104 protein-coding genes, 2 pseudogenes and 1 riboswitch (2 of these 107 only partly in view) are annotated in these 113440 nt (G+C 69.4%); of the genes and pseudogenes, 66 read left to right on the top strand and 40 right to left on the bottom strand.

The features are described 5' to 3' along the window. From sucB to aceE, 3 genes are all read left to right on the top strand, one after another. Positions 1–1093 carry the 3' portion of a 2-oxoglutarate dehydrogenase, E2 component, dihydrolipoamide succinyltransferase gene (gene sucB / locus OG302_RS29840; protein ID WP_371529601.1) on the top strand. It extends 707 nt beyond the left edge of the window, so only the last 1093 of its 1800 coding nucleotides appear in the window; the start codon falls outside the window, past its left edge; its stop codon occupies positions 1091–1093. Positions 1094–1228: 135 nt separating this feature from the next. Then, entirely contained in the window at positions 1229–1852 is a 624-nt protein-coding gene (locus OG302_RS29835; RefSeq protein ID WP_371529600.1) for a GntR family transcriptional regulator, read from the top strand. Between the two features lie 301 nt (positions 1853–2153). After that, entirely contained in the window at positions 2154–4850 is a 2697-nt protein-coding gene (gene aceE / locus OG302_RS29830) for a pyruvate dehydrogenase (acetyl-transferring), homodimeric type (RefSeq protein ID WP_371529599.1), read from the top strand. A gap of 87 nt (positions 4851–4937) precedes the next feature. Here the strand turns inward: aceE and OG302_RS29825 are convergent, their stop codons facing one another. Together OG302_RS29825 and OG302_RS29820 are read right to left on the bottom strand one after the other, a co-directional pair. Next, positions 4938–5909: a helix-turn-helix transcriptional regulator gene (locus tag OG302_RS29825; protein WP_371529598.1), complete on the bottom strand. Its 972-nt coding sequence runs from the start codon at positions 5907–5909 to the stop codon at positions 4938–4940. Positions 5910–5953: 44 nt separating this feature from the next. Next, the gene (locus OG302_RS29820) at positions 5954–6919 is read right to left on the bottom strand and encodes an SDR family oxidoreductase (RefSeq protein ID WP_371529597.1); all 966 of its coding nucleotides are present in this window, start codon (positions 6917–6919) and stop codon (positions 5954–5956) included. A 133-nt stretch (positions 6920–7052) separates the two neighbouring features. Between OG302_RS29820 and OG302_RS29815 the strand changes: the two genes are divergently transcribed. After that, positions 7053–7577 (top strand): DUF4240 domain-containing protein, encoded by a 525-nt coding sequence (locus OG302_RS29815; RefSeq protein WP_371750276.1) that lies wholly within the window; start codon positions 7053–7055, stop codon positions 7575–7577. Positions 7578–7631: 54 nt separating this feature from the next. On the opposite strand, the gene OG302_RS29810 is transcribed toward OG302_RS29815, so the two are convergent. The 3 genes from OG302_RS29810 to OG302_RS29800 form a co-directional block, all read right to left on the bottom strand. Next, positions 7632–8498: a peptidoglycan recognition protein gene (locus tag OG302_RS29810; RefSeq protein ID WP_371529596.1), complete on the bottom strand. Its 867-nt coding sequence runs from the start codon at positions 8496–8498 to the stop codon at positions 7632–7634. Positions 8499–8649: 151 nt separating this feature from the next. Continuing rightward, a complete protein-coding gene (locus tag OG302_RS29805) occupies positions 8650–9507 on the bottom strand; it encodes an SDR family NAD(P)-dependent oxidoreductase (protein WP_371529595.1) in 858 nt (285 codons plus the stop codon). A 58-nt stretch (positions 9508–9565) separates the two neighbouring features. Continuing rightward, entirely contained in the window at positions 9566–10351 is a 786-nt protein-coding gene (locus tag OG302_RS29800; RefSeq protein ID WP_371529594.1) for an SDR family NAD(P)-dependent oxidoreductase, read from the bottom strand. A 144-nt stretch (positions 10352–10495) separates the two neighbouring features. On the opposite strand from OG302_RS29800, the gene OG302_RS29795 reads away from it, so the two are divergent. Beyond that, positions 10496–11185 carry a TetR family transcriptional regulator gene (locus OG302_RS29795; protein ID WP_371529593.1) on the top strand — a complete coding sequence of 230 codons (690 nt, stop codon included), beginning with the start codon at positions 10496–10498 and terminating at the stop codon, positions 11183–11185. Positions 11186–11259: 74 nt separating this feature from the next. Here OG302_RS29795 and OG302_RS29790 read toward each other — a convergent pair whose 3' ends face one another. After that, positions 11260–12375: a PP2C family protein-serine/threonine phosphatase gene (locus tag OG302_RS29790; RefSeq protein ID WP_371529592.1), complete on the bottom strand. Its 1116-nt coding sequence runs from the start codon at positions 12373–12375 to the stop codon at positions 11260–11262. Between the two features lie 129 nt (positions 12376–12504). Continuing rightward, complete coding sequence (locus OG302_RS29785) at positions 12505–12993, bottom strand: N-acetyltransferase family protein (RefSeq protein ID WP_371529591.1); 489 nt, start codon at positions 12991–12993, stop codon at positions 12505–12507. A gap of 62 nt (positions 12994–13055) precedes the next feature. Here OG302_RS29785 and OG302_RS29780 point away from each other — a divergent pair, with 62 nt between their 5' ends. The 3 genes from OG302_RS29780 (at position 13056) to OG302_RS29770 (ending at position 18082) form a co-directional block, all read left to right on the top strand. Then, positions 13056–13991, top strand: coding sequence for a TIGR01777 family oxidoreductase (locus tag OG302_RS29780; RefSeq protein WP_371529590.1), 936 nt, complete (start codon positions 13056–13058; stop codon positions 13989–13991). Between the two features lie 249 nt (positions 13992–14240). Next, on the top strand, positions 14241–15593 hold the full coding sequence (locus tag OG302_RS29775) for an NAD(P)/FAD-dependent oxidoreductase (RefSeq protein ID WP_371529589.1): 1353 nt from the start codon (positions 14241–14243) through the stop codon (positions 15591–15593). A gap of 374 nt (positions 15594–15967) precedes the next feature. Further along, complete coding sequence (locus tag OG302_RS29770) at positions 15968–18082, top strand: family 20 glycosylhydrolase (protein WP_371529588.1); 2115 nt, start codon at positions 15968–15970, stop codon at positions 18080–18082. Positions 18083–18186: 104 nt separating this feature from the next. On the opposite strand, the gene OG302_RS29765 is transcribed toward OG302_RS29770, so the two are convergent. Next, positions 18187–19629, bottom strand: a complete 1443-nt coding sequence (locus OG302_RS29765; protein ID WP_371529587.1) for a regulator — start codon at positions 19627–19629, stop codon at positions 18187–18189. A gap of 219 nt (positions 19630–19848) precedes the next feature. Between OG302_RS29765 and lipB the strand changes: the two genes are divergently transcribed. From lipB to OG302_RS29745, 4 genes are all read left to right on the top strand, one after another. Then, entirely contained in the window at positions 19849–20745 is an 897-nt protein-coding gene (lipB, locus tag OG302_RS29760; RefSeq protein WP_371529586.1) for a lipoyl(octanoyl) transferase LipB, read from the top strand. A 117-nt stretch (positions 20746–20862) separates the two neighbouring features. Next, positions 20863–21828 (top strand): lipoyl synthase, encoded by a 966-nt coding sequence (locus OG302_RS29755; protein ID WP_160504647.1) that lies wholly within the window; start codon positions 20863–20865, stop codon positions 21826–21828. Between the two features lie 248 nt (positions 21829–22076). Beyond that, complete coding sequence (locus OG302_RS29750) at positions 22077–22280, top strand: hypothetical protein (RefSeq protein WP_371529585.1); 204 nt, start codon at positions 22077–22079, stop codon at positions 22278–22280. A gap of 30 nt (positions 22281–22310) precedes the next feature. Continuing rightward, complete coding sequence (locus OG302_RS29745) at positions 22311–23012, top strand: DUF4191 domain-containing protein (RefSeq protein WP_371529584.1); 702 nt, start codon at positions 22311–22313, stop codon at positions 23010–23012. A 131-nt stretch (positions 23013–23143) separates the two neighbouring features. Here OG302_RS29745 and OG302_RS29740 read toward each other — a convergent pair whose 3' ends face one another. Next, complete coding sequence (locus OG302_RS29740) at positions 23144–23611, bottom strand: RDD family protein (RefSeq protein WP_371529583.1); 468 nt, start codon at positions 23609–23611, stop codon at positions 23144–23146. 218 nt (positions 23612–23829) lie between these two features. Between OG302_RS29740 and glnA the strand changes: the two genes are divergently transcribed. Next, entirely contained in the window at positions 23830–25239 is a 1410-nt protein-coding gene (gene glnA, locus OG302_RS29735) for a type I glutamate--ammonia ligase (RefSeq protein WP_361045716.1), read from the top strand. Between the two features lie 105 nt (positions 25240–25344). Here glnA and OG302_RS29730 read toward each other — a convergent pair whose 3' ends face one another. Beyond that, entirely contained in the window at positions 25345–26112 is a 768-nt protein-coding gene (locus tag OG302_RS29730) for a GNAT family N-acetyltransferase (RefSeq protein ID WP_371750275.1), read from the bottom strand. Positions 26113–26463: 351 nt separating this feature from the next. Between OG302_RS29730 and OG302_RS29725 the strand changes: the two genes are divergently transcribed. After that, positions 26464–27654, top strand: a complete 1191-nt coding sequence (locus tag OG302_RS29725; RefSeq protein WP_371529582.1) for a HEAT repeat domain-containing protein — start codon at positions 26464–26466, stop codon at positions 27652–27654. Between the two features lie 305 nt (positions 27655–27959). Here OG302_RS29725 and OG302_RS29720 read toward each other — a convergent pair whose 3' ends face one another. The 5 genes from OG302_RS29720 to OG302_RS29700 form a co-directional block, all read right to left on the bottom strand. Beyond that, entirely contained in the window at positions 27960–28745 is a 786-nt protein-coding gene (locus OG302_RS29720) for an ABC transporter ATP-binding protein (protein ID WP_371529581.1), read from the bottom strand. Further along, positions 28742–29782: a FecCD family ABC transporter permease gene (locus tag OG302_RS29715; protein WP_371529580.1), complete on the bottom strand. Its 1041-nt coding sequence runs from the start codon at positions 29780–29782 to the stop codon at positions 28742–28744. Before OG302_RS29715 ends, OG302_RS29720 begins: the two co-directional genes overlap by 4 nt. Further along, positions 29779–30825 carry an ABC transporter substrate-binding protein gene (locus OG302_RS29710; RefSeq protein ID WP_371529579.1) on the bottom strand — a complete coding sequence of 349 codons (1047 nt, stop codon included), beginning with the start codon at positions 30823–30825 and terminating at the stop codon, positions 29779–29781. Before OG302_RS29710 ends, OG302_RS29715 begins: the two co-directional genes overlap by 4 nt. 92 nt (positions 30826–30917) lie before the next feature. Then, positions 30918–31104: riboswitch (cobalamin riboswitch) on the bottom strand. Positions 31105–31111: 7 nt separating this feature from the next. Continuing rightward, positions 31112–31570, bottom strand: a complete 459-nt coding sequence (locus OG302_RS29705) for a VOC family protein (RefSeq protein WP_371529578.1) — start codon at positions 31568–31570, stop codon at positions 31112–31114. A gap of 5 nt (positions 31571–31575) precedes the next feature. Then, positions 31576–32439 carry a helix-turn-helix domain-containing protein gene (locus OG302_RS29700; protein WP_371529577.1) on the bottom strand — a complete coding sequence of 288 codons (864 nt, stop codon included), beginning with the start codon at positions 32437–32439 and terminating at the stop codon, positions 31576–31578. A gap of 275 nt (positions 32440–32714) precedes the next feature. Between OG302_RS29700 and OG302_RS29695 the strand changes: the two genes are divergently transcribed. After that, the gene (locus OG302_RS29695) at positions 32715–33857 is read left to right on the top strand and encodes a haloacid dehalogenase-like hydrolase (RefSeq protein WP_371529576.1); all 1143 of its coding nucleotides are present in this window, start codon (positions 32715–32717) and stop codon (positions 33855–33857) included. 32 nt (positions 33858–33889) lie between these two features. On the opposite strand, the gene OG302_RS29690 is transcribed toward OG302_RS29695, so the two are convergent. The 3 genes from OG302_RS29690 to OG302_RS29680 all read right to left on the bottom strand — a co-directional run bounded on the left by OG302_RS29690 (position 33890) and on the right by OG302_RS29680 (position 36684). Further along, on the bottom strand, positions 33890–35248 hold the full coding sequence (locus OG302_RS29690; RefSeq protein WP_371529575.1) for a DUF2252 domain-containing protein: 1359 nt from the start codon (positions 35246–35248) through the stop codon (positions 33890–33892). Between the two features lie 139 nt (positions 35249–35387). Further along, positions 35388–36308: an alpha/beta fold hydrolase gene (locus OG302_RS29685; protein WP_371529574.1), complete on the bottom strand. Its 921-nt coding sequence runs from the start codon at positions 36306–36308 to the stop codon at positions 35388–35390. 70 nt (positions 36309–36378) lie between these two features. After that, the gene (locus tag OG302_RS29680) at positions 36379–36684 is read right to left on the bottom strand and encodes a hypothetical protein (RefSeq protein WP_361827163.1); all 306 of its coding nucleotides are present in this window, start codon (positions 36682–36684) and stop codon (positions 36379–36381) included. Between the two features lie 155 nt (positions 36685–36839). Here OG302_RS29680 and OG302_RS29675 point away from each other — a divergent pair, with 155 nt between their 5' ends. The 5 genes from OG302_RS29675 (at position 36840) to OG302_RS29655 (ending at position 41115) form a co-directional block, all read left to right on the top strand. Next, the gene (locus tag OG302_RS29675) at positions 36840–37208 is read left to right on the top strand and encodes an arsenate reductase family protein (RefSeq protein ID WP_371529573.1); all 369 of its coding nucleotides are present in this window, start codon (positions 36840–36842) and stop codon (positions 37206–37208) included. A 182-nt stretch (positions 37209–37390) separates the two neighbouring features. Further along, positions 37391–37861 (top strand): hypothetical protein, encoded by a 471-nt coding sequence (locus OG302_RS29670; protein ID WP_371529572.1) that lies wholly within the window; start codon positions 37391–37393, stop codon positions 37859–37861. Positions 37862–38033: 172 nt separating this feature from the next. Then, on the top strand, positions 38034–39053 hold the full coding sequence (gene glnII, locus OG302_RS29665; protein WP_371529571.1) for a glutamine synthetase: 1020 nt from the start codon (positions 38034–38036) through the stop codon (positions 39051–39053). 379 nt (positions 39054–39432) lie between these two features. Continuing rightward, positions 39433–40035 (top strand): winged helix-turn-helix domain-containing protein, encoded by a 603-nt coding sequence (locus OG302_RS29660; protein ID WP_371529570.1) that lies wholly within the window; start codon positions 39433–39435, stop codon positions 40033–40035. Positions 40036–40119: 84 nt separating this feature from the next. Beyond that, positions 40120–41115, top strand: a complete 996-nt coding sequence (locus tag OG302_RS29655) for an NAD-dependent epimerase/dehydratase family protein (RefSeq protein WP_371529569.1) — start codon at positions 40120–40122, stop codon at positions 41113–41115. A gap of 63 nt (positions 41116–41178) precedes the next feature. Here OG302_RS29655 and OG302_RS29650 read toward each other — a convergent pair whose 3' ends face one another. After that, positions 41179–43359: an MMPL family transporter gene (locus OG302_RS29650; protein WP_371529568.1), complete on the bottom strand. Its 2181-nt coding sequence runs from the start codon at positions 43357–43359 to the stop codon at positions 41179–41181. 231 nt (positions 43360–43590) lie between these two features. Between OG302_RS29650 and OG302_RS29645 the strand changes: the two genes are divergently transcribed. The 3 genes from OG302_RS29645 to OG302_RS29635 all read left to right on the top strand — a co-directional run bounded on the left by OG302_RS29645 (position 43591) and on the right by OG302_RS29635 (position 47124). Then, positions 43591–44862, top strand: coding sequence for a sensor histidine kinase (locus OG302_RS29645; protein ID WP_371529567.1), 1272 nt, complete (start codon positions 43591–43593; stop codon positions 44860–44862). Beyond that, the gene (locus tag OG302_RS29640; RefSeq protein ID WP_361827184.1) at positions 44847–45497 is read left to right on the top strand and encodes a response regulator transcription factor; all 651 of its coding nucleotides are present in this window, start codon (positions 44847–44849) and stop codon (positions 45495–45497) included. The genes OG302_RS29645 and OG302_RS29640 overlap by 16 nt, the downstream gene beginning before the upstream one ends. Before the next feature lie 106 nt (positions 45498–45603). Then, positions 45604–47124, top strand: coding sequence for a DUF1996 domain-containing protein (locus OG302_RS29635; protein ID WP_371529566.1), 1521 nt, complete (start codon positions 45604–45606; stop codon positions 47122–47124). 77 nt (positions 47125–47201) lie between these two features. Here OG302_RS29635 and OG302_RS29630 read toward each other — a convergent pair whose 3' ends face one another. Next, positions 47202–47612, bottom strand: a complete 411-nt coding sequence (locus tag OG302_RS29630; RefSeq protein WP_371529565.1) for a hypothetical protein — start codon at positions 47610–47612, stop codon at positions 47202–47204. A gap of 213 nt (positions 47613–47825) precedes the next feature. On the opposite strand from OG302_RS29630, the gene OG302_RS29625 reads away from it, so the two are divergent. The 3 genes from OG302_RS29625 to OG302_RS29615 are packed head-to-tail and all read left to right on the top strand — an operon-like array spanning position 47826 to position 53429. After that, the gene (locus OG302_RS29625) at positions 47826–50951 is read left to right on the top strand and encodes an alpha-N-acetylglucosaminidase (RefSeq protein ID WP_371529564.1); all 3126 of its coding nucleotides are present in this window, start codon (positions 47826–47828) and stop codon (positions 50949–50951) included. 48 nt (positions 50952–50999) lie between these two features. Next, the gene (locus tag OG302_RS29620) at positions 51000–51491 is read left to right on the top strand and encodes a tetratricopeptide repeat protein (RefSeq protein ID WP_371529563.1); all 492 of its coding nucleotides are present in this window, start codon (positions 51000–51002) and stop codon (positions 51489–51491) included. 21 nt (positions 51492–51512) lie between these two features. Beyond that, entirely contained in the window at positions 51513–53429 is a 1917-nt protein-coding gene (locus OG302_RS29615) for a hypothetical protein (protein WP_371529562.1), read from the top strand. A 4-nt stretch (positions 53430–53433) separates the two neighbouring features. On the opposite strand, the gene OG302_RS29610 is transcribed toward OG302_RS29615, so the two are convergent. The 5 genes from OG302_RS29610 to OG302_RS29590 all read right to left on the bottom strand — a co-directional run bounded on the left by OG302_RS29610 (position 53434) and on the right by OG302_RS29590 (position 58455). After that, the gene (locus tag OG302_RS29610) at positions 53434–53952 is read right to left on the bottom strand and encodes an N-acetyltransferase family protein (RefSeq protein ID WP_371529561.1); all 519 of its coding nucleotides are present in this window, start codon (positions 53950–53952) and stop codon (positions 53434–53436) included. After that, on the bottom strand, positions 53949–54653 hold the full coding sequence (locus tag OG302_RS29605; protein ID WP_371529560.1) for a TetR/AcrR family transcriptional regulator: 705 nt from the start codon (positions 54651–54653) through the stop codon (positions 53949–53951). Before OG302_RS29605 ends, OG302_RS29610 begins: the two co-directional genes overlap by 4 nt. 66 nt (positions 54654–54719) lie before the next feature. Next, positions 54720–55790, bottom strand: coding sequence for a 2Fe-2S iron-sulfur cluster-binding protein (locus OG302_RS29600; protein WP_371529559.1), 1071 nt, complete (start codon positions 55788–55790; stop codon positions 54720–54722). A gap of 1 nt (position 55791) precedes the next feature. Further along, the gene (locus OG302_RS29595) at positions 55792–56718 is read right to left on the bottom strand and encodes a metal-dependent hydrolase (protein ID WP_371529558.1); all 927 of its coding nucleotides are present in this window, start codon (positions 56716–56718) and stop codon (positions 55792–55794) included. Positions 56719–56808: 90 nt separating this feature from the next. Further along, positions 56809–58455 carry a SpoIIE family protein phosphatase gene (locus tag OG302_RS29590; protein WP_371529557.1) on the bottom strand — a complete coding sequence of 549 codons (1647 nt, stop codon included), beginning with the start codon at positions 58453–58455 and terminating at the stop codon, positions 56809–56811. A 269-nt stretch (positions 58456–58724) separates the two neighbouring features. Here OG302_RS29590 and OG302_RS29585 point away from each other — a divergent pair, with 269 nt between their 5' ends. The 3 genes from OG302_RS29585 to OG302_RS29575 all read left to right on the top strand — a co-directional run bounded on the left by OG302_RS29585 (position 58725) and on the right by OG302_RS29575 (position 62406). Continuing rightward, positions 58725–60374, top strand: a complete 1650-nt coding sequence (locus tag OG302_RS29585) for a glycoside hydrolase family 13 protein (protein ID WP_371750274.1) — start codon at positions 58725–58727, stop codon at positions 60372–60374. A gap of 25 nt (positions 60375–60399) precedes the next feature. Continuing rightward, on the top strand, positions 60400–61434 hold the full coding sequence (locus OG302_RS29580) for a LacI family DNA-binding transcriptional regulator (RefSeq protein ID WP_361827212.1): 1035 nt from the start codon (positions 60400–60402) through the stop codon (positions 61432–61434). Positions 61435–61509: 75 nt separating this feature from the next. Continuing rightward, positions 61510–62406: a phosphatase PAP2 family protein gene (locus OG302_RS29575; RefSeq protein ID WP_371529556.1), complete on the top strand. Its 897-nt coding sequence runs from the start codon at positions 61510–61512 to the stop codon at positions 62404–62406. A gap of 174 nt (positions 62407–62580) precedes the next feature. Here the strand turns inward: OG302_RS29575 and OG302_RS29570 are convergent. Beyond that, positions 62581–62702: pseudogene (locus OG302_RS29570) on the bottom strand (amidohydrolase); the annotation flags it as partial. A 223-nt stretch (positions 62703–62925) separates the two neighbouring features. Beyond that, positions 62926–65928, bottom strand: a complete 3003-nt coding sequence (locus tag OG302_RS29565) for a bifunctional [glutamine synthetase] adenylyltransferase/[glutamine synthetase]-adenylyl-L-tyrosine phosphorylase (RefSeq protein WP_371529555.1) — start codon at positions 65926–65928, stop codon at positions 62926–62928. 118 nt (positions 65929–66046) lie between these two features. On the opposite strand from OG302_RS29565, the gene OG302_RS29560 reads away from it, so the two are divergent. After that, entirely contained in the window at positions 66047–66559 is a 513-nt protein-coding gene (locus OG302_RS29560; protein ID WP_371529554.1) for a pyridoxamine 5'-phosphate oxidase family protein, read from the top strand. Positions 66560–66623: 64 nt separating this feature from the next. Beyond that, positions 66624–67058, top strand: a complete 435-nt coding sequence (locus OG302_RS29555) for a VOC family protein (RefSeq protein ID WP_371529553.1) — start codon at positions 66624–66626, stop codon at positions 67056–67058. 65 nt (positions 67059–67123) lie between these two features. Here OG302_RS29555 and OG302_RS29550 read toward each other — a convergent pair. Next, positions 67124–67210, bottom strand: a pseudogene (locus tag OG302_RS29550) (glutamine synthetase); the annotation flags it as partial. 737 nt (positions 67211–67947) lie between these two features. Between OG302_RS29550 and OG302_RS29545 the strand changes: the two are divergent. Beyond that, complete coding sequence (locus OG302_RS29545; RefSeq protein WP_371529552.1) at positions 67948–68964, top strand: pentapeptide repeat-containing protein; 1017 nt, start codon at positions 67948–67950, stop codon at positions 68962–68964. A gap of 67 nt (positions 68965–69031) precedes the next feature. On the opposite strand, the gene OG302_RS29540 is transcribed toward OG302_RS29545, so the two are convergent. Beyond that, on the bottom strand, positions 69032–69814 hold the full coding sequence (locus OG302_RS29540; RefSeq protein ID WP_371529551.1) for a hypothetical protein: 783 nt from the start codon (positions 69812–69814) through the stop codon (positions 69032–69034). 207 nt (positions 69815–70021) lie between these two features. On the opposite strand from OG302_RS29540, the gene OG302_RS29535 reads away from it, so the two are divergent. After that, on the top strand, positions 70022–70330 hold the full coding sequence (locus OG302_RS29535) for a helix-turn-helix domain-containing protein (RefSeq protein WP_371529550.1): 309 nt from the start codon (positions 70022–70024) through the stop codon (positions 70328–70330). 13 nt (positions 70331–70343) lie between these two features. Here OG302_RS29535 and OG302_RS29530 read toward each other — a convergent pair whose 3' ends face one another. The 3 genes from OG302_RS29530 to OG302_RS29520 all read right to left on the bottom strand — a co-directional run bounded on the left by OG302_RS29530 (position 70344) and on the right by OG302_RS29520 (position 71286). After that, positions 70344–70556: a hypothetical protein gene (locus OG302_RS29530; protein WP_371529549.1), complete on the bottom strand. Its 213-nt coding sequence runs from the start codon at positions 70554–70556 to the stop codon at positions 70344–70346. Between the two features lie 55 nt (positions 70557–70611). Then, entirely contained in the window at positions 70612–70863 is a 252-nt protein-coding gene (locus OG302_RS29525; RefSeq protein WP_371529548.1) for a hypothetical protein, read from the bottom strand. 69 nt (positions 70864–70932) lie between these two features. Further along, the gene (locus tag OG302_RS29520; protein ID WP_371529547.1) at positions 70933–71286 is read right to left on the bottom strand and encodes a DUF6233 domain-containing protein; all 354 of its coding nucleotides are present in this window, start codon (positions 71284–71286) and stop codon (positions 70933–70935) included. Between the two features lie 502 nt (positions 71287–71788). Here OG302_RS29520 and OG302_RS29515 point away from each other — a divergent pair. Next, positions 71789–71992, top strand: coding sequence for a toxin-antitoxin system HicB family antitoxin (locus OG302_RS29515; protein WP_249590271.1), 204 nt, complete (start codon positions 71789–71791; stop codon positions 71990–71992). Continuing rightward, the gene (locus OG302_RS29510) at positions 71989–72294 is read left to right on the top strand and encodes a hypothetical protein (RefSeq protein ID WP_371529546.1); all 306 of its coding nucleotides are present in this window, start codon (positions 71989–71991) and stop codon (positions 72292–72294) included. The genes OG302_RS29515 and OG302_RS29510 overlap by 4 nt, the downstream gene beginning before the upstream one ends. A 42-nt stretch (positions 72295–72336) precedes the next feature. Here OG302_RS29510 and OG302_RS29505 read toward each other — a convergent pair whose 3' ends face one another. The 3 genes from OG302_RS29505 to OG302_RS29495 all read right to left on the bottom strand — a co-directional run bounded on the left by OG302_RS29505 (position 72337) and on the right by OG302_RS29495 (position 74669). After that, positions 72337–72786 (bottom strand): NUDIX domain-containing protein, encoded by a 450-nt coding sequence (locus OG302_RS29505; protein WP_371750273.1) that lies wholly within the window; start codon positions 72784–72786, stop codon positions 72337–72339. Between the two features lie 52 nt (positions 72787–72838). Beyond that, positions 72839–74053, bottom strand: coding sequence for a helix-turn-helix domain-containing protein (locus OG302_RS29500; RefSeq protein ID WP_371529545.1), 1215 nt, complete (start codon positions 74051–74053; stop codon positions 72839–72841). 241 nt (positions 74054–74294) lie between these two features. Beyond that, entirely contained in the window at positions 74295–74669 is a 375-nt protein-coding gene (locus tag OG302_RS29495; RefSeq protein WP_371529544.1) for a GntR family transcriptional regulator, read from the bottom strand. A gap of 972 nt (positions 74670–75641) precedes the next feature. Here OG302_RS29495 and OG302_RS29490 point away from each other — a divergent pair. From OG302_RS29490 to OG302_RS29385, 22 genes are all read left to right on the top strand, one after another. Continuing rightward, complete coding sequence (locus tag OG302_RS29490) at positions 75642–75974, top strand: hypothetical protein (protein WP_371529543.1); 333 nt, start codon at positions 75642–75644, stop codon at positions 75972–75974. Next, entirely contained in the window at positions 75971–76309 is a 339-nt protein-coding gene (locus OG302_RS29485) for a hypothetical protein (protein WP_361827254.1), read from the top strand. The genes OG302_RS29490 and OG302_RS29485 overlap by 4 nt, the downstream gene beginning before the upstream one ends. Positions 76310–76618: 309 nt before the next feature. Then, positions 76619–77635 carry a hypothetical protein gene (locus tag OG302_RS29480; protein ID WP_371529542.1) on the top strand — a complete coding sequence of 339 codons (1017 nt, stop codon included), beginning with the start codon at positions 76619–76621 and terminating at the stop codon, positions 77633–77635. Positions 77636–77677: 42 nt separating this feature from the next. Continuing rightward, entirely contained in the window at positions 77678–77920 is a 243-nt protein-coding gene (locus OG302_RS29475; RefSeq protein WP_371529541.1) for a hypothetical protein, read from the top strand. 235 nt (positions 77921–78155) lie between these two features. Beyond that, positions 78156–79991 (top strand): type IV secretory system conjugative DNA transfer family protein, encoded by a 1836-nt coding sequence (locus OG302_RS29470; protein ID WP_371529540.1) that lies wholly within the window; start codon positions 78156–78158, stop codon positions 79989–79991. A gap of 134 nt (positions 79992–80125) precedes the next feature. Beyond that, a complete protein-coding gene (locus tag OG302_RS29465; protein WP_371750272.1) occupies positions 80126–81121 on the top strand; it encodes an NlpC/P60 family protein in 996 nt (331 codons plus the stop codon). After that, on the top strand, positions 81121–81342 hold the full coding sequence (locus OG302_RS29460; RefSeq protein ID WP_371529539.1) for a hypothetical protein: 222 nt from the start codon (positions 81121–81123) through the stop codon (positions 81340–81342). Before OG302_RS29465 ends, OG302_RS29460 begins: the two co-directional genes overlap by 1 nt. A 2-nt stretch (positions 81343–81344) precedes the next feature. Beyond that, on the top strand, positions 81345–81719 hold the full coding sequence (locus OG302_RS29455) for a hypothetical protein (protein ID WP_363212562.1): 375 nt from the start codon (positions 81345–81347) through the stop codon (positions 81717–81719). 3 nt (positions 81720–81722) lie between these two features. After that, positions 81723–82985 (top strand): hypothetical protein, encoded by a 1263-nt coding sequence (locus tag OG302_RS29450; protein WP_371529538.1) that lies wholly within the window; start codon positions 81723–81725, stop codon positions 82983–82985. Beyond that, positions 82909–84252, top strand: a complete 1344-nt coding sequence (locus OG302_RS29445) for a hypothetical protein (RefSeq protein ID WP_371529537.1) — start codon at positions 82909–82911, stop codon at positions 84250–84252. The genes OG302_RS29450 and OG302_RS29445 overlap by 77 nt, the downstream gene beginning before the upstream one ends. Beyond that, positions 84246–85508, top strand: a complete 1263-nt coding sequence (locus OG302_RS29440) for a hypothetical protein (RefSeq protein ID WP_371529536.1) — start codon at positions 84246–84248, stop codon at positions 85506–85508. The genes OG302_RS29445 and OG302_RS29440 overlap by 7 nt, the downstream gene beginning before the upstream one ends. A gap of 124 nt (positions 85509–85632) precedes the next feature. Next, positions 85633–85842: a hypothetical protein gene (locus OG302_RS29435; RefSeq protein ID WP_371529535.1), complete on the top strand. Its 210-nt coding sequence runs from the start codon at positions 85633–85635 to the stop codon at positions 85840–85842. A gap of 4 nt (positions 85843–85846) precedes the next feature. Next, positions 85847–86044 carry a hypothetical protein gene (locus tag OG302_RS29430; protein WP_371529534.1) on the top strand — a complete coding sequence of 66 codons (198 nt, stop codon included), beginning with the start codon at positions 85847–85849 and terminating at the stop codon, positions 86042–86044. A gap of 10 nt (positions 86045–86054) precedes the next feature. Continuing rightward, a complete protein-coding gene (ssb, locus tag OG302_RS29425) occupies positions 86055–86507 on the top strand; it encodes a single-stranded DNA-binding protein (RefSeq protein ID WP_371529533.1) in 453 nt (150 codons plus the stop codon). A gap of 90 nt (positions 86508–86597) precedes the next feature. After that, positions 86598–87479, top strand: a complete 882-nt coding sequence (locus OG302_RS29420) for a DNA primase (RefSeq protein WP_371529532.1) — start codon at positions 86598–86600, stop codon at positions 87477–87479. A gap of 2 nt (positions 87480–87481) precedes the next feature. Beyond that, entirely contained in the window at positions 87482–88957 is a 1476-nt protein-coding gene (locus tag OG302_RS29415; protein ID WP_371529531.1) for an ATP-binding protein, read from the top strand. A 469-nt stretch (positions 88958–89426) separates the two neighbouring features. Beyond that, a complete protein-coding gene (locus OG302_RS29410) occupies positions 89427–89672 on the top strand; it encodes a helix-turn-helix domain-containing protein (RefSeq protein WP_371529530.1) in 246 nt (81 codons plus the stop codon). Between the two features lie 86 nt (positions 89673–89758). Beyond that, on the top strand, positions 89759–91018 hold the full coding sequence (locus OG302_RS29405; RefSeq protein WP_371529529.1) for a tyrosine-type recombinase/integrase: 1260 nt from the start codon (positions 89759–89761) through the stop codon (positions 91016–91018). Between the two features lie 853 nt (positions 91019–91871). Then, positions 91872–93920 (top strand): hypothetical protein, encoded by a 2049-nt coding sequence (locus OG302_RS29400; protein ID WP_371529528.1) that lies wholly within the window; start codon positions 91872–91874, stop codon positions 93918–93920. An 883-nt stretch (positions 93921–94803) separates the two neighbouring features. Next, entirely contained in the window at positions 94804–95568 is a 765-nt protein-coding gene (locus tag OG302_RS29395) for a hypothetical protein (protein ID WP_371529527.1), read from the top strand. A gap of 269 nt (positions 95569–95837) precedes the next feature. Continuing rightward, positions 95838–96782: a hypothetical protein gene (locus OG302_RS29390; RefSeq protein ID WP_371529526.1), complete on the top strand. Its 945-nt coding sequence runs from the start codon at positions 95838–95840 to the stop codon at positions 96780–96782. Positions 96783–97008: 226 nt separating this feature from the next. Further along, complete coding sequence (locus OG302_RS29385; RefSeq protein ID WP_371529525.1) at positions 97009–97365, top strand: hypothetical protein; 357 nt, start codon at positions 97009–97011, stop codon at positions 97363–97365. 320 nt (positions 97366–97685) lie between these two features. Here OG302_RS29385 and OG302_RS29380 read toward each other — a convergent pair whose 3' ends face one another. Next, complete coding sequence (locus OG302_RS29380; protein WP_160504710.1) at positions 97686–99047, bottom strand: glutamine synthetase family protein; 1362 nt, start codon at positions 99045–99047, stop codon at positions 97686–97688. A gap of 317 nt (positions 99048–99364) precedes the next feature. Here OG302_RS29380 and OG302_RS29375 point away from each other — a divergent pair, with 317 nt between their 5' ends. Together OG302_RS29375 and OG302_RS29370 are read left to right on the top strand one after the other, a co-directional pair. Beyond that, complete coding sequence (locus OG302_RS29375; protein ID WP_371529524.1) at positions 99365–100027, top strand: DUF3105 domain-containing protein; 663 nt, start codon at positions 99365–99367, stop codon at positions 100025–100027. Further along, complete coding sequence (locus tag OG302_RS29370) at positions 100024–100647, top strand: DUF305 domain-containing protein (RefSeq protein WP_371529523.1); 624 nt, start codon at positions 100024–100026, stop codon at positions 100645–100647. Before OG302_RS29375 ends, OG302_RS29370 begins: the two co-directional genes overlap by 4 nt. 189 nt (positions 100648–100836) lie before the next feature. Here OG302_RS29370 and OG302_RS29365 read toward each other — a convergent pair whose 3' ends face one another. Beyond that, positions 100837–101808, bottom strand: coding sequence for a hydroxyacid dehydrogenase (locus tag OG302_RS29365; RefSeq protein WP_371750271.1), 972 nt, complete (start codon positions 101806–101808; stop codon positions 100837–100839). A gap of 347 nt (positions 101809–102155) precedes the next feature. Here OG302_RS29365 and OG302_RS29360 point away from each other — a divergent pair, with 347 nt between their 5' ends. The 4 genes from OG302_RS29360 (at position 102156) to OG302_RS29345 (ending at position 106937) form a co-directional block, all read left to right on the top strand. Beyond that, positions 102156–103010 (top strand): sugar ABC transporter permease, encoded by an 855-nt coding sequence (locus OG302_RS29360; RefSeq protein WP_190081452.1) that lies wholly within the window; start codon positions 102156–102158, stop codon positions 103008–103010. 107 nt (positions 103011–103117) lie between these two features. After that, complete coding sequence (locus tag OG302_RS29355) at positions 103118–103981, top strand: carbohydrate ABC transporter permease (protein ID WP_371750270.1); 864 nt, start codon at positions 103118–103120, stop codon at positions 103979–103981. A 101-nt stretch (positions 103982–104082) separates the two neighbouring features. Continuing rightward, the gene (locus OG302_RS29350) at positions 104083–105720 is read left to right on the top strand and encodes a sugar ABC transporter substrate-binding protein (RefSeq protein ID WP_371529522.1); all 1638 of its coding nucleotides are present in this window, start codon (positions 104083–104085) and stop codon (positions 105718–105720) included. 161 nt (positions 105721–105881) lie between these two features. Beyond that, positions 105882–106937, top strand: a complete 1056-nt coding sequence (locus OG302_RS29345) for a LacI family DNA-binding transcriptional regulator (protein ID WP_371529521.1) — start codon at positions 105882–105884, stop codon at positions 106935–106937. 533 nt (positions 106938–107470) lie between these two features. On the opposite strand, the gene OG302_RS29340 is transcribed toward OG302_RS29345, so the two are convergent. Both OG302_RS29340 and OG302_RS29335 read right to left on the bottom strand, forming a co-directional pair. Further along, entirely contained in the window at positions 107471–108298 is an 828-nt protein-coding gene (locus OG302_RS29340; protein WP_371529520.1) for an alpha/beta fold hydrolase, read from the bottom strand. Then, positions 108295–108924, bottom strand: a complete 630-nt coding sequence (locus OG302_RS29335; RefSeq protein WP_371750269.1) for a DUF998 domain-containing protein — start codon at positions 108922–108924, stop codon at positions 108295–108297. The genes OG302_RS29340 and OG302_RS29335 overlap by 4 nt, the downstream gene beginning before the upstream one ends. Positions 108925–109111: 187 nt before the next feature. Here OG302_RS29335 and OG302_RS29330 point away from each other — a divergent pair, with 187 nt between their 5' ends. The 3 genes from OG302_RS29330 to OG302_RS29320 all read left to right on the top strand — a co-directional run bounded on the left by OG302_RS29330 (position 109112) and on the right by OG302_RS29320 (position 113374). Further along, on the top strand, positions 109112–109669 hold the full coding sequence (locus OG302_RS29330; protein ID WP_371529519.1) for a hypothetical protein: 558 nt from the start codon (positions 109112–109114) through the stop codon (positions 109667–109669). Between the two features lie 134 nt (positions 109670–109803). Beyond that, positions 109804–111504, top strand: a complete 1701-nt coding sequence (locus OG302_RS29325; protein WP_371529518.1) for a multicopper oxidase family protein — start codon at positions 109804–109806, stop codon at positions 111502–111504. A 115-nt stretch (positions 111505–111619) separates the two neighbouring features. Further along, a complete protein-coding gene (locus tag OG302_RS29320) occupies positions 111620–113374 on the top strand; it encodes an NAD+ synthase (RefSeq protein WP_371529517.1) in 1755 nt (584 codons plus the stop codon). A gap of 44 nt (positions 113375–113418) precedes the next feature. Here the strand turns inward: OG302_RS29320 and OG302_RS29315 are convergent, their stop codons facing one another. Further along, positions 113419–113440: the 3' end of an MFS transporter gene (locus OG302_RS29315; protein ID WP_371750268.1), read on the bottom strand. Its footprint extends 1193 nt past the window's final position; 22 of the gene's 1215 nt are visible here — the last part of the coding sequence; its start codon lies off the right edge, out of view; its stop codon occupies positions 113419–113421.

Here is a 113440-nt window from a genome sequence, read left to right as displayed (position 1 = left end):
ACCGGCCGCCCCGGCCGCGCCCGCCGCTGCCGCTCCGGCTCCGGCCCAGCCCGCGGCTCCGGCCGCTCCGGCTCCCGCCGCGCCCGCCCCGGCGCAGCCCGCCGCCCCGGCCCCGTCGGCGCCTGCCGCGCCTGCCGCTCCGGCCTCCCCGGCCGACGACGGCGCGTACGTCACGCCGCTGGTGCGCAAGCTCGCCAACGAGCACGGCGTGAGCCTGTCGGACGTCAAGGGCACCGGCGTCGGTGGCCGCATCCGCAAGCAGGACGTCATCGCGGCCGCCGAGGCCAAGAAGTCCGCCCCGGCTCCGGCTGCCGCCGGTTCTGCCGCCGCTCCGGCCGCTTCGAAGGCCCCGGCCCTGGAGGCCTCTCCCCTCCGCGGCCAGACGGTCAAGATGACCCGCATGCGCAAGGTCATCGGCGACAACATGATGAAGGCGCTGCACTCGCAGGCCCAGCTCACCTCGGTCGTCGAGGTCGACATCACGAAGCTGATGAAGCTGCGCGCCAAGGCGAAGGACGCGTTCGCGGCCCGTGAGGGCGTCAAGCTCTCCCCGATGCCGTTCTTCGTCAAGGCCGCCGCCCAGGCGCTGAAGGCCCACCCGGTCGTCAACGCCCGGATCAACGACGACGAAGGCACCATCACGTACTTCGACTCGGAGAACATCGGCATCGCCGTTGACGCCGAGAAGGGTCTGATGACGCCGGTCATCAAGGGTGCGGGCGACCTGAACATCGCCGGTATCTCCAAGAAGACCGCCGAGCTGGCCGGCAAGGCCCGTGGCGGTGGCCTCACCCCGGACGACATGTCCGGTGCCACCTTCACGGTCTCCAACACCGGTTCGCGCGGTGCCCTGTTCGACACGGTCATCGTGCCGCCGAACCAGGCCGCGATCCTGGGCATCGGTGCCACGGTGAAGCGTCCGGTCGTCATCAACCACCCCGACCTCGGCGAGACCATCGCCGTGCGGGACATGACGTACCTCTCGCTCTCCTACGACCACCGTCTGGTGGACGGCGCGGACGCCGCCCGCTACCTGACCACGGTCAAGGCCATCCTTGAGGCCGGCGAGTTCGAGGTCGAGCTCGGCCTGTAGTTCTACGGCCCCAGGGCTGTAAGACTCGTCTCATCAGGGCGTACGCCCCCGTTCGGAGGTTTCCGAACGGGGGCGTCGCCGTATTGTCTAGGGGTCACAACGCCCTGGGGGCGTGCCCCCGCCGGAGGAGCCCACATGACCGCGCCCGTCGTTCACTCGCTGCGCGAACAGATCCGCGAGCACATCGTGGAGGGGATCGTCAGCGGGCGCTGGCAGCCGGGCGAGCGGATCGTGGAGCGGCGCATCGCCGTCGAGCTCGAGGTCTCGCAGACCCCCGTGCGCGAGGCACTGCGTGAGCTGGAGACGCTGCGGCTCATCGAGTCGGCGCCCAACAAGGGCGTGCGCGTACGGAACTTGACCGCGGCGGACCTGGAGGAGAGCTACCCCGTCCGAGCGGGCCTTGAGGCCATCGCCGCCGAGCTCGCGGCGGAGAGCCTGGCCGTGGACTGCTCGGCCCTGGAGCCCCATGTCGAAGCCCTGTACGAGGCGGACCGGGCCGCCGACGGCACCTCGCAGGTGCGGCACACGGTCGGTTTCCACCGGGAGTTGGTGCGGGCCGCGCACAACTCCGTGCTGCTGCACACCTGGGAGGGCCTCGGCATCGAGGTCTTCACCGCGCTTTCGATCCGATGGCTCGGGACGGTGCAGCAGTCGTACGCGGAGGAGCACGAGGCACTGGTCTCGGCGTTCCGGCGGCGTGATCCGGCCATCGCCGAGCTGGTGAAGGCGCACGTCCTGGGCTGCGCGCCGCGCGCCTGACGTGATTCGGGGGGCCTCCACGGGCTCCTGCGCTCATCCGTGACCGGCCCGCTCATACGTGCCCTCACCTGCACCGATCCTTTAAATCGAAGGCACCGCGTGCCCGGATTAATGGCACCGGATGCCTACTTTCTTGATCTGAAGGAGTTTTCGCCTTCAACCCTTTGATCGATCATCGATCACGGAGTTACAGTCTTCGACGGGCTCTCACCAGGGCCTCACGCCCTGTCCTGCCAAAGACCTAGGGCACCCCCACCCCTTACCGAACAGGGGACCCCCTCCGACTCAGGAAGGCGGCGACATGACCGACCCCTCCGCAATCCAGCCGAGCGAGCTCGACCAGCTCCCGGACCGCGACCCCGAGGAGACCGCCGAATGGCAGGCCTCCCTGGACGCCGTTACCCAGGCGGCCGGGCCGCACCGAGCCGCATACCTGATGCGGCGCACGCTGGAGCGCGCCGAGGGCGCGGGCCTGGCGCTGCCCAAGCTCCTTGAGACCGACTACGTCAACACCATCCCCACCTCCGCCGAGCCGGCGATCGAGGGCGACGAGGCGATGGAGCAGCGGATCGCCGCGTGGAACCGCTGGAACGCGGCCGCGATGGTGACCCGGGGCAGCAAGCACGGCGTCGGCGGCCACATCGCCACCTTCGCCTCGGCCGCCTGGCTGTACGAGACGGGCTTCAACCACTTCTTCAAGGGCAAGGAGGGGGACGGTTCCGGCGACCAGCTGTACATCCAGGGCCACGCCTCCCCCGGCATCTACGCCCGCGCGTTCCTCGACGGCCGTCTGAACGAGACGCACCTCGACAACTTCCGCCAGGAGTCGGGCGGCAACGGCCTCCCCTCCTACCCGCACCCGCGCCGTCTGCCCTGGCTGTGGGAGTTCCCGACCGTCTCGATGGGCCTCGGCCCGCTGTCGGCGATCTACCAGGCGCGGTTCAACCGCTACCTCACCAACCGCAACATCAAGGACGTCTCCCCGTCGCACGTGTGGGCGTTCCTCGGTGACGGCGAGATGGACGAGCCCGAGTCGACGGCAGCCCTCGCGCTGGCCGCCCGTGAGGGTCTCGACAACCTCACGTACGTCATCAACTGCAACCTGCAGCGCCTCGACGGCCCGGTCCGCGCCAACTTCCGCGTGGTGCAGGAACTGGAGGCCCAGTTCCGCGGCGCCGGCTGGAACGTCATCAAGGTCCTGTGGGGCAACGCCTGGGACGAGCTGTTCCAGCTCGACACGAACGGCGCCCTGGTCCGCCGCCTCCGCGAGGTGCCGGACGCACAGTTCCAGACGTACGCGACGCGCGACGCCGCCTACATCCGCGAGCACTTCTTCGGCTCCGAGCCCGCGCTCGTCGAGCTGGGCAAGCTGCTGAGCGACGACAAGATCAGCGAGTGCTTCCACCTCTCGCGCGGCGGCCACGAGGCCCGCAAGGTCTACGCGGCCTACCGTGCGGCGCTCACCCACAAGGGTGCGCCGACCGTGATCCTCGCGCAGACGGTCAAGGGCTTCACGCTGGGCAAGGGCTTCGAGTCCAAGAACGCCAACCACCAGATGAAGAAGCTCACGGTGGACGAGTTCAAGGACATGCGTGACCTCCTTGAGCTGCCCATCTCGGACAGCGACTTCGTCGACGGCCAGGTGCCCTACGGCCACCCGGGCGCCGACTCCCCCGAGGTCCGCTACCTCCAGGAGCGCCGTGCCGCGCTCGGCGGTCCGGCCCCGGCCCGCCGCACGCAGCCGCTCGCGCCGCTGCCCGCCCCGGCCGACAAGTCGTTCGCCTCGTTCGACAAGGGCTCCGGCTCGCAGTCGATCGCGACGACCATGGCGTTCGTACGTCTCGTCAAGGACCTGATCCGCGACAAGGAGACCGGCAAGCGCTGGGTGCCGATCGTCCCCGACGAGGCGCGCACCTTCGGCATGGAGTCGCTCTTCCCGTCCCTCGGCATCTACTCGCCCAAGGGCCAGACGTACGAGCCGGTCGACCGCGACCAGCTCATGTACTACCGCGAGGCGAAGGACGGCCAGATCCTCAACGAGGGGATCACCGAGGCCGGTTCGATGGCGGACTTCATCGCCGCGTCGTCGTCGTACGCGACGCACGGCGAAGCCATGATCCCGTTCTACATCTTCTACTCGATGTTCGGCTGGCAGCGGACCGCCGACCAGATGTGGCAGCTCGGCGACCAGCTCGGCCGCGGCTTCCTCGTCGGCGCCACCGCCGGTCGTACGACGCTGACGGGTGAGGGTCTGCAGCACGCGGACGGTCACTCGCCGGTGATCGCCGCGACGAACCCCGCCGCCATGTCGTACGACCCCGCGTTCGCCTACGAGGTCGCGGCGATCGTCAAGGACGGTCTGCGCCGGATGTACGGCGAGGCCGCCCCCGGTGAGGACCAGAACGTCTTCTACTACCTCACCGTCTACAACGAGCCGATGCCGCAGCCCGCGAAGCCCGCGGGTGTCGACGAGGGCATCATCAAGGGCCTGTACCGCTTCAACACGGCCGAGACGGCGGGGCTCTCCCCCGCCGCCAACGCCTCGCGCATCCAGCTCATCGGTTCGGGTACGGCCATCCACTGGACCCTTGCCGCGCAGAAGATGCTCGCCGAGGAGTGGGGTGTGGCCGCCGACGTGTGGTCCGCGACCTCCTGGACCGAGCTGCGCCGCGACGCCCTGGAGGCGGACGAGGCGATCCTGCGCGGCGAGGAGCGGATCCCGTACGTGCGCACGGCGCTGGAAGGCGCGCAGGGGCCCGTCCTTGCCGTCTCCGACTACATGCGCCAGGTGCCGGACCAGATCGCGCAGTGGGTCGAGCAGGACTACTCGTCGCTCGGTGCGGACGGCTTCGGCATCTCGGACACGCGTGACGCGGCCCGTCGCCACTTCGGCATCGACGCCGAGTCGATCGTCGTGGCCTCGCTCGCGCAGCTCGCCCGTCGTGGTGAGGTGCCCGCTTCCGCGGTGAAGGAAGCGCGGGCCAAGTACGGTCTGTAGCCGTTTTCTGTAGCCGTTCGTGGCCTTCGGCCTGATGCGGGTCCCTGCCCCTCTGGGGGCGGGGACCCGCTTTCGGCTGTTCGGGGGTTATTCGTAGCGGCTGGCCATCTGCGCTGCCGCCTCCGCGAATCGTTCCCTCAGGGCCGTCGGTTCCAGTACCTCCACCTCCGGTCCCAGTGACAAGAGCTGGGTGTACGCGACCGTCTCGTTCTCCACCGGCAGGGTCAGCGTCACCCAGCCCTCGTCGTCCGGGGTGCTCGCCTTCTCCAGTGCCTCGCGCACGGAGACGGAATCGGTGGCGTACGGAAGCTGTCGTACCCCCGCCTCCGAGAGCCGGAGCACGACCTCGGAGCGCAGGATCGCCCGCGCGAACTGCGCCGCCCGCTCGTCCCAGAAGCCCGGCAGATCGAAATCCTCGTCGCGTACGAAGCGGTCCTCTTCGGCGGCGATCGCGGTGAACCGGTCGATGCGGTACACGCGGAACGACCCCGAGTCGGGCACCCGCGCGCACAGATACCAGACCCCGGCCTTGAGCACGAGGCCGTAGGGCTCCAACTCCCGTTCCACCTCGGTGTGCTGGCGGCGGTAGCGGGCGGTGACGCGCCGGTCGTCCCACACGGCGTCCGCCAGCGGGGGCAGCAGCTCGGGGGCCGGTGTCTCCTGGAACCAGCCCGGCGCGTCCAGGTGGAACCGCTGCGAGGCGTTCTGCGAGGCGTCCCGCAGCGAGGGCATCAGCGCCGCCGACACCTTCAGCCGGGCCGCCGATGCCGCGTCGTCGAGGCCCATCTCCCGCAGCGCGCCCGGCACTCCGGAGAGGAACAGGGCCTCGGCCTCGCTGCGGCCGAGGCCGGTGAGCCGGGTGCGGTAGCCGCCGATGAGGCGGTAGCCGCCGGCCCGCCCCCGGTCCGCGTACACCGGAACGCCCGCCTCCGAAAGGGCCTGGGCGTCCCGCGTGATGGTCCGCTCGGACACTTCGAGCTCACCCGCGAGCTCGGCGGCGGTCATGGAGGGGCGGGCCTGGAGCAGAAGCACCATCTTGATGAGGCGTGCAGCGCGCATGCCCCCATGATGCCGTCAGCCGCCGGGGAGGAGGCGGGAGGTGACTAGCGGTACCCCGTGACGTCCGCGGTCTTGCCCGTCTGTTCGACCTCCGCGATGTAGCGCCAGGCGTCCGGCGCCGAACCGTCCACGTCCGTGAAGCCGTACTCGGGGGCCAGGCCGCCACTGGAGAGCGACTTGCCGTTCCAGCGGGCCACTTCGGGGTCCGAGGCGAGCGCGACCAGGGCCCGGCCGACGAAGGCCGGGGTCTCGGAGATCGCGAAGTGCGGGTCCTGCTCGCAGCCGTCCCGCCAGTTCTCCTCGGTCACGCTGAACGCCGTGTCGAGCATGAACTCGGAGCGCAGCCAGCCGGGGGTCAGACAGAGCGCCGTGCAGCCGTACTCCTTGAGCTCCTCGGCCAGGCCACGCGCCATCCGCAGCGGGGCCGACTTGGCAAGGTCGTAGTAGAAGGGCTTGCGGTAGTTGGGACCGTTGTACTCCTCGGTGCCGTCGGTGACCTCGACGACCAGGCCTCCGGGGTTCTTGATGAGCAGCGGCAGCGCGTACCGGCTGGTGACGATGTGGGTCTCGATGCCGAGGCGCATCAGGCGCAGTCCCTTGTCGAGGTCGTGCTCCCACATCCTCTTGTCCCACTCGACGTGGATGTCGCCGCCCCAGATGTCGTTGACCAGGATGTCCAGGCGGCCCTGCTCCCGGTCGATCCGCTCGACGAGCGCCTCGACCTGCCCGGGCTCCAGATGATCGGTGGGCACGGCGGTCCCGGTGCCGGGTCCGCCCGCCTCCCGGCCCGCGGCGGTGATCAGCTCCGCCGTCTCCTCGATGGTCTCCGTGCTGCGGCCGACCTCGCTGGTGTGCTCACGGGTCGTACGGCCCGTGGCGTACACGGTGGCTCCGGCGCGGCCGAGCTCCACGGCCATGGCCCGGCCCGCGCCGCGGGTGGCACCGGCGACGAGGGCGACCTTCCCGGCCAGCGGGTGCGAAAGTGCGCGCGTGCTGTCAGTACTGTCCATGTCTTCGAGGCTGCCACCCAATGGCGACACCTGCTGTCGGGTTTTCCATGGGCATGTGCACGCATAACGAGACAGCCGCATCCGCCGCACTCCACGTGCGTACCCACCCCCCAGGACCGATGCTTGTCCCGTGATGGACGAGACGGAGTTCTGGGAGATCGTGGACCGCACCCGCGTGGCCGCCGAGGGCGACCCCGAGGACCACGCGGACCTGCTCACCGAGAAGCTGCTGGAGCTCGAGCCGGACATGGTGCTCGACTTCGCCCGTCACTTCGAGGCGCGCTACAACCGTGCGTACCGCTGGGATCTGTGGGGAGCTTCCTGGATCCTCCTCGGCGGCGCCAGTGACGACGCCTTCGACTACTTCCGCTGCTGGCTGATCGGCCAGGGCCGTGAGGTCTTCGAGGGAGCCCTGCACGACCCGGACTCGCTCGCGGATCTCCTCGACGACTTCGACGAGGACATCGACGGTGACGGCGAAGAGCTCGGCTACGCGGCGGACGAGGCGTACGAGCAGCTCACCGGCGTGGTCACCCCCGACCTCGGTATCGCCCCGGCCCCCGGGGAGCCCCTGGGCACCCCCCTCGACTTCGAGGACGAGACCACGATGGCCCAGCGCTACCCGAAGCTGTGGGAACGTTTCGGCGAGATCGACTGAGCCTTCGACGACTGGGCCGTCACCAGCTGGGCCTGGGCCGTCATCAGCCGGCCCCTACCGGCTCTGCAGCCGTGCGGCCGTCTCCCGGATCTCGGGGAGCGCGGCCGTCAGCGCCGCACCCGGGCAGGACGTGGAGTAGCCGTCGTTGTGCCCGGACACCGCGCTGAACGACTCGGTCGCCCCCGCCGGGTACCTGCTGAGGCTGTTCGAGGAGACCAGCCGCACCATGGAACGCGGGTCCACGTCCGCAAGACCGAGCTTCCACGCGACCAGCGCCGCCAGGGCATCGGTCATCGCCCGGGGCACAGGGACCCCCGCCGTGAACGTCCCGATCGCCGCTATCCCCACCGACCCCTTGTTGAAGCCCTGCGTGTGCGCCCCGATGACCGCTCTCTCGATGCCGCCCGCACGCCCCTCGTAGACGGTCCCGCACCGGTCGACGAGGAAGTTGTATCCGATGTCGTCCCACTGCCTCCCCTCCGTCTGGCCGGCGTACAGATAGCGGATGGTGCGCGGGGCATCGGCGCAGTCGTAGCCGTTCGGCGTGTCCGTGTGGTGCACGAACACCGCCCGGACCCGGTCGGCATACCGGGCCGGCGGCGGCTCGCCACCCTCACCGTCCAGCCACTGCGCGCGCGGCACCACACGAGGCTGCGCCGCCGGGTGCCCCACCGCCCTGCGCACCGGCGCCGCGGCCGCCGGCATCTGCGCATACCTCCCGGTCACACTCGTCCGCTCCCCGAGCCCGGCGACCGCCACCGGCCCTTCACCCGCCGACCCCGACGCCCCCGCCACTCCTGGTCCCACGAACAGCGCACACAGCAGCAGAAGCGCCACAGCCGCGACCCCGGGCACGCAGCCCAGCGCCGCACGCACCGCCGTCGGCACGCGCGCCGCGGACATCCCACGGAAGACACGCATGGTCCGACTCTCCGACCGACCCCAACCACCCGCGATCCACACTCCGCCATTCGAATGAACGCGAACGGACGCTGACGACGGCTGACCACTGCTGACGACCGCCGATGGGCCCTGATAAGCCCTGCTGAGCGCGGGTGAACGGTGTCGCCCCTCAGACCCCGCCCAGGTCCAGCCCCGGATTCGTGCGGGAAAGGATCATGTCGGTGCGCGGCTGGAGTGCCGCGTCGATCATCTCGGGCTGCGGAGTGATCCAGTAGCGCCCCTCCGCGGCCTGCTCGAAGACACGGCGGGCGTGCTCCTCCGGCGTGATCCCCTGGGTGTCGGCGCGCTGCTGGAGCTGTTCGTTGAACCCCGCTATCTCCGGCGGTATGCCGTCCCCCGGCCGCGCGGCCCTGAATATCTCGCTCTTGACCGAGTCCGGCAGTACGACCGAGACCTGCACGGGCGCCTGCCTCATCTGCAGTTCGTAGGCGAGGGATTCGGTGAGTGCGAGCGTCCCGAACTTGGTGACGCTGTACGGCGCCATCAGCGGGCTCGGCAGCAGTCCGCCGACCGAGGACACATTGAGCACCCAGCTCCGCGTGGACTGCTCGAGCAGGCGCGGCACGAAGGAACGTATGCCGTTCACATAGCCACCGATGTTGATCCGCAGGGCGGCGTCCCAGCGCTCGGCGGGGATCTCCCAGGAGTAGCCCATCGCCATGATCCCGGCGTTGTTGATCAGCATGTCGACCGCGCCGAAGCGGTCGTACGCCCGGTCCGCGAGGGCGTCGACGGAGAGCGGGTCGGACACGTCCGTCACGACCGGCTCGACCTCGGCCCCCGAGGCACGCAGCTCCTCGGCCAGGGCGGTGAGGCGCTCGGCGGCTATGTCGGCGAGGACCAGCCTCATGCCGAGCTCCGCCGCGTGCCGGGCGAACCCGGATCCGATGCCGGCGGACGCACCGGTGATGACGACGACCTTGCCCGCGAAGGTCTCGCCCGCAAGGGTCTGGCCTGCGTCACTCATGCCGCTCTCCTCTGTCGAATGTCGAATCTGCCGACGGAAGTGGGTGCGTGCCGCTCCGTCAGAAGTGGGTGCCGCCGTCGACCCGGATCTCGGTGCCGGTGATGAACTTGCCGTCCTGTGAGCCGAGCAGGGCGACGACCGAGGCCACGGACTCCGGTCCGGCGAAGCCCTGGCCGATGGCCGGGGCCAGCTTCATGAACAGGCTCATGTCGGCGTCCTCGGGCAGGCCGGGGCCCACGCTCTGCTTGCTGGCGCCGCTGCCGTCGGTCATGCCGCTGGATATGGAGCCGGGCTGAACGGAGTTGAAGCGGATTCCCTGCTTGCCGTACTCACTGGCCAGCGCGTGGGTCATGGACTGGACGCCGCCCTTGCTCGCCGCGTACGCCGCCATGTACGGGTGGGCGAACATCGCCGAGGTGGAGCTGAAGTTGATGACGGCGGCGTCTTCGCCGCCGAGCAGCGCCGGGATCGCCTCGCGGATCACCAGGAACGTGCCCACCAGGTTGATCTGGATGACGCGGTTGAAGGACTCCAGGCTGGTCTCGTGCGTGTGCGAGGAACGGAGCACGCCCGCCGCGTTCACCAGCACGTCCAGGCCGCCGAGCGCGGTGACGGCGGCGGCGACGCCCGCGCGCACCGAGATCTCGTCCGAGATGTCGACCACGAGGGTGGTGAGGCGGTCGGCCGCGGCGCCCGCCTTCTCGGCGGTGTCCTTCAGTCCCGCCTCGCTGACGTCGGCGGCAACTACCCTGCCGCCCTCGTCGAGGATCCGGAGGACGGTGGCCTGCCCGATGCCCGAACCACCGCCGGTGATGAGTGCGCGACGGCCTGCGTACCGGTTCATGAAATGCCTCCGATCAACTCCGGGCTCCCGGATCCGTCCACGGACCCGGCCTTCCCGATCTGATTTCAATGTACGCCTCTCTGGCACGTTTTGCCATGCCGACAATTCATGTATCAGGGTGAGAATCGCGCGTAGGCTGCGAGGGTGAGCACCCACCCGTCGCAGCCATCGCAGCCCTCGAAGCCACTGCCACCGGCTCAGGCCTCGCTGACCGAGCGCCGCAAAGCCGCCACGCAGCTCGACATCGCCCGTGCCGCAGCCGAGCTCTTCGCCGAGCGCGGCCCGGACGGCACCACGGCCGAGGAGATCGCGGGCCGGGCCGGAGTGGCGCTGCGCACCTTCTACCGGTACTTCCGCAACAAGCAGGACGCGGTCGCCCCGCTCCTCGCGGGCGGCGCCGCCGAGTGGCGGGCCCATCTGGCGGGCCTCGACCCGGCCGCCGGGATGCCGACGGCCCTGGAGCGGTCCATCGCGGACGCGCTGACCGCGGCGGACGACCGCGCGGCCGAGTCCCTGGAGTGGACCCGCGGCCTGCTGCGCGCCGCGCAGGACGACCCGGCGCTGCGCGCCGTCTGGTACCGCGTGAACCAGGAGTCCGAGGAGCAGCTCGTGCCCGTGCTCGCCCGGCTGGCCGGGGACGACGCCGACGCACTCGACGTACGTCTGGCGGCCGCGGCCGCCACCGACGCCATCCGCCTGGCCCTGGAGACCTGGGCGGCCGGGGACGCGCCCACCGAGGGGCCCGGCTCCCCCGCCGTCCTTGCGGTGCGCTGCCTGCGCGAACTGACGGGCGGGCTGCGGCTCCTGTCCGCCCGGCAGGGCGACGACACCTGAGGCCCGGCTGAGGCCCGGCGCCTGTCGCGGCGCCCCGGCTGCAGCTCCGCCTGCAGCTCCGCCTGCGTCCCCGCCTAGAGCTCCGGCTCCAGGTCCGGCGAGAAGGCCAGCAGGGCCACGTCGTCCCCGACTCCTCCGGAGAACCGCACCAGGTCCCTCCACACCGCGGACGTCAGTGCCGCCGGGTCGTCCCGAAGGTCGGTGCAGAGCACCGAGAGACGCTCGGCCAGCGGGTAGAAGGCGCCGGCCCCGTCCCGCGCCTCGGTCACCCCGTCGGTCACCGCGAGCAGCCGGTCGCCGGGCTTCAGGCCCACGGTCACCTCTTCGGGCGCCGTGAGACCCGCGATCCCCAGGCCGAGCGGAGCACCCGGCGCCACATCGAGCTCCTCGACGGACCCGCCGCGCAAGAGCAGCGGTGGCGGGTGACCGCAGGAGAGGATCCGCAGCTCAGGGGCATCGCTGCGGAATTCGAGGAGCACGGCGGTGGCGAAGAGCTCGGCGTGATCGGCCTCTTCGGAGTCCACCGCCAGGCGCCGGTCGAGCCGGGCGGCGACCCCCTCCAGGTCGGGCTGGTCGAGCACCGCCTCCCTGAAGGCACCGAGCAGCGCGGCGACCGTGCCGACGGCCGCGAGGCCATGCCCCTGCACGTCACCGACCAGTGCCATGACGCCGCTGGGGCCCTTGCGCACGTCGAAGAGGTCCCCGCCGACCAGCGTCCCGCCCTGTGCCGCGCGGTAGAGGCCCGCACATCGCACCGGGCCCACGCGTTCCGGCAGAGGCGGCAGGACGGCGAACTGGGCGGCCTCCGCGACGGTGCGGACGGTGACGAGCTGGGTGTCGCGCCGGCTGCGCACCCAGGCGAACATGACGCTCAGCACCGCCACGAAGGCGACCGTCAGCACATCGCTCTCCCCGGGGCGGCCGAGCCCGAACCCCGGCAGATAGAGCAGCAGCACCACGGTGGCGCCGAAGAGGGCCGTCGCGGAGGCGGCGTACGCCAGCGCGGCCAGTGGCGGCACGGCGGCGAGCAGGAAGCTGAGGTCGACCGTCTCCGGAGTGGACAGCTGGATGACGCAGATCACGACCAGGAGCACGGGCGGGGGCCAGCGCACCCAGTGGGGCGGCGGCGCGCCGCGCAGCCAGCCGGGCTCCTCGCGGTCCCGCCGGCTGGCAGCAGCGACCCTGAACATCGGTTCGCTCCTTCCGGTCGGCCTCCCCACGCTCCTACGCGCGCGTGCCCGCCGCACGCCGGGCCGGTCCGTCGGGTGGTGCCCCCGGGCCGGTCGAGGCGGACTCCAGGAGCGGCAGACCCAGGGGTGTCAGAGCACGCGCCCCATCAGCACGTCGTCCACGTACGCGCCGTCGAGGAAGAACTCGCCCGGCAGCACGCCCTCGACCACGAAGCCCTCGGACTCGTAGAGCGTGCGGGCCGGAGTGTTGTGGCCGAGCACCCGCAGCGTGACGCGCCGCGCGCCCTGTCGGCGGGCCTCCTCCACCGCGGCCCTGACGAGAGCGCGGCCCACTCCCCTGCCGCGCGCCTCGTCGGCGACGGCGAAGCCCAGGATCTGGCGCACGTGGGCGTTGGCGAGGAGGGCGGTGGGGTAACCGATCCGTATGTAGCCGACGACCACGCCGTGCAGCTCGGCGACCAAGTGGTCGCGCGGCCCGAAGCGTTCGCTGAAGAACGGCGGGTAGGGCCGCTGCGGAGCAGGCTGTACCGCGTGCAGGGTCGACCAGGTGGCGCGGTCGATGCGGCCGAGGGCTTCTTCGTCGTCCGGCAGGGCGGTCCGTATGTGCGTGTCCGGCATGGGCGTCACTGTACGACGGGCACATGACGCCTCCCGGCGGGTTTCCGGGGCAGGATGGCTTCATGGAGCCCACCCAGCCCGCACAGTCAGCCCTTTCCTCGCGGCGGTCCCGTATCGCCGTGGCCGGTGCGTCCGGCCTCATCGGAACGGCGCTGACACGCGCCCTCTCCGACGACGGCCACGAGGTGGTGCGACTGGTGCGCCGGGCACCTCGTACGAAGGACGAGGTGCGTTGGGACCCCAAGAAGGGGTACGTCGACACGGCTGGGCTCGCGGGCTGCGACGCGCTGGTGAACCTGGCGGGAGCCGGGATCGGCGACCACCGCTGGACGGACGCCTACAAGCAGGAGATCCGCGACAGCAGGGTGCTCGGCACCACGGCGCTCGCCGAGGCGGCGGCCTCCATGGACGCGCCTCCGCGGGTGTTCCTGTGCGCAAGTGCGATCGGCTACTACGGAGACACCGGTCAACGTGCGGTGGACGAGAGCGCCCCTTCCAGAGAGGGCTTCCTGCCGTCCCTGTGCGTGGAGTGGGAGGGTGCGGCCGCCGCGGCGCACGCTGCGGGCATCCGCACGGTCTTCTCGCGCAACGGCCTGGTGGTGGCGCGCGAGGGCGGAGCCTGGCAGCGGCTGTTCCCGCTCTTCAAGGCGGGGCTCGGCGGGCGCCTCGGCGACGGCAGGCAGTACTGGAGCTACATCTCGCTGCACGACGCGGTGGCCGCGCTGCGGCACCTGCTCGACACGGAGTCGCTGGCGGGTCCGGTCAACCTGACGGCGCCCGATCCGCTGACCAACCGCGAGGTGACGGCCGCGATGGGGCGGGTGCTGCACCGGCCCACGCTCTTCACGGCGCCCGCTCCCGCGCTGCGGGTCGTGCTCGGCGAGCTGGCCGGTGACGTGCTCGGCAGCCAGCGGGTCCTGCCGACCCGGCTCCTGGAGTCGGGATTCTCGTTCGCGTTCCCGGGCATCGAGGAGACGATCCGCGCGGCGCTGCGGTAGAAGGCCCTGCGGTAGAAGGCCCTGCGGCAGACGGCACTCCGGCGCGTCGCGCTCGGCGGGAACAGCACGCCCCCTCGATCGTCTTCTTCGCTTCTGCGATCCGTGTGCGACCGGCGTGCGACCGTGCCCGGTCGATGCGCGACTGCCACTGACCGTCCTTGCTCCTACCCTCGTGCGGAACTCGGTGATTCCGAAGCCCTGTTGAGGGCATGACGTCCCCAGCAGCCGCGCAACCTCGGGGAGGGACACGTGCCAGAGCCTGCGCACCATGCGGATGTCGTCATCGTAGGAGCGGGGGTCGCGGGTCTGTCGGCCGCCCACCAGCTGACCAGGGCGGGTGTAACGACCGTCGTCCTGGAAGCCGCCCCTTACGTCGGCGGGCGCATGTCGACGGAGAAGGTGGACGGGTTCCGGCTCGACAGGATCGGGCAGCTGCTCACCACGTCGTATCCCGAACTGCGTCACACGCCGGGGCTCGACGCACTCGTACTGCGGCCCTTCGTACCCGGCGTCGTGGTGCACAGCGACGGCAGGCACCACCGGGCCGTCGAGCCCACGAGCCCCCGGCGCGCAAGGGGCGCACTCACCGCAGCACGCGCCCTGGCAAGCGCCCCCAGGGGTTCGCGAACGGCACGCACCGCGCCGCGCACCACGCCCCGCACCGCCCCCCTCGGCGGCCCACTCGACCAGGCCCGCCTCGGCGCGGCACTCGCCAGGCTCGCGGCGACGGATCCGAAGCGCCTCCTCGCCCGCCCCGAACTCCCCGCGTCGGAGTCCCTCTTCGCCCGCGGCCTGCCCGCGCGTACCGTCACCGGCTTCCTGCGCCCGCTGCTCTCGGCGCTCCTCTGCGACCCGGGCCTGTCGACATCGAGCCGGTGCGCCGACCTCGCCCTGCACTCCTTCGCGCGCGGCCGGCTCTGCCTGCCCGAGGGCGGCGCCGAGGTACTGCCCGAGCTCCTCTCGGCCGCGCTGCCACCGGGGACGGTCCGCACCGGCGTACGCGTCACCGCCGTCTCCACGACCTCTGTCAGCACCGCTGAGCACGGCGAAGTGCGCTGTAGCGCTGTCCTGCTGGCCACCGATGCCCGTGCCGCCGCCGAACTGCTGCCCGGCCTGCGCGTGCCGTCCTTCCACCAGGTCACGGTGCTGCACCACGCGGCGCCCGACGCGCCGCTCGCCGAGCCCGCGCTGCTGCTCGACGCCGACCGTTCGGGCCCGGTCGCGCACACGGCCGTGATCAGCCACGTCGACCCGTCGCGCGCGCCCGCGGGCCGGACGCTCATCTCGTCTACGGTCCTCGGCCCGCCGCCGGACGAGCGGGCCGTCCTCGCCCATCTCGCCGATCTGTACGGCACATCGACCTCGCGCTGGGAATCCCTCGCGGTCCACCACACCCGCGAGGCGGTACCCGCGATGCCGCCCCCGCACGATCTGCGCCGCCCGGTGCGGCTGCTCTCGGGGCTCTACGTGTGCGGCGACCACCGGGACACCAGCACGGTGCAGGGCGCCCTGTACTCGGGCCGCCGCGCGGCGCGGGCCGCGCTCGCGGACCTCGGCGTGGACCCTGCGCACGGGTCCGGGGACCTGCCGATGGCGGCCTGAGCCCCAGCCGCCACCCCACCCCTCAGAAAGCCCAGCCCCCGACCCATCTAATCCATCCGACCTATGAGTCCCTCTGGAAGCCCTCGCGCCCCCACGCGAGGGCTTCCCCCTTTCCCGTACGCCCGCTTCGTACGACCCACCCCACCTCACCCGCCCCTGCAACTCCCCTTGCCTCACCCGCACCCCACGGCTACGGTCCCACCGGATCGCCAAGCCGCGGGAGGACTCACGTGCGTCGCACCATCCCGGTGATATCACTCATCCTCGGCCTATTCATGGGAGGTCTATCGTTGCCGACCGCCACAGCATCCACCGCAGCCACAGACGCAGCCGCAGCCGCAGCCGCAGCCGCCACAGCGTCCGACATACCGTCCGTGGTCCCCCGCCCCACCGACTGGACCGCACTCGACGGCCGTACGAAGCTCACCGAGCGCACCCGCATCCTGATCGATCCGCGCGCCGGATCCACCACCGCGCTCCCCTCGGGCCGCAGTGAATTCCCGGGCCCCGCACACCAGTCCGTACGCCAGCTCGCCGACCAGCTCCGCACGGAGATCAAGCAGGTCACCGGCATCACGCCCCGGATCGCGTCCCACACGGGCCGCCCGGCGGCCGGGGACATCGCCCTCCGGCTCACCGCCAAGGGAAGCCTCGTCAAGGGAAACCTCGCCAAGGAAAACCTCGGCGCCGAGGGATACGGCTTCGACAGCACGGGCCCGATCCGCATCGAGGCCGCGTCCACCCACGGCCTCTACTACGGCACCCGCACGCTCCTCCAGCTCCTGCGCTCCACGGCCGACGACCACCGCGCCGTGCCCCGCGCCAGCTCCATCGACCGCCCCGCGCAGTCCGTCCGCATGGTGCACCTCGACGCGGGCCGCAAGTACTGGAAGATCTCCTACCTGGAGAACCTGATCCGCAGGATGGGCGACCAGAAGCTCAACACCCTCTTCCTGCACCTCTCCGAGTCCGAGGGATTCCGCCTCTACAGCCCGAAGTTCCCCGGCCTCGCCGACCCCGACCACAGCTACAGCCGCGCCGACATCGAACACCTGAAGGCCTTCGCGGCCCGCCATCACGTCCAGCTGATGCCCGGCCTGGAGCTCCCCGGGCACGCCACCGTGATCAGCGACGCCTTCGGCATCGGCTTCGGCTCCGGGCCCGGCGCGTGCACCGGCGAGCACACCCACTCCCACCTCACGCCCGACTGGATCATCGACATGACCAGCGACAAGGCGATCGCGAAGTCGAAGGAGATCGTCGACGAGTTCGCGGGCTGGTTCGACGCGCCGCTGTTCTCCATCGGCGCGGAGGAGGTCCCCGGGCAGCTCGCCGAGTGCCCGCGCGTGAAGAACCACCTGGCGTCCGCGCCCGACGTGTCGACGCTCGGAGACCTCCTCAACCGCTACATCAACACCCTTGACGACGTGGTCACTTCACACGGCAAGCGCACGGCCGTCTACAACGGCTCCGAGCACCTGACCGCGCCCCAGCAGAAGGTCCACGACCCGGTCGTCTTCCTCACCTGGGAAGGCACGGGCGCCGAGCCCGAGATTCCCGGCCACGACGAGATCGCCATCGGCCCGTTCTACGACACCCCGAACAACTACCACCACCTGTACCCGGACGAGCCCTGGATGTACGACACCTGGGCGCCGAACACCGACCCCGACATGCTCGGCTCCGGCGTCACCAACTGGGCCGACTACAACTTCTGGGCCGACGACGGCTACTTCGAGCAGAGCATGGCGGGCGCCCGCGCGATCCTCGCCGACCGCGCCTGGAACAGGTCCGCGACACCGGACACCCTCGCCGACTTCAGGGCCCGCGCCGCCCGCATCGGTGACCCACCGGGCACGACGCCCGCGCCCCTGCCGCCCAGGGTCGAGGGCCGGCCGAGCCATCACTGGACGTTCGACGACGCGTCGTACCCCAGCGGCTGGACGTACGCGGGCAGTCCAGGGAACACGATCCTCGCCGAGGACGTGGCGGGCGGCCTCTCCGGCACCTCGTACATCATCAACAACCCCACACCGGTGGAGGGCGAGCGCGGCCGGGCGTGGCGCTTCGACTCCGACCGGGACGGCGTGGGCTTCGGCGGTCTCGACGTCGCCGAACCGTGGACGGTGTCGGTGCGGGTCCGCCCGACGGCCAGGACCGGGGACCAGGTGCTGCTCAGCTCCAGGGCGGGTGCGCTGAAGCTGATGCAGCACGGCACCGGGAAGGTCGGTTTCACGCGGTACGGCGCGGCCGACTTCAGTTTCGAGCACACGCTGCCGCTCGACCGCTGGACGCGGCTGACGTGGGTGACGACTCCGGGGCGCACCACCTTGTACGCCGACGGGCGGCGGGTCGGGTCCGTCGCGGCGTCGATCCCGCTGCCGCTGCGGTCCATCGGGACGGAGAAGGCGAGCCTGCGCGGCGACCTCGACGAACTCACGACGTGGGACGAGGCGTTGTCCCCCGAGAAGGTCGCGCGCCTGCGCTGAGCCGGGTAGCCCGCTCAAGCCATGTACGCGGACACCGTGTAAGGGGCGGGGCTGCGCAGCCCCGCCCCTTACACCCGCCCTCCTCCTTACCTGCTGCCCCGGCGTCACCCCAGGGCAGCCACCCGGTCGCGATACCCGCGTACCGCCGCAGCGTCGCGGTACGGCTCAAGCCGCCGCTCGAAGTCGCGTACGTACTCGACCGCTCGCACCGACCGCATCTCCCCCGCGGCCTGTGCCGCCTCCGCGCCGAGCTGGCAGGCCTGCTCCAGCTCGCCGAGGCCCAGGCGTGAGGTGGCGAGGACGATCCGGCAGAAGAGGCGGCTGCGGGCGTACCCGGGGGCGCGCAGCTGGAGCGAGCGCTCCGCGTGCTGGGCGGCCACGCGGTACTGCTGGAGGTCCCGGTGGCAGTGCCCGAACTCGTCCGCGAGCTGCGCCTCGTCGAAGAACCGCGCCCAGTAGGGGACTTCGTCGCCCGGACGCGATGTCTCCAGGGCGCGCTCGGCCCGCACCATCGACGCCGTGCACGCCCGCACCTCGCCGAGCACACCGTGGCCGCGTGCCTCGACCGAGTGCAGCAGGGCCTGCACGACGGGCGGGGCCGATGACCCGACGCCCTGCTGGGCCACCCGCGCCAGCTGTACGGCCTCTCTGCCGTGCCCGAGATAGACGGCCTGGCGGCTCATCGTGACCAGGACGTACGAGCCGTACGCGCGGTCGCCGGCCGCCTGCGAGAGCCGCAGCGCCTGGACGTAGTAGCGCTGGGCCAGGCCGTGCGCCGCGATGTCGTACGACGTCCAGCCCGCGAGCCGGGTGAGGTCGGCGGCGGCCGCGAAGAGCCGCCGCCCGGCCTGCTCGCCGTACGTGCCGCGCAGCATCGGCTCGGCCTCGTGCTCCAGATAGCGCACGAGCGCCTGCCGGGCGTGCCCGCCGCCGTACGCGTGATCGAGCGCCCGGAACAGTTCGCCGACGGAGCGCAGGGCCGAGATGTCGCCGCTGGTCACCCTCGCTCCGACGCCCCGCTCGGGCTCCTTGCGCTGACGCGGTATGGCGGGCCTGCCCTGGGTGGGCACGCGGGCGCTCGGCGGATAGTCGCCGCGGCCGACCCGGTCGTCGGCGCGGCCGATCAGCCAGTCCCTGCTGGGGACGACGAGGCCCGCCGGGGTGAACGCGATCTTCCGCAGTTCGGCGTGGCTCCCGGAGTCCTTGCGCCAGAGCCCGCCGACGATGTCGATCGCCTCTTCGGGGCTCGCCGCGAATTCGAGCCCCGCGTACACCGGAGCGCATGCGTCGAGCCCCAGGTCCTGTGCGGAGAGGCGGCGCCCCAACCGCCGTGTGAAGACCTCGGCGATGAGGGCGGGGGTGGTGCCGCGCGGCTGCTGTCCGCGCAGCCAGCGGGTCACCGATGTCTTGTCGTACCGCAGATCGAGACCGTGCTCGAGGCCCAGCTGATCGACGCGGCGCGCGAGCCCCGCATTGGAGAACCCGGCTTCTGAGATAAGCGCGGCTAGCTGGCGGTTGGGGGTGCGCTGCGGAGGTCGTTCCGTCATCAGCTGTGCGGTCTCCTGCCTTTCGGGCGTTGCCTTGAGCAGCCCTTATGGCTCCGTGAACGGCGTGAATGTAGCGGCCCTCACCGCCCTCATCGCGACCTTCGACCCGCATTCATCCGATCGTGTGAGGATTGACCGGAGGACTGACGAGAATCCGCTGCCCGTACAGTGGCCGGGGCGCGATATGTGCACGGTGCAGGTTCTAGGGAGGCACTTGCCGTGAGTGAGTTTCAGTTCGTCCGTCTTGGCTTCGGCCCGGATTCGGTCGAGTACCAGGAGGCCTGGGACGAGCAGCGCCGCGTGCACGCCGCTCGCTTCGCCGACGAACTCCCGGACACGTGTCTGCTGCTCGAGCACCCGCCGGTGTACACCGCGGGCCGCCGCACCGCGGACAGCGAGCGCCCCCTGGACGGCACCCCCGTCGTCGACGTGGACCGTGGCGGAAAGATCACCTGGCACGGCCCCGGGCAGCTCGTGGGCTACCCGATCCAGAAGCTGCCGCGCCCGGTGGACGTCGTAGCACACGTACGGCGCCTGGAAGAGGCACTTATCCGTACGTGTGCGGAGTTTGGCCTGGAGACGAGCCGCGTCGAGGGCCGCAGTGGCGTATGGGTTCTGGGTGACCCCCGTCAGGCCGCAGAGCAAGGTCCGGCGCTCGGCGGCCTGGACCTCGACTTCGACCCCCGGCTCCAGGACGACGAGTTCGACGCCCGGTTCAACGGCCCGGAGTACGCCCCGTCCAACGCGGGCCAGCGCCGTGAGGACCGCAAGATCGCGGCCATCGGCATCCGCGTCGCCAAGGGCGTGACGATGCACGGCTTCGCGCTGAACGTGAACCCGGACAACACCTGGTTCGACAAGATCATCCCGTGTGGCATCCGCGACGCCGGTGTGACGTCGATCTCGTACGAACTGGACCGCGAGGTCACGATCGCCGACGTGCTGCCCGTCGCCGAGAAGCATCTGCGGGAGGTCCTGGAGAACGCGGAGCTCAAGCCGCGGCTCGTCGAGAAGGCCGGGACCCCCGGGAACACGGCTGAGACCCCCGGGAAGACGGCCGAGAAGGCAGCCCAGGAGACGGTTGAGAACCCGGAAGCCGAGAAGGCGACCGCCTAGACAGCTCGGGCCGCGGGGAATGCACCCCGTGGGCCAGAGGTTGGCCGAACGTAAGCCCAACGACATCACGGGCGTACCCTGGTGTGCGCCGAAGAATCGAAGCTACAGGGAGCCGATGTGTCCGCAGTCGCACCCGACGGACGCAAGATGCTGCGCCTTGAGGTCCGGAACGCCCAGACCCCGATCGAGCGCAAGCCCGAGTGGATCAAGACCCGGGCGAAAATGGGCCCCGAGTACACGAAGATGCAGAACCTCGTGAAGAGCGAGGGCCTGCACACGGTCTGCCAGGAGGCGGGCTGTCCCAACATCTACGAGTGCTGGGAAGACCGCGAGGCCACCTTCCTCATCGGCGGTGACCAGTGCACCCGGCGCTGCGACTTCTGCCAGATCGACACGGGCAAGCCGCAGGCGCTCGACCGCGACGAGCCGCGCCGCGTGGGTGAGTCCGTCGTCACGATGGACCTGAACTACGCCACCATCACCGGCGTCGCCCGCGACGACCTGGACGACGGCGGCGCCTGGCTGTACGCGGAGACCGTGCGCCAGATCCACGCGATGACGGCGGAGCGCGCCGAGGGCAAGACCAAGGTCGAGCTCCTCATCCCCGACTTCAACGCGGACCCCGACCAGCTGGCCGAGGTCTTCTCCTCGCGCCCCGAGGTCCTCGGGCACAACGTGGAGACGGTGCCGCGCATCTTCAAGCGGATCCGCCCCGGCTTCCGCTTCGAGCGCTCGCTGGAGGTCATCACCCGCGCCCGTGAGGCCGGTCTGGTCACCAAGTCGAACCTCATCCTGGGCATGGGCGAGGAGCGCGAGGAGATCAGCGAGGCGCTGCACGCGCTGCACGACGCGGGCTGCGAGCTCATCACGATCACGCAGTACCTGCGCCCGACGCCGCGCCACCACCCCGTGGAGCGCTGGGCCAAGCCGCAGGAGTTCGTGGAGCTGAAGGAGGAGGCCGAGGAGATCGGCTTCTCCGGCGTCATGTCCGGGCCGCTGGTCCGCTCCTCGTACCGCGCCGGCCGTCTCTACCAGATGGCGATCGAGAAGCGCGGGGCGTACGTCGCCTCGCAGGCGGTCTGACCGCGGGCGAGAGCCCGACTGTGTGAATCGGCGCACAAGCGACTACTGACGAGTAGTGGCCGAGATGACGCGGCCTCTACGGTCCCCGCAGGTGAGGGGGACCGTAGAGGCCGCGTCAATGTTTCGGGGCCCGGCGTCAAGGCTTCATCCGTGTTTGACCGGTCGGTCACGCCCTGGTAACACCAATCAGTGACCCTGGAATTACCCCACGTACAGCCCTACCCATAGCCGCTCAGGAGGGCCCCACCATGCAGGCCGCGCCCGTACGCGCCACCGCCATCCCGTCCGTCACCGACGCACTGCGCGCCGTCGAGTCGCTTCTCATGAGCAGCGGCCAGCGCACCGCTCGCCGCAACGCCTGGACGTCCGTGCTCGACGACCGGCGTCGCGCCAAGGACCGGGCCGAGGCGCTGCGTGTGCTCGAAGAGGCGATGCCAACCCGCACGTCGTAGTCACCTCCAGGGGCACGTAGACTTCACGACATGGCGAGGAAGGAAACCGCGGCGGACGCCGCGAACCCCGGGCGACTCAAGCAGATTGCCCTGACCTACAAGATGACCCGCAAGGCCGATCCGCGGATCGGGCTTGTCATCGCGGCTGTGGGGATCGTCACCTTCGGTGTCTTCCTCGCGATCGGCTTCTTGATCGGTCACCCGATCTATCTCGGCATTCTCGGCTTTGTGCTCGCCTTCCTCGCGATGGCGATCGTCTTCGGGCGCAGGGCGGAGCGTGCGGCCTTCGGGCAGATGGAGGGCCAGCCCGGTGCGGCGGCCGCGGTGCTCGACAAGATCGGCCGTGGCTGGACGACGACTCCGGCGGTGGCGATGAACCGCAGCCAGGACGTCGTGCACCGCACGGTCGGCAAGGCCGGCATCGTGCTCGTCGCCGAGGGCAACCCGAACCGGGTGAAGAGCCTGCTGGCCGCCGAGAAGAAGCGCATGGCCCGCGTCGTCTCCGACGTCCCGGTGCATGACGTCATCGTCGGCACCGGCGAGGGCCAGGTCCCGCTGAAGAAGCTGCGTACGACGCTTCTGAAGCTGCCCCGCGTCCTCCAGGGCCCGCAGGTCACGGCGACGAACGACCGGCTGCGCGCGATGGGCGATCTCATGAGCAACATGCCGTTGCCGAAGGGACCCATGCCGAAGGGTGCTCGCATGCCTCGCGGCGGCCCGAAGATGCGCTGACCTCCTCTTTCCTGCTCTTCCCCCTGCTTTTCCCTGCTTTTCCCTACATCGACGAAGGCCCCGGAACCGATCGGTTCCGGGGCCTTCGTCGTTCGTACATGCGCTGTGGATCGCTACTGGGGGGGATGCTGTCAGATCCGCACCTGGACGGCGCGGCCGAGGCGGTCGTGCAGGCCGCGGCCGTCGCGGTCCCAGATCAGGGCCGGGACGGCGACGCAGAGCAGCAGGCTGCGGACGAGGACACGGCCGATGCCGAGCCGTCCGCCGCCCTCGGCGATGACACGCAGCCTGAAGAGGGCCTTGCCGGGGGTGCAGCCGACCGTGCCGACCGTCAGGACGGTCATGACGAAGAAGATGCCAAGCGCCCAGTTGCCCATCGCCTGCTGGTCACCGCGAGCGAACAGGCCGTATGCGATGAGCATGCACAGGGCCCAGTCGACGGCGATGGCGCCCATGCGCCGCCCGGGCCGCGCGATCGAACCCGGCCCCTCCTCCGGCAGACCGAGCTGCTCGCCCCGGTACCCGAAGTCGACGCCCGCGTCCTCTGCCGCCGCACGAGGTCCGGAGAGCCACGATCCGATTACTTGCCTGTTGTCCACCCGTCCACGGTACTGCGCCCGTTTTCGTACGAGGACGGGCGGGGTAGGGCGAATGACACCCGGCGTGAACCCGGCTCGGTTAACTTCCGCGAAACAAATGGGTCATGCTTGAGAAATCCCCCGTCCCTATGGTCGGGTCCCAGCGTGTGCCACCGCACTGGCCGCACAACGAGCTGCAACCCCGTCCCCGCCTGGGGGCCGGGAGTAGGAGGAGTTGGATGTTCCAGAACGCCGACGACGCAAAGAAGTTCATCGCGGACGAGGACGTGAAGTTCGTAGATGTCCGGTTCTGCGACCTGCCCGGAGTGATGCAGCACTTCACGATCCCGGCAGCGGCGTTCGACCCGAACGAGGAGCTGGCGTTCGACGGATCGTCGATCCGCGGCTTCCAGGCCATCCACGAGTCCGACATGGCGCTGCGCGCGGACCTGTCGACCGCCCGGGTCGACCCGTTCCGCCGCGACAAGACGATCAACATCAACTTCTTCATCCACGACCCGATCACGGGCGAGCAGTACAGCCGTGACCCGCGCAACATCGCCAAGAAGGCCGAGGCCTACCTCGCGTCCACCGGCATCGCGGACACCGCGTACTTCGGCCCCGAGGCGGAGTTCTACGTCTTCGACAACGTCCGCTTCCAGACGTCGGCGAACGAGAGCTTCTACCACATCGACTCCGAGGCGGGCGCCTGGAACACCGGTGCGGTCGAGAACAACCGTGGCTACAAGGTCCGCTACAAGGGCGGCTACTTCCCGGCCCCGCCGGTGGACCACTTCGCGGACCTCCGCGCGGAGATCTCCCTGGAGCTGGACAAGAACGGCCTCCAGGTCGAGCGCCAGCACCACGAGGTCGGCACGGCCGGCCAGGCGGAGATCAACTACAAGTTCAACACGCTGCTCGCCGCGGCCGACGACCTGATGCTCTTCAAGTACATCGTGAAGAACGTCGCCTGGCGCAACGAGAAGACCGCGACCTTCATGCCGAAGCCGATCTTCGGTGACAACGGCTCGGGCATGCACGTGCACCAGTCGCTGTGGGCGAACGGCGACCCGCTCTTCTACGACGAGCAGGGCTACGCGGGCCTCTCGGACACCGCCCGCTACTACATCGGCGGCATCCTCAAGCACGCCCCCTCGCTCCTCGCCTTCACGAACCCGACGGTGAACTCCTACCACCGCCTGGTCCCGGGCTTCGAGGCGCCGGTCAACATGGTGTACTCGCAGCGCAACCGCTCGGCTGCCATGCGTATCCCGATCACCGGCTCGAACCCGAAGGCCAAGCGCGTCGAGTTCCGCGCGCCGGACCCGTCCTCGAACCCGTACCTGGCGTTCTCGGCGCTCCTGATGGCCGGCCTGGACGGCGTCAAGAACAAGATCGAGCCGCCGGAGCCGATCGACAAGGACCTCTACGAGCTGGCCCCCGAGGAGCACGCGGGCGTCGCCCAGGTCCCGACCTCCCTCCCGGCGGTCCTCGACGCCCTCGAGGCGGACCACGAGTACCTCCTGGCCGGCGGTGTCTTCACCCCCGACCTGATCGAGACGTGGATCGACTACAAGCGGACGAACGAAATCGCCCCGATCCAGCTGCGTCCGCACCCGCACGAGTTCGAGCTGTACTTCGACATTTAGGAACGCCGCAGGTCAGAGCGGGTTTCCGCTCGCCTGGGCCGTTCGTTTGTGGGCCGTCGGCCGTGTTCTCCCCCTCCGGGAGGCACGGCCGACGGCCTTTTCGGGTCACGGGCCGATGGCGTACTCCGTGAAGTGGCCGCAGGTGGTGAAGCCCAGGTGACGGTAGACCGGCTCGCCCTCTGGCGATGCCTGGAGGACCGCTGTCCGGTAGCCCGCGTCTCGTGCGGTGCGGAGTGTCGTGTGGGTGATGGCGGCGCCGTAGCCTCGTCGGCGGTGTTTCGTGAGCGTGGAGATGTTGTAGATGCCGGCCACGCCCGCGTGGAAGAAGACCTCCGCCGTGCAGACCGGCAGGCCGTCCGCGTAGCCGATCAGGAAGTGCGCCGGGCAGTCGGCGGCGAGGGCCTGATCCGCCGTCTCGGTGTAGAACTGGTGGACCGTGGCGGACACCGGGTCCCAGTTCGCGGCCAGCAGCGTGGCGTAGTCGCCGAGGTGCTCGCGGCTTGTCACCCGGCGGATGTCCAGGCCGTCGGGCTGCGGGGGCGGCGGCAGCGTGCCGCGCAGGTCCTTCCACATCCCGGCTTCCGTCTCCGACGGCTCGATACCGGCGGCCTCCAGGTGTGCGCCGAGGTTCGGCGGCGTCGACGCGGGGCCGACCCACCAGGAGAACGGGCGGCCTGTGGTGGCCAGTTGCCGGACGGTCTCCGTGACGCGTCGCGGGGCGGAGGCCTCGGTGAAGCGGGCCGCCGCGACGATGTTGAACGTGTCGTCGTGCAGCCCGCTGTCGGCCACCAGCAGGTCGTCCGCCTCGATGATCGTCGCGCCCGCCAGGTGCCGGTGGAGATGGCCGGCGTGCTCCGCCAGGTTCAGCTCCATCCTGGCCTGCAGGTCGGCTTCACCCTCGGCGGTCTGCGGACGTGGCGCGGTCATAGTGCTCTATTCCAGCAGTTCGGGACGTGCGTCGTCATGGGGTTTTCGGGCCCTCGGCACCGGTGGGTAGGCGGTATGCAGGCCGTATATGGGGCGACCCGGGCCTGTGCCTCGTCCTACCATCGCCGTCACGGTGGGTGGTGGGCGGGACGAGTGGGGGGTGCGGCAGTGATGAGTTGGTTTGGAGGGGGCAAGGAAGCTGAACTCGTGCGGGTTGTCCGTGGGGCTGCGTTGGGGGACGTAGTCGATGTGTCGGATCCTGCCGCCTGGATCGCGTTCGATGCCGACGTACGTGGGATGTCCTTGCGATGGGACGAGTCGGAGGCTGGTGCGAGTCGGGTCGCCCTTGATCTGTGCAGCTACGACGGCAGGGTGCGGCAAGCCGCGTTGCGGCGGGTCTCGGGGTATCCGGAGCTGTTGCCGCTCGTCGTCATTCGCTGTGCCGACTGGGCCGCGCCCGTACGGGAGGCTGCGCGCCGTCTGCTGCGGGACGTGCTGCCACGGCTCGATGCCGCGGAGCTGGCCGCCCTCGCGCCCGTCCTGTTGCGCGTGGGGCGACGGGATCGTGGGGTCTTCGGCGTCGAGCTGTTGCGGGACGGGGTGAGCGGGGCGGCGGGTGAGCGGCTCGTGGCGTTGCTCGGTCATGCGGATCCCGTCGTACGCCGCTTCGCCTACCGCATCGCCGTCGACGAGCGCGTTCTTCCCACCGGGCAACTGGCCCGTACCGCCGCCCTCGACAGCGACGTCGTCGTGCAGAACCTCTGCGCCGACGCCGCCCTGGCGGGCATCGGAGAGCGTGGGGGTACCGGTACCGGTACCGGTACGGGTGCGGGTGCGGGTACGGGTGCGTACTTCGATGTCGTCTCGGTCCTCCTCGGAGCGCGCAACCCCCGCGTCCGCTCCGCCGGTGTCACCGCCCTGCGGCGTGTGGGGCGGGCCGAGGCGGCGCGGGCGTTCCTCGCGGACCGTTCGGCGCTCGTGCGGGCCTGCGCCCGTTACGTCCTGCGGCAGGGCGGGATTGATCCGCTGCCGGTCTACCAGGAGTGGTGCGCCGATCCCGGCGACGCCGCGTTGCCGCCCGGCGCGGCGGTCGGTCTGGCGGAGTGCGGGAGCCGTACGGATGCCGGACTGCTCCTGCCCCTCCTCGCGCACCCGGTGCCTGCGGTCCGGGCACGTGCCGTGGCCGGGCTGCGGCTGCTCGACGTGGCGGGGACCGAGCGGTTGCGGGTGCTCCTGGACGATCCCGCGCCCGCTGTCGCCCGCGAGGCCTCCGTCGCGCTCCTCCCCTGCGCGCGGCAGCTGCCCACGGAGTGGCTGATGTCGCGTATCGGGGCTGAGCTGCCCCGGCACACCCGCGTTGCCGCCTTCCGGCTGCTCTGCGCGCAGGGCGGCACAGCCCAACTGGGCGCTGCCGCAGCCCTGTTGGGCGACCTCGACGCCAAGCTCCGGCGCCGGGCCGAGCAGATCACGCAGGGCCGCCGGCGCTGACCCTGCGGGGAGGGCGGTGTATCCCAACTAGGCCCCACTGCCGCCCGACTGGAGGGCCCCGACATCAAGCTCCGACGCCGGGCCGAACAAATCACCCAGGGCCACCGGCACTGACCCCACAGGGTGGGCGGTCCGCGGCCCGGATCAGGCCGAGCCGGAGCCTTTGAAGCCGTAGTGGCGCAAGCCTTGCCTTCGTCGTCCCAGCTGAGCTTCAGCGCACCGTCGGCGTACGCACTCTTGCCGCCGACCTTGAGATTCGCTCAGGTGAAGGTGAAGGTGAAGAGGGGGATGAAGGTGAAGTCACCCTACGTGCGCCGAAAGCGGATCCACGGGCGTCCGTCCAAGCTCGCGTCCCCCGGCGTCACCACCGCCCGCACCCCGTACACCTTCGCGATCAGTTCCTCCGTGATCACCTCCGCCGGCGTGCCCGACGCGTACGCCACTCCCTCGCGCAGGACCAGTACGTGGTCGCAGAACATCGCCGCCAGGTTCAGGTCGTGCAGGGCGATCACGCTGGTCAGGGGGAGGTCCGACACCAGGGAGAGGAGGTCGAGCTGGTGCTGGACGTCCAGGTGGTTGGTGGGTTCGTCGAGGAGCAGTTCTCTGGGCTGCTGGGCCAACGCCCTTGCTATCTGCACCCGTTGGCGTTCGCCGCCCGAGAGCGTGTGCCAGGACTGGGCCGCCCTGTCGGACAGGCCCGTGCGGGTCAGGGCCTCCCGTACCGCCTCCTCGTCCTCGGAGGTCGGGAGCGACCACGCCCTGCGGTGCGGGATGCGGCCGAGTCGTACGACCTCCTCCACCGACAGCGCCACTTGCGTCGTGGCCTCCTGGTCCACCACCGCCACCCTGCGTGCCACCGTGCGGCGGCCCACGTCACGCAGCGGGTCGCCGTCCAGCGTGACCACTCCCGATGTCGGGGCCAGGACGCCCGCCAGGATGCGGAGGAGGGTTGATTTACCCGAACCGTTGGGGCCCAGGAGGCCGACCGTCGCCCCGGGGGGCGGGGCCAGCGTCACTCCGTCGACTATCAGGCGGCCCGCTGCCGTTCTGGTGACTCTGTCCGCCCGCAGGCCGGAACTGGCCGCGCTCATGTCGTCCTCCGGGTGCGGTAGAGGACAAGGACGAACGCCGGGACGCCGATCAGGGACGTCACCACCCCCACGGGAACCTCCTGCGGGTCGAGGACCGTACGGGCCAGCGTGTCCACCCACACCAGGAACACCGCGCCCGCGAGCGCCGTGACCGGGAGGAGGCGTGCATGCCCGGAGCCGACGAGCGCTCGGGCCGCGTGCGGCAGGACCAGGCCCACGAAGCCGATGGCGCCCGCGCTGCTGACCAGCGCCGCCGTCAGGAGGGCCGTGACGGAGAGCAGCATGAGCCGGGTGCGGGCCACGTGGACGCCCAGCGTCGCCGCCGCGTCCTGGCCGAACGCGAACGCGTCCAGAGTGCGCGCCTGCGTCAGACAGATCGCGAGGGCAGCGAAGAGCACCGCCGCGCACAGCCAGACGTCCGTCCAGCCCACCCCGCTCAACGAGCCGAGCAGCCAGAACAGGACGCTCCGCGTCGTCTCCGCGTCGCCCGACGTGAGGATCACGAACGAGGTGAGGGCGGAGAAAAGCTGCATCGCCGCCACACCGGAAAGCACCACCCTGTCGGCGCTTCCGCCCAGGGTGTGGCTCAGGAGCAGGACCAGCGCGAAGGAGCAGACAGCCCCGGCGAAGGCACCCGCCGAGACCGACACCACTCCCCCGCCGACCCCCAGGACGACGATCGCTACCGCGCCCGTGGACGCGCCCGACGAGACGCCGAGCACGAAGGGGTCGGCGAGCGGGTTGCGCAGGAGCGACTGGAGGACCGTTCCGCAGACCGCGAGGCCCGCGCCGCAGACCGCCGCGAGGAGCGTGCGCGGCATGCGCAGGTTCCAGACGATGCCGTCCCTGATGGGCGTCAGCCGCGCCTCTCCCCAGCCAAGGTGGGCCGCGACCGCCGACCATACGTCCGGTACGGAGATGTCCGCGGGGCCGATGGTGACGGCCACCGCGACGGAGAGGGCGAGGACGGCCAGGCCCGCGGTCCAGAGCAGGATCTGGCGTATGCCGCCGGGGGCGGCTCCCCCGGCTCCCCTCACTTGGCGAGCCCGAACTCGCGCAACGCTTCCGCGACTTGTTCCACGCCGTCCACCGTGCGGATCGTCGGGTTCATGGCCTGGCCGCTCAGCAGCACGTACCGCTTCTTCTTCACGGCGGTCAGGTTCTTGGTGACCGGATTGGTCTCCAGGAACTCGATCTTCTTCTTCGCGCTCTCGGCCGTCTGCGACTTGCGGGTGAGGTCTCCGATGACCAGCACGTCCGGGTCGCGGTCCGCCACCGTCTCCCAGTTGATCTGGGGCCACTCCTCGCGGGTGTCGTCGAAGACGTTCTTCGCGCCCAGTTCGCGGGTGATGATGCCGGGCGCCCCGCAGCAGCCCGCGATGTAGGGCGCGTCGGAGTTGGCGAACCAGTAAAGGATCTTCGCGCCCGACGCGTCGACATCCCGCGTCGCCTTCGCCACCCGGCCCTTGAGCTCCGCGATCAGGCGCTCGCCGCGCTTCTCGACCCCGAAGGCCTTGGCCAGGTCCCGCACTTCGCCGTAGACGGTGTCCATGGTGAGCGTCCTGACGCGGGTGCCGTCGCCGTCGCCGCTGTTGTCCTTGCCCGCGCAGTCGGAGGGCGAGACATAGGCGGGTACGCCGAGTTCGGCGAACTTGGCGCGGTCGGCGACGCCGCCCTTGCTGACCGTCGCCTCGAAGGAGGCGGTGACGAAGTCCGGTTCCTGGGCGAGGACCTTCTCGAAGGAGGGGTAGCTGTCGGCGAGGCGCTCGACCTTGGCGTTGTCCTTCGCCAGGCCCTTGAGCACCGGGTCGGTCCAGGTGCCGCTGCCGGCCATGCGGTCCGCGAGGCCGAGGGAGAGCAGGATCTCCGTGGAGCCCTGGTCGAGGGAGACGGCCCGCTGCGGCGGTGCCTTGATCTCCGCCTTCTTGCCGCAGGAGGTGAGGGTCAGCGGGTACCCGCCGGCCTTCTTGTCCGCGTTCGATGCGGTGGAGGTCGCCGACGGGCCGCCGCAGGAGGTCAGCGTGACGGCCAGGGCCGTGCCGAGGAGGAGGGCAGAAACGCGTGCACGACGGGCTGGCATACGTACACGACGGGCTGTGGAGGACACGAGATCCCTTGAGTCTCACGGCTCATACGCGGAGCCTGGCCTGCTTCGTCACCTCCGCCGCCCGGTGTGCGGACGAAGGTGCCAGCAGGTCTTCGGACTCGGGGATCGGCCGGGCGGGGCGCCTTCCCAGGCGTCCGTGGACGCCCAGTGGCCGTGGCCCCGCCCGTTCCCCCTCACCGCTGCGCGTCAGTTCCGGATTCGCACCGGATTCCCTGGCCCTGGTGTGGGTTGACTGGCGTGCGCAAGCTATCACGCGAGGTCAGGACGGCTGCTCGGGCCTCGGTGCGCCGCGGTAGGTGCCGAAGGACCACTTGTTGCCCTCGGGGTCCGCGATCGCGAACTCCCGGCTGCCGTACGGCTGGTCCTCGATCTCACGGATGATCTTGACGCCCGCGGTGCTGAGCCGCTGGTAGAGGTCGTCCACGCGGTCGGTGACGACGTACGCCCCGAAGGTGCCCGGCTTCAGGCACCAGTCCTGGGACTTCTCGTCGTACGAGCCGAGCATGATCGCGCCGCCCTCGGGCCAGTCGAGCTCGGCGTGGGCCACGCGGTCGCCGTCCTCGTAGACGGCGGTGCGCAGGAAGCCGACCGTGCCGACCAGGAAGTCGATCAGGGCGGGTGCGTCATGGGCCTGGAGGGTCGGCCACACATCGGGGGCGCGCCCGGCGGAGATGGGCTGGGACGGGGTCCGGGGCTGCTGCTTCTCGGTCGTGTTCATGGGTCCTACTCTTCGCTCCCGCCATGGCTCCCGGCTTGGATATTCCGGCACTCTTCGGCCAGCCAGCCGCTGGGGCTCGCGCCGGTGTACTGCCGGAAGTCCCGCACCAGGTGGGAGTGGTCGTAGTAGCCGCAGTCGGCGGCGACGCGGGCCAGGTCGGGGGCGCCGCCCGCCGCGACGGGGCGTACGACGGCGTTCCGTGCGCGCTGGAAGCGCATCAGGCGGCCCGCCTGCTTGGGGCTCAGGCCCGTCTCGGCGCGGAAGAGCGTGGTGAGCCGGCGTTCGCTGAGGGCGACGTGCCGGGAGAGGCCGCGCAGGGTGCCCACTCCCTGATGCCGGGCCAGCCAGGCCCAGGCCTCGGTGACCTCGGGGCGCACGGAGCCGCTGGACGTGTCGGCCGCGCGCTGCCTCAAGTAGGCGGACAGGGAGGCGAATCGCTCCTCCCAGGTGCCCTGCTCGCACAGCAGCTCCCGTACGTCGGCTGCGCGGCGCCCCATCACCTCCGCGCCGGGCGTCACGAGCTCACCGGCCAGTTCCGCGGCCGGTACGCCGAACAGGGCACGGGCGGCGAGCGGGTGGACGGCGAGCTGGATGCCCGCCTCGTGCTCGGGCCGTACGACGTAGGCCGGAGTCTGGTGCAGACCGCCGAGGACGATGTCCGTGCGGACGGCGTCGCGGCCGCCCGCCTGCTCGGGGGTGCCGCCGGTGACGACGGGGCCGTCCAGCGAGAAGATCAGCGTCAGGTACGGGGAGGGCAGCCCGCGGTGCAGGCCGGGCCGCTCGCCCTCCGTGCGGTAGCCGACGGCGGACACCACCATGCCGTCGAGCCGCGGGGCGGCCCGCACGAACTCCCGGGAGACGGTCTCCATGCCTCCCAGTATGCGACGGGCACGGCTCCGCAGCAGGCCGGAGCGGGACTCCGGGGCACGCCCGGAAGAGAACCCGGAGCAGACCGGGCAGAGAACCGGGAGCAGACCGGGCAGAGAGCCCCGCGCAGGCCGCGCGTCTGACGCTGCTACCCGCGCCCGCCCGTCCCATGCCCGTTCCGTCCGGTGATGTCGATCATGGGAATCCGCCGCCCGACCCCATACGATGACCCGCCGCTCCGGACGGGGCGCAGACCGCTCTCAGGGGGCACAAAACCATGGCAGTAAAGGCAAAGGGCAAGCTGGCCGTCATCGGCACGGCGGGCGCGCTCACCGCGGCCGTCCTCGCGGGGACGGCACTCTGGCCGAGCACGGACGCGACGGCCGCGGACGCCTCCGCCACGACCGCGAAGACCGCCGCGAGGACCACGGCCGAGCTGAAGCACTGGCCCAAGCCGGTCGCGAAGAAGCTGGGCAAGGTCATCGCGAAGAACGAGGGCAAGGGCGCGTACGCCGTCTTCGACGCGGACAACACGACGTACCGCAACGACCTGGAGGAGTCCCTCCTGCCCTTCCTGGAGATGAAGGGGGTGCTGACCCGCAAGTCGATGGACCCGTCGCTGAAGATCATCCCCTTCAAGGACACGGCGAAGCACAAGGAGAGCCTCTACAGCTACTACAACCGGCTCTGCGAGGTCGACGACCAGGTCTGCTACCCGTGGGCCGCGCAGATCTTCTCCGGTTTCACGCTGAAGGAGCTCAAGGGGTACGTCGACGAACTCCTCGCCTACGACAAGCCGATCCCCGCCGAGTACTACGAGGACGGGAAGCTGACGAAGACCGAGGTCAAGACGCCCGAGTTCTTCCCGGGCATGCAGGAGCTCTACAAGTCGCTGCGCAAGCACGGCATCGAGGTCTACGTCGTCAGCGCGGCCAGCGAGGACCTCGTACGCATGGTCCTCGCCGACCCCAAGTACGGCTACCACGTGAAGCCCGAGAACGTCATCGGTGTCGGCCTGCAGCTCAAGGACCGCGAGACCGGCGAGGTCACCAGCTCCCGCAAGGAGATCGCGGAGGGCCGCTTCGACGAGAAGAAGCTCGCCGGGCGTGAGCTGACGCCGAACCTGTGGGCGCCGCTGACCTGGTACCAGGGCAAGCCCGCGGCGATCAGCACGTACATCGACGAGTGGAAGAAGCCCGTCCTGGTGGCCGGCGACACCCCGAAGAGCGACGGCCCGATGCTGTTCCACTCGGCGGACGTGCGGCACGGCGGTACGCGGGTCTGGGTCAACCGCAAGGACTCGTACATGAAGGAGCTGGACGGGATGAAGCGGAAGAACGCCGACCGGCAGCGCGAGCTCGGCCAGAAGGTCACCGCGGACAAGCGGTGGCTGACGGTGACGCCGGACCAGATCGGCTAGCCGTCCCCCCCTACGTCGCAGCGCCGTAGGGGTCACTCCTGCGGCGCTGCACCGTCCTGACCGGCCGCGTCCACCAGGCCCGAGGCGATCGCCTCGGTCAGTGCCGCGTGGTCCTGGGTGTTCTGCGCGGTGTAGCGCAGCGCGAAGTCCGCGATCGCCCGGTCGAAGGTGTCGGAGCCGCCCAGGTAGGCGGCGATGGCGATGCGGTCGCCGGAGCGGGCGTGGGCGCGGGCCAGGGCCGTGCCGCAGAGCCGGGCGTAGGAGCTCAGTTCCGCGGGGGACATGGTCTCGACGTCCGCGGAGCCCTTCATGTCGCGCAGCTGGCGCCAGTAGAAGGCACGGCCCTGGGGGCCCGTCATCCAGCCGAGGAAGATGTCGCTCGCCGCCTGGAGGAGGCGCTGGCCCGCGACCACGCGGTGGCCGGGGTGGACGTACGGTCCCGGCGGTAGGTGCTCCTCGACGGCCGACCGGACCGCCTCCTTGATCTGCAGGAAGAGCGGGTCGTCGGCGTCGCGCCCGGCGAGGAGCACGATGAAGCAGCGGGTGCCGACGCTGCCCACCCCCACCACCTTCCGTGCCGCGTCCACGAAGTGGTAGCGGTCCAGGAGGAGCCGGCGCTCCTCGGAGAGCGTGGAGCGGTAGTCGCCGAAGATCTTGCGCACCGCCGCGAGGTCCGTGGCGGCGGCCGGTTCGATGAGCGGCGGGTCGTGGATGATGCGGCGGACGCCGTCCACCTCTTCGGTCAGTTTGCCGAGCGCGTGCAGGCTCGTACGGCGGCGGGCGCGGTCCATGGTGGTCTCCGCGCGCTTGCGGTGGCGCTCGGAGCGGATGAGGGGCAACAGGCCATGTGCGTCGGTCTGTTCGTACCAGACGGCCAGCTCACCGAGTCCCGCCAGACGTCTCATCGACGTGCGGTACGCCGCCACCGCCGCGAGGCACGCCTCCCGTGCGCCGCTCCGCGGGTGGCCGTTGCCGCCGGACGCCACGGCGATGCTCGCGGCCAGGCGCTTGACGTCCCATTCGAAGGGTCCGGGGCACGTCTCGTCGAAGTCGTCGAGGTCGAAGAGCAGGGTGCGTTCCGGTGAGGCGAACAGGCCGAAGTTCAACAGGTGGGCGTCGCCGCAGAGTTGAACCGTCAGGCCGGTGTTCCACTGGACGGCCAGGTCCCCCGCCATGACGGCGGCGGCCCCCCTGAGGAAGGCGAAGGGCGAGGCGGCCATGCGGGCATACCGGATGGGCAGCAGCTCCTGGACGCGGTCCGCGCCCTGCCGCTCCAGGACGGCCACCGGGTCGGCGCGGTCGGCCGAGGGTATCCACGCCCCGTGCGAGGAGCGGGAGGCACGCTTGCGGGCGGCCTTGCCCTGGCGGGCACGCTCGTCCGGAGTGGTCATCGCCCCTCGCCCCTCTCCGTCGGCGGCCCCCGGCAACAGCGTCCCCTCAGGAGCAGCCAATGCCGCCACCGGCGCGTACGCATGCCCAGTACGCCGAACGGGTGAACCGCCCCCTGGAGCTCCCGAGAGCCTCGGGACCTCAGCTTCCGCCCGCCACCGCCCATGCCGCCACCCTCTTGGCCAGCGCTCCCCCGGCCCGCGTCCACAGGAAGTGGTCCAGGCGGGCGCCCGCCTCCTGTACCGAGTACCGCCGACGGGTGAGGCGGGCACCCGGCACCTTGCCGACGAGGTGGTCGAGTGCGGCCACGGGTGCCCAGGTGTCGCCCTCGACGGAGACCGCGAGGACGGGCAGGGCGAGGGCGCCCAGGGCGGCCTCGTAGTCGTGCGGGGAGCCGGGGGACGAGTAGCGGCCGGTACGGCCCTGACGTGCCCAGTCCCGCATGACGCCCTTGGGCTGGTTGCCGCCGAAGCCGAGCCTGGTCCCGGGCCACCGGCCGAGCAGCGTCGTGGTGGCCGCGGCGAACAGCTCGCCGATGAGCAGCAGGGGCCCGCGCAGTGGACCGTACGCACGGAACCAGACAGAGCCCGAAGCGACGAGGGCGACTCCGTCCACGCCGGGTCCGATGCCCAACGCGGCGTGGATGAGGCCGAGTTGCCCGCCCAGGCTGTGACCGAGAAGGTACAGCGGGGGTTCCGGGCCCAGTTCGGCGCGTATCGCGTCGATGACCGCGACGAGATCCTGCTCCACGATCGTGCGGTAGCCGTGGTCGAGGGCGTCCGCGTCCGTCACCCGCGGGGTGCTCTCCCCCTGTCCCCGCAGGTCCACGGTGAGGGCGGTGAGCCCTTCCGCGTTCAACTGGCGGGCGAACGCGCGGTAGTAGCGGGCGGGGGTGCCCATCGCGGGGAGGATCAGGACGGCGGGCGCGGGCCGGGGCGATGCCTCGCTCCCGCGCAGGCCGCGGACGGGAAACCGTGCCCCGTCCGGGAGTTGGGCGGTGACGAGCAGCGGCAGCTCGTCCGCGGGCTCCTGCTGGGTGGGGGCGGATTCCGGCTGAGTCATGCGGACAGCATGAAGCACGCGGACGGGTGGGGGCCGCGCGGCCCCCACCCGTCCGCGTCCGTGCGACGGCTCAGCGGCTGTACCGCATGAGGGCGCGCACCATGTGGCAGGTGATGTCCGACGGCGGATGGATTCCCACGTCCTCCGCCATGCTCCGGATCCTGGGGTTGCTCGCCTGGTTCGGCAGATAGACGCCCGAGTCCAGCAGGGCTATCGCCAGACGCATGGCCTTCAGGCGCCGGTTGTGCGTGATGTACCACTCGCGCGGCCGGCCGGCCGGGAGCGGGCGCTTCTCCAGTGGTGCGTACGTCGGGTCGATGATCACGGGCCGGGAAGCGTTGCGCTTCGACTTCGATGTGAGTGCGGCAGCGGGCACAGGCATCCTCCTGTCGCGGTCAGGAACCCCCGTCGGGAACCCTCGAACACTGCTTCTAGTTTACTGCCGGGCACTGACAATCGCCGCTGGCCAGACGGCCTTTGGGACGGTGTGACGGAAGGTGTGACGGGTGGGTCACGGGTAGCGTGTGCGGCATGGAGATCTGGATCAATCCCGCCTGTTCGAAGTGCCGCAGCGCACTCACCCTGCTCGACGCGGAGGGCGCCGACTACACCGTCCGCCGCTACCTCGACGACGTCCCCACCGCGGACGAGATCCACGCCGTCCTGGAGCGGCTCGGCCTGGAGCCGTGGGACATCACGCGCACCCAGGAGGACGCCGCCAAGGAGCTGAACCTGAAGGACCGCGAGGCCTGGCCGCGCGACGCCTCGGGACGCGACCGCTGGATCACGGCGCTCGCCGAGCACCCCAAGCTCATCCAGCGGCCCATCATCACCGCCGACGACGGCACCGCGGTGGTGGGACGCACGGAGGAGGCGGTACGGGACGCGATGTCCCGGTAGCCGCACAGGCGAATAGCCGCATGGGCGGATAGCCCCCCTCCGAGCAGCGGCGCGCGCAGGGCGCAGATGACTGCCGAACGATGAGCCATATCCGTCGAACCGTTACATATGCCTCCCTAGCGTTGAGCACTCCACACGCCGCGGGCCGGACGAAGGATCCGGGAAACGGAAAGGAGCGCACCGTGCGGAACCTGAAGGCCGGAGGCGTGTACGGCACGGTCCTCGCCAGCGCGCTGGTCGCCGCGCTCCACTCGGAGCAGCAGATCTACACGCCCTGGTACGACGCGGCCTGGATCCTGGTCACCGCGGGCACGGCCGCCCTCGCGCACGGATACGCGCACCACATGTGCACGCACCGGCCCGGCACCGGACCGCAGCGGTGGCGGCAACTGCTCCGGGAGCTCATGGACGAGTGGCCGGTGATCGTCGCCTGCTGGCCGACCGTGGTGGTGCTGGTGGCCGCCGGGGCCTTCGGCTGGCCCGAGGCACCGGTCACCTACTCCGTGCTCCTCCTGAACGCGGCCCTGCTCCTCGGCTGGGGCACCTTCGCCGCGCTGCGGGCGGGTCACCGGCGGCGCTCGGCCGTGCTGCTCGGCATGGCGGACGCGACGATCGGGCTGCTGATCGCGGCGGCCAACGCCGTCATCAAGTGACCGGGACGTGAGCGGAGGGACGTGAACCGAGCCACATCCACCGCCGGTAACACGGGGTTCACATTCGAGCAATGGACGGGAAATCGCACGTTGGCAGGCTGCGCGGCATCACCCACGGCACCGCAGCACCCGCACGTTCTGCGCCGTACCGAGTTTTCAGAGGATGGGCCCCGTGACCTTCAAGGCTGAGTACATCTGGATCGACGGCACCGAGCCGACCGCCAAGCTCCGTTCGAAGACGAAGATCATGGCGGACGGCGCCGAGCTCCCGAACTGGGGCTTCGACGGATCCAGCACGAACCAGGCCAAAGGTCACGCGTCCGACCGTGTGCTCAAGCCGGTCTTCAGCTGCCCGGACCCGATCCGCGGCGGCGCTGACGTACTCGTGCTGTGCGAGGTCCTCAACACGGACATGACGCCGCACGAGTCCAACACCCGTGCCGCGCTCGTCGAGGTCGAGGAGCGGTTCGGCTCGCAGGAGCCCATCTTCGGCATCGAGCAGGAGTACACCTTCTTCGAGGGCGACCGCCCGCTCGGCTTCCCCGTCGGCGGTTTCCCCGCCGCGCAGGGCGGCTACTACTGCGGTGTCGGCGCCGACGAGATCTTCGGCCGTGACATCGTCGAGGCGCACCTGGAGAACTGCCTCAAGGCGGGCCTGGGGATCTCCGGCATCAACGCCGAGGTCATGCCCGGCCAGTGGGAGTTCCAGGTCGGCCCGCTCTCCCCCCTCGAGGTCTCCGACCAGCTGTGGATCGCCCGCTGGCTGCTCTACCGCACCGCCGAGGACTTCAAGGTGTCGGCCACGCTCGACCCGAAGCCGGTGAAGGGCGACTGGAACGGCGCGGGCGCGCACACGAACTTCTCGACGAAGGCGATGCGCGAGGGCTACGACGCGATCATCACCGCCGCCGAGTCCCTCGGTGAGGGCTCCAAGCCGATGGACCACGTCAAGAACTACGGCGCGGGCATCGACGACCGCCTCACCGGTCTGCACGAGACCGCCCCGTGGAACGAGTACAGCTACGGCGTCTCCGACCGCGGCGCCTCGGTCCGCATCCCGTGGCAGGTCGAGGTGGAGCAGAAGGGCTACATCGAGGACCGCCGCCCGAACGCGAACGTCGACCCGTACGTCGTGACGCGCCTGATCGTCGACACGTGCTGCACCGCCCTGGAGAAGGCCGGCCAGGTCTGATCGCGTCCAGCGCGTCCATTTTCGATCTGAAGGGGGCGTCCACCGGACCGGTGGACGCCCCCTTCGGCGTGCATGACCGGAGGGGCCCATTCACGCCAAGCATTCGCCAAGGAGGCGTATCAGCGTGCGAGAGGGAACGACCGCGGCCTCTCCCATCTGCTTCAATGGGGCCATGGGCAGCTACGGGAACACCGCGACGGGTCGTGATCACGACCTCGAGCCGTTCTGGCCTTCCCGCCAACACCATGACTTCGACCGGGTGTGTTGCCGCGCGATGAACGCGCAGGCCCTCTAAAGCCGTTCACCCGGCCTTCGCCTGACGCGCACGACGTACGTCTTCGACGACTGACGACTCCTTCGCGCGAAAGAGCTGACCTCCATGGCGAACTCCCGTTCCTTCTCGGCATCCACCGCTTCCACCGCGACCGCGACCGCCACTGCCGCGCCGCTGACCAGCCCCGGCCGGGGGCGGCTGCGCGCCGTCGCCCCGGACGAGGTGGCGCAGATCACCGACTTCCTGCCGCCGGGCGCGACCTGGCTGCCGGCGCCGCAGCACACGCTGCCCACCCTGCCTGGCCAGCCGCCGATGATCGGCTACCTGGTCCTCGTACCGGCCGGGCAGGAGCCCCACTCCGTCGCCGGGCCCGAGCCGCTGCAGCCCGCCGGGCAGGAGCGGACGCCCGCTTCCGGCGGCCCCGTGTGGATCGACGCCGTGCAGCGTGCGGCGCAGGTCGACGGCCGCCCGCTCGACCTCACATATCTGGAGTTCGAGCTGCTCGCGCATCTCGTCGCCCATCCCCACCGGGTGCACACGCGCGACCAGTTGGTGACCACCGTGTGGGGTTACGGGCACGTGGGCGACGGGCGCACCGTCGACGTCCACATCGCGCGGCTGCGGCGCAAGCTGGGCGCCGAGCACCGCCAGACGATCCAGACGGTGCGGCGGGTCGGCTACAAGTACGCGCCGCCCGCGACCCGCTGACCTGAAGGTTCCCGGGCGGGGCCGATCTCTGCCACGAGCAGAACCCGGTTCCGTCCGCGGCGCGCGGCGGGCAGAGTCGTCTCCATGAGACTTCTGATGCTGGGTGGTACGCAGTTCGTGGGCCGGGCCGTCGTCGAGGCCGCGCTCGCGCGTGGCTGGGAGGTGACGGTCTTCCACCGCGGGAGCCACGAGGCGCCCGCCGGAACGGTGTCGCTGCTCGGCGACCGTACGGCGGAGGGCGGCCTGGACGCGCTCGCCGCCTCCGACGGCGAGTGGGACGTCGTCGTCGACACCTGGTCGGGGGCGCCGCGTGCCGTGCGCGAGGCGGCGCGGCTCCTCGCGGGACGGGCGGGGCGGTACGTGTACGTGTCGAGCGTCTCCGTGTACCAGTGGCCGATAGCGGCGGGTTCCGACGAGAGCCACCCTCTCGTCGAGGGCGATCCCGGCGCGGACGCCGTGGCGTACGCCGAGGACAAGCGGGGCGGGGAGCTCGCAGCCGTCGCGGGGTTCGGGGAGGAGCGCACGGTGCTCGCCCGCGCGGGGCTGATCCTCGGTCCGTACGAGAACATCGGGCGGCTGCCGTGGTGGCTGAACCGGGTCGCCCAGGGCGGTCCCGTACTGGCCCCGGGGCCGCGGGAGTTGGGGCTCCAGTACATCGACGCGCGGGACCTCGCGGAGTGGGTCCTGGACGCCGCCTTCGCGGGCCTGCACGGCCCGTACAACGTCGTCTCCCCCATCGCGCACACCACGACGGAGGAGTTCCTGAAGGCGTGCGTGGCCGTGGCCGGCGCCGACGACGTGGAGCTGCGCTGGACCGAGCCCTCGGTGATCGCCGAGCACGGCATCGAGCCGTGGACGCAGCTCCCGGTGTGGGCACCGCCGGGGGAAATGCACGACTCCATGCACCGCACCTCGACGGAGAAGGCGGTGGCCGCGGGGCTCCGGGCGCGTCCGGTGGCGGACACGGTCGCGGACACGTGGGCCTGGCTCCGGTCGATCGGCGGCCGGGCCCCGCAGCGGCCCGACCGCCCGGTGGTGGGCCTGGCCCCGGACAAGGAAGCGAAGGCCCTGGGCCTCTAGCGCGGGAACGGGGCGGTGGCCGGGACCGAAGTTTCCGGCCCCGGCCACCGCCCCGCAGCGGGCCTACGCGCCCGACGGAACCCGCCGGGGAGCAGGCTGCTGCGGCACTGCGGGCGTCTCGCCATGAGAGACCCGCGGCAGCCACGAAAGCCCGCGCGGAGTACGCCAGTTGCGCTCGCCGAGCAGCGTCATCAGGGACGGCAGCAGCACCATCCGCACGACCGTCGCGTCCAGCAGGACGGCCACGCCCAGGCCCACGCCCATCTGCTGCATGTCCTGCATGGACAGGGTGCCGAAGACCGCGAAGACCGCCACCATGATCACGGCCGCGCCCGTCACCGCGCCCGCGGTCCGTGTGATGCCCTCGCGGATCGCCTCGCGGTTGTCCAGACCCCGGCTCCGTGCCTCGCTGATCCGCGAGACCACGAACACGTGGTAGTCCATCGACAGGCCGAAGAGCACGACGAGGACGAACAGCGGCATCCAGTTCTCGATGGCCCCCACCTGCTCCGAGCCGATCAGCTCGGCTCCCCAGCCGTGCTGGAAGACCGCGGTCATCACGCCGTAGGCGGCGCCCACCGACAGCAGGTTGAGGCCGATGGACGTCACCGCGATCACCACCGAGCGGAAGCTGAAGAGCATCAGCAGGAAGGTCACCGCCGCGATGAAGGCGAAGACCGGCATGATGCCCTTGCTCAACTGGTCGCTGAAGTCCTCGGACGAGGCGAGGTCGCCACCGACGTAGGCATCCGCGTCCAGGCCGTCGAAGGCCGCGGGGACCACGTCGTCCCTGAGCTCGCCCAGCGCCTTCTTGGACCGCGCGTCACTGCCGTCACCGGGCAGCGGTACGTCGATCTCGGCGACGCCCGCGCTCTTGTGGACGGTGAGTTCGGCGCCCTTGCCCGCGTCGCGCACCACGGCGGCCAGCGCGTCCTGGATCTTCTTCGCCTCGATGCCGTCCGCCTTGACGACCACCTGGGCCGGCGCGGGACCGCCCGGGAACTCCTGGGTGATCTCCCGGAAGGAGACCGACAGCGGGGCGTCAGAGCCGAACTGCTTCTCCAGGCCCAGCTGTTCGGTCTTCATGCCGAGTGCGGGCGCCGCGAGGGCGAGGAGCAGGACCGCCGCGCCGACGGCGAAGAACTTCGGCCTGGCGAGCACGGGGCGCAGCAGCTTGCCCGCGATGCCGCCGCTGGCGTGCGCGCCCTTCGTGCCCTTGCGGCTGAGGAAGGGGATGCGCCCCGCGTTGATCCGGTCGCCGAGCGCGGAGAGCAGCGCGGGAAGCACCGTCACCGAGCCCAGCATCGCCACGCACACCACCAGGATCGTGGCGACGGCGAAGCCCTTGAAGAGCAGCAGGCCGGACAGGAACATGCCCGCCATGGCGACCATCACCGTGAGCCCGGAGACCAGTACGGCCCGCCCGCTGGTGGCGGCCGCGATCCGCAGCGCGGTCTCCGCGTCGTGTCCCGCGGCCCGCTCGTCCCGCTCGCGGCGCAGGTAGAAGAGGCAGTAGTCGACGCCGACCGCGAGCCCCATCAGGAACATCACCGAGTACGTCGTCTCGAAGAGGTGCAGCTGGTGGCTGGCGAGCGAGAGCAGGCCGAAGGCCGCCACGCACGCGGTCAGTGCGAGCCCGACCGGGAGCAGCGCCGCGACCACGGCGCCGAACGCGACCAGGAGGATGCCGAGGGCTAGTGGCACCGCGGTGAACTCGGCCTTGGTGAGGTCGTCCGAGAGCAGGTCACCGAGGTGCTTCTCGGAGCTCGCGTCGCCGAACTGGTAGACGGAGATGCCGTTCCGGGCGCCGTCGTCCTTGGCCTTCTGCACCGCGTCGAGCACCGGCTGGACGCGGTCGGCCGCGTCGTCGGACGCGCCCTTCATCTCGAAGCGGAGCAGCGCGTCCTTGCCGTCGCCGGAGGGCAGCGGCGCCTGCATCTTCCGTGTCTCGCCGGTCGCGGTCAGCGCCTTGGAGAGGTCGCTCGCCGCGCCCCGCCAGCCGCCCGCCGCCTCGGAACTCACCATGACGAGCTCGCCCGCGGGCTCCTCGACGCCCGCGTCCTGGAGGATCGCCGCGGCCCGGCCCGAGTCGCCGACGCCCATCTCGTCGTCGGACGCGGTGACCATGCCGGAGGCCCCGCCGATGGTCGTGGCGAGCACGACGAAGAGCAGCCAGCCGAGGATGGCCGTCTTGCGATGGTGTGCGCTCCACACCCCGAGTCGTGCCGCGAGGTTTGGCCTCATGGCGTTTTCGCCCCCATAGATAAGCATCGGACAAGCCTGTTGATGACGGGGACAACGCTAGAAATCCGCGGCCCGCCCACCCAGCCGCCGAAGCCCCCACTGTCCGAAGCACAGGGCGAGGTCAGGGGGTGTCGTCAGGTACACCCCCGCCCGGGTGCCGGACCCAATGACCGGCGCCGGTCCCAGCGGCGAGAATGTGTTCATGCCACTGGAAGAGATGGGGATCAGAAAATGACGAGGGTCCGTGAATCCGTGATCGCGGGAGCCCGAGGGCTCTACCTGGCGGTCGTCACGCTCGCCGGTTCGATCACTCTCTTCGTGCTGTCGGTCCTCTCGATCGTCTTCATCGTGCTCGGCATCGGCGTCTTCACGACGCCGCTGGTCCTGACCGGCGTACGCAAGTGGGCCACCCTGCGCCGTGCCCAGGCCGGCGCGTGGTCGGGCGTGGCCATCCCGGTTCCCTACCGGGCCTTCCCCGCCGATCTGCGCTCCGGCGTCACCGGGCAGGTGGAGCGCACCTCGCTGCTCCTGAAGGACCCGGCGACCTGGCGTGACCTGCAGTGGCTGTTCGTCGACATGACCGCGGGATTCATCTCGGTGATCTTCGCCCCGGCGCTGCTGCTCTACCCGTTCTACGGCTACGTCCTCGCCCTCGGCGTCTGGAAGCCGATCTACGACGCGGGCGGCGGCGAGTGGTACGGCTTCATCCACGTCACCTCGCAGAGCGACGCCAACATGGCGGCCCTGCTCGGCACCGCGCTCGGCATCACCGGCATCTTCGTCAACCCCTCGATCCTGCGCGGCCACTTCCTCCTGGCCCGGACACTGCTGGCGCCCACCACCTCCATGCGGGAGCGTGAACTGGCCCAGCGCGTCGACCGGTTGACCGAGACGCGGCACGACGCCGTGGACTCCTCCGCCGCCGAGCTGCGCCGCATCGAGCGGGACCTGCACGACGGGGCGCAAGCCCGCCTGGTCGCGATGGGCATGGACCTCGGCACCATCGAGGCGATGATCGAGAAGAACCCGGCGAAGGCCAAGGAAATGATCGCCAAGGCCCGGCAGAACTCCGGCGAGGCACTGACCGAGCTGCGTGACCTGGTCCGCGGCATCCACCCGCCGGTGCTCGCCGAGCGCGGCCTCGGCGACGCGGTGAAGGCCCTGGCACTGCGCCTTCCGGTGGAGACGGACGTGGACGTGGAGCTGTCGGGGCGGGCCGATGAACCGGTGGAGTCGGCGGCGTACTTCGCGGTGAGCGAGGCCCTGACCAACACCATCAAGCACGCGGGCGCGGACCGGGTCTGGGTGGACATCCACCACGCGGAGGGCATGCTGCGCATCGCGGTCACCGACAACGGCAAGGGCGGAGCGTCCATCGGGGCGGGGTCCGGACTGAGCGGGATCGAACGCCGACTCGGTACATTCGACGGCGTACTTGCCGTCAGCAGTCCCGCGGGCGGCCCGACCATGGTGACCATGGAGATCCCTTGCGAGTTGTCCTAGCCGAAGATCTCTTCCTGCTGCGTGACGGCCTGGTCCGGATGCTGGAGGCATTCGACTTCGAGATCGCCGCCGCGGTCGAGACGGGGCCCGAACTCACCAAGGCCCTGGCCGAGTTGGAGCCGGACGTCGCCGTCGTTGACGTCCGGCTTCCGCCGTCCCACACGGACGAGGGACTGCAGTGCGCGCTCGCCGCGCGGCGGGCACGGCCGGGACTGCCCGTGCTCGTGCTCTCCCAGCACGTGGAGCAGCTCTACGCGCGCGAGCTGCTCGCCGACGGGAACGGCGGGGTCGGCTATCTCCTGAAGGACCGGGTCTTCGACGCCGACCAGTTCATCGACGCCGTACGCCGGGTCGCCTCCGGCGGCACCGCGATGGACCCGCAGGTGATCCAGCAGCTCCTGTCGCGCAGGTCGGCGGACCAGCCGCTCGGCAAGCTCACGCCGCGCGAGCGCGAGGTGCTCGAACTCATGGCGCAGGGACGGTCGAACGCCGCGATCGCGGCGGAGCTCGTCGTGACGGAGCGGGCGATCGCCAAACACACGTCCAATATCTTCGGGAAACTGGACCTTTCGGTGTCGGACGACGACAACCGGCGCGTTCTCGCGGTACTCGCCTATCTGGATCAAGGGCGCTGAGCGGATCTTCAAAGATCACCGGAGATCACCGGAGATCGGCAGGAAGATTGCCGGGGAATTCGGCGCGTGATTGAACGGGGCCGACTCCTGTTGCGTACGTAGTCCCATGGGACGCACACCACGACGCACATCACGCAAACGATCAAAACTCGCCGGGCGCGCCATCGCCGCCTCGGCGGCTCTCATTCTGGGCGGCGGCGGAATGGTCGCGGTGAATGTGTACGCGAATGCCGGGGAAGGCCCCGATTCGCCGTCCACCACGACCCGCTCCGGCGAGCAGGGCGGCGGGCAGGGGATGGGGATGGCCACCATCAGCTGCCCGGACGTCGGCACCCAGCTCTCCGACGTGCCGGACGGCGCCCGCGAGGACGTGGACCGGCGGCTCGCGGAGCTGGACACCCAGATCACCGCCGCGTACGAGAAGTTCGCCGACGCGCGGAACACGGAGCAGGCCCAGGCCGTGCTCGGGCCGCTGGAGGAGAAGCGGCGGCCGACGATCGAGGGCATCGGGTCCTCGATCGACCAGGCCGGCGGCCGGCCTCCCCAGGGCATCGACGGCATGGCGCCGTGCACGATGCGGGCCGACGACTCGGCCGGTCAGCAGCCCCCGCAGGACGGGGACGGCGGTCAGCAGCCTCCGCAGGACGGCGGCGAACAGCCACCCGGCGACGGTGAGGGCGACGGGGGCCAGCAGCCGCCCGGCGACGGCGCGGAACAGCCGCCGGGTCAGCAGAACGGCAATGGACCCGAGGCCGGCGACTTCGTCGACATCAACTCCGTCCAGCCCAACGTCAACCGCCCCGGCAAGAAGCGCGGAGCGTCGCGCGGCAGCTTCACCACGAAATGCGGGACGAACGAGAACGGCAAGTTCAATCCGGACAATGTCATCGCCGCACCCGGCGTGAGCAATGGCGCCCACCACATGCACGATTACGTCGGAAATCAGGCCACGGACGCTTTCTCCAGTGACGACGACCTCGCCAACGGCGACACCACGTGCCGGAACCAGGGAGACAAGTCCACCTATTACTGGCCGGTCCTGAGGCTGCAGAACGGAGAGGACGAGAACGACGCCGGAGCGGACGGCGGCGGCAAGGACCAGAATGTCGGCCAGATCCAGACACCGTCGTCGGTCACGCTGAAATTCGCCGGGAATCCGACGAGCAAGGTCGTCGCGATGCCGCGCTTCCTGCGCATCATCACCGGTGACGCCAAGTCGCTGACCAACGGTGACGCGAACGCCAACGCGTCCTGGAGCTGCACCGGCTTCGAGGACAGGCAGCTCAAGGACAAGTACCCGATCTGCCCGGAGGGCAGCCAGGTCGTCCGGACGTTCAACTTCCAGAGCTGCTGGGACGGCCAGAACACCGACAGCGCCAATCACCGCACGCACGTGGCCTTCGCCGACGCGAGGAGCGGCGCCTGCCCGCAGGGATTCAAGGCCATTCCGCAGCTGGTGCAGCGCATCGTGTACGACGTGCCGCCCGGCCCGGGATTCGCCGTCGACTCGTTCCCCGAACAGCTGCACAAGCCCATCACCGATCACGGTGACTTCATCAACGTCTTCGACCAGAGGCTGATGAACCGCATGGCCAAATGCATCAACAGCGGTCAGCGCTGCAAGTGACCGAATGACCGGGCCGGTCGGAGCTGAGCCGAGCCATTCGGCTCAGCGGACCGGCTGACCCCCGTACCGCTGCGCGGTCAGCTCGTATGGTGACCGGAGTGGCCCGAGTGCCCCGGGCCTGCGTCCTCGTGATCCCCACCACCGCTACTCCCCGAGTGGTGCGAGGACTTCTCCACCGTCCCCCCGAGCCGGCCGCGCAGCCGCATGACCACTTTCTCCTTGCCGACCGCGATCCACTTCTTGCCGACGAGGTAGGTACCGCCGTAATCGGACGCCTCGTCGAACCATTCGGCCTGGCCACGAGCATTTGTAAAGGTTACTAGTACGTAGCGGCGGGCACCTTTGTCACAGGTGGCCTGCCGCAATTCGGCCGCGTCCGTCTGGATGTCGGGCTCGCATCGCGCCTTGGCCGCCAGCTGCTCCAGGGTGCCGCTCGCCGTGTCCGGCGGCGCGTCGTCGCCGTCCGAGCCGCATGCCCCAAGCATCATCAGCAGTCCTACACCTATGCCTACACCCATGCCCGTACGCATGCGCCGGTGCCCGCGCATGCCCCTGCCCACGTCCGCAAGCGGCTTTCGCGCTGCCTTCATCGTCCCACCAGTCCCTCCAGGCGAGGTGAACTCGCCATCTCCGTATGCACCGTTGAGCGCCGGACGCCGCACGGATACCGTGCGCCGCACCATTCGACCCAGGGGGTACACATGACCGATCCGTCCCGACGTTCCGTGCTCGGCACAGCCGGGGCCATCGGCCTCGGTGCCGCCGTCGGCGGGGTGGCGGTTCCGTCCCACGCCGCCGAGGGGCCCGTCCGGGGCCCCGCCGTCGCCCTCGATACGGATTCCGCACGCTCAGCACTCAACAGACTCCTGCCGCATCACGCGGAACAGTTCCGGCTCAGACTCGTCCCCGCGAAGGGCGGCACGGACCGTTTCCGGGTTTCGGGCACCACGGGGCGGATCGATGTGTCCGGGACGACGCCCGCCGTGCTGCTCACAGGGGTCCACTGGTATCTGAAGTACGTCTGCGGGGCCCACGTCGCGTGGAACGGCAGTCAGCTCGACCTGCCGGACAGGCTGCCCGCGCCCTCCGGGCCGCTGGAGCGGTCCACCTCGCTGCCGCACCGGTTCGCCCTGAACGACACGAACGACGGGTACACCGCGCCGTACGCCGACTGGGCGTACTGGGAACGGATGATCGACATCCTCGCCCTGCACGGCTGCAACGAGGTCCTGGTGATCGCCGGGGCGGAGGCCGTCTACCACCGGGTGCTCAAGGACTTCGGCTACAGCGACGCGGAGGCCCGCGCCTGGCTGCCCGCGCCGTCGCACCAGGCGTGGTGGCTGCTGCAGAACCTCTCGGGGTACGGCGGGCCGCTGTCCCCCGAGGTCATCGCGGACCGGGCAGAGCTGGGACGCAAGATCGTGGACCGGCTGCGCTCGCTGGGCATGGCGCCGGTGCTTCCCGGCTACTACGGGCACGTTCCCGACGGCTTCGTGGCGCGCAACGGCGGGGACGCGCGAGTGGTGCCGCAGGGCACCTGGCACGGGTTCAAGCGGCCCGACTGGCTTGACCCCCGCACCGCGTCCTTCGCGAAGGTCGCCGGTTCCTTCTACCGGCACCAGGAGCAGCTCTTCGGGGCCGCCGAGAACTTCAAGATGGACCTGCTGCACGAGGGCGGCACGGCCGGGGACGTCCCGGTGCCGGACGCGGCGCGGGGCGTGGAGGCGGCCCTGCGCAAGGCCCGCCCCGGTGCGACCTGGGTGATCCTCGGCTGGGAGGCCAATCCGCTGCCCGAGCTGCTCGACGCGATCGACCGGCGGCGGATGCTGATCGTGGACGGGGTCTCCGACCGGTTCAAGAGCGTCACCGACCGCGAGAAGGACTGGGGCGGCACGCCGTACGCGTTCGGGACCATCCCGAACTTTGGGGGCCGTACGACGATCGGCGCCCGCGCCCACATCTGGAACGACAAGTTCTTCGCGTGGCGGGACAAGGGCGGCAGCGCGCTCGTGGGCACGGCGTTCATGCCGGAGGCGACGGACCGGGACCCGGCCGCCTTCGAGCTCTTCTCCGAACTCGCCTGGTCGGACGAGAAACTGGACCTGAAATCCTGGTTCGACGGCTACGCGGGCTTCCGCTACGGCGGCCGTGACGCCGACGCGCTGCGGGCCTGGCGGGCACTGTACGACACCGCCTACCAGCACAACGCCGTCGAGCGGAGCGACCCGCACGACTCACTCTTCGCGGCACGCCCCGACCTGGCGGCGAACCGCGCCGCCGAGTACGCGCCGCGTGCCCTGGCCTACGACCCCGGCCGGTTCGACGCGGCGTTCGCCGGGCTCCTCGGGGTGCGTGGGGCACTGCGGGGCAGTGCCGCGTACCGGTACGACCTGGTGGACGTGGCCCGGCAGGCGCTCGCGCACCGGAGCCGGCAGTTGCTGCCGCAGCTGCGGAGCGCGTACCGGCGCGGGGACGCGGACACCTTCCGCACGCTGTCGACGCTGTGGCTGCGGCTGATGCGTCTTTCGGACGAGCTGACGGGGACCAACCCGGCTTTCCTGCTGGGCCCTTGGGTCGAGTCGGCGCGCAGGATGGGCACGAGCGAGGCGGAGCGCGCGGAGTTCGAGCGGACCGCCAAGGTGCTGATCACGGTGTGGGGCGGCCGGTCGACGTCCGACGGCGGGAAGCTGCACGAGTACGGCAACCGTGAGTGGTCCGGTCTGATGGCCGACTTCTACGTGCCCCGCTGGCAGAAGTGGCTCGACGAGCTGTCCGACGCGCTGACCGCGGGGCGGGAGCCGAAGGCGGTGGACTGGTTCGCGGTGGAGGAGCCGTGGACGCGGGAGCGCAAGGACTATCCGCTGCGGGGAACCGGCGACACGTACCGGACGGCCGCACGGGTACGGGAGGTGCTGGCCCGGGCCCCCTACCAGGGGTCCCTGAAGGTCACCGCCGACCCGGCGTCGCTTCCGCCCGGCGGGCACGCACGTGTCGAGGCGGTGTTCCGCAACGTCAACGGACTGCGGGCCACGGGCCGCGTCGACTTCCGGCTGACCGGGATCGACGCGGAGCCTTCCGGTCCGGTGTCGCTGCCCCGGGTCGCTCCGGCGGGCACGGGAAAGGTGGCGTGGCGGGCGAGCGCGCCGGACACCCCGCTGGACCGTCCGCTGCGGCCGCTTCCGTACGAGATCGCCGTGCGGTACGGCCCCGCGGGCGAGCGGCGGGTGGAGGCCGTGCACGAGGGGGTGCTCTACGAGGCGGGCCCGGTGGGAGCGGGGTGGCACCGCTACTCGAACAACGCCGCGGTGTTCGGCGAACTGGACGGGCGGTACGCGATCGACGGGGCGGGTGCGGACCTGTGGAAGGGGACGACCGAGTTCGGCACGCTGTACCGGGAGGGCGCGCTGCGCAGCGGCGTCTCGGTGACGGTCCGGGTCGACACCCAGGCGGTCACGGGCCCCTGGGCCAGGGCGGGCCTGATCGCCCGCAACGCCATGGAGGTGCCGGGCTCCCCGGGCTTCGTCAACTTGGCGGTCACCCCTTCGAACGGGGTGGTCCTGTCCTACGACACCACGGGCGACGGAACCCTGGACACGTACAAGCGCATCACGGGACTCAAGGCTCCGGTACTGCTGCGGCTGTCCCGGTCGGGCGACACCCTGACGGGCTCCTGCTCGACGGACGGGGGCGCCAACTGGCAAGTCGTGGCGAGTGTTCCGGTGGCGGGGGTCGCGGCGGCGCAGGATGTGGGGCTGTTCATGAGTGCGACCAATGGGGGCGACGGGGAGCGGGGGACCGTGTCGTTCAGTGGGTGGGGGGTGGCCTGAGGGGTTGGTGCACCGCACCGACGCGTAACGCTGTGCGACAGTGTGGCCATGGATATTGCGTGGGAGCAGCGGGTGGCCGAAGCGTGGGCCACGGTGGAGGCGTACGACGACCGGGGCGAGGAATTCCGGAAAGTCATCGACTCGCTTGTCGAGGAGTTGCCCGCCGACAGCCCCATCGGGCCGTTCGAGCGGGCCTGCGCGTTCGACTCCACCGGACACTCGGACCGCGCCGTACCCCTGTACCGCGAGGCCCTGGCGAAGGGGCTCGACGGGTATCGGCGGCGGCGCACCGTCATCCAACTCAGCAGCTCCCTGCGGAACATCGGGCAGGCGGAGGAGGGCGTCGCGCTGCTGGAACGTGAACTCGGCGCTCCCAGCGACGAGTTGGACGATGCCGTCCGCGCCACCCTGGCCCTCTGCCTCGCCAGCCTCGGCCGCGAGCGCGAGGGCCTGGCCCTGGTCCTGGAGGCCCTCGCGGCCCACCTCCCCCGCTACCAGCGGTCGATGGGAAACTATGCTCGACAGCTCACGGAGAGGTGACCATCCGACGATTCGCTCGTTTTGCTGAACGTGTCGTCGAATGTGAAGTCCCCCTCCCCGCCCCAGGATCTCTCCGCCGTCGTCGATGTCGAGCAGGCCGAGGCCGCCCTCGTCGAGCACTACCCGCGCCTGGTGCGGCTCGCCTATCTGGTGCTGCCGCCCAGCCTCGGGCGCAACCGGCGGGTCCTGACCGCCCACGCCCTGACCCAGCGCGCACTGCCCCGCAACAGCAGGCCGGGCGACGCGGAGGTCATCCCGGAGCAGCGTTCGGGGGAAGGGCGCAACGGCGACCCCGGATACGCGTACGTACGGCTGCGCGTCGTCCGCACGGCGCTTGACGCGGGGCTTCCGCTGCGGCGCAAGGCCTGGCCCAAGCGCTCACAGCTGCCCCCGCTGCTTCCGCAGGTCTGGGGGCTCCGGCTCTTTCCGCGGTCGGGGGGCGCCGACGAACTCGCCCTCGACCAGAGGCTCGCGGCACTCTCGGGCCCCGCTCGGGCCGCGTACGTGCTGCGCGGTCTTGAGCGCCTCCCCGACGGGGACGTACGCAAGGTGCTCGCCGCCGCCGGAGTCGACGACCCGGCGGCGGCCCTCGCCCAGGTCGACGGGGTGGACGCGGCGTACGACCTGCTCAGGTCCCCCGAGTTCGACCCCTGCTCGCTGCAGGCGCGGCCCACCGACCTGATGCGCCGCAGGCAGCACATGAAGGCCGCGGGCATCGCGCTGGCCGCCACCCTGGTCTGCGGCGCGCTGCTCGGCCTGCCGGGCGGCGGCTGGGGCCCCGACGGGGCCGCCGCGCCCGCCTACGCGCGGAACCCGGCGGGGCAGGCCGCTCTCGACCCGGGGCAGTTGACGAAGGTCGCGGCCGGTGCGTGGAAGCATTCCGCCCGCGCCGACTTCTCCGCGTGGCCCGCCAGGGGCGCCCTCACCGACGACCACGCCCTGCTGCGGCGCGCCCTGGCCGTCTGGGCCCGCCCCGGCGAATCGGTGCAGGTCTCCGCCACGCCCGGCACGGCGGCCGGCGCCCCTCCCGGCCCCGCGCAGCTGCTCTTCGCCGGTGAGGTCGACGCGGCCCGGGTCGTGCTCCTGTACGACGGACTGCGCATCGTGCGGTATGCCGAGCCCAAGGACGGCACCAGCGGAGCCGCGCTCGACTTCGCGCGCGTGGACGGCGCGACGGCCGCCGAGGCGGGCGCCGTGGTGGTGAACCGCGTCGACGGCAACGTCCGGTACCTGACCGCGCCCTGGGTGGGTGCTGTCGCCGTACGCGACCTGCTGAAGCCGGAGAAGAGCGCCGACGCCCTGAAGCGGGACGGCGACGGTGTCACGCAGCCGTTCGCCAGTCCGGCGCAGGCCCGCGCGTGCACCTCCTGGAACGCTCTGCAGCTGCGGGACGACTCCGGGGCGAATCGACTCTCCACCGACCTCGGCGAGCTCGTCCCCGCCCATCTCACCGCGGGCCGCCCGCAGGCTCCGCGCGAGGCCACGGCCGCGAACTGGTCGTCGGCCGCCTGCTCGCTCACCGACGCGCGCTCGAACGGCGTGCGCTCCGTGAACTCCTGGCAGTACGCCCGTCAGGCGCTGCCCGAGGCGAACGGCCCCGCGGTCTGGCTCTGCACGCGCGCCGACACCTGGCGGGGCGACGGAGGCCGGGCCCTCGCGCAGTTCCAGGCGGCGGGCGCCGCGGCGGTCGCTGCGAAGGCCGAGGACTCCGCGGCGTGCGGGGCTCGGGAGCCGTCGGTGCTCGCGGGAGTGCGGTGGAAGTCCCGGGGCGGGAACTGGTACCTGCTGGGCGGCGGCAGCAAGGACGTCGTCTCGGTCAGGGCGTCCGGCGGGTCCCAGATTCCCGGCAACACCGTGGCCGCCCCCCTGCGGCAGGGCGCGCGCGCCGGGCTGACCGGGCGGCTCGCGGACGGCTCGAAGGTGTCGACGCTGCGGTGATCCGTCAGGCGCCGGACGGGTCCAGCTCCCGCAGGTCCTTCTCCAGGAGCAGCACGCCGTACGTGCTCCCGTCCGCCGCCACCTTCCCCGGCAGCTCCCCCACGACCTCGTAGCCCGCGGCCTCGTAGTAGTCCCTAAGCCGCGGGTTGGACGACACGCAGTCCAGGCGGCAGCGCTCACGGCCCGCCTCGGCGATCCGCCGCTCCGCGCGCGCCAGCATCGCGCGGCCCGTTCCCGCCGGGGCGCCGCGCCGTGTCATCAGGCGGTGCACATAGCCCGCGACGGGAGGCTGTTCGCCCCAGGCGGGCTCGTCGGCCCACCACACCTCGTACGCCCCTGCGACCATCTCGCCGTCGTACGCGAGCCAGACCTCGTCCGAGGCGATCCGCCCGCGGAAGTGCTCCGCGCCCTTCTCGCCGGGCTTCCACTGGTCGATCCCCCGGGCCCGCATCCAGTGCGCGGCACCGTCGTAGAGGGCGACGAGGGTGGGGATGTCCTTCTCGTCGGCCAGGCGGTGGGTCAACTGCTCTGCTCCTGCGGCATCAGTGCGATCAGGCGGGTGATGAGCTCGGCGAACGGGCCCTCCGGCGGCTCCTCGACGAGGATGCGGCGCAGGATCGCGGCCATCTCCTCGTCGTAGGCGGCGCTCACGGCGGCGAGCGCGGCGAAGTCGTGCACGAGCTGCAGTTCGAGCTCGGCGCGCGGGATGCGGCGTCCGTCGAGCCAGATGAGCGCCGTGGACTCGGCGAGCGAGATCCAGGAGCGCACCACCAGTTCGAGCCTGGCGGGCGGGTCGGTGACGCCGAGGTGCGCGAGGATCTGGATGTACGCCGCCTGCCGCACCGAGTCGATCAGCGCGTTGGTGGTGGACGAGCCTACGGCGGGCCCGCCGCGCATCAGCGCGGAGAAGCCGGGGCCGTGGCCGTCCACGAAGTCCAGGAAGCGGCCCATCACCCGCAGCAGGCGCGCCCCCAGCGGGCCTTGCATCGGTTCCACGAAGCGGTCGGCGAGGTCGTCGGCCGCCCGCTGCAACGCCGCTTCGTACAGGCTGAGTTTGCCCGGGAAGTAGTGGTAGACCAGCGGTCGCGAGATGCCCGCGGCCGCTGCTATCTCGTCGATCGACACGTCGTCGGGCGAGCGGTGGCTGAACAGGTCGAGCGCGACCCCGATCAATTGCTGCCGCCGCTCCTCGACACCCATTCTGCGGCGCACCCCGGTAGTCATACGAACACCTTACCGAGCAGATCCAGCCGTCCAAGGGGGCCGGTGCGCACCAACCGTTCACATGTCTCACATGTCCAGGACGATTCGGTCACCGCCCGCCCTCGACACACAGATGAGCATCGAGTCCGCGCGCTCGGCGTCCGTGAGCAGTTCGTCCCGGTGGTCGATCTCCCCTTCCAGGACGCGCTGTTGGCAGGTTCCGCAGAATCCCTGCTCGCAGGAGTACGCGGTGTTGGGCAGCTCCGCGCGCACCGCGGACAGGACCGTGGTGTCCGCGGCCACGGAGAGGGTCCGTCCGCTGCGGCGCAGTTCCACCTCGAAGGTGCCGTTGCCCTCCGTGGAGGTGTGCGGCGTGAAGCGCTCCAGGTGCAGTGCGGCGCCTTCGGGCAGCGTCGCCGCGACCGCCTCCATCAGGCCCTCGGGGCCGCAGACATGGACCGCGGCGGAGGGCGCCAGGTCCGCGAGGAAGGCGGTGAGGTCCGGGCGTCCGCCCTCGTCCTCCGCGACGACCGTGACCCGGCCCGCCGTCGTGCCCGCCAGTTTCTCCACTTCCTCCAGGAACGGCATCGAGGCCCGGGAGCGGCCCCCGTACAGCAGCCGCCACGAGCGGCCCGCCGCCTCGACCTCCCGCAGCATGGGGAGGATCGGGGTGATGCCGATGCCGCCCGCCACGAAGACGTACGCGTCGGCCTCGGCCAGCGGGAAGCGGTTGCGCGGGCCGCGCACCTCGACCTCCGCGCCCTCCTGGAGCTGCTCGTGCACCTCGCGCGAACCGCCGCGCCCGCCCTGCTCCGGGCCGATGAGGCGGGTGGCGACGGTGTACGAGGAGGTGTCCTCCGGGTCCCCGCACAGCGAGTACTGGCGGACGAGCCCCGAGGGAAGGACCAGGTCCAGATGGGCGCCCGGCTTCCAGGCGGGCAACCGGTCGCCCTCCAGGCGCAGTTGGACGACCCCGTCGGCGACCGTCTCGTGCCGGGTGACGAGAAGACGCAGCGCGCGCGAGCGCGGGCGGCCCGACACCGGCTCCTCCAGGGCGGGCAGCGGCCACAGCGGTGAGGCGTCGATGCGGCGCCGCATGGCCCGCTTGGCGAGCAGGGCGGCGCCCGTGACGAGCAGGACGGTGCGGATGCGGGGCATGTCAGTGCGCTCCCTTCGGCAGCGATTCCGTCGCGGTCTCGGCGGCGGTGGCCGCCGGGGAGGAGGCGAGGTAGGCGACGGCCTGGGCGGTGCTGCCCTCGTGGGAGGGGTGGTAGGCGCGGCTCAGATAGCGGGGGATGGAGCGGATCATGTCCGGCGTCGTGGGCAGCGTGCCCTGCTTGCCGCCCTGGTAGAAGTCCTTGAACGACGCCTTGCCGCCGATGAGCGTCGGGTCGTTCTCCATGAAGAAGCGTGCGCCGCGCTGCCAGAGGAAGACCAGGGCGGTGAAGGCCGTGGCCCAGGTGCGTGCGCGGCGGCGATAGCTGCCGTCGACGTGCATGAAGAGGTCGAAGGCGACGGAGCGGTGCTCGACCTCCTCCGCGCCGTGCCAGCGCAGCAGATCCAGCATCGTCGGGTCGGCGCCCCTGCGGTCCAGCTCGGCCGCGTTCAGGACCCAGTTGCCGAGGAAGGCGGTGTAGTGCTCGATGGCCGCGATCATCGCGACGCGCTCCATCAGCCACCACTTGCGGGCCTTGCCGGGCGGCAGCGTCCGGTCACCGAGCATCTTCTCGAAGAGCCAGTCGACCTGGGCGGTGTAGGGCGTGGGGTCCAGGCCCTGCTCCTTGAGGTGCGGCAGGACCTCGTCGTGGGCCTGCGCGTGCATGGCCTCCTGGCCGATGAAGCCGATCACGTCCTCGCGGAGCCGGTCGTCCCTGATGTACGGCAGGACCTGCTTGTACACGTGGACGAACCAGCGTTCGCCCGCGGGGAGCAGCAGATGCAGCACGTTGATCGTGTGCGTGGCGAAGGGGTCGCCCGGCACCCAGTGCAGCGGGGTGTCCTCCCAGGAGAAGGAGACTTTGCGCGCCTTGAGCGGTATGTGCTCGGAGGCGACGGGCTTCGGCTCCCGGCTCTGCGTATTAGACATGGCGTCAATGTACTGACGGGTAGGCGTGTGGGTACAGATCTCTGCGGCGGTTTTTTGGCGGTGTGCCGCACGGTGTCGCGCGGTGCGGAGTCAGTTCTTCCTGCGCAGCGCGAGGAGCGCGATGTCGTCCTCGCGTTCGTGCCCGAAGCACGCGAGGAGCGTGTCGCACAGGTCGGCGACGCCGCGTGGCGCGCCCGCCGCGGCGATCCGCAGCTGCTCCATCGACACCGCCAGGTCCGTGCCCCGCGTCTCGATGAGCCCGTCCGTGACCATCAGCAGGCGTTCGTTCCGGCCCAGGCGGATCTCGCTCGGCCGCGGCCGGTCGAGACCGAGGCCGAGCAGCGGCCCCCGCACGTCGACGTACGCGGCCGTGCCGCGGTCCCGCACCACGAGCGGCGGGATGTGCCCCGCGTTGGCGATCCGGGTGTGTCCGGTGGCCGGATCGACCAGGCTCAGGCACATCGTGGCCGTCACGCCCGGGTAGTACTGCTGCAGCATCCGGTCGAGGCGTCGGGCGAGCGCGCCGGGGTCGGCGTCCTCGACGCAGTACGCGCGCAGCGCGTGCCGGATCTCGACCATCACGGTGGCCGCCTCCAGGGAGTGCCCGACGACGTCACCGATGCCGGCCAGGACACCGTCCGGCGTCGGCAGCGCCGCGTAGAAGTCTCCGCCGATCTCCGTCTGGCGCGACGCGGGTTCATAGCGGACGACGACGTCCGTGCCGGGCAGCTCCGGCAACTTCGACGGCAGGAAGCTGCGTTGCAGGGTCAGTGCGACGTGGCGCTCCTCCTCGTACATCACCAGCGGTTCCGCGGCCAGCGCGGTGGCGTGCGCGAGCCGCTCGACGAGGTGCCCCGTCTCGTCGGGGAGACCCTCCCGGTACGCGGGCGTCGCGAGGCACACGAGCGTGCGCCCTTCGCGCAGCCGGGCCAGGACGAGGTCGGCCTCCTCCGGCGTCCCGTCGCCCCACTGTCCGGTGGCGCCCACCGAGCGGAAGAACCCCGACGGCCACAGCGGGGCGGGCACGAGGGTGTGGCGCACGCCCGAACGCCCCGACATGACGCGCCGCATCAGCCGGGCCACCGCTTCGTGCGCACCGTGGTCCGGCAGCGAAGCGACGGCTCCGCGCCGGGAGAGCCCCCGGTGGATCTCGCCGCCCACGCCGAGCACGAACACCGTCGCGGGGCATTCGGTCAGCCGCTCCGCACCGGTGGCCGCCGCGTCCGCCAGCTCGCCGAGACAGCGCGCGGACTGCACGGCCAGGATCGTCCCCGCGAGCAACGCGAGGCGTCCGGCACGCAGCTGGGCGTCGCTGCGGGTACGTGCCCCGCGCGCGGCGGCCCGTACGACCGCCTGGATCTCCTCGGGTTCGGCGGGCACCGTCAGATAGGACTCGCCGCCCGCGTCGAGCCCCCGGCACCGGTCGGCGGGCGGGCGGGACGCCGCCGAGAAGTGGACGACGGGCAGACCGGCGATGGGCGGCAGCTGCTTGATGCGGCGGCAGAGTTCATAGCCGCTCATGTCCGGGAGGCCGACGTCGACGAGGGCCACGTCCGGCAGGTCCCCGGCCCGCATCCGCACGTCGAGTTCGATGAGTGCCTCGCTCGCGCTCGCGGCGAGCAGGACGCGGTGGCCGTCCCTGCGCAGGACGGCGCTGAGCGCGTACCTGCTCGCGGGCACGTCGTCGACCACGAGGACCGTGCTGACCGTGCTCACTGCCTTGCCCTTGACGCTCACGCGGGACAGCCCCTCGGCGCGGAACGGCGCAGGCCGGCTCGTGCCTGCCTCCTCAAGTTAGCGCGCGGCCGGGCACCCCGGGAGCAGACGGCGGCAGTACGACCCGGAACGGTGGAGGTCGTCGAACTCGCCGCACGTTCCACTTGCCTGCCAGTAGAATTTCCGGCTTCGGCCCGGACGGGGAGCACGGCGGGGCCATCGTCGTGACCTTCGCCTTCCACGGGGCGTTCAACGGAGTGCCGCCCGCCCCCGTACTCCTGAGGGACCTCATGACCCAGCACGTCACCGCCGCCCTTCCCGCAGACGCCCCGGACGACGACTCCACGCGCCACGAGTGGTGGCGTGATGCCGTCATCTACCAGGTGTATCCGCGCAGCTTCGCCGACGGGAACGGCGACGGCATGGGCGATCTGCCGGGCATCACGGCCCGCCTGCCCCACCTGGAACGGCTCGGCGTGGACGCCGTCTGGCTGTCCCCCTTCTACGCGTCCCCGCAGGCCGACGCCGGGTACGACGTGGCCGACTACCGCGCGGTGGACCCCATGTTCGGCACACTGCCGGACGCCGACGACCTCGTACGGGAGGCGCACGCGCTCGGCCTGCGCGTGATCGTCGACGTGGTGCCCAACCACTGCTCGGACCAGCACGAGTGGTTCCAGCGGGCGCTGCGCGAGGGCCCGGGGTCGCCGCTGCGCGAGCGCTTCCACTTCCGGCCCGGCAAGGGCGACGACGGCCGGCGGCCGCCCAACGACTGGGAGTCCGTCTTCGGCGGGCCCGCCTGGACGCGGGTCGCGGACGGCGAGTGGTACCTCCATCTCTTCGCGCCCGAGCAGCCCGACTTCAACTGGGAACATCCGGCGGTGCACGACGAGTTCCGCTCCATCCTGCGCTACTGGCTCGACCTCGGCATCGACGGTTTCCGCATCGACGTGGCGCACGGCCTGGTGAAGGCGGCGGGCCTGCCCGACATCGGCCACGAGGAGCAGGTGAAGCTGCTCGGCAAGCAGGCCGTCCCCTACTTCGACCAGGACGGCGTGCACGAGATCTACCGCGACTGGCGCCGGATCCTCGACGAGTACCCGGGCGACCGGATCGCCGTGGCCGAGGCGTGGACGCCGACGGTGGAGCGCAGCGCGCGGTACCTGCGCGCGGGCGAGCTGCACCAGGCCTTCAACTTCGAGTATCTGACGACTGGTTGGGACGCGGCGGCGCTGCGTGCCGTCGTCGACCGTTCCCTCGCCGCGATGAACGCCGTGGGGGCGCCCGCCACCTGGGTGCTCTCCAATCACGACGTCGTGCGCCACTCCACCCGCTTCGCCGACGGGGACGCGGCGCGCGGCCTGCGCCGGGCGAAGGCCGCCACGCTGCTGATGCTGGCGCTGCCGGGATCGGCGTACATCTACCAGGGCGAGGAGCTCGGTCTGCCCGAGGTGACCGAACTGCCGGACGAGGTGCGCCAGGACCCGGCGTTCTTCCGCAGCACGGGGCAGGACGGGACGCGGGACGGGTGCCGGGTGCCGCTGCCGTGGTCCGGGGAGCGGGCGCCGTTCGGCTTCGGTCCCGTCGAGGGCGGACCGAGCTGGCTGCCGCAGCCCGAGGAGTGGCAGGACCTCTCGGTGCGGGCGCAGGAGGGCGATCCCGCATCGACTCTGGAGTTCTACCGCCGCGCGCTTGCCGTGCGCCGCGAGCACCCGGCTCTGGGCGCGGGCCGCGGCGTGGAGTGGCTCGACGCCCCCGAGGGCGTGCTGTCCTTCCGCCGTACGACCCCGCGGGGTTCGGTGGTCTGCACGGTGAACCTCACCGCCGGTCCGGTCACGGTCCCCTCCCCCGGCACCGTGCTCGTGGCGAGCGCCGAGACGGCGTCCGGCACCGACGGGACGATCCTGCCCGCGGATTCAACGGTCTGGTGGGCAGCCTGAGATGTGACCGGTACAGTCCAATCCTGTGACCGCGCGACTGGCCGACATCGCAGCGCAGGCGGGGGTCAGCGAGGCGACGGTCAGCCGGGTGCTCAACGGCAAGCCCGGCGTCGCCGGTGCCACCCGCCAGTCAGTGCTTGCCGCACTCGACGTGCTCGGCTACGAACGTCCGGTGCGGCTGCGCCGGCGCAGCGCGGGCCTGATCGGGCTGATCACGCCGGAGCTGGAGAACCCGATATTCCCCGCGCTCGCCCAGGTCATCGGGCAGGCCCTGACCCGGCAGGGGTATACGCCGGTCCTCGCCACCCAGACGCCGGGCGGTTCCACCGAGGACGAGCTGACGGAGATGCTCGTGGACCGCGGGGTCTCCGGCATCATCTTCGTCTCGGGCCTGCACGCGGACACCTCGGCCGACATGCAGCGCTACGAACAGCTGCGGGCCCAGGGCGTGCCGTTCGTGCTGGTCGACGGCTTCTCCCCCAAGGTGCAGGCGCCCTTCATCTCGCCGGACGACCGGGCCGCGATGCGCCTCGCGGTCACCCACCTCGTCTCCCTGGGTCATACACGCATCGGACTCGCCCTGGGTCCCAAGCGGTTCGTGCCCGTACAGCGGAAGATCGAGGGCTTCGTACGCACGGTGCGGGACCAGCTGGCACTGCCTCCCGAGGAGATCGAGTCGGAGCTGGTCCAGCACTCGCTGTACACGCTGGAAGGCGGCCAGGCCGCCGCGTCCGCACTGCTCGACCGGGGCTGCACGGCCGTCGTGTGCGCGAGCGACATGATGGCCCTGGGGGCGATACGGACGGCGCGGCAGCGCGGATTCGAGGTCCCGGACGACATCTCGGTGGTCGGATTCGACGACTCCCCGCTGATCGCTTTCACCGATCCGCCGCTGACCACGGTGCGTAAGCCCGTTCCCGCCATGGGGCAGGCGGCGGTGCGTACACTCCTCGAGGAGATCGGTGGCACTCCCGCTCCGCACAGCGAATTCGTGTTCATGCCGGAACTGGTCGTTCGAGGTTCAACCGCTTCTTCCCCTCGGGGACGCACTCGTCCGTAGGGCGTAGAGAATGCGGCCTGAACCAGACCTTGGGATGATCGGTCGGAGGGTCGGTATCTGGCAGACTCTGTGCCTATGGGTGAGATGACTGTGACGACACTGGAAGGCCAGCAGCGGCCCACCACATCACCCATCGCGGGCGAGCGAGAAGACCGCAATGGGCGGGCATTCCTGCGTCGCCTCCGCACGCCCCGGCGCCCTCGGCTCTGGTTCGAGATCCTGCTCATCGCGGTGAGTTACTGGACGTACTCCCTGGTCCGCAACGCGGTGCCGGAGCAGAAGTCCCAGGCCCTGCGGAACGCCGACTGGATCTGGCAGGCGGAGCAGCATCTCGGGATCGCCGTGGAGCAGAGCGTCAACCACGCGGTGAACTCGGTGACATGGCTCATCGTCGGCATGAACTACTACTACGCGACGCTGCACTTCGTGGTGACGCTCGGTGTCCTGGTCTGGCTGTTCCGCAGCCATCCGGGACGGTACGCGGCCACGCGCATGGTGCTTTTCGCGACGACGGCGGTGGCCCTCCTCGGCTACTACCTGTATCCGCTGGCGCCCCCGCGCCTGATGAACGGCCATGACTTCATCGACACGGTCCTGGTCCACCAGACCTGGGGCTCCATGGCCTCCGGCGACCTCAAGCACATGTCGAACCAGTACGCGGCCATGCCCTCGATGCACATCGGCTGGTCCCTGTGGTGCGGCCTGACGATCTTCGCCCTGGCCTCGACGCCGTGGGCGAAGGTGCTCGGCCTGCTCTACCCCACGGCGACCCTGATCGTGATCGTGGCCACCGCCAACCACTTCTGGCTGGACGCGGTGGGCGGCATGCTCTGCCTGGCGTTCGGCTTCGCGGTGGCCTGGGCCTGGTACGGGACGATGCCGCACCGGCTGCCGCGTGAGGTGGCGTTGCGTGAGGGCGAGGGCCGGGCTCCTCTGCTGCCCGCCAAGCTCTGGGCCCGGTTCAAAGCCTGAGCTTCATAAGCCTGAGCTTCATGGCCTGGGCGGAGGCCTGCTCCCTCTGCTGTCACAGGTGACGCTGAGTGACGTGTCCGCCGGACACGGTCAGGCGGACCTGGGCCTGCGCCACTTCGCCGGCGGGCACCTCCACGGGGTCGAGCACGTGCCGTACGGCGTCCGCGTAGGCCGGGGGTCCGGCCGGAAGGCGTCGGTGCCCTGCCCGTGGCAGTCCGCGCGCTCCAGCCAGGCGGTGCGTCGAGGCCCTCCTTGTCGATGCCGGTCATGCACCAGGGGGCGAGGCGCAGCCGCATGGTATTCACGAAGGGCTCGCCCCGGTGAAGACGTCGATGCGCGTGGCGACCAGCACCAGCGCCGCGCCCAGCAGCACCGCCGCGACCACGCGGGGGACCACGCGGGCGACCAGGGGGCTATCAGGGGGCGACCACGGTCCGCAGCACACCCTCCGGGTGGCTCAGCCGCCGGGCGCCCGTCCCTGCGGGGGCCCGGCGGCAGGAACCGTAGCCCCCCGGGCGGCTACGCCCCGTAGAAGCGCTCCTCCATCACGGCCCGCGCCCTGCGCGTGGTCCGCCGGTAGTCGTCCAGCATGTCCCCCACGTGCCCGGGGTCGTAGCCCAGGTAGCGTCCCACCGCGGCCAGTTCGCGCCCGTCCGACGGGAACGTGTCCCCGGCCCGGCCGCGCACCAGCATCACCGCGTTGCGCACCCGGGCGGCCAGGACCCACGCCTCGTCCAGGATCGCCGCCTCCTCGGTCGGGATCAGATCGGCGGCGCAGGCAGCGGCGAGAGCCTCCCGGGTCCGGGTCGTGCGCAGCCCCGGCTCGACCCAGCCGTGGGTCAACTGCATGAGCTGGACGGTCCATTCGACGTCCGAGAGACCGCCGCGGCCCAGCTTGGTGTGCAGGGTGGGGTCGGCGCCGCGCGGCATGCGTTCCGCCTCCATGCGGGCCTTCAGGCGGCGGATCTCGCGGACGGCGTCCTCGCCGAGGCCCTCCGCCGGATAGCGCAGCGGGTCGACGAGCTCGATGAAGGCGCGGCCCAACTCGACGTCTCCCGCGACCGGTTCGGCCCTCAGCAGCGCCTGGGACTCCCAGACCAGTGACCAGCGGCGGTAGTAGGCCTCGTACGAGGCGAGGGTCCGCACCAGCGGGCCGCTCTTACCCTCCGGGCGCAGGTCCGCGTCGATCAGCAACGGCGGGTCGGAGCTGGGGAGTTGGAGGAGCCTGCGCATCTCGGAGACCACCCGGGAGGCCGCCTTCGCCGCCTCGTGGTCGCTGACGCCCTCGCGCGGCTCGTGGACGAACAGGACGTCCGCGTCCGAGCCGTAGCTCAGTTCGTGGCCGCCGAAGCGTCCCATGCCGATCACCGAGAACCGCACCGGCAGCGTGTCGCCCCAGCCTTCGCGGACCACCGCGCGCAGGGTCCCCGCGATCGTGGCCGCCGTGAGGTCGGAGACCGCGTCGCCCACCCGGTCGAGGAGGGCGCCGGGGTCCGCCGCCGCGGGGCTCTCCTCCGTGCCGTACGAGCCGATGATGTCCGCCGCCGTCGTGCGGAACAGCTCGCGGCGGCGGACGCCGCGGGCCGCCGTGACCGCCTGTTCGGCGCCGTCCGCGCGGCCCACCGCGGCCAGGACCTCCTGCTCCAGGTGGGCGTGGTCGCGCGGTTCGAGGCCGCGCTGGTCGCCGAGCAGGGCCACCGCTTCGGGGGCGCGCAGGAGGAGGTCGGGGGCCAGGCGGCCCGCGGACAGGACGCGGGCCAGGTTCTCGGCCGCCGCGCCCTCGTCGCGCAGGAGCCGCAGGTACCAGGGGGTCTTGCCCAGCGCGTCGGACACCTTGCGGAAGTTCAGGAGGCCCGCGTCGGGGTCCGCCGAGTCCGCGAACCAGCCGAGGAGCACGGGGAGCAGGGTGCGCTGGATGGCCGCCTTGCGGGTGACGCCGGAGGCGAGCGCCTCCAGGTGGCGCAGGGCCGCCGCGGGGTCGTGGTAGCCGAGCGCGACGAGACGCGCGCGGGCCGCCTCCGTACTCAACCGGGTCTCCACGGGGGCGAGTTCGGCCACCGCGTCCAGGAGCGGGCGGTAGAAGAGCTTCTCGTGCAGACGGCGCACGACCGAGGTGTGCCGCTTCCACGCGCGGTTCAGTTCGGTGATCGGTTCCGTCCGCATGCCCAGCGAGCGGCCGATGCGCCGCAGGTCCGCGTCATCCTCGGGGATCAGGTGGGTGCGCCGCATCTTGAAGAGCTGGATGCGGTGCTCCAGGGAGCGCAGGAAGCGGTAGGCGTCGTCGAGCTGGACGGCGTCCACGCGCCCCACATAGCCGCCGGCCGCGAGCGCCTCCAGGGCCACCAGGGTCGAGCCGCTGCGGATCGAGGTGTCACCGCGGCCGTGCACCAACTGCAGGAGCTGTACGGCGAATTCGACGTCCCGCAGACCACCGGGACCCAGCTTCAGCTCGCGGTCGACCTCGCCCGCCGGGATGTTCTCCACGACCCGGCGGCGCATCTTCTGCACGTCGGGCACGAAGTTGTCGCGCTCGGCCGCGTGCCAGACGAGGGGCGCGAGGGTGGCGACGTACTCCTCGCCCAGGTCCAGGTCCCCCGCCACCGGGCGTGCCTTGAGCAGCGCCTGGAACTCCCAGGTCTTGGCCCAGCGCTGGTAGTAGGCGAGGTGGCTGCTGAGGGTACGCACCAGGGGGCCGTTGCGGCCCTCCGGGCGGAGGTTGGCGTCGACCGGCCAGATCGTGCCCTCGACCGTCGTCTCCGAGCAGATCCGCATCATGTGCGAGGCGAGCCGGGTGGCGGCCTGGATCGCCTTGCCCTCATCGGCGCCGTCCGTGCCGTCGACGGCCTCACCCACGAAGATGACGTCCACATCGGACACGTAATTCAGCTCGTGGCCACCGCACTTGCCCATCGCGATGACGGCGAGCCTGCACTGCGCGGCGTCCGCGGGGGCCGCCTGCTCGGCCATGCTGAGCGCGGCGCGCAGGGTCGCCGTCGCCAGGTCCGCGAGCTCGGCGGCGGCCTCGGGCAGGTCCGTCGTGCCGCAGACGTCACGGGCCGCTATGGCAAGGAGGCAGCGGCGGTAGGAGACGCGGAGCGAGACCGGGTCGGTGGCGTCGGCGAGACCGCGCTCGAACTCCTCGACGCCGGGGTGCAGGTCGGCCAGCTCGTACGTGACCAGGGCCTGCCAGTCGCTGGGGTGCCTGGCCAGGTGGTCGGCGAGGGCCTCGGACGCGCCGAGCACGCCCAGCAGCCGGTCGCGCAGCGGCTTGGCGCTGACCAGGGTGTCGAGCAGCTCCTGGCGGCTGGTGTCGTCGGGCTGCCCCTCGACCAGGCGTACGAGGCCCAGGAGCGCCAGGTCCGGGTCGGCGGCGGCACCGAGGGCGTCCAGGAGCACCGGGTCGGTCCGCACGGCGGACAGCTCGGGAGCGCCCAGCAGTCTCTCGGCCGTGGACGGATCGGTGAAGCCATGCCGCAGCAGCCGCGTGAACGTACTGCTTCTGCGCCCTTGCGGCACCGTCATCCCCGCGCCTCCGTTCGATCATCCCTGGCCCGAGCCTACGGCCTGACCGATGAGTTCTGCCCGCGTGCGCGGTCCGTACTTGGACGGGAGCATGGGTGACGGCGTCAGGAGGCGGATCATGTCGAGCGAGGAACCCCGTACGGAGCTGGATGCCCGGTACAGCAGTCCGGGGGCGGCGGCGACGCCATGGTCCGACGCCGTGCGGCAGCTCAAGGCGGCAGAGCTCTTCTGGATCTCGACCGTACGCCCCGACGGGCGCCCGCACGTGACACCGCTGCCGGCGGTCTGGCTGGACGGGGCGCTGCATTTCTGCACGGGCCCCGAGGAGCGCAAGGCCCGGAACCTGGCGGCCAACCCCGAGACCGTGCTGACCACGGGCATCAACCTCTGGGACAAGGGATACGACCTGGTCGTCGAGGGCTCGGCGGTCCGGATCACCGACGAGGCCAGGCTGCGGCGGCTCGCGGCGGCCTGGGAGGAGAAGTACGGCAGCTTCTGGCACTACGAGGTGCGGGACGGCTGCTTCCACCACGGTCCGGGCCACGCGTACGTCTTCGAGGTGGCCCCCCGCACCGCGTTCGGCTTCGGCAAGGGAGAACCGTTCAGCCAGACGCGGTGGCGCTTCGGGTGAGGGGGCGCGGGCGGAGGCCGCCATTCGCGCTGACAAGCCGTGGGCTCCCTGATGTACTCGGCCCATGGACTACACACTCGAGGTGATCCCGCTCCCCGTCAGTGACGTCGACCGGGCCAAGGAGTTCTACCGCGACAAGCTCGGCTTCCACGTGGACATCGACGCGGAGGTCATGCCGGGCATGCGCATCGTCCAGCTGACCCCGCCGGGGTCCGGCTGTTCCATCGCGCTGGCCGACACCCTCTGGGACACGATGGACGGCCCGACCCCGGCCCCGGGCTCCTACCAGGGCCTCCAGCTCTGCGTCGCCGACGCGAAGGCGGCCCACGACGAGCTGACCGCCCGCGGCCTGGAGATCACGGAGCCGGTGGCCCACGCACCGCAGGACGGCGGCACGTTCATGTACTTCAAGGACCCGGACGGCAACGGCTGGGCGATCCAGGAGTACCGCGTACGGGCGACCACACCTCTGCGCGAGGCGATCGCCAGCGCCCCGTAGGGGGCGCGGGGAACGGCGCGCTCAGCACGCGGCTGAGCGCGCCGTTCCCCCCCCCTGCCGGGGCCCTACAGCACCGGCAGGTTCTTCCTCAGCTCGAAGGCCGTGACCTCCGAGCGGTACTCCTCCCACTCCTGCTTCTTGTTGCGCAGGAACTGATGTGCCGGATCTACTGCCTCGGGGTTCGCAATCAGGTACGCCGATGACCAGCGGCGGAGCGGTTGTTGGCGGTCGTCGTTGGTCGACCTGGGACGCCCTTGGACGGCCCAGAGACGGCCCAGTGCCTCAGCCGCTGGTCTTTGGATGCGGTCCCAGGATTGGGGGGACCGAGGTCCCAAGTGAGACCGCGACTCGTTCCGGTTCACTACGAAGGGCCAGCCCCTGTGCGTGGTGCTGCCCCTTCAGGCATCATCAGCGGAGATAGTCAAGCCAAATGGCTGACCAAACTAAGCGGTGTTTGCTGGCGTTGGTTGGCGTGGAGCCCGCCTGAAGCTGTTGTGCCCTACGGGTAGTGAGTTGTTCCGGCCTATCGAAGACTCATGCATGCGCAGCAAGGGAAGACCAGAGCGCATGGGCCCCGCCATCACATCCGCTCTCATAACCAGTCCTGTCGCCCTCCTTGCAGCCGCACACCATCCGCCTCGCCCCCACTGCCCTTGGCTGAGCCACCTCGGCACACAGCATCATGGATCAGGGGATACGTCATAGCTTTTGCAGAAACCACTGAGGGCGGCCGGCGATGGCGGTGTAATGCACCGTGGGCTATCGACGGAGTCACCAGCTGCACCGCGCGGCCAGGCGGGCCTTCCAGGCTGGGAGCGGTTCGCCTGCCAGCTCCCGCCGTCCGCCCAGCACATTGCCGGCAGTTGCGCGGAGAGCTGCACTGCACCCCATGACCAGGTCTCGTCCCGCCGAGGCTAGTGACGGCTCGCAACGAGTCGGTGGTGTCCCTGAGCGCCAGGGGCTCGATTGGGCTCGCCTGGTTGAGCTGGCTTCGGTGCTGCTTGCCACCGTCGTGGCCGTGCTGAGCCTATGGTTCTCCAACCATCAGGTGAGCGACCAAATGAGGATCAGCAGAGAAGAGCTGCGCAACGGTAGGGAGGGGTGGGTCACCGATCGCTACACCGCCGCCGTGGGCAACCTGGGCGACGACGCAGTGGACGTGCGCTTGGGCGGCATCTATGCCCTGCAGCGCATCATGGAGGACTCTCCCCGTGACCACCCCACCATCGCCAACGTGCTTGCCACCTACATTCGCCTGCACGCCAGCACTCCGCCGAAAGTGGACCGACAGGTCGCGCCCGACGTCCTGGCTGCGCTTGATGTGATCAGTAGCCGTAATTCTGTCCATGACCGCTCCTTCGTTCCCGACCTTCGCTCTGCCCACCTTCCTGGCGTCGAACTGGGACAGTGGCCCTCCGACCGCAAGCCGGCCCAGCTGCGCAGAGCAATCCTCCGCCGCGCCGACCTGAGCGACGCAGACTTGAGCGGCGCGGACCTTCGAGGTGCAAGGCTCGCAAGCACCAACCTGGCCAACGCCGACCTGCGCGACGCAGACCTCAGGGAAGCGACGCCGGCCATAGCAAACCTGCGCGGTGCGGACCTATCCGACGCCGACCTGCGCAAAGCGGACCTAAGAGGCTCGGACCTTCGCGACGCGGACTTGATCGGCACCGACCTACGTGGCGCAATTCTGTACCGAACAAAACTGGTCGGTTTGACTCTCAGTGAGGCGGACTTGGATGGAGCCGATCTGAAAGGAGCCGACCTCACAGACGCGGCAGTGGCCACAACCCAGATCCTCACGACCCAAGTTGACTCGAGAACCAAACTTCCACCGCGCATCGCCAACGATTCAGATGTTCGGGCGCGGATCGCTGAAGTGGAAGCGGAGGATGACGGTATCTGACGCACGGGCACCGATCGGCACACAGTGTCACTGATCAGGCGGTATGGCACAGCTTATTAGGTACCCGTCACTTTCCCCACAGATTATTGGCGGCCGTAGTCGCCGCAGCAATAGCTCCTAGTGCAGTCAGTGGAACCACTACTGCCGCGATCTTCTCTCCACTGGAGAGCTGTGACCACCAGGAATCCCTTGACACATCCACATCTACCTTCAGTCGTGCCCTAGAAGCCCGCCGCTTCAGGAATTGATAGAAGGGGAAAAGCAATCCGAAAGAAAAGGCCACCGCCATGAATGCATTGAAAGCGATGTCATTCCTTTTGGCCTTTTTCGCCTGTTCGATGCAATCGGCAACAGTGTCGTCATCTACCCCATGAGTTAGGAAGAATATCCCGAATCCCACAAAGAATGCGAGCATGGTGAACGTGATGAAGTTTTCGTATCGAGGGGAACTGAACACCGCTCCTCTCGAAACTAGGAACTTTTCGATTCTGGCTATTTGGCCGTAGGCCCAGGTGGTATCGGACCCCGAGAAGTTCACCTCCGTCCGCTCCTTGTCTATGCTTATCTTTACCCCTCTTTCTCGGGAAGTGGTGTCAGCTTGTAGTGTGAGATTCGCCCAATCCTCATGAATTTCCGGAGCCTCCCGATGGACGCTTTCGACGAGCTCCTCTAGGGAGGGTTTCCAGAAGAGCGTCTCACCGGCAGTTGTGGAGATTTTTACCTCTGGCAGCGGTATTCCCTCACACGCCATTGCGAACAAGCTGTCAAGGTCACTTTTCCCCAGTTGGCACTGGTAGAAGACCTTTCGAAGATTCGTCTGCTGTCCTGACGGGCTCGGCGGGGTCGTCATGTCTCAGATGATGCCCGCGAAACAGGTCGCTGAGTACAGCTTCTGAGTGTTCTCCACTCCTTGAGAGACCCGGACACAGTGTCCGGGTCTCTAGGCATTTGCCCCTTCACAGTGGGTCTGACCGAGGAGCGAACGAGGCCAGCCACCGGCCTGGTCATCGTCTCGGTACCGTGAATTCAGTCCCCAACCAGCAGGAGGCAGCACCCCATGCGTGGTCTTGGAGATCACCTCAGCATCGGTGAGCGCATCGCGTTCTACCGAAAGCGTCGCGGCTACACGCAAGAGGTGCTGGCCGGACTGGTCGGCCGTAGCACTGACTGGCTCGCGAAAGCAGAGACCGGCCGCAGGAAGCCGCCACGAATCGACATGCTCGCGGAACTGGCACGCATCCTGCGCGTGCCGCTTGGCGATCTACTCGGTCAGACCCTTCTAGTGGAGGACGAGAAGCACCAAGACGACGTACCGGCCGTCCGTGATGCGCTCATGAGCCCCCGGCGTCTCTCGCGCCTGCTCTAGGCACGCGGTGGCATCACGCGGCTTCGTAGTGGTGCGCGCGCCCGCCCCGCCACTTCACCCACACCGGGTCATCGAGCAGCCCCTCTGCGTCCGGTAGACCGGCACGGCGGAGGAACTCGATGACGTCCACGTCGGAGTGCGCGAGGCCGAGGATCTGCCCGCGCACCGTCACCCGCCGGCCGCCGCTACCCTGCGGCGGGTGGACGACTATCGGCGCGCTGCTCATGTCTCCAGCGAGCGCCGCCTCGCTCACTCCAGCACGCCGAGCTCGGTGTCCGGCCTCAACTCCGGCTGTCTGCGAATGCCCGCTGCACAAGTAGTCGCCCGGCGGCGATCAACCCGCCCAGTGCGCCCAGGATCGCGGCGAGTGCCGCCAAGGGGAGGTCAGTAAGCCAGGCCAGCAGGAGGCCGGTTACTGAGAACGTCAGGTGCGCCGCTGTGATCCACGTTCCGAGTCGATCCCTCGGGAACACGATGGGCAGCACCGTCCACACAAGGAACAGCACGAGATAGCCGATCGGAATCAGGATCATGGACCCCCAAGGCTTAGACACTGACCTTAGACCTCACCCTGGCGCTCCGCCTGGAGCATGTGGGGGCGGTCAATCCAGCACACCGAGCTCGGTGTCCGGCCGGCAGTGGATGCAGGCGCGGATGCCGCGGGCCAACTCCCACCGCGCCTCATCTCGGGTGACCGGTGTGCGCCGCTTCCCTGCCGCGCCGCAGTCTCCGCGGTGCACCTCGACCGGCGGGCCGCCGTCCCCGATGCCTCGCTCGACGATCCAGTCCGGCGCGGATGGGCGGGCTTCCTCGCGTCGCACCCGCTCAGCCTCCCGGCGTTCCTCGCCGGCGATCCATCGGTCGATCTCCGCGAGGGCGCGTGCGGCCTGCTGCTCGACGACGCGGCGGGCGAAGCGCAGCTGGTCGAGGCGGGTAAGCGGAGCGGGATCGTTCACATGTTCGAGTCTAGATCCTCGGCATCCTGCGGGCGCAGACGCATTCCCGCAACGCCGGCGCCCGCAGTCGGGCTGCACCGGCCGTGGAGGGGAGCTCATCGCGGGCGGTGCGTCCTGCCTCCACCCTCCTCCGCCACTCGTCCTCGAATGAGTGAATTACCACGCATCTTTGCTACGTCACGAGGCTGGATGCGCATATGCACGGCTGGCTACTCCACCGGGTACTCCTGCGTGGACCGGACAGCCTTCTTCGCGCCCGGGTGCGCGCGAGATCCCGCTCCAGGAAGCGCAGCGGGTCGAGGCGGGTAAGCGGAGCGGGAGTCTACGTCTCTGAGCTGCGGCAATCTCGTTCGGTCATTCGCTCGGTGTCTCATCCGCACTAGCCATGCGGGGCGACATTCCGGCGCGGCCGCAGGAAAAGGTCTTGCGCGCGCCGACCGGCACCCGACTACGCCAGCGATAGCCCCTTCCCGGTGCGGAGGGTCACTACTACAGTGGTGGCATGAGTGTATTCACCGTGCGCATACCAGATGATCTGGACGCAGAGGTTCGGAAGGCAGCGGCCGACGCCGGGCTGTCGCTGAACGCCTACATGGTCCGAACGCTACGAGATCAGACCCTGCGCGAAGCCCTGGCCGCTGTGGACAGCGAGGGCGTTCTCCTTGTCGACACCGGCGACGACGACCCGGCGGGGGACATCCGTTGAAGCGCGGCACAGTCTGGGAGATCCCGGTTGGCGACAGCACGCGTACCGCAGTCGTGCTCTCCATCGACGAGGTGAACACGAAGTTCCAGGCCGCCGTCTGCTTGCTCCTGCACCCGGCCGGCGCCTACCCCGACACCCTCGTATCCGTGCCGATCGCAGACCCCGTGCGAGCGGTCGCGGTCCCGGTAAACGTCACCCAGTACGCGGCTCGGCGCTTCGAGAACGCCAAGCTGCTGGGTGAAGTGGGCCAAGAGACCATGACTCGCATCGAGCAGGCCGTGCGCTCCGTTCTGGGGCTGTAAGGGCTCTGTGGGTGCCGGTCGCCAGCACCTCATCTCGAACGCTCATAGCTCAGGTTGGAGGCCGTGCTCGAGATACGCCACGGCGCCTTCATCGCGCGCAACCGCAGCTGCTCGGATGCGGCGTGCGAGGCGGGGGATGGTGAGGCTAGCCACCGCCGCGACGGGATGGAACTCGTACGCCTTGATCTCTGACGCCTGCAACCTGATCTGTGCCTCTACCTCGTCAGAGAGAGTGCCACCGTCGAATAGGTACAGCACCTTGTCCCCCTCGGAAGGGCTGGGTGCCCAGTCCACGACGAGCAGGCGCCCAATCTCAGGCGCAATACCGAGTTCCTCTTGCACCTCGCGGACGCACGCCTGTCGCGGCGACTCGCCCGCATCGATGTACCCGCCTGGGATGTCCCTGTAGTCCTTGTACGTCGGCTCAAGGAGCATGACGCGGCCCTGGGCATCAAAGAACAGCGCGCCCGAGGCCATCCGCGGGCGCGCCATTTTCGCTTCGTGTTCGTTCTCGGTCTCGCTCACGAGACCGAGCCTAACCAGCTCACACCACTCGAAGCCTCTCGGCCAGGTCGGCTACCGGGCGAGTTGGCCGTCCGCGCGTTCCACGGACCCAGCCGAGCACGATCTCTCGGCTCATGTAGTGGTGCCGGACCTGCTCCGGCGCCATTTCCTCTGCGTCGAGAACCATGCTGAGCGCGTCATCAGTGCGATTCCAAGCGCTGAGCGCCCGCGCCACTTCGAGGTTGTGCCGCACCCTGCGCTCGACAGGAAGCCCGCTTGTATCGACCTGCGGCCCCAGTTCCGCCGCGACCTGGAAGTCGCCGAGCTCACCAGCGGTGGCCACCTTGTGAATCGCCACGTTGGTGGGCCCGAAGGCCGTCCACATGTGGTTTCCGTCAGTCCCAAGCCGTGACGCCGTCGCATCCGCCTCACGCAGGAAGGCCTGCGTCGTCGCACGGTCCTCTGCACGAGCCGCGGCCATCGAGCCCGTCAGGAAGAGGGTTCCGTAGACGGACAGGTATGCGGGGGTCGCCTCCCCCAGTCCAGACTCAAGGAAGCCGGCCGCATCACTCACGAGCTGCACCGCAGTCTCGTAGCGTCCGGTGGACAGGAGGCAGTGCGTCACCGACCGGAAGAGCGATCCGACGATGACGTTGTTCCCGCTCTGCTGTGCGGCAGCAAGTCCGCGATCCGCCGCCATCCAAGCCAGCTCGTTCTCACCCAGCTTGCCGAGCACCATCGCTGCCCCCTGGTACGTCAACGCCAGCAGCGCGTTCGCCTCCTCTCTCTCCTCCCCCGCGTACGCACGCACTGCGAGCAGGGCATCCGAGAGGATCAAGGGCAGCTGCCGGGTCGCGAACCCGTACTGAGACCCCTGGTAGGCATCCCACACCTCACTCACGTCGGACCGTAAAGCGGACAGAGCCGGGGGTTCGCCATCCGTCGGCGCCCCAAGGAGCGGGGTCAACTGCCGGTAGTCCATCAGCGCTTCGCGCAGCGCAGGGACCGTACGTCGCCCGCTGTCTGTCGACCACTCCAAGAGAGTCGGCTCGCCGATGAGGTCTCCGATGGAGACGTCCAGCGCGTGAGCCAGTGCACGGATTACAGAGAGTCGGTCCAGCTCGATGCGGTTGTTCTCCGCCTTGCCGAGCCAGTCCGCGGTGCGGCCGACCAGTCCGGCCACCACCTCTTGGGACATGCCGCGGCGGTGGCGGTACCACGCAACCCGCTCGCCGATCGTCAGTTGCTGCGTCATTCCTCGCATGACTTCAGCCTCGCCTCGGTTCGCAGATAGACCCCGGAAGGATTTTCCGGGGTCGGGTCATGAGGGGCCCATAGCGTCGTGGTTGTCGGGAGCCAGACATCCGAAACGACCACGAAGGGGTACGGCTATGCCTCTGCCTGCAGATGAGCAGCACCACTTGATGATGGCTTCCAAGGGGCTCCCTGCGAAAGGGTCCCGCCAACGCAGCGAAGGCAGGGCCACCGCTCGGACCCTACGCGGAGTCGGTCCGGTCTCCTTCGAGCTTCGCCACACGCTCGGAAAGCTCGGCGAGTTGAGAGGTGACAGCACTCAACTGGCCCTGCAACTCGCGAAACCCTTGGGCTCGATCCTGCGCACTTCCGGCCTCGGTGGCTTCGGCAACGTAGGTGCCGCTGCCGGGACGGGAGTCCGCCAGACCTTCGCTCTTCAGCACGTCGTAGGCACTCTGGACGGTCGCGAGAGCAACCTTCAGGTGCTTGGCGAGCTTCCGGCCGGGCGGGAGCGGAGCCAATGGCTCCAACTCACCGGCCGCGATCCGGGATCGGTAGTACGCCGCGATGTCCTTCGCCGTCGGTGCGCTGCCGCCGCCCCACTCCATCCAGTCCATCCCTAGAGCTTAACCGATCTAGGTCAATCCAACTTTTTCCGCGGAACCCCTTGCGCGAAAAACTGACCTAGGCCAATCTGAACCTACGCCGCTGACGGATCCCGGAAGGGCTTCACGAGCGGCGGTTGCAAGTGCTTGACCTGCGTAAACGTGCGCGCCGATAGGTCCCGAGCAATCGGGAGCCCTGATCTGGGGCTACCGCGCCTGTCGGATTCGTAGCGACGTTGTTTGAGAACTGAAGAGTGATCGTGCGGGGCTGACGCGAGAGCGGCGGTCGTGGCAGGTGCCTAGGGCGAGGGTCCGGGGGCAAACCACCGCGATGAACGTGGCTCTCCCCCTACGCGCCTGGCAGGCGCCACCCGGTTTTGGGTGGGGGGAGGTACAGCGGGGCCCCAACGCACGTGGCGGCAAGAGTGAGACCGCCCCCGCGACGACCGGGTGATGTCGTCGGCGGCACGCCAAACACACCAGCAACGCCCCTGAACGTGGGGCGCCGGCCGGTGTGGCCGCCCTGCTGGCGTCAGCGCAGTGATGCTGACGCACCCGATTTTCCCGGCTCGGGATCGGCGCTCCGCGACAGCGGACGTACCGGTGAAGCCGTGTCCCTCCACTTGTAAGGGGGTTGGTGTGAACCGACGACATACCCCGGCGTCGCCGTGATCGACCGGCACGGCGACGCCGTTTCATCCACAGCTGTGGGCAGAGCAGTACGCCGCAGACAACCGGTCACCTTTCACCGAATCGCGGCGGCTAGCGCTGCGCCGGTTGCCTCCTTCGCCCGTCCGGTCGTTCTTCGGAGCGCGCCGTACGGGCGAGGCCGAGGGGAGCCGGAGTTCGAGCAGAACAAGTAGTTCGCATCCGGCCTGGGGAATGGCTTTTTCCTCGTACGGCCTGCGCCCCCCGGAGCGGCTACTCCGGGGGGCGCTGTTCGAGCCGTGCCCATCCCACCTGATTTCAGAGGAGACACGACCCATGAAGTGCATCGTTGCTGGTCATGCCGCTGTTACGGCAAAGGAGTTCGCGGAGCTCGCGTTGGGCATTTCCGAGCGTGCGGCTGGGTTCGACACGGAGCTGTTCACCGGCACCGCCGAGGAGTCCGAGAAGGACCGGACCGCGCGGCTGTCGGTGGCCCGCGACGTGCTCAGGGAGTTGCGAGAGGCCGACCCGGTGGCCGCGGCCTACGCCCGTGAGCTGCTGAAGGCGAGCGACCTGCCCACGCCGGCGCCGCGGCCCCGGCGGGCCCGCAAGGCTGCGGCGCGGCGCTCGGCCGTGTGCGGCGCGCAGGGCCTGGCGGTGGCGGCATGAAGACAGATCTGGCGATGGAGGGCCTGGCGGTTCCTCTGCGGGCCCTGCGCGTGCTGGCCCTGGACTTTCCCGATCTGCCCGCCCCGACCGTGCACATCTCCCCGATCTACCCGGAGCGGCTGCAGCTGTCCCTGCACGACGACTTGGGGGCCTTTGAGCCCTGGCGCCTGGCTCTGCACATCGCGCGTGATGCCGTGGACTTCCACTCCCAGGGTGATGGCGAGACGTGGGTGCTGGAGGCGTACGTCGACGTCACGGGCGCCACGGTGCGGCTCAACGCTTTCGGCGACGCCCGCGTACCCGAGCGGCCGAGCGTCGCGAAGGCCGGCCGCTGATGGCCAAGCCGCCAACGGATGACCTCTACGTCCGCTACATGCGCGCGTTCAAGGAGTCCGCTCGGCACACCGATGGCTGTGCGGCCTGCCAGGCCAGCCAGGACTGTCCCGAGGGAGCGCCGCTTCACGAGCGCTTCGCCCGGCTCCAAGACGCCTACAACGCAAGCCAGTCCAATCAGAAGCGCCCCTGACCCAGGAGTGACTGTGACTCGCACATCCACCGCCCCCGGAAGGATCGGGGGCTTCAACCCGTTTGCCGTCGTCGAGAAGCTGCTGACGCTGGCGGCCCTGGCCGTCGTAGCGGTCACCGTGGGCAGCCAGCTCGCCCCGATTCTCGGCCTGGACGGACGCCTTGGAACCGCCGCGGCCTGGTTCATCGCCCTCGTCTTTGACGCGTTGTGGATCGGCGCACTGAAGATGAGCGAGCAGGCCATCCGGCAGCGCAGCGCCGTTGGGATGGCTGTGATGCTGTCAGTGGCCGCCCTTTCGATGGCCGGTTCGGTCGCGATCTTGCTGCTGATGGGGCATGCCCGCGTCTTTGCTCTGGTCCCGGTGGCCACCGCCGTGTTCATGGGGCTGAGGATCTTCGCGGACCACATGCTCGCGGATGATGCGACCTCCCGCGTCATCGAGGAGCAGTCCGCATCTGCCCGCAACACCCTGGCCCTCACCTACGCCAATGCCCGGCACTTGAAGGCGCGGGCTGAGAACGAGGTCGTCATCGAGACGGCCGAGACGCTCGCGGAGGCCCACCGCCAGGCGGTGAAGGCCAAGGCCATGACCGGCATGCAAAAGAAGATCAACAAGGCCCGAGCGGAGGCCGAGAAGAAGCTGAAGGATTCCGAGACCAAGCACGGCCAGGCGGCGCAGGCTTTCGCGGCCCGCTCGCTGCACGTCCTGACCGCCCCCTCGGAAACCCCCCTCGGAATCGACACGGCTTCGCCCCGTGGTTCCGAGGAGGGCTCGCAGCTCGCTTCGGGGTCGAGTCTGAGCGAACCGACGCCCGCCTCGCGAATGACGGGGTCCTCGGAATCCTCGGAAACCGCTGAGCTGCACGAACACCCCGCCGATGCCGGGGCGTCGCAGGTGGCCGACGGTGATTCCGAGGGGGCCTCGGATCTTTCCGAGGGTCCGGGCCGCAAGCCGGGCCTGAGCGATGAGGAGCTCTACCTCACCGGGCGTCGGATCTTCACCGAGCTGGCGCCACCGAAGTCGCTCAACGGGTTCATCAAGGCCATGAAGGCCCAAGGCGCCAAGGCCAGTTACGAGCGCATGGCCAAGACCTACGAGCAGCTCCAGGCGGAGTTCGCCGAGCAGCCCGCGTAGTCCGACACACACATCCCGACCAGCCAACAGGAGAGACAGACCATGTCTGCACGGACCGAGCAGCCCACCGAAACCGCTATCCAGCCCCAGGGAAGCCACCACTGGGTCGTGACGCTGGAGATCCCCGGGCGGCTGACCAGCACACAGTCCAGCACCTTCACCCCGCCACAGGGCTGGACCCGCCGGGATGCTTTCGCAGCCATCAGGGACGAGCTTGCGCGGGACAACCCGGACCTGGCCCGCGCCAACGTCACGTTCTTCGCTCTCGAACCTAATCAGCTCTGACCTCGACGCAACTCTCCGGCACCACTGATGAAGGCCGTCCCCCAGTCGAGTTGGGGACGGCCTTCGTCACGACTGCCGGAAGACAGTCGAATGCACCGCATCCCCTGGCCATCGGTTGGCCGGCGGCTGGCGGGCTGGCGGACATGCGTCCGCAGGTCCCGCAGGTCCGCCGAGCAGATCCGCAAGCGGCCACGGGGAGTTCATCCCTGCCCGCCCTAGCGAGAAATGAGGATGTATGGCCGCCAAAGCGGTCGAAGAGAAGGAAGCCAAAGAGACGCCGAAACCGGCAAGGCCTGTGGCGAAGAAGCCACTGTCCGAAGAGGCGAGATGGCTGATCGGCGGGCTCGCTGTCACGGGGCCCGCCTCCGGGCTGGTCTACCGGGACGAGATCGAATCCTGGGTCTACGACAACCGCATCTGGCTGCTCGGCATCGCCGTGCTGCTGATCGGATCGTGTGTGCTGGCCATGACCAGGGCCTACCGGCGCGCCCGGGGGCCGCGTCAGCGCAAGAGGACGCAGGTCGTGTCCGCCTTCGCCTCCGAAGGGCTGCACGACGTGCCACCGCACGCCCCCTTGGGGGCCCGTGAGGTTCCTGGCGCCTGCCAGGTTCCTGACGCGGTCGCCTCAGAAGAGCTTCAAGGCCCCGAACCGCAAGGCTCCTTGGGCTCCGCTGAGGTTCCTGACGAGGGCATTGCCGCCCCGCATGGGACTGCGTGGGGGGCGCCCCCGGCCATGCCGGGAGAGGTGGCCGCGTCGCTCCAGAGTGATGAGGCCCCCAAGCTGGCGGCTGCGCTGAAGCTCGACTACGCGGCGGGTAAGGCCCGCACGCTCAGCCGGGGGCGCGTCGAGCTGGGCGAGGAGTGGGTCATTGAGCTGCCGCCCGGTGGCGTGTACGGGGATGTGGCCGGTAAGCGGGAACGGGTGATCTCGTGGGTCGACGTGGACGCCACGAAGGTGACGATGCGCCCGGGGGCCACCTCCCGGCAGGTCGTCATCACCGTCCTCGATGAGCCGATCTACAGCCGCATCCCCGCCCTCCCCGATCCGGTGGGAGCAACGTGCCGGGGTGTCATTCCGGTCGGCTACGACATGTACGGCCACCTGGTGGAAATCAAGTCCCCGGTCGGTGATACGCACATGCTGATCGCTGGATCGTCCGGTGGCGGAAAGACCGAAGAGATCAAGTGGCTCGTCTATTTCGCCCTGGTCAATGGCTGGGACATCGTCCTGGTCGACGCCAAGGGTGACGGCGACCTCGCATACACGGAAAAGGCATGCCTGATCTACGAAGAGGTGCCCGACCACGAACGAATGATGGAAATCATCGCCTTCGTGGAGGGAAAACACGAGCAGCGCTCTTCGGAGAACAGTGCATCGGTGCGAGCCGGAAACGGCAAGGCGAAACACCGGCCGCTGCTGTTCATCATCGACGAGGTCAGCACTTACACCGATGAAGCCGATTCGAAGAAGGAGGCGACCGCATTCGAGGCAAAAATGAAGACCGCCTCCCGCAAGTTCCGCTCCTCGAAGATCCTCGTCGTCCTGTCGACGCAGAATCCGAAATCGGAAGTCATCAACACGTCGATTCGTTCGAATCATCGTGTGCGCCTGGCTTTCGGCTGCGCGGAGACCGGACAGTCAGACGTCATCCTCGGGGGCGGAACAGCGCGGGCCGGTCATGACGCCTCCAAGCTCCCCGGCATCGACGGTGCAGCAATTCTCCAGGTCAAGGACAAGAACTGCGAGATGCGCGGATTCCTTGTCACGGACGAGGAACTCAACGCAGCCATCGATGCCCGAGCAGAGGAATTCCACGAGACCGAGCCCGAACACGTGCGTCTCGTCCGCGAGGCGTACGCCGGTGCGGCGTTCCTTTCCACCGTCGAATTCGCCTCCCGGCTGCGCGAGATGGGAGTGAACATCGCCGGTGGAGAGGACGCGGGAAAAACCGGAATAGCCGTCGGTGAATGGCTTTATGAGCACTTCGGCCGCGATGTGCCGCAGGCGCAGAAGCGGATCGAAGGCCAGCGCGTCAGAGGCCGCGAGCTGGCGGAGATCCTCCGCCGCTGACCCGTGCCGCACCTTGTGCCACCCCCGTGCCGCCCCCGTTCCAGTGCCGTGCCGTCACAGGGGGCGGCACAGCCTTGTCACGGCCTGTGGCACGGGGCCTTACCTGCTAGAACACAGTGAAGGAGCTGGAGTTCATGAAAGGGTCCGCGATCGGCCTGGTGGTGGTCGGATCGGGGTTGTTGGCGGTGACCGCCACGAGCCTGACCGGCAACCCGGCCGTCAGCGGCAAGGCCAACTCGGTGGCCAACCGCACGGCGCCTGGATCGGTGCCCGCACGCTACGAGCGGCTGTTCAACGCCTGGGGTAATGAGTGTGACGCCATCACCCCCAGCATTCTGGCCGCACAGCTCAAACAGGAATCCGGCTTCAACCCGAAGGCTAAATCGCCGGTCGGGGCGATGGGGATAGCGCAGTTCATGCCCGGAACCTGGAAGAACTCCGGGTTCGACGGAAACAAGGACGGCAAGAAGGACGTGTGGGATCCGGAAGACGCGATCCCGTCCGCTGCCAAGTACATGTGCTCGGTCTCCCGGGACGTGAAGGATGTGCCCGGAGACAAGACGCGTCTCGCGCTGGCGGGGTATAACGCCGGACCCAGAGCGGTGCAAAAGTACCGGGGCATACCGCCATACAAGGAGACGGAAAACTACGTCTCCACCATCATGGCGTCCGCCGCGAAGATGGGCCAAGCCGTCGGCGGACAGTCCAACGTCGCCGTCGAGGCGGTCAATTACGCGTCCGCTCAGATAGGCAAGGACTACGTGTGGGGCGGCAACGGCGATGCGGACGGCGGTTTCGACTGCTCCGGCCTCACCAAGGCCGCTTACGCCCAGGCCGGTGTCACGCTCCCCCGAGTCGCCAGCGCCCAGTACACGCACCTCGACAATGACGGATCACTTGTCGAGAAAAGCGATCTGAGGATCGGGGACCTCGTCTTCTTCAGCAAGAAGAAGCAGGCCGGTAAGGCCACTCCCGCCGACATCGACCACGTCGGCATCTACATCGGACGGGGCCATTTTCTGAACGCGCCCCGCACCGGGGCGAAAGTCCGTATCGAAAAGATCTGGTGGGGCACCTACATGGGTGCGGGCCGGGTCTATCCCAAGTCCACGAAAACCAAGGAGGTGTGATGGCGAACGGGCAGTGCATCGCCACCACTCAGGCCATGTATTCCGTGGCCGCATCCGCCGAAAGCCTGGAAACGACGGTCGCCGTCTTGACGGGGCTGACCGTCTTCCTGGTCCTGATGTGCGCCGCGACCGCGATCGTCGCGGTCCGGCTCGGCTCCACGGTCAAGCGCCTGAACACCCAGCACGACACCCCGCTCGCCACCACTGAGAAGGAGTTCTGATCATGGCCAAGTACACCGGAACGATCGTCGTCGCAGGTCCCGGTGATGGCTGCATCACCAAGTCCGACGGCAAGAAGGACTGCTCCGAGGGCGCCAAGCAGGTCGTCAAAACGGTCAACGACACCGGCCCGGACCTGGCGCCCGTCTCCGGGTTCCTGCCGCTGTACGGCGTGATCATGGGTGTCCTGATCGGCGCGGTCATCCTGGCCATCGCCGCCGGGGCGGTCATCTCGGCCGGCCGCGGCGGCATCCAGGCCGGGTTCAAGAAGGACGGCTCGGCGCTGAAGAAGACCGCGATCACCGTGGGCGGTCTGATCGTCCTGCTGCTCGGCGTGCTGGCTATCGGCCCGTCCATCGCCACGGCGCTGGGAGGCTGAGCCGTGGCCGATGATCCCTGCGACCGCATCAAAGGCCCCGCCCACAAATACTGCGAGAAGGGCCAGGACGGCGGTGGCGGCGATGGAGCGGGCCCTGACGATCTGACGCCGGAGATGCCCGGATCGATGGACCCGCTCGGCTCCGCCGCCGACTGGCTCTCTGACCAGGCCGCTGCCCTCTACCGGCTGATGGACAAGTCGATGATGGCGGCGGCCGATCCGCTCGGCGGCATCAGCGGCGGCGCGCTGGCCAAGGTGTACAACCCGGTGGCGGGCATCGCCGTGCTGATCGGTGCTGTCGTTCTGGTGGGCGGGCTGATCTTCTGGATCGCCCGCCCTTCGGGGCCCGCCTTCAAGAAGGCGGGCTCGGCCGGAGGGCGGTTCTTCGGGCTGCTCTTCCTGGTCACCGTGATCCCGATGGCGGTGGGGCTGATCGCGTTCGCGTTCGGTCAGTTCTCCACGCTCATGTACGCCGACCTGGCCGACCATCCCTTCAAGGGCATGGAGAAGTCGCTGCTGGGCTCGAGCGGCAGCCCGTATGGCCGTCTCGCGCAGGCCTTCGTGGTGCTGCTCTCGGTCGGCCCGCTGTGGCTGCTGTGCGTCATCTCGCCCGTGGCCGTGCTCGCGGCAGTGGTCTTTCTGCCGCTGTCGGCCGCACTGGGGGTGGGCAAGGGCTGGATGCGCTCGCGCAGCGGCAAGACGCTGCTGCACCTGGTCGCGGCGGTGTTCCTGGCACGGGTGCCGATCTCCATCGTGCTGATGTTCCGCAGGGTGCTGCCCAAGAGCGCCCTGACCGATCTGCTGCTCACCGCGAGCACCACGCTCGTGTGCCTGTACATCCTGCTGAGCCTTCCGGAGATGGCCAAGAACGTCGCCGCCGCAGTCACCCGCGCCCCCAAGCTCAAGACACAGAGCGAGGGGCGCACGGCGGTCACCAAGCTGCCTGCCGACGCCGAGCGCCAGGCCCACGCCAAGCGGCTGGCCCGCGCCCAGGCCGTGCGCGGCAGCAAGAGGAAGGCACCTGGGCCGGCGACCGGCGTCCACGACCCTGCCCGCCGGCGCCCCTACCCCGGCAGCGGCAAGGGAGTTCGGGCCGCGCTGCAGGCGCCCGCACACGCGGCGCAGACATCGCAGCCCGCCGAAACCCGCACGGCCCGCAAGTCCCCCCAACGACAGGAGAGGATTGGTCATGTCCGCGTCCCGGACGTACCTGCTCGATCCGCTGTACGAGACCGAGACGCTCAAGCTCCCCCCTTCCCGTACTGATCTCGCGGTCATCGGGGCCGGGGTCGCGCTCAGCGTCACCCACGGCGTCGCCGTCCCCGGCATCCTGGGCACCTTGACCTGCATCGTCCCCGCCGCCCTGGCGGGGGCGCTGGCCCTGGTCAAGGCGGGCGGGTCGACCGTCGTCGAGCGCGTGGCCCGGCACAGCGGCCACGCGGTCAGGAAACGCGCTCTGGACAAGGCCGTTCGGGAGTACGAGAGCGACAGGGCCCCCTCCACATCCGATGCGGAGGGGGCCCTGCCCCACCACGACGTCTTCACCAAGATCAATGACGTTGTCTGGCACGAACGTGAGGGATACGGCTTCCCGCAGGTCAGGGGCAGGCTGCTCGCGGCGTTCGAGTGGGTCACCGACGGCGCCGCACTGAAGGACGGCGCCCACCGCGACCGCGCCCACGATGCGCTGGCCGCGTTCCTGGAGTGGGTCGCGGCCACCGGCCACGGATCCTGTGTGCGCATCGTGCACGCGGTCACCCCCTATGTGGGGGAACGCGACGTCCGGGCCCAGCCGGAAGGCGACTTGGCAGCCTCCTACCGGCAGTTGATGGAGATGGTGAATGCGGCGTGCGACGTGCACTCCACCGTCATCCTGCTGTCCGTGCCCGCCCACGGCCCCGACGTCGAAGAGGAGACGGCCTGGGCTCAGGCCGCCTACGAACAGGCGCAGGTGTGCGGGATCGACACCGGCCATCTGTGGCCCCGCTCCGCATGGGATATCGCGCTGAAGACGATCAGCGGCCGTGAACTGTACGAGATCCACGACGATCATTTCAGGTCCGGTGACTACGTCACCGCGACCGCGGAAGTCGCCGACTTCCGACGGGGGGAGCGGGCCGCTGACTTCTGGCGCCCGATGATCACAACGCTGCCCCGCGTCACCCGCACGACGGTCGTCGAGTACCTACCGCTGGATCGGCGCAAGGCCGAGAAACGGCTGGAGACCGGGGAAATGCTGCGCACCGCGACCGCCCGCGACGAGAAGGACGTACGGCGGGAGAAGACCTCCACCCGCACCGGAAAGCGGGCCGCCGAACTCCACGAGGAAGACATCTCCGACGGCGCCGCCTACGTGAAGGTCGCCGCCCGCATCATGATCCAGGCCCGCGATGCGGCCGAACTCAAGGAGTTTCGCCGGGACCTGGAGCAGAGCGCCGTGTCGGCCGGCGCCCATTTGACGTGGATGGACAAGGAACACGAGAGGGGCTGGCACTCGGCGCTGCCGCTTCCGGGAGGAGAGATCACATGCTGACCACCACCACCCGCCAGGCCGCAGGCCTCTTCCCCGGCTACGCCTGCAAGCCCATCACCGACGGCGCCCTGATCGGCGCCTCCCTGCTGGACGGCTCGCCCTTCCGCCTGACCCCCGTGGACTGCGACCAGGAGGTCTTGCCGTCCACCGGCATGGCCCTGCTGGGCACGCTGGGCAACGGCAAGTCCACCAACACCAAGGTCATGGCACTGCGCGACATGGCCCGGCCGGGGCGCCGGTACGCCGTCCTGGACGCCAAGGGCGAAGACGGCGTGGGCGAGTGGGATGCGGTGGCCGCAGCCCTGGGCATCGCGCCGGTCCGCTTTGGCGAAGGGGTGTGCATGAACCCCCTCGATGCGCGGATTCCCCCGCTGCACCGCGTGCAGCTGGTGGCCGTGCTCGCCGAACTCGGCGGACACCGGCCGCTGTCCCCCGGAGCGCGGATGGCCCTGGATGCGGCCATGGAGTCACCCGCCGCCCACACCCTGTCGGGGCTGATGGGCGCGGTCACCTCCCTTCAGGCCGACGCGATCCCCGGACGGTTCGACCAGCGCCAGCTGCTCGCCTTCGGGCAAGAAGTGGTCCAAGCGCTCTCGCCGTTCATCCGCTCGGCCACCCGCGGGATGCTCGACGGAGAAACGTCGGTATCGCTGGACGAGAAGCTGACGGTGTTCGACTTCTCCGGTATCGACCGCACCTCGATGGCGCTGCCCGCGCTGATGTCTGTCGTGGGGGTGTTCCTGGAATCGGTGTGGCTCGCGCAAGGCGGGGCCGATCACGGCATCCACTCCACGCTCATCGTCGAAGAGGCCTGGCAAATCCTCAAACACCCCGCCACAGCGGCGCTGTTGCAGCGGATGATGAAGTACTCGCGCCGCGAAGGCCTCTCGGTCACCTCGGTCGCGCACAGCGCCAAGGACGCCAACTCCGAAGAGGCCAAAGACCTCCTGCGCTTGGCCTCCACACGGGTCCTGCACCAGATGGACGAGGACGAAGCCGAGCAGTGCCGCGGCCTGTTCTCCCTGCCCGACTGGGCCGTACATCAGATCCCCCTGCTCGGACGGGGACAGGCCATCTGGCAGACCGGACGGCACGTCAACCTCGTCCAGACCCTCGTGACCGACTACGAAAAGCGCCTGTGCTTCACCTCCAAGCGCCGCGACGCAGCCCAGGGCAAGACGCCCCCACTCGCCCCCGCTGCGAGTCGTGAGTGGGGCTGGGAGATGCCGCCCAACGTCATCGACCACGCCGCCTGAACCGCTCACGCACCTGCCACACCCCGCCCCGCCCTTGATCCCAGGGCGGGGCGACGTCGTTCCAGCACCACCGCACACGCCCCGATCGCCTCACTCGCAACACTCTCACCTCGGAGGTTTCACCGTGCTGTTAGGCAAGCGCCGCCCCGTCAGCTACGAGATCAGCATCACCCCGGTCGACCCGCCCCGGCGGCCCGCAGAGCTCGGAGTCCTGATCGTCCTGATCCTGTTCGCCGTTGCCGCCCTTATCGGGCAGCGCGACGACAGCGGCACCACCACCCCCAAGCCCGAGCGCACGCAGATCACCGACCAGCGCACCCACGGCCAGGAATAGCGCCATGACCTGCCGCGCCTGCACCGGATACCACCCCGTGCGCATCGACGCCTACCCGGTCGGCAACCCCCGCGCTTCCCTGGTCGCCGCACACCGCGCCGACGAGGAGCGAACGAGCGCCCCCGGGCCGATCCACGTCCACTACGACCAAATCCACGACGCCTTCGCCGTCATCCGTACCGACGTCCCCGAGCACGCCTGAGGAGTCCCGCATGTCCGCAGGAGAGACCTCCATCACCGTCATCGGCAACCTAACCGCCGAGCCGGAAGTGAAGTTCACCCCCTCCGGCGCCGCGCTGGCGAAGTTCACCATTGCCTCTACTCCGCGCGTCTTTGACCGCGAGAGCAACCAGTGGAAGGACGGCACCACCACGTTCTTCCGCTGCGCCGCCTGGCGCACCCTGGCCGAACACATCGCCGACTCACTGGCCAAGGGCTCCCGCGTCGTGGCCTTCGGCCGCATCCGCCAGCACAACTGGGAAACCCCCGAGGGTGAGAACCGCTCGATGCTCGCCGTCGAGATCGACGAGATCGGCGCCTCCCTGCGGTTCACCACCGTCGCCATCAACGGCAAGACCCCAGCCAACACCGGGGCATCCAACGACGCGTGGGCCACCGACGGCGCATCGTCCGACGCGAAGTTCGCCGAGAAGCCCCCGTTCTAGCTACGCCAAGGGCGGCCCCCACCTCACGCCAATGACAGCGGGACCGCCCTTGCCAACCAGCACCCTGCAACAGGACTGGAGACACCCAGCATGACCCCTTCCTCCCGGCCCCGGCGAGATCATCTCAGGCCAGAGCCGACCGGGCCGCTGACCACCGCGCTCACGCTCGCGTCCCGGGGCGTGCCCGTGCTGCCGCTGCGCGTGGGCAAGGCCCCCTTCAACAACTGCCCGACCTGCGCCAAGAACGCGTGCGGCGGTCGCCCGAACATGAAGCAGGCCGGGCCCTGCACCTGCCCGCGCCCCTGCCACGCCTGGGCAGCGGCGACCAGCAACTCCGAGACTCTCCGGTCTGCGGCGTGGGCGAGCGCCTGGCGGCAGGCCACCGCGGTCGCGTACCACCCCGCCGGCGTCCGCCTCACCGTCGTCGACCTCGACCACGCCGACGCCGTCACCTGGGCTCACGCTCACCTGCCGCCCACCCGCACCGTGCCCACCACACGCGGCCAGCACTGGATCTACCAGGGCACCATGCCCTCCTCCAACGGCGTACGACCCGGCGTCGACATCAAGTCCCGCATGTCATACGCCCGCTGGCTCGGACCCGGCACCGGCCGCCTCACCGCCCTGCCGGACGAGGTCCGCGCGCTCGCCGTGAAGCCCACCCCAGCCCGGCCCGCGCCCGAGATCACCGCCACGCCCGCCCCGGACGGAGGCGGGTCCTGCCCGCACCGCACCCCGGCCTACCTGGCCCGCGGCCTCACGATGGCGGAACAGCGCATCACCGAGGCCACCAGCGGCGTGCACGCCACCGTCTACCGCACCTTCCTGGCCGTGCTCTCCACGCACGGCCGGTGCGGCTGCCTCACTGACACCCACGTCGCCCAGCTGTTCGCCGCCGCGCAGTCCAAGGGCGAAAGGCCCCGGCACTGCACAGATGCGTGGACCAACGCCCGCGCCCAGTTGGGACTGTGAGCGTGTCCGACGACGAGAAGGACCCAGCCCGCAAGGTCATCACCGACTACGCGCAGTCCCACTTCCGGTACTTCCGCACGGTCGACGGCACTGTGTACGCCCAGCGCACCGGCCACCCCGTGGCCCGCCCCATCCGCTCCCAGGGCACGACCGGGAGCCACCGCCAAGAACTCATGGTCGGCCTCTTCCGCGACGGGGTCGGCGTCTTCAACGGAACAGCCCTCAAGGAGGCGTTGGACTTGATCGAAGCACTCGCACTGACCGAGCAGGTACAGCCCACCCACATCCGTGTTGCCCCCGGATTCGACGGCGCCACCTGGCTTGACCTGGGCCGCGACGACGGCCAGTCGGTACGCATCCACCCCACCGGCTGGGACATCCGCGTCCCCGCGCCGGAAGAGGTCTGCTGGCGGCGCACCCAGCTCACCGGCGAACTCCCCCTTCCTGCCAAGGACACGAACGGCAAGGGCCTGGATCAGCTGCTGCGGCTGTGCAACTTCGCCGACGCCCAGACCGAATGCCTGGCCATCGCCTGGCTCATCGGCTGCCTGGAGCCGTCCGTGCCCGTCCCGGCACCGTTCCTGACCGGCCCGCAGGGCGCGGGCAAATCGACCGCCGGGCGGATGCTCATCCGCATTATCGAGGGGATGAGCAGCGACCTGCGGCGACCCCCGAAGGACGAAGAGAACATGATCACGGCCGTGGCCGCCGGATGGATCACCGCCCTGGACAACCTCTCGCACCTGGCCCCGGACCTGTCCGACCTCATGTGCTGCGTCATCACCGGAGCCGAGAGCATCAAGCGCGCCCTGTTCACCGACGGCGACGTCGTCCGCTCCCGCTACCGCCGCCCGGTGCTGCTCACCGGCATCGACGTCGGCATCATCCGCCCAGACCTCGCCGAACGCCTCCTTACCCTGCGTCTGGAGCGCCCCCGGGTGCGGCGCACCGAGGCGGAGCTGTGGGCGGAGTACGCCGAGATCCTGCCCACCGTCCTCGGCTCGCTCCTGGATCTCACCGTCAAGGTCCGCGCGGCCGAGGCGGAAACCCCCACCGACCTGCGTATGGCCGACTTCGCCCACCTGTGCGCGCAGCTCGACGCAGCGATGAGCTTCGGAACCCTGGCCGCCTACCGAGCCAGCCTGGACGACCTGAACGACGACGTCATCGAAGGCGACCTGCTGGCGCAGACCGTCCTTCGCTACGCCGCCGAACTCGCCCCCGGCGAAGAGGCACGGATGACGTCGGCCGAGTGGCTGCACTGCCTGACCACCCTCTATAGCGGCGAGGAGTGCCGCCCCCTGCCCAAGGGCTGGCCCACCACCGGCAAGGTGCTGTCCGACCGGCTGCGGCGCATCCAGCCCACACTGGCCGCCCGGGGCGTCCTGGCCGAATGGGGCCGCACCAGCGCCGCCCGCTACATCGAGCTCAGCCGTCAGACCCCGCCATCGCCGCACCAACAGCAGAACGCGTTCTGACCGCCCGCACAGGCAGACAAGCAAGAGGAGCACACCCCGGCCTGGGTGTGCTCCTCTTGCTGTTCGGCGGCGCCAGCCGCCCTGCAAGGGGTCGCGCCGCGAAGCGGCTCGTTCTTCAAGTCCTAAGCGGCGACGTAAGACCACAGAAACCACCCCCTCTTTTTCCTAAGTAGGGAAGATCTGCGTCACCGCGTCACCACAGCCCGACAGACGGCCGCTGACCAGTACGGACAACAGTGACGCAGACGGCGAATCCTGCGTCACCACCGCGTCATCCGCGTCACCCCATGACGAAAGCCCGTGTCGCAGGTGACGCAAGGCCCGACTTGCCGCGTCACCCAAACCCACAGGTCAGAAGCCTGATTGACGCAGGTGACGCGATGACGCAGAAATCCCAACCTCGGACAGACGCGAGCTTCTGAGCAGCCCTCGAAACCAACAGCAGCGTGACCCAACTCCCGAGGACCCCATGGGCCGAACCCGTTCCGATCAACCCGACCCCCAGACGACGCTCCGGGCCGGACTCCCAGACCGCTACCTCACGCCCGACGACATCGCCGAGATGTTCGAGGTGCCCAAGGAGACCGTCTACCAGTGGCGCAAGAAGCGCACGGGCCCGCCCGCCTTCCGCGTCGGCAAGCACCTGCGCTATGACCCCGCCGACGTACACGCCTACGTCACCAAGCTCCGCCATGAAGACGCTGAAGCCGCCTGACTGACCCAGTCACGACGGCTTTTCAACTCCCCCAGGGAGGGCCATCCGTGGCCCTCCCTTCTCCTTCGAGAAGGGACCGCCACCACATGGCCGGCCACATCCAAGACCGCTGGTTCAAGACCGAAACCGACGACAACGGCAAGACCGTCCGCACCAAGTCCGACCGCCACGGCTCCGGCCTGCGCTACCGAGCCCGCTACGTCGGACCCGACGGAACCGAGAAGTCAAAGAGCTTCCGCGACGGACAGAAGCGACTCGCCGAGAAGTGGCTGTCCCGGATCGAAGCGGACATGGACGCCAACCGCTACGTCGATCCGAAGGCGAGTCAGACCACGTTCCGGCAGTACGCCGAGAAGTGGCTCAACTCCCACACTGCCGACGCGGCAACGCGTAGCCCCGTCGGCGTCCATCTACACCGCCACGCAATCCCCTACCTGGGCCCGCGTCCCCTCGGCTCGTTCCGGCCCGAGCACATCCGCGAATGGCTGGCTGAACTGGAACGCGCCATCCCCGCGTCGTCTTACCGCCGCGTCATCTTCGGCACCGTCTCCACCGTGCTCTCCGCTGCCGTCGAAGACGGATACCTCAGGCAGAACCCATGCAAGGCGCAGAGCGTGCGTATCCCCGCCCCGAACCCAGGCCGCATCAAGCCGTGGACGCGTGAGCGCACGTTCGCCGTGCGGTCGGCGCTCCCCGAGCCTTACCGGGCAATGGTCGATCTGGGCGCCGGCTGCGGGCTCCGGCAGGGGGAGATCTTCGGTCTTCCCCTGGACGAGGTGGGGTTCGACACGGGATGGCTACACGTCGGCTACCAAGTCAAAATGGCGGGCGGCAAGCAGGTGTTCGCGCCCCCGAAGCGGGAAAAGGAGCGGGACGTGCCGTTGCCGGACCAGATCGCGGCTGCCCTGAAGGTCCACATCGAGGAGTACCCGCCTGTGCTGGTCACTCTGCCGTGGCTGCGACCGGACGGCCCACGCGTCACAAAGCCACTGCTGTTCACGGGCCCCGCCGGAGACGGCGCCATGTGGCGCACAAGCTTCAATCAGCGGCTCTGGAAACCGGCTCTCGTAGAGGCTGGCGTCATCCCGAAGCCCAAGCCCGGCGAGGACTTCCTGGCCGCCCGCGAACACGGCATGCACGCCTTGCGGCACTTCTACGCCTCAGTGCTGCTCGATGCGGGCGAGAGCATCAAGGCCCTCAGCACCTACCTTGGGCACACGGACCCCGGCTTCACGCTCCGGGTGTACACACACTTGATGCCGAGTAGCGAGAGCCGCACCCGCAACGCCGTGGACAGCATGTACCAGATGACGGACACGCATTCGGGTCAGCACCCGTCCCGTTAGAACCTTCCCTACGTCATCAAGGCTCGCTGCGCTCGCCCGGGCGAGGCGCTTGTCGATCATCGCCAACCCGACCGCCGCAGACTCCGCCCAGGCGCATCAGCGGCCGCGTCGGCCCGCGTGCCACCGCCACCGCGATCCGGCCTCAGGAAGGGAAAGACGCAACAGCAGCTCGACCTTAACGCCCTCGTATCAGGGGCCACACCACACCCCTTTCCACCCAGTTGCCTACATCAGTAGGTCGGATCAACCGAGGGCCGCGCCAAGCGCGGCGGCGCCGGTCGGTCGCCGCCGCGCCGCCTCCATGTCTCCGCCACCGGCCGCACGTCGCCGCCCGCCCGTCGCCACACGCAGCGGCCAAAACCCAACACAGGCACGGGGGCGAGCAGTGATCCCCAGCAGTGCAGGTCAAAGACGCTTTGTGTTACCGAAAGAGGCCGGATCGCGGTGGCGGTGGCACGCGGGCCGACGCTGCCAGATGCGCGGGCGTTCGTACGGCCCACTGATCACGCACCACACCGCCGGACGGCGAACGCAGCCATGACGCGGGAGGAACCTCATCGTGGCTAGGGCGGTCGGCTCCGCGACTTTAGCCAGCCACTTTGGCGCGAGCCTCGAAGATCATGGCCCCAACGTCGTGCTTTAACGGGCAGGTCAACAGACTGCCCACGCGCCGGAAGCTTACGGGGCCATGATCACTCGCGCCAAAGCAGCTCCCGACCAAAGTCGCTACGCCGACCTGGTCATCACAGCACTCCGAGGCGTCATCTTGACTTTAGCTTCTCCTGGCAGTGCACTGCACGCATAAGTGGGGAGGGCGAAAATGCCATATGGAGATCCGACACTAGGAATCACCGTGCAGGCGCAGACAGTTGGCACGCCAGCGCATCGCTTGGTCGCGATAGGCGACAGCTTCATGCAGAATTTTCAAAGCGGAGCGGTCTTCAACGAACATCTATCGGTGCCTGCACTCATTGCCCGACAGCTCGGAATCCTTCATGAATTCAACCATCCGAAATATGGAGGACCGGGCGGGATCCCTCTAAATCTCGAATTTTTCTCACGGGCACTCGGCGAGCAGTTCGGAAACAGGATAACTTGGCTCGATATCCCATCGGCCTATATATCTCTTTTTCGCTTCGTAAAACAGATCCGCGCACACTCCTACTCAATCCTCAAAGGTGCAGGAGAGCAGGCTCCAAATATCTACCATAATCTATCGATGTACGGGTTTGAGATTCCGGACTTCATGCACATTACGGCAGATGTGGCGCGCGAGCGAATTGGCTCATACCCCACACCGTCGAGGGTGTTGGTGCCGACGCTTCCTTCTCATCAAACGTACATAAGTGCATTACAGATCTTAGGGGCGGCTAGAAAAGGCGAGCACGCATTGACCGCAATGCAATGTGCACAATCTCTAGGTGATGACGGGACTCGCGAGGGAGTCCCTGGCGACGGCATCGAAACCCTTCTCGTATGGATGGGGTGGGATTGCGCAATTAGGCCGGCCACAGATCTGCTCTTACGCTGGTCGAAAGAACCCTTTTCGACCGATCCTTACCATACAATGCTACGGCCGGAGCATTTCGCCGCTCAACTGGAAAAATTGACAGATGAGATGAGTCACATTAAGACTCGACAAGTTTTATGGGCAACTATCCCTTCACTAACGGTGCTACCTATCCTGCAAGGTGTAGGTCCACGCCCTTCTGGGACGCGATATTACCCACAGTACGCACGCCCGTGGGCTTTCGAGCGTCGGTTTGAGCCAATGAGGCATCCCCACATAACAGGAACCGACGTTCGTCAAGTAGATGAAGCGATCGACTCTTATAACGAGGCAATCACCAAGACCGTTCGGGATGCGAGACTGAATGGCAGAGATTGGCGGCTAGTAGATATCGCCGCATTGTTCGATGATCTGTCATGCAGAACTCTCCAGAGTCCTGAGACGTTGGCCGAAATCCTCCCACCCGCCATCACCAGACTGACTCCTATACCTGACACGAGATTCTTCGTGTCGGATACCATGGAGCGAGTCAAGGGCGGCTTGTTCTCGCTCGACGGGGTACATCCAACGACGATCGGTTACGGCTTGGTCGCGCGGGAATTTCTCGAAGTTATGCATACCCGTTCGGCATCACAAGGGGAATCCGGTGATTCCGTGCTGGACTTCGAGCGAATAGCGCAAGAGGACACACTCGTTTCGAACCCGCCGCCACTCACTCGCCATTTTCTACATTTCATGGCCCGATTGGATCGCTCAAGAGTAATGAGCGATTCGCTGGCCATTGCTCGTCGGAAAATTGGCCACCTATCTCGACTCGGCCGACTCACGGCCCCCGCAGCGCTTTCCTACATTCTGATTTCCTTCATCATGAATCACTTGCATTTTACGATGCAAGGCTTAGTCTTAATCATCTCGGGGCTCATTCTTGCTCGACAACTGGAGCAGGTATCCAATGGCGGCAATCGAGAGCGGCTCTTCGATCGCCTGGTTGCCCGATGGGGGACGGCTGCACCTATTATGTACGCCGTAAATGTCGTAGCTTGCGCAATTGTCTTCTTTGCGTCGCTAACGTTTATCCTGCATTCTACGGGAATTGCAGAGGTCCAGTCTGAACGAAATCAGAGCGTGCAGGCTAGCTCCATCGGAGCCTTCTATCTCTGGGAGTTAGCTGACGCCATACCACTGGCGGATGTGGATATGATCCTAAAATGGAAACAGCCGTTGGGCTACACCAGTCAGATTGTGGGTGTAGAAGTCCTGCTCTTCCGTCTGCTAATCATCGTCCCGTTGATCGTAGCGATTTCTGAGGGGTGGAAGAACAGCACAGAAAGGAATGAAAGGTATCGCCGTCACGAGGCAGATCAGGTAGCACGTGACCTCGGGATGGACTAGCGTTGGGAGTAGCTTGATAACAAGCAGCACTCTGCCTTCCCAGCAACGGCTACTGGCCCAGATGTCGGAAATTTCGCCAGTTCTTCGGCAGGTGGCGTTGGCCGACGGTCGCACAGGTCATCAGGAACAATCCACAGCGACTCTCACACACTAAGTCAAACGCCCAACTTATTCCCTGCCTCTTGCGCCGTCTACACAACACCATCCGTGGAAGCCCGAAGGTCAGAGCGCATCCCGCGACGGAGTGATCGGCTTACCGAACTTACGTACTAGAGGCAACACTCCAGGGCTGATTGCTCCAGTGGCCATGTTCCTGCACATTCAGCTTCCTGATCCCCCCTCAGGCAGTGAATCCCGACACGCTGTCAGTCACACTCGACAGAGGTGAACGAAAAGCCCACCCCGTCACGCAGGCTTCCCGGCGAGAGTGACGAGGTGGGCACGAACCCTTTGGAGGCTCAAAGATGAGTGTGACTCTGCCCCCGTGGGGCTTGTCAAACCCTAGGCTCAAGCCGTTGGTGATCACGGTGGTGGTTGTCATTGTGCTCGCGTGGGGAGCGCCGGCGGACGCGGTGAGCGGGTACGTCGATCTCGTCGGCCTGGTAACTGCCCTCGTAGCAGGCGGCGAGGTACAGCAACGCAGTACAGCAACCGCACCGACTGTGAGCGGACGTCATGAACCGCCGCAGGCCACCTGACCACGTTCAGAGCCCTGAGCGACCACCCCGCCCGTAGTTCGCATCAAGGGGAAAGATCTTCTGCCCGGCTGGAGACGACGAGCAACCCATCAGCAATGTTCTAACCAACGACGCGTCGAGACTGATCAGCACGAGATGCGTGGCGACCTCTCCACAAATGCTAGGAGCGCTCCTACACTGCAGCCGTGCCCGAACCCGCTGATCCCGATCCGCCCGACTCGCCCGAGGAGCCCGAAGCAGAGGCTTTGCCTACATTGGCCCGAACGCTGGCCGGCATCGTAGGTGTTCCTTTGACCAGCGCCGGGGCAGTCGCTGTTTTCACGACAGACAATCAGGCCGGGAGCGTTGCCCTCGTCCTTGTGGGCGCTCTTTTTCTGGTCATGCTGGTCAGCGGAAACCCACTGCAAAGCCTCGGTCATGGCGACACGCAACTCCGCTTCGCATTGGCCACGAGGCGCAAACAAGAGCTGGAGCGCATCAAGGAAACTCCGCCAGAAGCCGCTATCGAAAGGCTCGCTGCTCTCAGGGCTGTAGACCCAGGCGCAAGCAAGGATCCGTGGTTTATTCAACTTAGTGCGCAGGTTTACGAGCGATTGATCGAGCGGCGTATCACCGATGCCCTACCGTCTGGCGGGAGCGCGCAGTTCGCTTCCCTGGACGAAGGTTTTGATTTGCGTCTATCAATTCCAAGGGGGGACCATGTAAGCGTCACTATCAAATTCCGTCCGGCTACCTCTCTTGTCTCAGTCCGTGAAATCCAGAGATTCATCGGAATGACTTCAGCCATCGGGAAAGCAATCATGGTGGCTAACGTCCGCCTTTCTCAGCCCGCAGCCAATGCATTGCTGCAAGCTCGAGAGAATGGAATTCGCGCCCAGTTTGTTTGTTGGCGTGATCAACAAGATGACTCAGAGCTACGATCCGTAGTGCAACAGATGACGAGCGGATAACGGCAGGGCCCCTCAGCCGTAACGGTGCCAGCGAGAGCTCCCATGCCAGCATCAGCCCGCGTGGACTATTCGCGGACTGGGCATCTAAACTCAAGGATCTTGATCCCTCTGACCTGCACATATACGTAGGAGCGAAGGGCCCCCCGGAGTCGTGTGCACTCCAACAGCGCTACGACCCAACATGTGGATTCGTATCCCGAAACTAGGGCCATCAGACTCCGCGGCCTTCCATACTTGTCTGCATGCCACCGCGCCGCCGCAGGTACACAATGAGCCTGCACTTCCCTTGGGGACTTCCTGTCGACGTGAATGATCTCGGCCTCATGGAGACCGTCATGATCGGCGAACACAAGGTCACCATGACCCTGCCTCGGGTGCCTGATGACGGAAGCAGTCAAGGCAGCCTCTCAGCGCCCCTGAGCTACGCCGGCACCCCACTCCCCGACGCTGTCCTGGAAGCTTTCAAGGACCGCTGGGGGTACCAGAGTTCGGACCGGCTGCGTCCCGTCCATACTGCGGGAGGCTCCGTACTGCTCACGCCGTCGGATGAGATGTGGGATTCCCCTGAGTTCGAGACGCTGAGTGCGGGATTCTTCACCTGGTCCCGGATCGTCCAAGAATGGGCCGCACTGCGTACCGGCGAACCCCTGCGGGACTGGGACAACCAACTCAGGTCGTCAGCCATCCACCTGCACATCCAGCGTGGACACCTCGTCGGAAGCCCCGCGCGGTTCAGGACCCTCTACGTTGGGCTGGGGCCCCTGACCCGGGAGCAACTACGCGGAGCACTGCGCTGCGCCTCGAAGGGAGAACACCCTCCCATCGAGCACCGGACGCTGCTGTACGCCAAGGATGCGCTCATAGGGGGCGATTACCGCAAAGCAGTCATTGATGCGGCAACGGCCGCCGAAGTGGCCCTGGCCTCCTACGTGCGTGATCAGCTCACACGGAGAAGGCTCCCAGCCGTGTTCGTCGAGAAAGTGATCAAAGATGTCAACGGGATCATCAACCTCCATGGCCTGTGCGAGAAACTGGGCGGCATGCCGGGCGTCAAGCTGAGCGTCGTGAAGAGCCAGATCGCCGGTGTCAGGAACATGGCTGCACATGGAGGGAGCACCCCCTCAAAAGCAGAGGCTGACCTGGCCATCAAGCATGCTTCGACGATCGTCCGTGCCCTACGTCCGCTTCCCGGTGGTATGGCACCTCGGGTCTAGCCATTCGAACTTCCGGAGCGTCTAACTGCGTGACAACGCCGACGCGCAGCGGCGGACAACCGCGAACGTCTGCGGACAGTCGCAGCTGGTGAGAAGCGCACCGCCCAAAGGCCGAACACCCACCCAAGTTGCTTCGGGACGAAGCAGTCGCACGGTCTCAGAAGCACAACTAGCCCTAGGTCACCAACAAGGTCGGCCTGTCAGTGCTGCGTGAGAGCCTCCGGGCATGAGCTACGACTTGGCTGTGTGGGAGGGCGAGCGCCCTCCGGACGGCAAGGCAGCCGCGCGAGCGTTCACCGGCCTCTATGAGCGCTACGTCGATACAGATGCGGAGCATCCACCGACCGAACGCATAGCGGCTTACGTTGCTGCCCTCCTGGAGCGGTGGTGTGACGTGACCGAGGATGAGGAGGACACCTCCCCCTGGTCAACGGGGCCGTTGATCGGGGAAGCACGCGGCCCACTCGTCTACTTCCCGATGCGCTGGAGCATGGCCGAGGAGGCCTCCAGTTACGCGGCGACCCTCGCGGACTCAATGGGGCTGTTCTGCTTCGACCCTCAGCAGAACCGGCTCAGGCCCTGAAGGAGGAGGCCCGCTTCCGTCTCAGTCTCCGTCTCATTCAGCGCCGTTCACGGCCGTTCAGACGGGACGAAAGTCGGTAGCCACTCTCACGGCCGGTCGCACATGAACGCAGGTGAACGGCCCCGTTCGGAGCCTCAAGCCCCACCACCACAGTTGGAAGGCGTGCACCTGTCCAAGCCCTGTGACGGTGAGTCTGGTGGCTCGGTCCAGCGTCAGACGGCCCACAGACGGCCCAGCCGTAGGCCGACAGCCGAGGGGGCCCACAGCCGTCGGCTGTGGGCCCCCTCGGGGAAGTGAACGGAAAACTCTCCGACCTGCCCTTACAGCACCGGCAGGTTCTTCCGCAGCTCGAAGGCCGTCACCTCTGACCTGTACTCCTCCCACTCCTGCTTCTTGTTGCGCAGGAAGAAGTCGTAGACGTGCTCGCCGAGCGTCTCGGCGACCAGTTCCGAGCGCTCCATCAGGGCGATCGCCTCGCCGAGGTTCTGCGGGAGCGGCTCGATGCCCATGGCGCGGCGTTCCGCGTCGCTCAGGGCCCAGACGTCGTCGTCGGCGCCCGGCGGGAGTTCGTAGCCCTCCTCGATGCCCTTGAGACCCGCGGCGAGCAGGACCGCGTACGTCAGGTACGGGTTCGCGCCCGAGTCGATCGAGCGGACCTCGACGCGCGCGGAGCCGGTCTTGCCGGGCTTGTACATCGGGACGCGGATGAGCGCGCTGCGGTTGTTGTGGCCCCAGCAGATGTACGAGGGGGCCTCGCCGCCCGCACCCGCCGTGCGCTCCGAGCCGCCCCAGATGCGCTTGTAGGAGTTCACCCACTGGTTGGTGACCGCGGAGATCTCGGCGGCGTGCTTCAGGAGGCCCGCGATGAAGGAACGGCCCACCTTGGAGAGCTGGTACTCGGAGCCCGACTCGTAGAAGGCGTTGCGGTCGCCCTCGAAGAGGGAGAGGTGCGTGTGCATGCCCGAGCCGGGGTGCTCGGAGAACGGCTTCGGCATGAAGGTCGCGTTGACCCCCTGCTCCAGCGCGACCTGCTTCATGACCAGACGGAACGTCATGATGTTGTCGGCCGTGGAGAGCGCGTCCGCGTAACGGAGGTCGATCTCCTGCTGGCCCGGCGCACCCTCGTGGTGGCTGAACTCGACCGAGATGCCCATCGATTCGAGCATCGTGATCGCCTGGCGGCGGAAGTCCATCCCGACGTTCTGCGGGGTGTGGTCGAAGTAGCCGGAGTTGTCGGCGGGGGTGGGCCGCGAGCCGTCCAGCGGCTTGTCCTTCAGGAGGAAGAACTCGATCTCGGGGTGGGTGTAGAAGGTGAACCCCAGGTCGGAGGTCTTCGCCAGGGCGCGCTTCAGGACGTAGCGCGGGTCCGCGAAGGACGGGGAGCCGTCAGGCATCAGGATGTCGCAGAACATGCGGGCGGTGCCGGGGGCCTCCGCGCGCCAGGGCAGGACCTGGAACGTCGACGGATCCGGCTTGGCGATCATGTCCGACTCGTACACCCGGGCGAATCCCTCGATCGCCGAGCCGTCGAAGCCGATGCCCTCGTCGAAGGCCTGCTCCAGCTCGGCCGGGGCCACCGCGACCGATTTCAGGAAGCCGAGGACATCCGTGAACCACAGGCGAACGAACCGGATGTCGCGCTCCTCGAGTGTCCGGAGCACGAATTCCTGCTGCTTGTCCATCTTCCACTTCCACCCATCATTGCTGGTCAGGCCGCCTGCGTCCGTGTTCTTCCCGCGCTGTGCGCGCGTTGTTCTCGCGGCTGAGGACGCATCGGGGCACATGAGCATCCCACCACACCGTTTCGGGCACGTTGCGGGCCATGTGCCGCCCTGTGCCCATAGTGCCTGCTGATCGGCGCGGCCGTAACAGCGGGCGGCCCGGACTGCCCCTACAGCCCGCCGGGCTCGCCCATTACGATCAGCGAACCGCTCCACCATGTTCCGCCACGCGCGTCCCGCCCTTTCCGTCGTATCGCCGCATCGCCGAAGGACACATCATGGGTTCCGCCAAGAACACGAGCAGCTCGTCCCGCAAGGCCCGGATAGAGGAGTTGCGCCGGGCAGAGCGTGCCCGCGACCGCCGTGGCCGCATCATCACGATCACCCTGAGCGCGGTGGTGGTCGCCGGGCTCGTCGTGGGCGGTGTCGTCCTCTTCAAGAAGGCGGACGACTCCGACACGGCCGCCGACGGGAAGTCGGCGCCGACGTTCAAGACGACCGCGGACGGCGAGAAGGTCTGGGACGCGAAGAAGCTGGGCCGTACGCACGTCACGAAGGACGTCAGTTACGCGATGACCCCGCCGGTGGGCGGCGACCACGACCAGGTGTGGATGAACTGCAACGGCGACGTCTACAAGGACGAGCTCCCCGAGCGCAACGCCGTGCACTCCCTGGAGCACGGCGCCGTCTGGGTGACGTACAACGACAAGGCGAAGGCCGCGGACCTGAAGAAGCTCGAGGCGAAGGTCAAGCAGACGCCGTACTCGCTGATGAGTCCGGTCAAGGACCAGAAGGACCCGGTCATGCTGTCGGCCTGGGGCCACCAGCGCACGGTGACCGGCGCATCCGACCCGAAGGTCGCCTCCTTCTTCTCCACCTACGTACAGGGCAAGCAGACGCCCGAGCCGGGGGCCGCCTGCACGGGCGGCAAGGGCCAGTGAGGCGGCGCACCTGCTGGATCGTGGGGGCCGTCGCGGCGGTGGCCGTGGCCGGCGGCGGGATCACGGTCGCGGTCGCGTCGTCGGACGGCTCGTCCGGCACGTCCGCGCCCTCCACGGATTCGGCCGACGCGGGCTTCGCGCGGGACATGGCCACGCATCACCAGCAGGCCGTGGAGATGTCGTACATCGTGCGCGACCGCACGAAGGACGAGGAGATCCGCCGCCTCGCGTACGACATCGCCCAGACCCAGGCGAACCAGCGGGGCATGCTGCTCGGCTGGCTGGACCTGTGGGAGCTGCCGAAGGTGCCCGAGCAGGCTCCGATGGAGTGGATGGGGATGGGGGACATGCCGCCGGGCAAGGACGGCGCCCTGATGCCCGGGATGGCGACGAACACGGAGCTCAAGGGCCTGGAGAAGCTGAGCGGCCGGGCCGCGGAGGTGCGCTATCTCCAGCTGATGACCAAGCACCACAAGGGTGGGGTCCACATGGCCGAGGGGTGCGTGGACCGCTGCGAGGTGGGCGCGGAGGTGCGGCTCGCGCGGGGGATGGTGGCGTCGCAGGAGTCGGAGATCGAACTGATGGCGGACCTGCTGAAGGCGCGGGGCGCCAAGCCGTGACTTCGCGGCAGTCGGCCGGGGGCGGGGTGGGGCTTGGGCTTGGGCTTGCTGCCGCCCCGGCCGGGGGCTGACCCCTCCGCAGGGCCCCGCAGGGCGCCGCAGGGCCCCGCCACCGCGCATCACCGGCTCCGCCGAGTTCGTCCTCAAACGCCGGACGGGCTGACTGATCGCCTCCGGCCGGACCGGACCCTACGCCAGCCGCGCCAGCTCCTCCCGCAGCAGCCTCCCCCGCAAAGGCGCCCCCGCCAGGACTCTCTCCACCTCCCCCACCGCGAACTCCCCGAGCCTGCGCACCTCGCTCCCCTGTGCCCCCGCGACATGCGGGGTGACCAGTACGTTCGGGAGCACGAGCAGCGGATGTCCGGCGGGCAGCGGCTCCGGGTCCGTCACGTCGAGGAACGCGTCGAGGCGCCCCGACCCGCACTCCCTGGCCAGCGCCTCCGTGTCGACCAGTGAGCCGCGTGCCGTGTTGATGACGGTGCCCCCGTCGGGGATCAGTTTCAGCATCTCCTCGCTCACCATGCCCCGCGTCTCGGGGAGTTGGGGCGCGTGGACACTGACGATCGAGCTGCGCCGGCACAGTTCCGAGAGGGCGACCAGCTCCACGCCGAGCCCGGCCGCCTCCTCCGCCGTGACGTACGGATCGGTGAGCAGCACGCGCCAGCCCACGTCGGACGCGCGCAGCGCGGCGATGACCCCGCGGCCGATGCGGGACGCGCCGATGATGCCGATGGTGCGGGCGTCACCGCCCGTCCGCTCGGTGAAGGGCGGCCACCCCTCGGCATAGCCCGCCGCGGCCGACAGCGCGCCCTTCGCCGCGAAGGTGACCGCGGCGAGCGTGTAGGCCACGACGGGGCCCGCGTTGGCGTCGGCCGCCGAGGAGACCGTCACGCCCCGGTCCCACAGCGCGTCCGTCACCACGGGTTTCACCGACCCGGCGGCATGTACGAGGACCCGTAGCCGAGGGGCGTGGGCGAGGACCTCCGCCGTGATGGGCGGGCAGTTCCAGCCGGTTACCAGGATCTCCGTGTCGGCGAGCACGGCCCGTGCGTCGGGGGCGGTGAGCGGCCCGGCGAGCAGGCCGGGCACCAAGTCCACGCTGCGGGCCAGCCGTTCGCGGACGGCGGGGGCGAACACCCGGTCCGCCACATCCGAGCTCATCGCGAGTGCGGCGATCGGTGGACCCTTCAACTCTGCCTGGTCTGCCACGCGTGACCATCCCTCGTAGTAACCGGTTACCCAACAGCGCCTGGAGGCTAGGCCGAAGTCGGGACAGTGGTCAAGAGATCGCGTGGCCAAGGGGGTTGACCGGCGGTAGTAACCGCTTTAGATTCCGGTCACCTTGTTCCGACGACGGAGGGGCTGCCGTGCCAGCGGTGACGAAGGACCGGACGGAAACCGAGGCGGTGAAGCCGCCCGGCGAGCGCAGTAACCGGCCAAAAGGCAACAAACTCAAGCGCGATGAGCGATGGAAACGGTTTCACTCCTCGCGAGTCCTGCTGCTGCTCATGGTCCCGGGAGTCGCGTACTTCCTGGTGTTCCACTACGGCGCGTTCATCGGGAACGCCGTCGCCTTCAAGGAGTACGTGCCCTTCGACGGCCTCTGGGCCAGCCCCTGGGTCGGCTTCGAGAACTTCGACCGGATGTTCGGCGACCCGGACTTCTGGCACGCGACCTGGAACACGCTCTTCCTCGCGGTGCTCCAGCTGGTCTTCTTCTTCCCGGTCCCGCTCGGGCTCGCCCTGCTCCTGCACAGCCTGACCTCGGACCTGACACGGCGCTTCGTGCAGTCGGTGGTCTACCTGCCGCACTTCCTGTCATGGGTCATCGTCGTCGCCCTGTTCCAGCAGGTGCTCGCCGACACCGGCCTCCTCAACTCCGTGCTTGGGCAGGCGGGTCTGCACTCCGTCGACATCATCGGCAACCCGGACGCCTACCCGGCGCTCGTCGTCGCGCAGGTCGTCTGGAAGGACGCCGGCTGGGGCACGATCATCTTCCTCGCCGCGCTGATGCAGGTGGACGAGCAGCAGTACGAGGCCGCCGCCATCGACGGGGCGGGCCCCTGGCGCCGCTTCTGGCACGTGACGCTCCCGTCGATCCGGCCGGTCGTCATCCTGCTGCTGATCATGCGGCTCGGCGACATCCTCTCCGTCGGCTTCGAACAGATGCTGCTGCAACGGCAGTCGGTCGGACCCGAGGCCGGCGAGGTGCTCGACACCTTCGTCTTCTGGCAGGGCATCGTCGGCGGCGACACCGGATACGCCGCGGCGGCGGGCCTGTTCAAGGGCGTGGTCGGCGCGATTCTCGTCTTCGCGGCCAACAAGGTCGCCCATCGCCTCGGCGAGCAGGGGGTCTACAAGTGAGCACGAAATCCGCCGTCGCGACGCGGCCCACGAGCCCCGCACGCCCCACCCGGCCCCTGCGCCCCGCACGCCCCGGGAAGTCGATGCGCCCCGTACGCCCCTCCTGGATGGAGAAGCCGAAGCCGGTCACCCAGGTGGCCAAGGCCCTGGCGATCGTCACCATCCTGGTCATGGTCTTCGTGCCGTTCCTGGTCATCGTCTCGACGTCGTTCGCCTCCAACCGCGAGGTCATCGACAACGGCGGCTGGGTCCTGTGGCCGACGCACCCGACCCTGCGCGCCTACGAGCAGGTCTTCGAGGGCGGCATCGTCACCAAGGCGCTCGGCGTGAGCGCCGCCGTCACCGTCATCGGCACGCTCGCCTCACTCGCGTGCACGACGTTCCTGGCGTACGCGCTGAGCCGCCCCAAGGTGTACGGCGGAAAGCCGATCCTGCTGATCGTCCTGTTCACCTTCCTCTTCCCGCCCGGCATGGTTCCGGCGTTCCTGCTGGTCAAGGGCATGGGAATGCTGGAGAGCTACAGCGCGCTGATCGTCCCCGTCCTCATCAACGTCTTCAACCTGGTCGTCCTGCGCGGCTTCTTCCAGGGCGTTCCCGAGGAGCTGTACGAGGCGGCGCGGCTCGACGGCGCGAACGACTGGCAGATCCTGTGGCGGGTCGTGCTGCCGCTCTCCAAGGCGGCCCTCGCGGTCGTCGGCCTCTTCTACGCGGTGAGCTACTGGAACGCCTGGTTCCATGCCTCGATCTACCTGGAGTCCGACCACTGGCCGCTCCAGCAGGTCCTCCGTACGTACGTCATGGGCGGCTCGCAGATCGCGGACACCGGGCTGAGCGACGCGTCGAACGTGTCGGCCCCGCAGACGATGCAGATGGCCGTCCTGGTGATCGCCACCGTGCCGATCCTGATCGTCTACCCCTTCCTGCAGAAGTACTTCACCAAGGGCGTGCTCACCGGCGCCATCAAGAGCTGAGCCAGTTCCTCAGGTGCTGAGCCCATTCCTCAGGTGCTGAGCCCATACCGCTGAGCCAATTCCCCGGCTTTCGAAAGGTTGTCACTGTGTCCGGTTCCTCGATGTCGCGCCGTACGCTGCTGCGCTCCATAGCCGTCGGCGGGGCCGCGGTCGCGGCCCCCTCCCTGCTCACCGCGTGTTCCACGGATTCGAGCGGCGGCGGTTCGGTCAGCAACGCCAACAAGAAGGCCACGCCCTGGCCGACGTACACGCCCGCCAAGGGCCCGAAGCCGGACCTCGCGCCCACGGCCGAGGGCGTACAGCCCGGCTTCACCAAGTACCCGGAGAAGCTGGTGCGGGCCACGGCCGAGAAGCCGGGCAACGGCAAGCAGAAGATCAAGGTCATGACCATCACCTACGGCACCCCGCCGAAGCCGGTCGGATCGAACAAGTTCTGGCAGGCGATGAACGAGGCCCTCGGTGTCGAGGTCGAGTTCTCGGTCGTGCCGGACGCGGACTTCCGCTCCAAGATGTCCACGCTGATGTCCGGCGACGACCTGCCCGACATGATCAACTTCGGTGGCGGGTACGTCCTGCCCCGCGAGTCGCAGTTCGTGAAGTCGCGCTGCGCGGACCTCTCGGAGTACCTGTCCGGTGACGCGGTGAACGACTACCCGAACCTCGCCAACATCCCCACGTACGCGTGGGAGGGCATGGGCCGCGTCTCCGGCGGCATCTACGGCCTGCCGGTCGAGCGCGCCAAGGTGCAGGGCGCGATGTTCATCAACCGCGAGGCCTTCGACAAGGCGGGCTACAAGCCCGGCATGGCGGCGGCCGACTTCCAGACGATGGCCAGGGAGGCGTCGCGGGACAAGAAGTCCGCGCTCGGCGCCTCGTCGGTCGGCTTCTTCGGCTACCTCTACCACGCGATGTGGCACGGTGCGCCGAACCAGTGGCAGATCAAGAACGGCAAGGTCACCGACATGTACGGGACCGACGAGTTCAGGGCCGCCCTGGAGTACATGTCGAAGATGCGCAAGGCGGGTTCGTACAACTCCGACGCCACCTCGATCTCCCAGGTCGACCTCAAGACGCAGTTCTACAACGGCACCGTCCGCTCGATGACGGACGGCTGGGGCGCGGTCATCTCCAACGCGCAGGGCATCAAGGACGAGTTCACGCTGGACGCGGCCGTGCCGTACGTGGTCGACGGCGCGACGCCCGTCTACCAGCAGAACCGCGGCTGTTTCGGCTACACCGTCATCAAGAAGGCCTCCAAGGACCGCATCAAGCTGATGCTGCGGGTCCTGGACTGGCTGGCGTCGCCGTTCGGCTCCAAGGAGTACGAGCTGATGCACTCCGGGGTCGAGGGCACGCACTTCGAGTACGACAAGAACGGCGACCCGATCCCCACCTCGCTCGGCCTGGTGGAGAACAAGACGAACCTCCCCTTCGCCTACCTGATGGACGCACCGCAGCCGCTGTACTTCCCGGGCTACCCCGACCTGACCAAGCGGCTGCACACGTGGGAGAAGGCGGTCGTGCCGAACCTCGTCCGTGATGACCACTGGGGCCTGATGTCGGACACGTACAACCGGCAGGGCGCGTCCATGCAGCAGGTCATCGAGGACGGGGTCACGGCGATCGTCTCGGGCCGCAAGAAGCTGTCCGACTGGGACGCCGTCTACAAGAAGTGGCAGACGCAGGGCGGCGAGAAGGCACGCGAGGAGTTCGCGAAGGAGCACGAAGCCGCGCACTGATCCGGCGCGGGCGCGGGATGATGGGTCCGGGGCGGGCTGCCGTGGGGGCAACACCGCCCCGGATACTGCTACTTGACCCCGGGCACGGCTACTGGATCCGGGCACGCGCCCCTGACCGGGTGCTGCTACATGAACCGGGTACTGCTACATGAGGAGACACAGTGGGTGAGCGGGTCACCATCCGCGATGTGGCGGCGCGGGCGGGCGTCTCGGTCGCGACCGTCTCGCGGGTCCTCGCGGGCAACTACCCGACGTCGACGGCGTCGCGCGCGAAGGTGCTGCGGGCCGTCAAGGACCTCGACTACGTGGCCAACGCGCACGCGCGCGCGTTGGCGGGCGCGGGCCGCAAGACGATCGCGGTCCTCACCTTCGACGTGGTGAGCTCCTTCTTCGCCCATGTCGCGCAGGGCGTGGAGATGGAGGCCGCCCAGCGGGGCAGGCTCACGCTGGTCGCGTCGACGGGCAGTGATCCGGCCCGTGAGCTGGCCCTGGTGCAGATGATGCGCGAGCAGGCCGCCGAGGCGGTGGTGCTCGTGGGCGGGGTCATCGAGGACGACGAGTACCGCGAGCGGATGGCGCGGTACGCGGAGGCGCTGGCCGCGGCGGGCTCCCGGCTGATCCTGTGCGGGCGTCCCGCGCCGGCGCCGGACGTCCCCGCGCTGGTCGTCGAGTACGACAACGAGGCGGGGGCGTACGCGATCACGAGCCACCTGCTGGGCGCGGGCCACCGCAAGATCGCCCTGATCGGCTACCAGCCCGGCCACACCACGGGCGACGCCCGGGTCGCCGGGTACCTGCGCGCGCTTGCCGACCACGGGGTGCCGCGCGAGGAGGCGATCCTGCACGGCATCGGCTTCGGACAGAACCACGGTTACGAAGCGATCATGGACCTTCTCAAGAAGGCGGACGGAAAGCCGGACTTCACGGCGGTGTTCGCGGGCGACGACAGGGTGGCGGCGGCCACGATGATCGCGCTGCGGGAGTATGGGCTGCGGGTCCCGGAGGACGTCTCCGTGGTCGGCTACAACGACGACCCCGTGGCGGCGGACATCACCCCCGGCCTGACGACGGTGCACATCCCCGCGGAGGAAATGGGCCGCACGGCGGTCCGCCTCGCCCTGGCGGGGGCGCCCCGGGCAGGCCAGGAACGCCATCTCCTGGGCACCCACATCGTGATCCGGGAGAGCGTACGGGGGCTGCGGGGAGGCGGGGCGTAGGGGCCTGGGCCGTTGCTGCCGCGTGCCCGGCGGGGCCGGGGGGCTGGGGGGACGCCGCTTCGGAGTGCACCGGCGGTATGCCCTGAACCGCCGCTCCGCGCCGGGTGTCTCCCGCCCACCCACCCGTTTGCCCCGGGTCGAGTCCCCGGGGGGACAGGCGTGCCACCGCTCGGCGCCCACGCCAAACCGCCGCTTCGCGACGGAAGCACCCCACCCACCCGATTGCCCGGCATCCAGGCGCTACAGGGTGATAGCCGCTCCTGACGTAGCTGTACCGCTGCCGGGCAATCGGGTGGGGGCGGGAAGAATCCGGCGCGAAGCGGCGGTCCAGGGCAGCGCACAGCGCAGACGCACGCACGGCGTAGCCGACGCCCCACGTCAGTCGCCAAGCGAGGGCCCGGCGTGGGCGCCGGGCGATGGCACGCCTGCCACCGGGACTAGACCCGGGGTAATCGAGTGGCTGGGTGGGTGGGAAAGATCCGGCGCGAAGCGGCGGTCCAGGGCAGCGCACAGCGCAGACGCCTCTCGGCGGTTCACTGGAGGGACCCTGGCTGGCCCGTGGTCAGTACCGCATCCGCCACGGCCCCCGGGGCGTCCCGCATGACGAGGTGGCCCGAGGGGGTTGCCACATGGAAGGTCGCGTTGAGGGAGGTGGCGAGCGAACGCTGGCGGGTGAGCCAGCCGCCCGCGCCGTTCGCGTACGCCGCGAGGACCGTCGCCGGGAGTCGGGGCGGCAGGGGGAAGCCCCGGCGGAGGGCGGTGAGTTCGAGCGCCGTGTCCGCGTACGTCGCGTACTCCAGCAGGGCCCCCTGCCACACACGACTCACCCCGTAGACCCGCCTCACCACCCCCGCCGACGCCACGTCACCCCGCACCGCCGCCCTCCGCACCGCGGGCCCCACCGCCCGTGGCAGCCCCACCCCGCCCAGCACCGCCCCGCCCACCCGGGCCGCCCCCACCCGCACCCCGCACGGGACCCGTACCTTCGGACGTTCCTCGACGCTGGAGTCGAGCAGGACCAGGCCCGACGTGCGCTCCGGATGGAGGCGGGCGAACGCCTCGCAGTGGAAGCCCGCCAGGGAGTGCCCGACCACGGTGGCCGGTCCCGCAAAGCCGAGCGCATCGAGGATCCGCACGATCCGCCCGGCCTCGCCCGCGAGCGTGGGCGGCACGCGCGCGTGCCCGCTCAGCCCCGACCCCGGCCGGTCGAAGCGGACGACGGTCCGCGCCGGGGCGAGGATCTCCACCACCGCGTCCCAGTCGAACCACGCGAGCCCGAGCCCCGCGCTCAGCACGCACACAGGGCCGCTCCCCGTCACCCGCACGTGGTGCGGCACTCCCCCGATCCGTACGAAACTCATCCGCGCCGCACCACCGCCCTCGCGAGGAACCCCAGCCAGACCGCGATCAGCAGTACCTGGAGCCGCTGCCCCATCCCCAGCGCCCACGTGCCGTACCCCGCGTCGAAGGCGGCGATGGAGGCCAGGGTCCAGACGGTGGCGGCCAGTTCGAGGAGCAGGAGAAGGAGGCCGGTGGAGTCCGCGAGGGAGGGCAGGAGCCCGTGCCTCCGTGCGGCGAGCGTCAGGGCCACCATCCCCACCAGCGCCCCCGTCACCGCGACACTGCTGCTCACCACGTGGGCCGCGTGCGTCGCGGGCAGGAGCCCCGCCCGCTCCCTGGCCATGCAGTCCGCGTCGGCGGTCGGCGCGCAGCTCATCGAAAGGCGGGAGTCGACCGCGGTGGCCGCCCCGAACAGCGCGAGCCCCGCCCACCCCACGACCGTGCTCCACCGGCGCGGCAGCCACAGCAGCGCGCCCGCCGCGCCCGCGAGGATCAGCAGCCCGGCCGTCAGGTCGGTCGTGCGGAACAGCGTGCTGAACGGCTGGTCCCGGGCCGCGAGTTCACTCACGTACGACGTCAGCGGCGAGAGTCCCGTGCCGAGGCAGGCTTCGAGGAGCCATGCGCTGTAGGCGACCGCGCCGAGCATGAGGAAGGCCGAAACGGCGGCAGAAGCGGAGAAGGAGGCGACATCGGAGCCGGGCTCCTCGCGGCACGCGACAGGCCCGACCGGAGCGACTTGTACCACTTTGTCCGTACTTGTCATGGGCTCATGATCAGTCGGGCACCGGGGGCCCGCATGTCGCGGAATACCCGCCGGGGGTAAGGTTCCGCCCATGGCGGCCATGAAGAGATCAGCGAACGGCAAGCAGCTCCTGCTGCTCGCCGCGCTGCTCTTCGGCATCGTGACGATGCATACGCTGGGCCATCCGACCGGCCACTCACCGAGCTCTACGGCACGTCACTCGTCCTCATCGAGCTCCATGGCGACTCACTCGTCGAGCGCCGCGACGGTTCACTCACCGGGCCCCGCAACGGGTCTCTCCGCGAGTCACGCACGCGGCCCCGAACAGGACGTCGACCGACACCGGATGAGCGGGACGAGCCCGACGACCACGAGCGACCCGACGACCGTGAGCGCCCCGGCGACCGCGGGCGACCCGGCGACCGCGGGCGACCCGGCCATGCCGGGGATGGGCGGGATGGACCCTCTGTCCGTCTGCCTGGCCGTCCTCGCCGCCCTCACCCTCGTCCTGCTCCTGAAGGCGGGCCTGCTGCGGCCCGGCGGCTTCGCCGCCCCCGTGCGCCCGCTCGCCCGGCTGCTCGACGGGCCGCGGCCCAATCCGCCGCCGCCCCGCATACTCCTCTCCCGCCTCTCGGTGCTGCGCATTTAGGCCGGCGCACCGGCTGCTTCGCACTGCCCGCGACCTGGCGGATCCCTGATGGGAACCTCCGGGCGTCGAGCGGTGCATCAAAAGCAGCAGATGCGCCCATCTGCACGCACCACTACGACGAGGTGTACTCAGCCATGCGCAATCAGCCCCTGCGCACCCCTTCCCGCCGCACCCCTTCGCGCCGCGCCCTGCTCGGCGCCGCGACCGCCGTCGCCGGTTCGGGAATCCTGACGGCCTGTTCCGGATCCGGCTCCGGTGGCGGCTCCGGCCACGCCGGACACGGCGGCGGCTCCGAGCCCGAGGGCTATGTCGACCCCTCCGGCAAGGAGGTCGCCGCCGCGGAGAAGAAGCGGACCAAGGACGGCGGCACCGTCCGCGAGGTGAAGCTCATGGCCATGCAGGCCAAGCTCGACCTGGGCGGCCGCACGGTCAGGACCTGGGCGTACGGCGACCGGCTCCCCGGCAAGGAAGTCCGCGTCACCGCGGGCGACACCCTCGCCCTCACTCTCGCCAACCACCTCCCCCGGGCCACGTCCCTGCACTGGCACGGCCTGGCCCTGCGCAACGACATGGACGGCGTCCCCGGCCTCACCCAGCAGAGCATCAAGCCGGGCGCCGACTTCACCTACCGCTTCGCGGTGCCGCACCCGGGGACGTACTGGTTCCATCCCCACTCGGGCACCCAGCAGGACCGCGGTCTGTACGCACCACTGATCGTCGACGACCCCAAGGAGCCCTTGAAGTACGACAAGGAGTGGGTCGTCGTCCTGGACGACTGGGTCGACGGCGTGGACGGCTCGACCCCGGACGCCGTCCTGAGGGAACTCAGCGAGGGCATGGGCGGCCACGACATGGGCGGCGACGACATGGAGGGCAACGGGAGTGACACGGGCGGCGGCATGGATCACGGCGGCGGCCACGACATGTCGAACATGTCCCTCCGCACGGACGCGTCCCCAGAGCCCAGCACCAGCACCAGCCCCAGCCCCAAGCCGTCAGGCCCCTCCCGCATGATGATGGGCGCGAAGAGCGACCTGCTGGGCGGCGACGCGGGCGACGTGGCCTACCCGCATTACTTGGTCAACGGCCGCACCCCGGACGCCCCTTCCTCCTTCAAGGCCCGCCCCGGCGACCGCATCCGCCTGCGCATCATCAACGCAGGCGGCGACACCGCCTTCCGGGTGGCGCTCGGCGGCCACGAGATGACGGTGACCCACACGGACGGCTTCCCGGTGGAGCATGCGAAGACGGACGCGCTGCTCCTCGGCATGGGTGAGCGCTATGACGTCCTGGTCACCGCCAAGGATGGCGCGTTCCCGCTGACGGCGGCGGCCGAGGGCAAGAAGGCGGCGGCGCTCGCGGTCCTCCGCACGGGCGGCGGCGCGGCCCCCTCTGCCTCGACCCGCCCCAAGGAGCTGAAGGGCCGCCTCCTGACGGCGGACAAGCTGCGCGCCGCCCCGTCGGTGGCGCTCGCGTCCCGCAAGCCGGACCGCACGATCAGGATCCAACTGACCGGCGGGATGGCCAAGTACGACTGGGCGTTCGACAAGAAGCCCTACTCCCCCGACCGCCGCCACCCGGTCCGCGCGGGCGAGCGGGTCCGCCTGGTCTTCGCCAACTCGACGGCGATGTGGCACCCGCTCCACCTGCACGGCCACACGTTCAGCCTGGCCAACGTGGCGGGCGGCCCCCGCAAGGACACGGCGGTCATCCTGCCGAACGGCACCCTGACGGTGGACTTCGACGCCGACAACCCGGGCCTGTGGATGATCCACTGCCACAACGTCTATCACTCGGAGGCAGGAATGATGACGGTCCTCGGCTACCGCAGCTGACCGGCACCCCCAGGCGGGACGCCCCCCGTGGGCGTCCCCTCGGGGCGTCCCCAGTGGGGCGTCCCACATCCGCCCCGCAGGGCATCGCGTCGCTCTGACGATTACACTGGTCCTCGTGCCTCAACTACGCCTCGCCCTGAATCAGATCGACTCGACCGTCGGCGATCTCGCCGGGAACGTCGAGGCGATCGTCCATTGGACCCGGCACTCCGCCGAGCAGGGAGCGCACCTCGTCGCGTTTCCCGAGATGGCGCTGACCGGCTATCCCGTCGAGGACCTCGCGCTGCGGTCGTCCTTCGTCGATGCCTCGCGGGCGGCGCTGCGCGCGCTCGCCGCGCGGCTGAACGACGAGGGGTACGGAGAGCTGCCGGTCGTCGTCGGCTATCTCGACCGCACCGAGGAGGCCAAGCCGAAGTACGGCCAGCCCGCGGGCGCCCCGCGGGACGCCGCCGCCGTGCTGCACCGCGGCGAGGCCATCCTGACGTACTCCAAGCACCACCTGCCGAACTACGGCGTCTTCGACGAGTTCCGCTACTTCGTGCCGGGCGAGACCCTGCCGATCCTGCGCGTGCACGGCGTCGACGTCGCGCTCGCCATCTGCGAGGACCTCTGGCAGGACGGCGGCCGTGTCCCCGCGACACGCACCGCGGGGGCGGGTCTGCTGCTCTCCATCAACGCGTCCCCGTACGAGCGGAACAAGGACGACCAGCGCCTGGAGCTGGTGCGCAAGCGCGCGCAGGAGGCCGGCTGCACCACCGCCTACCTCGCCATGATCGGCGGCCAGGACGAGATCGTCTTCGACGGCGACTCGGTCGTCGTGGACCGGGACGGCGAAGTCATCGCGCGGGCCCCGCAGTTCTCCGAGGGCTGTGTGGTCCTGGACCTGGACCTCCCGGCCGCCGCGCCGCGGCCGCCGTCGGGCATCGTGGACGACGGACTGCGCATCGAGCACGTCACCGTCTCCGATGAGCCCCTCGCCGCGTACGAGCCGGAACTCACCGGCGGGTACGCCGAGCGGCTCGACGACGACGAGGAGGTGTACTCGGCGCTGGTGGTCGGGCTGCGTGCGTACGCCGCGAAGAACGGATTCAGCAGCGTCCTGATCGGCCTCTCCGGAGGCATCGACTCGGCACTGACCGCCGCGATCGCCTGCGACGCGCTCGGCGCGAAGAACGTGTACGGCGTCGCCATGCCGTCCCGCTACTCCTCGGACCACTCCATCGGTGACGCGGAGGAGCTGGCCCGGCGTACGGGTCTGAACTTCCGTACGGTGCCGATCGCCCCGATGTTCGACGCGTACATGGGGTCGCTCGGTCTGACCGGGCTCGCGGAGGAGAACCTCCAGTCGCGGCTGCGCGGCACGATGCTGATGGCCATCTCCAACCAGGAGGGCCACATCGTCCTCGCGCCGGGCAACAAGTCGGAGCTCGCGGTGGGCTATTCGACGCTCTACGGCGACTCGGTCGGGGCGTACGGGCCGATCAAGGACGTCTACAAGTCCTTGATCTTCCGGCTCGCCGAGTGGCGCAACCGCGCGGCGCTCGACCGCGGCCAGACGCCGCCGATCCCGGAGAACTCCATCAGCAAGCCGCCGAGCGCGGAGCTGCGCCCGGGCCAGGTGGACACGGACTCGCTGCCGGACTATCCGGTGCTCGACGCGATCCTGGAGATGTACGTCGACCGGGACCAGGGCGCGGACACGATCGTCGCCGCGGGGTACGACCGGGAGCTGGTCGTGAAGACGCTGCGGATGGTCGACACCGCCGAGTACAAGCGGCGGCAGTACCCGCCGGGCACGAAGATCTCCGCGAAGGGCTTCGGCAAGGACCGGCGGCTGCCGATCACCAACCGCTGGCGCGAGTCCGTCTGACCCGGGGTGGGCGGCACCGTCCTGGTCCCGCCCACCCACCGGAATCACCCGGCGTGGGACGACTCC

It is taken from the genome of Streptomyces sp. NBC_01283, from assembly GCF_041435335.1.
Taxonomy (GTDB): Bacteria; Actinomycetota; Actinomycetes; order Streptomycetales; family Streptomycetaceae; genus Streptomyces.
The sequence above is the reverse complement of the archived record's forward strand: the minus strand, read 5'-3'. Positions and strand labels throughout refer to the sequence as shown.

What these genes read in the sequence shown, in the direction of transcription:
- OG302_RS29365 (WP_371750271.1), bottom strand. Translation starts at nt 101,808, where the DNA reads ATGAGCTCGGATGTGGCGGACCGGGTGTTCGCCCCCGCCGTCCGCGAA.
- OG302_RS29515 (WP_249590271.1), top strand. Translation starts at nt 71,789, where the DNA reads ATGAGTGTATTCACCGTGCGCATACCAGATGATCTGGACGCAGAGGTT.
- OG302_RS29540 (WP_371529551.1), bottom strand. Translation starts at nt 69,814, where the DNA reads ATGACGACCCCGCCGAGCCCGTCAGGACAGCAGACGAATCTTCGAAAG.
- OG302_RS29335 (WP_371750269.1), bottom strand. Translation starts at nt 108,924, where the DNA reads ATGCTCGGCGCGGTCGCCTACAGCGCATGGCTCCTCGAAGCCTGCCTC.
- OG302_RS29790 (WP_371529592.1), bottom strand. Translation starts at nt 12,375, where the DNA reads ATGTTCAGGGTCGCTGCTGCCAGCCGGCGGGACCGCGAGGAGCCCGGC.
- OG302_RS29565 (WP_371529555.1), bottom strand. Translation starts at nt 65,928, where the DNA reads ATGACGGTGCCGCAAGGGCGCAGAAGCAGTACGTTCACGCGGCTGCTG.
- OG302_RS29730 (WP_371750275.1), bottom strand. Translation starts at nt 26,112, where the DNA reads ATGGAGCTGAACCTGGCGGAGCACGCCGGCCATCTCCACCGGCACCTG.
- OG302_RS29495 (WP_371529544.1), bottom strand. Translation starts at nt 74,669, where the DNA reads ATGGACTGGATGGAGTGGGGCGGCGGCAGCGCACCGACGGCGAAGGAC.
- OG302_RS29445 (WP_371529537.1), top strand. Translation starts at nt 82,909, where the DNA reads ATGTCCGCGTCCCGGACGTACCTGCTCGATCCGCTGTACGAGACCGAG.
- OG302_RS29350 (WP_371529522.1), top strand. Translation starts at nt 104,083, where the DNA reads ATGTCGCGCCGTACGCTGCTGCGCTCCATAGCCGTCGGCGGGGCCGCG.
- OG302_RS29695 (WP_371529576.1), top strand. Translation starts at nt 32,715, where the DNA reads ATGGCAGTAAAGGCAAAGGGCAAGCTGGCCGTCATCGGCACGGCGGGC.
- OG302_RS29800 (WP_371529594.1), bottom strand. Translation starts at nt 10,351, where the DNA reads ATGAACCGGTACGCAGGCCGTCGCGCACTCATCACCGGCGGTGGTTCG.
- OG302_RS29705 (WP_371529578.1), bottom strand. Translation starts at nt 31,570, where the DNA reads ATGAACACGACCGAGAAGCAGCAGCCCCGGACCCCGTCCCAGCCCATC.
- OG302_RS29720 (WP_371529581.1), bottom strand. Translation starts at nt 28,745, where the DNA reads ATGAGCGCGGCCAGTTCCGGCCTGCGGGCGGACAGAGTCACCAGAACG.
- OG302_RS29455 (WP_363212562.1), top strand. Translation starts at nt 81,345, where the DNA reads ATGGCCAAGTACACCGGAACGATCGTCGTCGCAGGTCCCGGTGATGGC.
- aceE (WP_371529599.1), top strand. Translation starts at nt 2,154, where the DNA reads ATGACCGACCCCTCCGCAATCCAGCCGAGCGAGCTCGACCAGCTCCCG.
- OG302_RS29575 (WP_371529556.1), top strand. Translation starts at nt 61,510, where the DNA reads ATGGGTGAGATGACTGTGACGACACTGGAAGGCCAGCAGCGGCCCACC.
- glnA (WP_361045716.1), top strand. Translation starts at nt 23,830, where the DNA reads ATGTTCCAGAACGCCGACGACGCAAAGAAGTTCATCGCGGACGAGGAC.
- OG302_RS29635 (WP_371529566.1), top strand. Translation starts at nt 45,604, where the DNA reads ATGGGACGCACACCACGACGCACATCACGCAAACGATCAAAACTCGCC.
- OG302_RS29390 (WP_371529526.1), top strand. Translation starts at nt 95,838, where the DNA reads ATGAGCCTGCACTTCCCTTGGGGACTTCCTGTCGACGTGAATGATCTC.
- OG302_RS29655 (WP_371529569.1), top strand. Translation starts at nt 40,120, where the DNA reads ATGAGACTTCTGATGCTGGGTGGTACGCAGTTCGTGGGCCGGGCCGTC.
- OG302_RS29440 (WP_371529536.1), top strand. Translation starts at nt 84,246, where the DNA reads ATGCTGACCACCACCACCCGCCAGGCCGCAGGCCTCTTCCCCGGCTAC.
- OG302_RS29675 (WP_371529573.1), top strand. Translation starts at nt 36,840, where the DNA reads ATGGAGATCTGGATCAATCCCGCCTGTTCGAAGTGCCGCAGCGCACTC.
- OG302_RS29585 (WP_371750274.1), top strand. Translation starts at nt 58,725, where the DNA reads ATGACCCAGCACGTCACCGCCGCCCTTCCCGCAGACGCCCCGGACGAC.
- OG302_RS29410 (WP_371529530.1), top strand. Translation starts at nt 89,427, where the DNA reads ATGGGCCGAACCCGTTCCGATCAACCCGACCCCCAGACGACGCTCCGG.
- OG302_RS29650 (WP_371529568.1), bottom strand. Translation starts at nt 43,359, where the DNA reads ATGAGGCCAAACCTCGCGGCACGACTCGGGGTGTGGAGCGCACACCAT.
- OG302_RS29630 (WP_371529565.1), bottom strand. Translation starts at nt 47,612, where the DNA reads ATGATGCTTGGGGCATGCGGCTCGGACGGCGACGACGCGCCGCCGGAC.
- OG302_RS29605 (WP_371529560.1), bottom strand. Translation starts at nt 54,653, where the DNA reads ATGACTACCGGGGTGCGCCGCAGAATGGGTGTCGAGGAGCGGCGGCAG.
- OG302_RS29465 (WP_371750272.1), top strand. Translation starts at nt 80,126, where the DNA reads ATGAAAGGGTCCGCGATCGGCCTGGTGGTGGTCGGATCGGGGTTGTTG.
- OG302_RS29700 (WP_371529577.1), bottom strand. Translation starts at nt 32,439, where the DNA reads ATGGAGACCGTCTCCCGGGAGTTCGTGCGGGCCGCCCCGCGGCTCGAC.
- OG302_RS29595 (WP_371529558.1), bottom strand. Translation starts at nt 56,718, where the DNA reads ATGTCTAATACGCAGAGCCGGGAGCCGAAGCCCGTCGCCTCCGAGCAC.
- OG302_RS29545 (WP_371529552.1), top strand. Translation starts at nt 67,948, where the DNA reads ATGACCAGGTCTCGTCCCGCCGAGGCTAGTGACGGCTCGCAACGAGTC.
- OG302_RS29600 (WP_371529559.1), bottom strand. Translation starts at nt 55,790, where the DNA reads ATGCCCCGCATCCGCACCGTCCTGCTCGTCACGGGCGCCGCCCTGCTC.
- OG302_RS29340 (WP_371529520.1), bottom strand. Translation starts at nt 108,298, where the DNA reads ATGAGTTTCGTACGGATCGGGGGAGTGCCGCACCACGTGCGGGTGACG.
- OG302_RS29810 (WP_371529596.1), bottom strand. Translation starts at nt 8,498, where the DNA reads ATGCGTGTCTTCCGTGGGATGTCCGCGGCGCGCGTGCCGACGGCGGTG.
- OG302_RS29725 (WP_371529582.1), top strand. Translation starts at nt 26,464, where the DNA reads ATGTCCTTGCGATGGGACGAGTCGGAGGCTGGTGCGAGTCGGGTCGCC.
- OG302_RS29805 (WP_371529595.1), bottom strand. Translation starts at nt 9,507, where the DNA reads ATGAGTGACGCAGGCCAGACCCTTGCGGGCGAGACCTTCGCGGGCAAG.
- OG302_RS29385 (WP_371529525.1), top strand. Translation starts at nt 97,009, where the DNA reads ATGAGCTACGACTTGGCTGTGTGGGAGGGCGAGCGCCCTCCGGACGGC.
- OG302_RS29820 (WP_371529597.1), bottom strand. Translation starts at nt 6,919, where the DNA reads ATGGACAGTACTGACAGCACGCGCGCACTTTCGCACCCGCTGGCCGGG.
- OG302_RS29765 (WP_371529587.1), bottom strand. Translation starts at nt 19,629, where the DNA reads ATGACGGAACGACCTCCGCAGCGCACCCCCAACCGCCAGCTAGCCGCG.
- OG302_RS29460 (WP_371529539.1), top strand. Translation starts at nt 81,121, where the DNA reads ATGGCGAACGGGCAGTGCATCGCCACCACTCAGGCCATGTATTCCGTG.
- OG302_RS29330 (WP_371529519.1), top strand. Translation starts at nt 109,112, where the DNA reads ATGGCGGCCATGAAGAGATCAGCGAACGGCAAGCAGCTCCTGCTGCTC.
- OG302_RS29470 (WP_371529540.1), top strand. Translation starts at nt 78,156, where the DNA reads ATGGCCGCCAAAGCGGTCGAAGAGAAGGAAGCCAAAGAGACGCCGAAA.
- OG302_RS29380 (WP_160504710.1), bottom strand. Translation starts at nt 99,047, where the DNA reads ATGGACAAGCAGCAGGAATTCGTGCTCCGGACACTCGAGGAGCGCGAC.
- OG302_RS29500 (WP_371529545.1), bottom strand. Translation starts at nt 74,053, where the DNA reads ATGACGCAGCAACTGACGATCGGCGAGCGGGTTGCGTGGTACCGCCAC.
- OG302_RS29505 (WP_371750273.1), bottom strand. Translation starts at nt 72,786, where the DNA reads ATGGCGCGCCCGCGGATGGCCTCGGGCGCGCTGTTCTTTGATGCCCAG.
- OG302_RS29815 (WP_371750276.1), top strand. Translation starts at nt 7,053, where the DNA reads ATGGACGAGACGGAGTTCTGGGAGATCGTGGACCGCACCCGCGTGGCC.
- OG302_RS29750 (WP_371529585.1), top strand. Translation starts at nt 22,077, where the DNA reads ATGCAGGCCGCGCCCGTACGCGCCACCGCCATCCCGTCCGTCACCGAC.
- OG302_RS29475 (WP_371529541.1), top strand. Translation starts at nt 77,678, where the DNA reads ATGTCTGCACGGACCGAGCAGCCCACCGAAACCGCTATCCAGCCCCAG.
- OG302_RS29685 (WP_371529574.1), bottom strand. Translation starts at nt 36,308, where the DNA reads ATGACTCAGCCGGAATCCGCCCCCACCCAGCAGGAGCCCGCGGACGAG.
- OG302_RS29690 (WP_371529575.1), bottom strand. Translation starts at nt 35,248, where the DNA reads ATGACCACTCCGGACGAGCGTGCCCGCCAGGGCAAGGCCGCCCGCAAG.
- OG302_RS29375 (WP_371529524.1), top strand. Translation starts at nt 99,365, where the DNA reads ATGGGTTCCGCCAAGAACACGAGCAGCTCGTCCCGCAAGGCCCGGATA.
- OG302_RS29835 (WP_371529600.1), top strand. Translation starts at nt 1,229, where the DNA reads ATGACCGCGCCCGTCGTTCACTCGCTGCGCGAACAGATCCGCGAGCAC.
- OG302_RS29560 (WP_371529554.1), top strand. Translation starts at nt 66,047, where the DNA reads ATGTCGAGCGAGGAACCCCGTACGGAGCTGGATGCCCGGTACAGCAGT.
- OG302_RS29660 (WP_371529570.1), top strand. Translation starts at nt 39,433, where the DNA reads ATGGCGAACTCCCGTTCCTTCTCGGCATCCACCGCTTCCACCGCGACC.
- OG302_RS29405 (WP_371529529.1), top strand. Translation starts at nt 89,759, where the DNA reads ATGGCCGGCCACATCCAAGACCGCTGGTTCAAGACCGAAACCGACGAC.
- ssb (WP_371529533.1), top strand. Translation starts at nt 86,055, where the DNA reads ATGTCCGCAGGAGAGACCTCCATCACCGTCATCGGCAACCTAACCGCC.
- OG302_RS29825 (WP_371529598.1), bottom strand. Translation starts at nt 5,909, where the DNA reads ATGCGCGCTGCACGCCTCATCAAGATGGTGCTTCTGCTCCAGGCCCGC.
- OG302_RS29535 (WP_371529550.1), top strand. Translation starts at nt 70,022, where the DNA reads ATGCGTGGTCTTGGAGATCACCTCAGCATCGGTGAGCGCATCGCGTTC.
- OG302_RS29555 (WP_371529553.1), top strand. Translation starts at nt 66,624, where the DNA reads ATGGACTACACACTCGAGGTGATCCCGCTCCCCGTCAGTGACGTCGAC.
- OG302_RS29485 (WP_361827254.1), top strand. Translation starts at nt 75,971, where the DNA reads ATGAAGACAGATCTGGCGATGGAGGGCCTGGCGGTTCCTCTGCGGGCC.
- OG302_RS29710 (WP_371529579.1), bottom strand. Translation starts at nt 30,825, where the DNA reads ATGCCAGCCCGTCGTGCACGCGTTTCTGCCCTCCTCCTCGGCACGGCC.
- OG302_RS29360 (WP_190081452.1), top strand. Translation starts at nt 102,156, where the DNA reads ATGGTCCCGGGAGTCGCGTACTTCCTGGTGTTCCACTACGGCGCGTTC.
- OG302_RS29355 (WP_371750270.1), top strand. Translation starts at nt 103,118, where the DNA reads ATGGAGAAGCCGAAGCCGGTCACCCAGGTGGCCAAGGCCCTGGCGATC.
- OG302_RS29745 (WP_371529584.1), top strand. Translation starts at nt 22,311, where the DNA reads ATGGCGAGGAAGGAAACCGCGGCGGACGCCGCGAACCCCGGGCGACTC.
- OG302_RS29645 (WP_371529567.1), top strand. Translation starts at nt 43,591, where the DNA reads ATGACGAGGGTCCGTGAATCCGTGATCGCGGGAGCCCGAGGGCTCTAC.
- OG302_RS29420 (WP_371529532.1), top strand. Translation starts at nt 86,598, where the DNA reads ATGACCCCTTCCTCCCGGCCCCGGCGAGATCATCTCAGGCCAGAGCCG.
- OG302_RS29625 (WP_371529564.1), top strand. Translation starts at nt 47,826, where the DNA reads ATGACCGATCCGTCCCGACGTTCCGTGCTCGGCACAGCCGGGGCCATC.
- OG302_RS29780 (WP_371529590.1), top strand. Translation starts at nt 13,056, where the DNA reads ATGGAGCCCACCCAGCCCGCACAGTCAGCCCTTTCCTCGCGGCGGTCC.
- OG302_RS29785 (WP_371529591.1), bottom strand. Translation starts at nt 12,993, where the DNA reads ATGCCGGACACGCACATACGGACCGCCCTGCCGGACGACGAAGAAGCC.
- OG302_RS29325 (WP_371529518.1), top strand. Translation starts at nt 109,804, where the DNA reads ATGCGCAATCAGCCCCTGCGCACCCCTTCCCGCCGCACCCCTTCGCGC.
- OG302_RS29490 (WP_371529543.1), top strand. Translation starts at nt 75,642, where the DNA reads ATGAAGTGCATCGTTGCTGGTCATGCCGCTGTTACGGCAAAGGAGTTC.
- OG302_RS29525 (WP_371529548.1), bottom strand. Translation starts at nt 70,863, where the DNA reads ATGATCCTGATTCCGATCGGCTATCTCGTGCTGTTCCTTGTGTGGACG.
- OG302_RS29430 (WP_371529534.1), top strand. Translation starts at nt 85,847, where the DNA reads ATGACCTGCCGCGCCTGCACCGGATACCACCCCGTGCGCATCGACGCC.
- OG302_RS29620 (WP_371529563.1), top strand. Translation starts at nt 51,000, where the DNA reads ATGGATATTGCGTGGGAGCAGCGGGTGGCCGAAGCGTGGGCCACGGTG.
- OG302_RS29530 (WP_371529549.1), bottom strand. Translation starts at nt 70,556, where the DNA reads ATGAGCAGCGCGCCGATAGTCGTCCACCCGCCGCAGGGTAGCGGCGGC.